Source organism: Nocardia sp. NPDC058114, from assembly GCF_042884695.1.
Taxonomy (GTDB): Bacteria; Actinomycetota; Actinomycetes; order Mycobacteriales; family Mycobacteriaceae; genus Nocardia.
Genome location: NZ_JBHVTK010000001.1, coordinates 802,168 through 915,631 on the forward strand (window position 1 = coordinate 802,168; position 113,464 = coordinate 915,631).

Annotated in this window: 105 protein-coding genes, 1 tRNA gene and 1 pseudogene (2 of these 107 running past the window's edge); 62 read left to right on the forward strand and 45 right to left on the reverse strand. The window is 68.0% G+C overall.

Annotated elements, in window-relative coordinates; all coding sequences use genetic code 11:
• The 7 genes from uvrC to tpiA form a co-directional block, all read left to right on the forward strand.
• Window positions 1-158: the final stretch of an excinuclease ABC subunit UvrC gene (uvrC, locus tag ACFVVI_RS03630; RefSeq protein ID WP_387442943.1), read on the forward strand. 1,828 nt of this gene lie to the left of the window's left edge; the window shows 158 of its 1,986 coding nt (coding positions 1,829-1,986); its start codon lies off the left edge, out of view; its stop codon occupies window positions 156-158.
• 121 nt (window positions 159-279) lie between these two features.
• The gene (gene rapZ, locus ACFVVI_RS03635; RefSeq protein ID WP_358062678.1) at window positions 280-1,236 is read left to right on the forward strand and encodes an RNase adapter RapZ; all 957 of its coding nucleotides are present in this window, start codon (window positions 280-282) and stop codon (window positions 1,234-1,236) included.
• Entirely contained in the window at window positions 1,233-2,297 is a 1,065-nt protein-coding gene (gene yvcK, locus ACFVVI_RS03640; RefSeq protein ID WP_387442946.1) for a uridine diphosphate-N-acetylglucosamine-binding protein YvcK, read from the forward strand. Before rapZ ends, yvcK begins: the two co-directional genes overlap by 4 nt.
• Entirely contained in the window at window positions 2,288-3,271 is a 984-nt protein-coding gene (gene whiA / locus ACFVVI_RS03645; RefSeq protein WP_101467118.1) for a DNA-binding protein WhiA, read from the forward strand. Before yvcK ends, whiA begins: the two co-directional genes overlap by 10 nt.
• A 216-nt stretch (window positions 3,272-3,487) precedes the next feature.
• Entirely contained in the window at window positions 3,488-4,504 is a 1,017-nt protein-coding gene (gene gap, locus ACFVVI_RS03650; RefSeq protein ID WP_056810475.1) for a type I glyceraldehyde-3-phosphate dehydrogenase, read from the forward strand.
• Window positions 4,505-4,509: 5 nt separating this feature from the next.
• The gene (locus tag ACFVVI_RS03655; RefSeq protein WP_378989087.1) at window positions 4,510-5,724 is read left to right on the forward strand and encodes a phosphoglycerate kinase; all 1,215 of its coding nucleotides are present in this window, start codon (window positions 4,510-4,512) and stop codon (window positions 5,722-5,724) included.
• Window positions 5,725-5,727: 3 nt separating this feature from the next.
• On the forward strand, window positions 5,728-6,516 hold the full coding sequence (tpiA, locus tag ACFVVI_RS03660; protein WP_387442950.1) for a triose-phosphate isomerase: 789 nt from the start codon (window positions 5,728-5,730) through the stop codon (window positions 6,514-6,516).
• A 78-nt stretch (window positions 6,517-6,594) separates the two neighbouring features.
• Here the strand turns inward: tpiA and ACFVVI_RS03665 are convergent, their stop codons facing one another.
• Window positions 6,595-7,380, reverse strand: coding sequence for an META domain-containing protein (locus ACFVVI_RS03665; protein ID WP_387442952.1), 786 nt, complete (start codon window positions 7,378-7,380; stop codon window positions 6,595-6,597).
• Window positions 7,381-7,451: 71 nt separating this feature from the next.
• Window positions 7,452-7,982, reverse strand: coding sequence for an MmpS family transport accessory protein (locus tag ACFVVI_RS03670; protein ID WP_378627072.1), 531 nt, complete (start codon window positions 7,980-7,982; stop codon window positions 7,452-7,454).
• Between the two features lie 237 nt (window positions 7,983-8,219).
• On the opposite strand from ACFVVI_RS03670, the gene ACFVVI_RS03675 reads away from it, so the two are divergent.
• Window positions 8,220-9,815: an MFS transporter gene (locus ACFVVI_RS03675; RefSeq protein WP_378989090.1), complete on the forward strand. Its 1,596-nt coding sequence runs from the start codon at window positions 8,220-8,222 to the stop codon at window positions 9,813-9,815.
• A gap of 34 nt (window positions 9,816-9,849) precedes the next feature.
• Entirely contained in the window at window positions 9,850-10,083 is a 234-nt protein-coding gene (gene secG, locus ACFVVI_RS03680; RefSeq protein WP_101468684.1) for a preprotein translocase subunit SecG, read from the forward strand.
• 4 nt (window positions 10,084-10,087) lie between these two features.
• Here the strand turns inward: secG and ACFVVI_RS03685 are convergent, their stop codons facing one another.
• A complete protein-coding gene (locus ACFVVI_RS03685; RefSeq protein ID WP_387444449.1) occupies window positions 10,088-12,202 on the reverse strand; it encodes a thiamine pyrophosphate-dependent enzyme in 2,115 nt (704 codons plus the stop codon).
• A 248-nt stretch (window positions 12,203-12,450) separates the two neighbouring features.
• Here ACFVVI_RS03685 and ACFVVI_RS03690 point away from each other — a divergent pair, with 248 nt between their 5' ends.
• From ACFVVI_RS03690 to ACFVVI_RS03705, 4 genes are all read left to right on the forward strand, one after another.
• Window positions 12,451-13,167, forward strand: a complete 717-nt coding sequence (locus tag ACFVVI_RS03690) for a hypothetical protein (RefSeq protein ID WP_378989091.1) — start codon at window positions 12,451-12,453, stop codon at window positions 13,165-13,167.
• A 171-nt stretch (window positions 13,168-13,338) separates the two neighbouring features.
• Window positions 13,339-14,304, forward strand: a complete 966-nt coding sequence (locus tag ACFVVI_RS03695) for an alpha/beta hydrolase fold domain-containing protein (RefSeq protein WP_387442958.1) — start codon at window positions 13,339-13,341, stop codon at window positions 14,302-14,304.
• Complete coding sequence (locus ACFVVI_RS03700; RefSeq protein ID WP_387442961.1) at window positions 14,301-16,073, forward strand: ABC transporter ATP-binding protein; 1,773 nt, start codon at window positions 14,301-14,303, stop codon at window positions 16,071-16,073. The genes ACFVVI_RS03695 and ACFVVI_RS03700 overlap by 4 nt, the downstream gene beginning before the upstream one ends.
• Complete coding sequence (locus ACFVVI_RS03705) at window positions 16,070-17,779, forward strand: ABC transporter ATP-binding protein (RefSeq protein ID WP_387442964.1); 1,710 nt, start codon at window positions 16,070-16,072, stop codon at window positions 17,777-17,779. Before ACFVVI_RS03700 ends, ACFVVI_RS03705 begins: the two co-directional genes overlap by 4 nt.
• A 67-nt stretch (window positions 17,780-17,846) precedes the next feature.
• Here the strand turns inward: ACFVVI_RS03705 and pgl are convergent, their stop codons facing one another.
• Genes pgl through tkt form a run of 5 tightly spaced genes read right to left on the reverse strand, consistent with a single transcriptional unit; the run spans window position 17,847 to window position 24,385 of the window.
• On the reverse strand, window positions 17,847-18,632 hold the full coding sequence (gene pgl / locus ACFVVI_RS03710; protein WP_387442966.1) for a 6-phosphogluconolactonase: 786 nt from the start codon (window positions 18,630-18,632) through the stop codon (window positions 17,847-17,849).
• Window positions 18,625-19,533, reverse strand: coding sequence for a glucose-6-phosphate dehydrogenase assembly protein OpcA (opcA, locus tag ACFVVI_RS03715; protein WP_378989136.1), 909 nt, complete (start codon window positions 19,531-19,533; stop codon window positions 18,625-18,627). Before opcA ends, pgl begins: the two co-directional genes overlap by 8 nt.
• Complete coding sequence (zwf, locus tag ACFVVI_RS03720) at window positions 19,530-21,101, reverse strand: glucose-6-phosphate dehydrogenase (RefSeq protein ID WP_378989096.1); 1,572 nt, start codon at window positions 21,099-21,101, stop codon at window positions 19,530-19,532. Before zwf ends, opcA begins: the two co-directional genes overlap by 4 nt.
• A 4-nt stretch (window positions 21,102-21,105) precedes the next feature.
• Window positions 21,106-22,239 (reverse strand): transaldolase, encoded by a 1,134-nt coding sequence (tal, locus tag ACFVVI_RS03725; protein ID WP_378627090.1) that lies wholly within the window; start codon window positions 22,237-22,239, stop codon window positions 21,106-21,108.
• A 4-nt stretch (window positions 22,240-22,243) separates the two neighbouring features.
• Window positions 22,244-24,385, reverse strand: coding sequence for a transketolase (tkt, locus tag ACFVVI_RS03730; RefSeq protein WP_387442970.1), 2,142 nt, complete (start codon window positions 24,383-24,385; stop codon window positions 22,244-22,246).
• Between the two features lie 502 nt (window positions 24,386-24,887).
• Between tkt and ACFVVI_RS03735 the strand changes: the two genes are divergently transcribed.
• Window positions 24,888-25,823: a heme o synthase gene (locus ACFVVI_RS03735; protein WP_378989137.1), complete on the forward strand. Its 936-nt coding sequence runs from the start codon at window positions 24,888-24,890 to the stop codon at window positions 25,821-25,823.
• A gap of 104 nt (window positions 25,824-25,927) precedes the next feature.
• Here the strand turns inward: ACFVVI_RS03735 and ACFVVI_RS03740 are convergent, their stop codons facing one another.
• On the reverse strand, window positions 25,928-27,442 hold the full coding sequence (locus tag ACFVVI_RS03740) for an FAD-dependent monooxygenase (RefSeq protein WP_387442973.1): 1,515 nt from the start codon (window positions 27,440-27,442) through the stop codon (window positions 25,928-25,930).
• 95 nt (window positions 27,443-27,537) lie between these two features.
• Here ACFVVI_RS03740 and ACFVVI_RS03745 point away from each other — a divergent pair, with 95 nt between their 5' ends.
• Window positions 27,538-28,140: a TetR/AcrR family transcriptional regulator gene (locus ACFVVI_RS03745; protein WP_378656032.1), complete on the forward strand. Its 603-nt coding sequence runs from the start codon at window positions 27,538-27,540 to the stop codon at window positions 28,138-28,140.
• Between the two features lie 113 nt (window positions 28,141-28,253).
• On the opposite strand, the gene ACFVVI_RS03750 is transcribed toward ACFVVI_RS03745, so the two are convergent.
• Both ACFVVI_RS03750 and ACFVVI_RS03755 read right to left on the reverse strand, forming a co-directional pair.
• Window positions 28,254-29,003, reverse strand: a complete 750-nt coding sequence (locus ACFVVI_RS03750) for a hypothetical protein (RefSeq protein WP_378989099.1) — start codon at window positions 29,001-29,003, stop codon at window positions 28,254-28,256.
• 9 nt (window positions 29,004-29,012) lie between these two features.
• Window positions 29,013-29,417 (reverse strand): TetR family transcriptional regulator, encoded by a 405-nt coding sequence (locus tag ACFVVI_RS03755; RefSeq protein WP_387442977.1) that lies wholly within the window; start codon window positions 29,415-29,417, stop codon window positions 29,013-29,015.
• Between the two features lie 101 nt (window positions 29,418-29,518).
• Between ACFVVI_RS03755 and ACFVVI_RS03760 the strand changes: the two are divergent.
• Window positions 29,519-29,906 (forward strand): annotated as a pseudogene (locus tag ACFVVI_RS03760) (short-chain dehydrogenase); the annotation flags it as partial.
• A gap of 14 nt (window positions 29,907-29,920) precedes the next feature.
• Here the strand turns inward: ACFVVI_RS03760 and ACFVVI_RS03765 are convergent.
• Complete coding sequence (locus ACFVVI_RS03765) at window positions 29,921-30,886, reverse strand: quinone oxidoreductase family protein (protein WP_387442979.1); 966 nt, start codon at window positions 30,884-30,886, stop codon at window positions 29,921-29,923.
• Between the two features lie 76 nt (window positions 30,887-30,962).
• Here ACFVVI_RS03765 and ACFVVI_RS03770 point away from each other — a divergent pair, with 76 nt between their 5' ends.
• Complete coding sequence (locus ACFVVI_RS03770; RefSeq protein WP_378989102.1) at window positions 30,963-31,328, forward strand: hypothetical protein; 366 nt, start codon at window positions 30,963-30,965, stop codon at window positions 31,326-31,328.
• 94 nt (window positions 31,329-31,422) lie between these two features.
• Here the strand turns inward: ACFVVI_RS03770 and ACFVVI_RS03775 are convergent, their stop codons facing one another.
• The 5 genes from ACFVVI_RS03775 to ACFVVI_RS03795 all read right to left on the reverse strand — a co-directional run bounded on the left by ACFVVI_RS03775 (window position 31,423) and on the right by ACFVVI_RS03795 (window position 36,975).
• Complete coding sequence (locus tag ACFVVI_RS03775; RefSeq protein ID WP_378989103.1) at window positions 31,423-32,394, reverse strand: heme A synthase; 972 nt, start codon at window positions 32,392-32,394, stop codon at window positions 31,423-31,425.
• 68 nt (window positions 32,395-32,462) lie between these two features.
• Window positions 32,463-33,245 carry an ABC transporter permease gene (locus tag ACFVVI_RS03780; RefSeq protein ID WP_379313225.1) on the reverse strand — a complete coding sequence of 261 codons (783 nt, stop codon included), beginning with the start codon at window positions 33,243-33,245 and terminating at the stop codon, window positions 32,463-32,465.
• The gene (locus tag ACFVVI_RS03785) at window positions 33,242-34,174 is read right to left on the reverse strand and encodes an ABC transporter ATP-binding protein (RefSeq protein ID WP_378989105.1); all 933 of its coding nucleotides are present in this window, start codon (window positions 34,172-34,174) and stop codon (window positions 33,242-33,244) included. Before ACFVVI_RS03785 ends, ACFVVI_RS03780 begins: the two co-directional genes overlap by 4 nt.
• 73 nt (window positions 34,175-34,247) lie before the next feature.
• Window positions 34,248-35,966, reverse strand: a complete 1,719-nt coding sequence (mptB, locus tag ACFVVI_RS03790; RefSeq protein WP_387442983.1) for a polyprenol phosphomannose-dependent alpha 1,6 mannosyltransferase MptB — start codon at window positions 35,964-35,966, stop codon at window positions 34,248-34,250.
• Window positions 35,967-36,045: 79 nt separating this feature from the next.
• Window positions 36,046-36,975: a rhomboid family intramembrane serine protease gene (locus tag ACFVVI_RS03795; RefSeq protein WP_378989107.1), complete on the reverse strand. Its 930-nt coding sequence runs from the start codon at window positions 36,973-36,975 to the stop codon at window positions 36,046-36,048.
• A gap of 346 nt (window positions 36,976-37,321) precedes the next feature.
• Here ACFVVI_RS03795 and ACFVVI_RS03800 point away from each other — a divergent pair, with 346 nt between their 5' ends.
• The 9 genes from ACFVVI_RS03800 to ACFVVI_RS03840 all read left to right on the forward strand — a co-directional run bounded on the left by ACFVVI_RS03800 (window position 37,322) and on the right by ACFVVI_RS03840 (window position 44,907).
• Complete coding sequence (locus tag ACFVVI_RS03800; protein ID WP_387442987.1) at window positions 37,322-38,116, forward strand: helix-turn-helix transcriptional regulator; 795 nt, start codon at window positions 37,322-37,324, stop codon at window positions 38,114-38,116.
• Window positions 38,113-39,549, forward strand: a complete 1,437-nt coding sequence (sufB, locus tag ACFVVI_RS03805; protein ID WP_378989109.1) for a Fe-S cluster assembly protein SufB — start codon at window positions 38,113-38,115, stop codon at window positions 39,547-39,549. Before ACFVVI_RS03800 ends, sufB begins: the two co-directional genes overlap by 4 nt.
• The gene (gene sufD / locus ACFVVI_RS03810) at window positions 39,549-40,727 is read left to right on the forward strand and encodes a Fe-S cluster assembly protein SufD (protein ID WP_387442990.1); all 1,179 of its coding nucleotides are present in this window, start codon (window positions 39,549-39,551) and stop codon (window positions 40,725-40,727) included. Before sufB ends, sufD begins: the two co-directional genes overlap by 1 nt.
• A gap of 32 nt (window positions 40,728-40,759) precedes the next feature.
• A complete protein-coding gene (gene sufC / locus ACFVVI_RS03815) occupies window positions 40,760-41,527 on the forward strand; it encodes a Fe-S cluster assembly ATPase SufC (protein WP_067452582.1) in 768 nt (255 codons plus the stop codon).
• Window position 41,528: 1 nt separating this feature from the next.
• Window positions 41,529-42,782, forward strand: a complete 1,254-nt coding sequence (locus ACFVVI_RS03820; RefSeq protein WP_378627113.1) for a cysteine desulfurase — start codon at window positions 41,529-41,531, stop codon at window positions 42,780-42,782.
• Between the two features lie 3 nt (window positions 42,783-42,785).
• A complete protein-coding gene (sufU, locus tag ACFVVI_RS03825) occupies window positions 42,786-43,268 on the forward strand; it encodes a Fe-S cluster assembly sulfur transfer protein SufU (RefSeq protein ID WP_056810385.1) in 483 nt (160 codons plus the stop codon).
• Entirely contained in the window at window positions 43,265-43,672 is a 408-nt protein-coding gene (locus tag ACFVVI_RS03830; RefSeq protein ID WP_378989111.1) for a metal-sulfur cluster assembly factor, read from the forward strand. The genes sufU and ACFVVI_RS03830 overlap by 4 nt, the downstream gene beginning before the upstream one ends.
• A 170-nt stretch (window positions 43,673-43,842) precedes the next feature.
• Window positions 43,843-44,274, forward strand: a complete 432-nt coding sequence (locus ACFVVI_RS03835) for a DUF4189 domain-containing protein (protein WP_378989112.1) — start codon at window positions 43,843-43,845, stop codon at window positions 44,272-44,274.
• A gap of 204 nt (window positions 44,275-44,478) precedes the next feature.
• Window positions 44,479-44,907 carry a DUF4189 domain-containing protein gene (locus ACFVVI_RS03840; RefSeq protein ID WP_387442997.1) on the forward strand — a complete coding sequence of 143 codons (429 nt, stop codon included), beginning with the start codon at window positions 44,479-44,481 and terminating at the stop codon, window positions 44,905-44,907.
• Window positions 44,908-44,968: 61 nt separating this feature from the next.
• On the opposite strand, the gene ACFVVI_RS03845 is transcribed toward ACFVVI_RS03840, so the two are convergent.
• On the reverse strand, window positions 44,969-45,592 hold the full coding sequence (locus ACFVVI_RS03845; RefSeq protein ID WP_387443000.1) for a TetR/AcrR family transcriptional regulator: 624 nt from the start codon (window positions 45,590-45,592) through the stop codon (window positions 44,969-44,971).
• A gap of 159 nt (window positions 45,593-45,751) precedes the next feature.
• Between ACFVVI_RS03845 and ACFVVI_RS03850 the strand changes: the two genes are divergently transcribed.
• From ACFVVI_RS03850 to ACFVVI_RS03860, 3 genes are all read left to right on the forward strand, one after another.
• Window positions 45,752-47,038 (forward strand): PucR family transcriptional regulator, encoded by a 1,287-nt coding sequence (locus tag ACFVVI_RS03850; RefSeq protein WP_378989115.1) that lies wholly within the window; start codon window positions 45,752-45,754, stop codon window positions 47,036-47,038.
• A gap of 163 nt (window positions 47,039-47,201) precedes the next feature.
• Window positions 47,202-47,756, forward strand: a complete 555-nt coding sequence (locus ACFVVI_RS03855; RefSeq protein WP_387443003.1) for an NADAR family protein — start codon at window positions 47,202-47,204, stop codon at window positions 47,754-47,756.
• A 242-nt stretch (window positions 47,757-47,998) separates the two neighbouring features.
• On the forward strand, window positions 47,999-48,499 hold the full coding sequence (locus ACFVVI_RS03860; RefSeq protein ID WP_387443006.1) for a DUF4189 domain-containing protein: 501 nt from the start codon (window positions 47,999-48,001) through the stop codon (window positions 48,497-48,499).
• 54 nt (window positions 48,500-48,553) lie between these two features.
• Here the strand turns inward: ACFVVI_RS03860 and ACFVVI_RS03865 are convergent, their stop codons facing one another.
• The 3 genes from ACFVVI_RS03865 to ACFVVI_RS03875 are packed head-to-tail and all read right to left on the reverse strand — an operon-like array spanning window position 48,554 to window position 51,098.
• Window positions 48,554-49,216 carry a methionine ABC transporter permease gene (locus tag ACFVVI_RS03865; protein ID WP_378656069.1) on the reverse strand — a complete coding sequence of 221 codons (663 nt, stop codon included), beginning with the start codon at window positions 49,214-49,216 and terminating at the stop codon, window positions 48,554-48,556.
• A complete protein-coding gene (locus ACFVVI_RS03870) occupies window positions 49,216-50,229 on the reverse strand; it encodes a methionine ABC transporter ATP-binding protein (RefSeq protein ID WP_378995335.1) in 1,014 nt (337 codons plus the stop codon). Before ACFVVI_RS03870 ends, ACFVVI_RS03865 begins: the two co-directional genes overlap by 1 nt.
• A complete protein-coding gene (locus tag ACFVVI_RS03875) occupies window positions 50,226-51,098 on the reverse strand; it encodes a MetQ/NlpA family ABC transporter substrate-binding protein (RefSeq protein WP_379315017.1) in 873 nt (290 codons plus the stop codon). Before ACFVVI_RS03875 ends, ACFVVI_RS03870 begins: the two co-directional genes overlap by 4 nt.
• Before the next feature lie 131 nt (window positions 51,099-51,229).
• Here ACFVVI_RS03875 and ACFVVI_RS03880 point away from each other — a divergent pair, with 131 nt between their 5' ends.
• The gene (locus ACFVVI_RS03880; protein WP_387443010.1) at window positions 51,230-52,096 is read left to right on the forward strand and encodes a MetQ/NlpA family ABC transporter substrate-binding protein; all 867 of its coding nucleotides are present in this window, start codon (window positions 51,230-51,232) and stop codon (window positions 52,094-52,096) included.
• Window positions 52,097-52,279: 183 nt separating this feature from the next.
• Here ACFVVI_RS03880 and ACFVVI_RS03885 read toward each other — a convergent pair whose 3' ends face one another.
• Both ACFVVI_RS03885 and ACFVVI_RS03890 read right to left on the reverse strand, forming a co-directional pair.
• Window positions 52,280-52,816, reverse strand: coding sequence for a GNAT family N-acetyltransferase (locus ACFVVI_RS03885; protein WP_378627132.1), 537 nt, complete (start codon window positions 52,814-52,816; stop codon window positions 52,280-52,282).
• Between the two features lie 14 nt (window positions 52,817-52,830).
• On the reverse strand, window positions 52,831-53,733 hold the full coding sequence (locus ACFVVI_RS03890; protein WP_387443013.1) for a Ku protein: 903 nt from the start codon (window positions 53,731-53,733) through the stop codon (window positions 52,831-52,833).
• Window positions 53,734-53,842: 109 nt separating this feature from the next.
• Between ACFVVI_RS03890 and ACFVVI_RS03895 the strand changes: the two genes are divergently transcribed.
• Window positions 53,843-54,910, forward strand: a complete 1,068-nt coding sequence (locus tag ACFVVI_RS03895; protein ID WP_387443015.1) for a lycopene cyclase family protein — start codon at window positions 53,843-53,845, stop codon at window positions 54,908-54,910.
• Window positions 54,911-55,117: 207 nt separating this feature from the next.
• Window positions 55,118-57,505 (forward strand): MMPL family transporter, encoded by a 2,388-nt coding sequence (locus ACFVVI_RS03900; RefSeq protein WP_387443018.1) that lies wholly within the window; start codon window positions 55,118-55,120, stop codon window positions 57,503-57,505.
• 66 nt (window positions 57,506-57,571) lie between these two features.
• Here ACFVVI_RS03900 and ACFVVI_RS03905 read toward each other — a convergent pair whose 3' ends face one another.
• Window positions 57,572-58,336, reverse strand: a complete 765-nt coding sequence (locus tag ACFVVI_RS03905; protein WP_387443021.1) for an SDR family oxidoreductase — start codon at window positions 58,334-58,336, stop codon at window positions 57,572-57,574.
• Between the two features lie 123 nt (window positions 58,337-58,459).
• Here ACFVVI_RS03905 and ACFVVI_RS03910 point away from each other — a divergent pair, with 123 nt between their 5' ends.
• Both ACFVVI_RS03910 and ACFVVI_RS03915 read left to right on the forward strand, forming a co-directional pair.
• The gene (locus tag ACFVVI_RS03910) at window positions 58,460-60,091 is read left to right on the forward strand and encodes an ABC-F family ATP-binding cassette domain-containing protein (protein WP_266290317.1); all 1,632 of its coding nucleotides are present in this window, start codon (window positions 58,460-58,462) and stop codon (window positions 60,089-60,091) included.
• 126 nt (window positions 60,092-60,217) lie between these two features.
• Window positions 60,218-60,490, forward strand: coding sequence for a helix-turn-helix domain-containing protein (locus tag ACFVVI_RS03915; protein WP_378995318.1), 273 nt, complete (start codon window positions 60,218-60,220; stop codon window positions 60,488-60,490).
• 24 nt (window positions 60,491-60,514) lie between these two features.
• On the opposite strand, the gene ACFVVI_RS03920 is transcribed toward ACFVVI_RS03915, so the two are convergent.
• The 3 genes from ACFVVI_RS03920 to ACFVVI_RS03930 form a co-directional block, all read right to left on the reverse strand.
• Window positions 60,515-61,474, reverse strand: a complete 960-nt coding sequence (locus tag ACFVVI_RS03920; RefSeq protein ID WP_387443024.1) for a hypothetical protein — start codon at window positions 61,472-61,474, stop codon at window positions 60,515-60,517.
• 15 nt (window positions 61,475-61,489) lie between these two features.
• A complete protein-coding gene (locus ACFVVI_RS03925) occupies window positions 61,490-61,909 on the reverse strand; it encodes a hypothetical protein (RefSeq protein ID WP_378995314.1) in 420 nt (139 codons plus the stop codon).
• A 289-nt stretch (window positions 61,910-62,198) separates the two neighbouring features.
• Entirely contained in the window at window positions 62,199-62,618 is a 420-nt protein-coding gene (locus ACFVVI_RS03930) for an acyl-CoA thioesterase (RefSeq protein WP_387443027.1), read from the reverse strand.
• 461 nt (window positions 62,619-63,079) lie between these two features.
• On the opposite strand from ACFVVI_RS03930, the gene ACFVVI_RS03935 reads away from it, so the two are divergent.
• Together ACFVVI_RS03935 and ACFVVI_RS03940 are read left to right on the forward strand one after the other, a co-directional pair.
• The gene (locus tag ACFVVI_RS03935; RefSeq protein ID WP_387443029.1) at window positions 63,080-64,966 is read left to right on the forward strand and encodes a thiamine pyrophosphate-binding protein; all 1,887 of its coding nucleotides are present in this window, start codon (window positions 63,080-63,082) and stop codon (window positions 64,964-64,966) included.
• 144 nt (window positions 64,967-65,110) lie between these two features.
• On the forward strand, window positions 65,111-65,932 hold the full coding sequence (locus tag ACFVVI_RS03940; protein ID WP_387443031.1) for an alpha/beta hydrolase: 822 nt from the start codon (window positions 65,111-65,113) through the stop codon (window positions 65,930-65,932).
• 83 nt (window positions 65,933-66,015) lie between these two features.
• Here ACFVVI_RS03940 and ACFVVI_RS03945 read toward each other — a convergent pair whose 3' ends face one another.
• Genes ACFVVI_RS03945 through ACFVVI_RS03955 form a run of 3 tightly spaced genes read right to left on the reverse strand, consistent with a single transcriptional unit; the run spans window position 66,016 to window position 68,848 of the window.
• Window positions 66,016-66,621 (reverse strand): response regulator, encoded by a 606-nt coding sequence (locus ACFVVI_RS03945; protein WP_378995351.1) that lies wholly within the window; start codon window positions 66,619-66,621, stop codon window positions 66,016-66,018.
• Window positions 66,621-67,790: a sensor histidine kinase gene (locus ACFVVI_RS03950; RefSeq protein ID WP_378995306.1), complete on the reverse strand. Its 1,170-nt coding sequence runs from the start codon at window positions 67,788-67,790 to the stop codon at window positions 66,621-66,623. The genes ACFVVI_RS03945 and ACFVVI_RS03950 overlap by 1 nt, the downstream gene beginning before the upstream one ends.
• Window positions 67,787-68,848: a hypothetical protein gene (locus ACFVVI_RS03955; RefSeq protein ID WP_378995304.1), complete on the reverse strand. Its 1,062-nt coding sequence runs from the start codon at window positions 68,846-68,848 to the stop codon at window positions 67,787-67,789. Before ACFVVI_RS03955 ends, ACFVVI_RS03950 begins: the two co-directional genes overlap by 4 nt.
• A 451-nt stretch (window positions 68,849-69,299) precedes the next feature.
• Between ACFVVI_RS03955 and dpgA the strand changes: the two genes are divergently transcribed.
• The 6 genes from dpgA to ACFVVI_RS03985 are packed head-to-tail and all read left to right on the forward strand — an operon-like array spanning window position 69,300 to window position 78,250.
• On the forward strand, window positions 69,300-70,445 hold the full coding sequence (dpgA, locus tag ACFVVI_RS03960; protein ID WP_387443034.1) for a 3,5-dihydroxyphenylacetyl-CoA synthase DpgA: 1,146 nt from the start codon (window positions 69,300-69,302) through the stop codon (window positions 70,443-70,445).
• 48 nt (window positions 70,446-70,493) lie between these two features.
• Window positions 70,494-71,165 (forward strand): enoyl-CoA-hydratase DpgB, encoded by a 672-nt coding sequence (dpgB, locus tag ACFVVI_RS03965; protein ID WP_378995349.1) that lies wholly within the window; start codon window positions 70,494-70,496, stop codon window positions 71,163-71,165.
• Window positions 71,162-72,478 carry a (3,5-dihydroxyphenyl)acetyl-CoA 1,2-dioxygenase DpgC gene (dpgC, locus tag ACFVVI_RS03970; RefSeq protein WP_387443036.1) on the forward strand — a complete coding sequence of 439 codons (1,317 nt, stop codon included), beginning with the start codon at window positions 71,162-71,164 and terminating at the stop codon, window positions 72,476-72,478. Before dpgB ends, dpgC begins: the two co-directional genes overlap by 4 nt.
• Window positions 72,475-73,287, forward strand: a complete 813-nt coding sequence (gene dpgD, locus ACFVVI_RS03975) for an enoyl-CoA-hydratase DpgD (protein WP_378995298.1) — start codon at window positions 72,475-72,477, stop codon at window positions 73,285-73,287. Before dpgC ends, dpgD begins: the two co-directional genes overlap by 4 nt.
• A gap of 32 nt (window positions 73,288-73,319) precedes the next feature.
• Window positions 73,320-74,366, forward strand: coding sequence for a ketoacyl-ACP synthase III family protein (locus ACFVVI_RS03980; protein WP_387443038.1), 1,047 nt, complete (start codon window positions 73,320-73,322; stop codon window positions 74,364-74,366).
• 47 nt (window positions 74,367-74,413) lie between these two features.
• On the forward strand, window positions 74,414-78,250 hold the full coding sequence (locus ACFVVI_RS03985) for a type I polyketide synthase (RefSeq protein WP_387443041.1): 3,837 nt from the start codon (window positions 74,414-74,416) through the stop codon (window positions 78,248-78,250).
• 75 nt (window positions 78,251-78,325) lie between these two features.
• On the opposite strand, the gene ACFVVI_RS03990 is transcribed toward ACFVVI_RS03985, so the two are convergent.
• Window positions 78,326-78,820, reverse strand: a complete 495-nt coding sequence (locus ACFVVI_RS03990) for a cupin domain-containing protein (RefSeq protein ID WP_378995291.1) — start codon at window positions 78,818-78,820, stop codon at window positions 78,326-78,328.
• Window positions 78,821-78,885: 65 nt separating this feature from the next.
• Between ACFVVI_RS03990 and ACFVVI_RS03995 the strand changes: the two genes are divergently transcribed.
• The gene (locus tag ACFVVI_RS03995) at window positions 78,886-79,386 is read left to right on the forward strand and encodes a MarR family winged helix-turn-helix transcriptional regulator (protein ID WP_387443045.1); all 501 of its coding nucleotides are present in this window, start codon (window positions 78,886-78,888) and stop codon (window positions 79,384-79,386) included.
• Window positions 79,387-79,455: 69 nt separating this feature from the next.
• Here ACFVVI_RS03995 and ACFVVI_RS04000 read toward each other — a convergent pair.
• The 3 genes from ACFVVI_RS04000 to acnA form a co-directional block, all read right to left on the reverse strand.
• Window positions 79,456-79,531, reverse strand: a tRNA-OTHER gene (locus ACFVVI_RS04000).
• 17 nt (window positions 79,532-79,548) lie between these two features.
• Entirely contained in the window at window positions 79,549-80,118 is a 570-nt protein-coding gene (locus ACFVVI_RS04005; RefSeq protein ID WP_358072240.1) for a helix-turn-helix domain-containing protein, read from the reverse strand.
• Between the two features lie 131 nt (window positions 80,119-80,249).
• Window positions 80,250-83,060, reverse strand: a complete 2,811-nt coding sequence (gene acnA / locus ACFVVI_RS04010) for an aconitate hydratase AcnA (RefSeq protein ID WP_378995286.1) — start codon at window positions 83,058-83,060, stop codon at window positions 80,250-80,252.
• Between the two features lie 283 nt (window positions 83,061-83,343).
• Between acnA and ACFVVI_RS04015 the strand changes: the two genes are divergently transcribed.
• The 10 genes from ACFVVI_RS04015 to ACFVVI_RS04060 all read left to right on the forward strand — a co-directional run bounded on the left by ACFVVI_RS04015 (window position 83,344) and on the right by ACFVVI_RS04060 (window position 92,779).
• Complete coding sequence (locus tag ACFVVI_RS04015) at window positions 83,344-83,895, forward strand: DUF6676 family protein (protein WP_379313297.1); 552 nt, start codon at window positions 83,344-83,346, stop codon at window positions 83,893-83,895.
• A 322-nt stretch (window positions 83,896-84,217) separates the two neighbouring features.
• Window positions 84,218-85,585, forward strand: coding sequence for an NlpC/P60 family protein (locus ACFVVI_RS04020; protein ID WP_378995347.1), 1,368 nt, complete (start codon window positions 84,218-84,220; stop codon window positions 85,583-85,585).
• A gap of 176 nt (window positions 85,586-85,761) precedes the next feature.
• Window positions 85,762-86,922, forward strand: a complete 1,161-nt coding sequence (locus tag ACFVVI_RS04025; protein ID WP_378995282.1) for an AAA family ATPase — start codon at window positions 85,762-85,764, stop codon at window positions 86,920-86,922.
• Between the two features lie 23 nt (window positions 86,923-86,945).
• Window positions 86,946-87,902 carry a DUF58 domain-containing protein gene (locus tag ACFVVI_RS04030; protein WP_378627164.1) on the forward strand — a complete coding sequence of 319 codons (957 nt, stop codon included), beginning with the start codon at window positions 86,946-86,948 and terminating at the stop codon, window positions 87,900-87,902.
• The gene (locus ACFVVI_RS04035; RefSeq protein ID WP_378995280.1) at window positions 87,899-88,903 is read left to right on the forward strand and encodes a VWA domain-containing protein; all 1,005 of its coding nucleotides are present in this window, start codon (window positions 87,899-87,901) and stop codon (window positions 88,901-88,903) included. Before ACFVVI_RS04030 ends, ACFVVI_RS04035 begins: the two co-directional genes overlap by 4 nt.
• A gap of 84 nt (window positions 88,904-88,987) precedes the next feature.
• Window positions 88,988-89,704 (forward strand): 3-oxoacyl-ACP reductase FabG1, encoded by a 717-nt coding sequence (fabG1, locus tag ACFVVI_RS04040; RefSeq protein ID WP_387443050.1) that lies wholly within the window; start codon window positions 88,988-88,990, stop codon window positions 89,702-89,704.
• 127 nt (window positions 89,705-89,831) lie between these two features.
• Entirely contained in the window at window positions 89,832-90,668 is an 837-nt protein-coding gene (gene inhA / locus ACFVVI_RS04045; protein WP_266290283.1) for an NADH-dependent enoyl-ACP reductase InhA, read from the forward strand.
• Complete coding sequence (locus ACFVVI_RS04050) at window positions 90,668-91,717, forward strand: ferrochelatase (RefSeq protein ID WP_379313301.1); 1,050 nt, start codon at window positions 90,668-90,670, stop codon at window positions 91,715-91,717. Before inhA ends, ACFVVI_RS04050 begins: the two co-directional genes overlap by 1 nt.
• Window positions 91,718-91,803: 86 nt before the next feature.
• Complete coding sequence (locus ACFVVI_RS04055) at window positions 91,804-92,199, forward strand: hypothetical protein (protein WP_378627168.1); 396 nt, start codon at window positions 91,804-91,806, stop codon at window positions 92,197-92,199.
• Between the two features lie 88 nt (window positions 92,200-92,287).
• Window positions 92,288-92,779: a hypothetical protein gene (locus ACFVVI_RS04060; RefSeq protein ID WP_387443054.1), complete on the forward strand. Its 492-nt coding sequence runs from the start codon at window positions 92,288-92,290 to the stop codon at window positions 92,777-92,779.
• 65 nt (window positions 92,780-92,844) lie between these two features.
• Here ACFVVI_RS04060 and ACFVVI_RS04065 read toward each other — a convergent pair whose 3' ends face one another.
• Together ACFVVI_RS04065 and ACFVVI_RS04070 are read right to left on the reverse strand one after the other, a co-directional pair.
• The gene (locus tag ACFVVI_RS04065; RefSeq protein WP_378995273.1) at window positions 92,845-93,657 is read right to left on the reverse strand and encodes a hypothetical protein; all 813 of its coding nucleotides are present in this window, start codon (window positions 93,655-93,657) and stop codon (window positions 92,845-92,847) included.
• Window positions 93,658-93,769: 112 nt separating this feature from the next.
• A complete protein-coding gene (locus ACFVVI_RS04070) occupies window positions 93,770-94,594 on the reverse strand; it encodes a DUF3097 domain-containing protein (protein ID WP_387443058.1) in 825 nt (274 codons plus the stop codon).
• 105 nt (window positions 94,595-94,699) lie between these two features.
• Between ACFVVI_RS04070 and ACFVVI_RS04075 the strand changes: the two genes are divergently transcribed.
• Complete coding sequence (locus ACFVVI_RS04075) at window positions 94,700-95,131, forward strand: NfeD family protein (protein ID WP_378995269.1); 432 nt, start codon at window positions 94,700-94,702, stop codon at window positions 95,129-95,131.
• A gap of 2 nt (window positions 95,132-95,133) precedes the next feature.
• Complete coding sequence (locus ACFVVI_RS04080) at window positions 95,134-96,375, forward strand: SPFH domain-containing protein (RefSeq protein ID WP_378627173.1); 1,242 nt, start codon at window positions 95,134-95,136, stop codon at window positions 96,373-96,375.
• Window positions 96,376-96,447: 72 nt separating this feature from the next.
• On the opposite strand, the gene ACFVVI_RS04085 is transcribed toward ACFVVI_RS04080, so the two are convergent.
• The 3 genes from ACFVVI_RS04085 to ACFVVI_RS04095 all read right to left on the reverse strand — a co-directional run bounded on the left by ACFVVI_RS04085 (window position 96,448) and on the right by ACFVVI_RS04095 (window position 100,457).
• Window positions 96,448-97,656 carry a molybdopterin-binding protein gene (locus ACFVVI_RS04085; protein WP_378995267.1) on the reverse strand — a complete coding sequence of 403 codons (1,209 nt, stop codon included), beginning with the start codon at window positions 97,654-97,656 and terminating at the stop codon, window positions 96,448-96,450.
• Between the two features lie 224 nt (window positions 97,657-97,880).
• Window positions 97,881-98,954, reverse strand: a complete 1,074-nt coding sequence (locus ACFVVI_RS04090; protein ID WP_378995265.1) for a tartrate dehydrogenase — start codon at window positions 98,952-98,954, stop codon at window positions 97,881-97,883.
• Between the two features lie 9 nt (window positions 98,955-98,963).
• Window positions 98,964-100,457, reverse strand: a complete 1,494-nt coding sequence (locus ACFVVI_RS04095) for an NAD-dependent succinate-semialdehyde dehydrogenase (RefSeq protein ID WP_387443062.1) — start codon at window positions 100,455-100,457, stop codon at window positions 98,964-98,966.
• A 106-nt stretch (window positions 100,458-100,563) separates the two neighbouring features.
• Between ACFVVI_RS04095 and ACFVVI_RS04100 the strand changes: the two genes are divergently transcribed.
• Window positions 100,564-101,805 carry an aspartate aminotransferase family protein gene (locus tag ACFVVI_RS04100; protein WP_387443065.1) on the forward strand — a complete coding sequence of 414 codons (1,242 nt, stop codon included), beginning with the start codon at window positions 100,564-100,566 and terminating at the stop codon, window positions 101,803-101,805.
• A 94-nt stretch (window positions 101,806-101,899) separates the two neighbouring features.
• Window positions 101,900-102,394 (forward strand): DUF3830 family protein, encoded by a 495-nt coding sequence (locus tag ACFVVI_RS04105; protein WP_378995259.1) that lies wholly within the window; start codon window positions 101,900-101,902, stop codon window positions 102,392-102,394.
• Between the two features lie 67 nt (window positions 102,395-102,461).
• Here ACFVVI_RS04105 and ACFVVI_RS04110 read toward each other — a convergent pair whose 3' ends face one another.
• Together ACFVVI_RS04110 and ACFVVI_RS04115 are read right to left on the reverse strand one after the other, a co-directional pair.
• On the reverse strand, window positions 102,462-103,856 hold the full coding sequence (locus ACFVVI_RS04110) for an amidase (protein WP_387443067.1): 1,395 nt from the start codon (window positions 103,854-103,856) through the stop codon (window positions 102,462-102,464).
• Between the two features lie 12 nt (window positions 103,857-103,868).
• Window positions 103,869-104,834, reverse strand: coding sequence for a D-2-hydroxyacid dehydrogenase (locus ACFVVI_RS04115; RefSeq protein ID WP_378995255.1), 966 nt, complete (start codon window positions 104,832-104,834; stop codon window positions 103,869-103,871).
• Between the two features lie 86 nt (window positions 104,835-104,920).
• Here ACFVVI_RS04115 and ACFVVI_RS04120 point away from each other — a divergent pair, with 86 nt between their 5' ends.
• The 4 genes from ACFVVI_RS04120 (at window position 104,921) to ACFVVI_RS04135 (ending at window position 108,114) form a co-directional block, all read left to right on the forward strand.
• Entirely contained in the window at window positions 104,921-105,661 is a 741-nt protein-coding gene (locus tag ACFVVI_RS04120; RefSeq protein WP_378995253.1) for an Asp/Glu/hydantoin racemase, read from the forward strand.
• A gap of 76 nt (window positions 105,662-105,737) precedes the next feature.
• Complete coding sequence (locus tag ACFVVI_RS04125; protein WP_387443069.1) at window positions 105,738-106,469, forward strand: maleate cis-trans isomerase; 732 nt, start codon at window positions 105,738-105,740, stop codon at window positions 106,467-106,469.
• Window positions 106,456-107,112 carry a GntR family transcriptional regulator gene (locus ACFVVI_RS04130; RefSeq protein WP_378995249.1) on the forward strand — a complete coding sequence of 219 codons (657 nt, stop codon included), beginning with the start codon at window positions 106,456-106,458 and terminating at the stop codon, window positions 107,110-107,112. Before ACFVVI_RS04125 ends, ACFVVI_RS04130 begins: the two co-directional genes overlap by 14 nt.
• Before the next feature lie 147 nt (window positions 107,113-107,259).
• A complete protein-coding gene (locus ACFVVI_RS04135; protein WP_387443071.1) occupies window positions 107,260-108,114 on the forward strand; it encodes an isocitrate lyase/phosphoenolpyruvate mutase family protein in 855 nt (284 codons plus the stop codon).
• A 25-nt stretch (window positions 108,115-108,139) separates the two neighbouring features.
• Here ACFVVI_RS04135 and ACFVVI_RS04140 read toward each other — a convergent pair whose 3' ends face one another.
• Together ACFVVI_RS04140 and ACFVVI_RS04145 are read right to left on the reverse strand one after the other, a co-directional pair.
• A complete protein-coding gene (locus tag ACFVVI_RS04140; protein ID WP_387443073.1) occupies window positions 108,140-108,766 on the reverse strand; it encodes a DUF305 domain-containing protein in 627 nt (208 codons plus the stop codon).
• Window positions 108,763-110,412, reverse strand: a complete 1,650-nt coding sequence (locus tag ACFVVI_RS04145; protein WP_387443075.1) for an LVIVD repeat-containing protein — start codon at window positions 110,410-110,412, stop codon at window positions 108,763-108,765. The genes ACFVVI_RS04140 and ACFVVI_RS04145 overlap by 4 nt, the downstream gene beginning before the upstream one ends.
• A 229-nt stretch (window positions 110,413-110,641) precedes the next feature.
• Between ACFVVI_RS04145 and ACFVVI_RS04150 the strand changes: the two genes are divergently transcribed.
• Window positions 110,642-112,384, forward strand: a complete 1,743-nt coding sequence (locus tag ACFVVI_RS04150) for a BCCT family transporter (protein WP_387443076.1) — start codon at window positions 110,642-110,644, stop codon at window positions 112,382-112,384.
• Here the strand turns inward: ACFVVI_RS04150 and ACFVVI_RS04155 are convergent.
• Window positions 112,381-113,301: a 3-methyladenine DNA glycosylase gene (locus tag ACFVVI_RS04155; protein WP_387443077.1), complete on the reverse strand. Its 921-nt coding sequence runs from the start codon at window positions 113,299-113,301 to the stop codon at window positions 112,381-112,383. The genes ACFVVI_RS04150 and ACFVVI_RS04155 overlap by 4 nt on opposite strands.
• 147 nt (window positions 113,302-113,448) lie before the next feature.
• A protein-coding gene (locus tag ACFVVI_RS04160) for a phosphotransferase family protein (RefSeq protein ID WP_387443079.1) crosses the window boundary here: on the reverse strand, window positions 113,449-113,464 show its end. The gene runs 1,064 nt beyond the window's last position; the window shows 16 of its 1,080 coding nt (coding positions 1,065-1,080); its start codon lies off the right edge, out of view; its stop codon occupies window positions 113,449-113,451.

Consider the following 113,464-nt stretch of genomic DNA (forward strand, 5'->3'; position numbering starts at 1 on the left):
CGGTGCCGGGCCTCGGTGAGACGAGGCGAACCGCCTTGGTCACCCACTTCGGCTCGGTCGCCAGAATCAAGGACGCGACTGTCGAGGAGATAACCTCGGTGCCCGGTATCGGGGTCTCGACGGCGAAAGCGGTGCTCGAGGCACTCAACAGTCCGTAACCCGCCGACGGCCGGTATCGCAGGACGCAACATTGCGTGTGCCGTACGTTGTGTGTCTGCGCCCGATACCCGAACCGGTGCGGGATGATCGAAAGGCACCCAGAAACGGATCCGGTAGGACATGACACGCGTCGAATCGAATAACAATGCGGGGGCGGCACCCGGGCAATCCGGGACGGTCACCGACACACAGCAACCAGTAGAAGTGGTCATCGTGACCGGCTTGTCCGGCGCGGGTCGCGGCACTGCCGCGCGCGTGCTGGAGGACCTCGGCTGGTACGTGACCGACAACCTACCGCCCGAGCTGATCGGGCGAATGATCGAGCTGGGCGCCGCGGCGGACCCGCCGATCCGGCGGCTCGCGCTGGTCATGGACGTGCGCAGCCGGTTCTTCACCGGCGAGCTCTCCGGTGTCACCGAGCAGTTGCGCGGCGCCGGCATCCGCACCAGAGTGCTGTTCCTCGAGGCCTCCGACGACGTGCTGATCCGGCGGTTCGGCTTCGCCCGGCGCCGTCATCCGCTGCAGAGCGACAGCCCCGATGGGACGCTCTCGGCCGGTCTGACCGCCGAACGAGCCAGGCTGGCCCCGGTCAAGGGGGCCGCCGACCTCGTCATCGACACCACCGAGCTCTCGATCCACCAGCTGCACCGCAAGCTGGAGGAGGCATACGGCGCGGGCGCGCCAGCCGCACTGCAACTGACTGTGCAGTCCTTCGGCTTCAAGTACGGTGTTCCCCTCGACGCCGACATGGTGTTGGACGTGCGATTCCTGCCCAACCCGCATTGGATTCCGGAATTGCGGGAACACACAGGACAGGAGTCGGTGGTCAGCGACTACGTGCTGTCCAGGCCGGGTGCGCGGGACTACCTGCAGACCGGCAAACACCTGGTCGACCTGACGACGACCGGATACCGCCAAGAGGGGAAGCGATACATGACCGTGGCAGTCGGGTGCACCGGCGGCAAACATCGCAGCGTCGCTATCGCCGAGGCACTGGGTGAGCGCATCGGCGCCGATACCGGGCACGTGGCGGTGGACGTCGTGCGCGTCGTCCACCGGGATCTGGGGCGCGAATGAGTGGAATCGAAGCCGACCCAGCCGTCGTCGCGCTGGGCGGCGGGCATGGGCTGTACGCGACATTGACGGCCGTGCGCAGGCTGACGCGGCGGATCACCGCCGTCGTCACCGTCGCCGACGACGGTGGGTCCTCCGGTCGGCTGCGCGCCGAGCTGGGCATGCTGCCGCCGGGTGATCTGCGGATGGCCCTGGCAGCGCTGTCCGATGACGCCGACGGGGTGTGGACCACGACGGTGCAGCACCGCTTCGGCGGCACCGGCGCGCTCGCCGGGCACTCGGTGGGCAATCTGATCCTGGCCGGGCTCACCGACATCCTCGGTGATCCGGTGGCCGCGCTCGACGAGGTGGGCAGGCTGCTGCGGATCACCGGCCGGGTGCTGCCGATGTCGCCGATTCCGCTCGACATCGAGGCCGAAGTATCGGGCCTGGAGTCGGACCCGCGGATCGGCCGGTGCGTGCGCGGTCAGGTTGCGGTGGCGACCACGCCGGGTAAGGTCCGGCGGGTGCGGCTGATTCCGTCCGATCCGCCCGCCAGCCCCGAGGCGACCTCGGCGATCGACGACGCGGATGTTGTTGTGCTGGGACCGGGTTCGTGGTTCACCAGCGTCATTCCGCATGTCCTGGTGCCGCAACTGCACGCGGCGCTGGTGCGCACGCGGGCACGCAAGGTGCTCGTGCTGAATCTGGCGGCGGAGCCCGGCGAGACAGCCGGCTTTTCCGCGGAGCGCCATCTGCATGTATTGTCCCAGCACGCACCGGATTTCGCGGTCGACGATGTGCTCGTCGACTCGGCGTCGGTGCCGGAGGGGCGGCAACGGGAACATGTGGCAAGAGCCGCCGAACAGTTGCGGGCACGGGTAACGTTCTGCGATGTCGCCGAGCCGGGAACGGATCGGCATCATCCCGGAAAACTTGCCGCCGCACTGGATCAGCTGGTCCGGTCGCCGCGGCCGCAACTGACTGGGCTTCGATTCGAGAGACGGCACAGTGCCTCAGATGTGCACAGTGTTCCAGATGAGCGTTCGGGGTCGGTGGGAAAGGAGCGCGTCTCGTGGCGATGACAGCCGAGGTGAAGGACGAGCTGAGCAGGCTCGTGGTGTCGCAGGTCAGCTCGCGTAAAGCGGAGCTGTCGGCGTTGCTGCGGTTTGCGGGCGGTCTGCACATCGTGGGGGGCAGGGTGATCGTGGAAGCCGAGGTGGACATGGGGTCCATCGCCCGGCGACTGCGCAGAGAGATTTTCGAGCTGTACGGATACGGCTCCGACGTGCACGTGCTCGGCGCGGGTGGGCTACGCAAGACTTCCCGCTACGTGGTGCGCGTGTCGAAGGAAGGCGAGGCGCTGGCGCGCCAGACCGGATTGCTCGATGTGCGCGGCCGCCCCGTGCGCGGGCTGCCCGCGCAGGTGGTCGGCGGCAGCATCGGTGACGCCGAAGCGGCATGGCGTGGCGCGTTTCTCGCGCACGGCTCGCTCACCGAGCCGGGTCGTTCCTCGGCGCTCGAGGTGAGTTGCCCCGGTCCGGAGGCGGCATTGGCACTGGTCGGCGCGGCGCGCAGGCTCGGCATCACCGCCAAGGCGCGGGAAGTGCGCGGCACGGACCGGGTCGTGGTGCGTGACGGCGAGGCGATCGGCGCCCTGCTCACCCGGATGGGCGCGCAGGACACCAGGCTCACCTGGGAAGAACGTCGGATGCGCCGCGAGGTGCGGGCCACCGCCAACCGGCTCGCCAACTTCGACGACGCGAACCTGCGTCGCTCGGCGCGCGCGGCCGTCGCGGCGGCGGCGCGGGTCGAACGGGCGCTCGAGATCCTCGCCGACGATGTTCCCGAGCATCTCGCCGCGGCGGGCAGGCTGCGGGTGCAGCATCGGCAGGCATCCCTGGAGGAACTCGGTCAGCTGGCCGATCCGCCGATGACCAAAGATGCTGTCGCGGGCCGGATCCGGCGATTGCTGTCGATGGCCGACCGGCGCGCCAAGGATCTCGGCATCCCCGATACCGAGTCCGCGGTGACAGCGGAGCTGCTCGACGACGCGTAGTAGGAACAGCAACAGACTCCGCACGCCGAAAGGTGTGGCGAATCCGACGATTAGTGCAGAGCGGTCATACATGACCGCTCTGCCCTCTATTCTGGGGTCTCCGCAGGCCTGAGGCCGGGGAGCTCACAACTCACAGGTGGCTGTCGTGAAGGCTGGCGCGGCTACTACTGTGGTTACCGTCGGAATGAATCCGCTTGAAAGCTGAGGAGCGATAACGTGACTGTCCGGGTAGGTATCAACGGCTTCGGTCGTATCGGACGTAATTTCTTCCGTGCGGTGGAGGCGCTGAAGGCCGTCGGCGAGACCGATATCGAGATCGTCGCGGTCAACGACCTCACCGACATCAACACCCTCGCCACCCTGCTGAAGTACGACTCGATCCTGGGTCGTCTGCCGCAGGACGTCTCCGTCGAGGGCGACACCATCGTGGTCGGCGAGCAGCGCATCAAGGCGCTCGCGATCAAGGAAGGCCCCTCGGCACTGCCGTGGGCCGACCTGAACGTCGACGTGGTCGTCGAGTCGACCGGCATCTTCACGGCCGCGGAGAAGGCCAAGGGCCACCTGTCCGCCGGCGCCAAGAAGGTCATCATCTCCGCGCCTGCCACCGGCGACGACATCACCATCGTGATGGGCGTCAACGACGACAAGTACGACGGCAGCCAGAACATCATCTCCAACGCGTCGTGCACCACGAACTGCCTCGGCCCGATCGCCAAGGTGCTCAACGACTCGTTCGGCATCGTGAACGGCCTGATGACCACCATTCACGCCTACACCCAGGATCAGAACCTGCAGGACGCGCCGCACAAGGACCTGCGTCGCGCCCGCGCCGCTGCCCTGAACATCGTGCCCACCGGCACCGGTGCCGCCAAGGCCATCGGCCTGGTGCTGCCCGAGCTGCAGGGCAAGCTCGACGGCTACGCGCTGCGCGTTCCGGTTCCGACGGGCTCGGTCACCGACCTCACCGCCACCCTGGCGAAGCCGGCCACCATCGAAGAGATCAACGCCGCGATGAAGGCCGCCGCCGAGGGCCCGATGAAGGGCATCCTCAAGTACAACGAGGACCCGATCGTGTCCAGTGACATCGTCACCGACCCGCACTCGTCGATCTACGACGCGCCGCTGACCAAGGTCATCGACAACCAGGTCAAGGTCGTCTCCTGGTACGACAACGAGTGGGGCTACTCGAACCGCTTGGCCAACCTGGTCGATCTCGTCGGCAAGTCGCTCTGACCGCGATGACAGTTCAGACACTGCAGGATCTCCTGGCCGAGGGTGTCGAGGGTCGGGGCGTGCTCGTGCGCTCCGACCTGAACGTTCCCCTCGACGACAACGGTCAGATCACCGACCCGGGCCGCATCATCGCCTCGGTGCCCACGATTCAAGCGCTGGTCGAGGCCGGCGCCAAGGTGGTCGTGATGGCACACCTGGGCCGCCCCAAGGGTGAGCCCGATGCCAAGTTCTCGCTCGCCCCGGTGGCGGCGAAACTGGCCGAGCTGCTGGGTCGCAATGTCCAGCTGGCCGGTGACGTGGTGGGCTACGACGCGCTCTCGCGCTCGGAGGGCCTCACCGACGGCGACGTGCTGCTGCTGGAGAACGTGCGCTTCGATCCGCGCGAGACCAGCAAGGACGAGTCGGAGCGGGCCAAGCTCGCCGCGGCGTTCGTCGAGCTGGTCGGCGACGACGGTGCGTTCGTCTCCGACGGTTTCGGCGTGGTGCACCGCAAGCAGGCGTCGGTCTACGACGTGGCCCAGCAGCTCCCGCACTACGCGGGCACGCTGGTCGCGGCCGAGGTCGAGGTGCTGCAGAAGCTCACCCAGGACCCGGCCCGCCCGTACGCGGTGGTGCTCGGTGGCTCCAAGGTCTCCGACAAGCTCGCGGTGATCGAGGCGCTGGCCCCCAAGGTCGACACCCTGGTGATCGGCGGCGGCATGTGCTTCACCTTCCTTGCCGCGCAAGGTCTTCCGGTCGGCGGCTCGCTGCTGCAGGCCGAGATGATCGACACCTGCAAGGATCTGCTCGAGCGCTTCGGCGACGTGCTGCACCTGCCGGTCGACATCGTGGTGGCCGACAAGTTCGCGGCCGACGCCGACACCGAGACCGTCGCGTCGACCGAGATCCCCGACGGCTGGCTCGGCCTGGACATCGGCCCCGAGTCGGTGTCGCGATTCGCAGCGCTGCTGACCGAGGCCGAGACGGTGTTCTGGAACGGCCCGATGGGCGTGTTCGAGTTCGAGAAGTTCGCCGCGGGTACCCGTGGTGTCGCCGAAGCCATCGTCACCGCTACCTCCAAGGGTGCGTTCACGGTCGTCGGTGGCGGCGACTCGGCGGCCGCCGTGCGTGCGCTCGGTCTGCCCGATGACGGCTTCTCCCACATCTCCACCGGTGGCGGCGCTTCCCTGGAATACCTGGAAGGCAAAGAGCTGCCCGGTATTTCGGTGTTGGAGGGCTGAGCGATGGCAGCACGTAAACCGCTCATCGCGGGCAACTGGAAGATGAACCTCAACCACCTCGAGGCCATCTCGCTGGTGCAGAAGGTGGCGTTCGCGCTGCCCGAGAAGTACTTCGCGAAGGTCGACGTGACGGTGATCCCGCCGTTCACCGATCTGCGCAGTGTGCAGTCGATCGTCGACGGCGACAAGCTCCTGATCACCTACGGCGCCCAGGATGTCTCGGCGCACGACTCCGGTGCCTACACCGGCGAGATCAGCGGGTCCATGCTGGCCAAGCTCGGCTGCACCTTCGTGGTCGTCGGGCACTCGGAGCGTCGTCAGTACCACCTCGAGGACGACGCGACCGTGCTGGCCAAGACCAAGCAGGCGCTGAAGAACGAGATCACCCCGATCGTCTGCATCGGCGAGGGTCTCGGCGTCCGCGAGGCGGGCACGCACGTCGAGTACAACCTCGAGCAGCTGCGTGGTTCGCTCAAAGGCTTGACGGCGGAACAGATTTCGCAGGTCGTCATCGCCTACGAGCCGGTCTGGGCCATCGGCACCGGCAAGGTCGCCTCGGCGGCCGACGCGCAGGAAGTCTGCGGCGCGATCCGCGGCGAGCTGGAGAAGCTGGCTTCCCCGGAGGTCGCCGCCGGCGTGCGCGTGCTCTACGGCGGCTCGGTGAACGCCAAGAACATCGGCGAGCTGATCCGGCAGACCGATATCGACGGCGCGCTGGTCGGCGGTGCTTCGCTCAAGGGTGACGAGTTCGCCACCCTGTCGGCGATCGCCGCGGGCGGTCCGCTGCCCTGATCGGGCACCGAACACTGAATACCGAAGGGCCGGAAACCGAGTGGTTTCCGGCCCTTCGCTTTTCGTGAACGCGGGCGGCTACCGCGCGTGCAGGATGAGGCCGTAGCCGTTGTCGTTGCGCAGGGTGAGGGTGTCGGCGTCGATGGAGGCGCTGGTTCGGCCGTCCAGCGCGCGCAGCACGTTCTGCTCGACCTCCATCACCTCCGGCGCACACATCATCTTGGTGGTGGCGACGGCGAAATTCACCGCGTCGCCGGGGCCGACGCCCGCGGTGCCGGTGATCCGGTTACAGCCCGCCGAGCCGTTGACGGTGCCGCCGTCACCGATGGTGAGATTCGGGCTCACCTCGTCGAGCGTGGTCGAGCGGATCTGCGCGTCCGGGGTGAGCATGGTGGTGACCACCCACGCGGTGCCGGTCAGCGGCTTGTCGGGAGTCACGACCTTCTTGTCGGTGAGATGGATGGTGACGGACTTGCCCGTCAGTGTCAGCCGATCACCGTCGAGGCGCCAGGTGGGGTCGGATTCGAGGAAGTCGCTCTGCCAGGCGTCGGCGCGTTCGCGGTCGCCGGGACAGGCCATCAGGGTGCTCGCCAGTGGCGAGGTGTGCAGGATGTGGTTGCTCAGGTCGACGGTGCCACCCGCGGAGTTGCAGCCCGAGTTCGCCGAGATCCGTCCCTCGGTGAAGCCGAGCGTCATCGGACCGCCGCCCGGGATCTCGTCGCCGACGACCTCGGTGGAAACATAGGTGTGGCCCATCGGCGTGGCAGTGTCGTCCACCGGTTCCGTTCCGGTCGAACCGCACCCGGCCGCCACCAGGTCGACCAGGGCGAGCAAGGCGGCCAGAGGACGAGGTGATATCCGCATGGAGCCGATGGTACGGACCGCCCCGGGCATCGCTCGTCGATGCTCGGGGCGGGTCGCGATCCGGCGCGGAACTACTTGCCCGCGTCGCCCGTGCAGCTGGCGCTGGCGAGCTGACCGGTGGCCTGATCCTCGGCGATCACCTTGCCGCCGACCGTGATCTTGCAGGACACCGTTCCGCCGTCGATGCCCGACATGACGCTCAGCGACACGAACTTCACCAGCCCGGTGATCGTCACGTCCTTGGACCACGGCAGCGCGGTATCGGATTCGGTGACCACGTCCAGGCTGCCATCGGTGTAGATGACCGTGGAGGTACCGGTTCCGCCGGCCTGATAGGAGACGGTGACCTCCCGGCTCACCTCGTTCTCGATCTCGTTGGCGACCGTGCCGACGAGCGCGACACATCCGCCGACGACCAGCAGCAGGACCACCAGCACCCCGCCGAGCACCCATGGCCACACCTTCTTCTTGCGCGGCGGCTGCGGGTAACCACCCTGGGGCGGGTAGCCACCTTGCTGCGGGTAGCCACCCGAGGGCTGCTGACCGTAAGGCGGCGGTTGCTGGCCATAAGGCTGCTGCGGATGGCCGGGTGGGACAGTCATGCGAATTTTCCTCCGTGTCGTGCAGGCCCGCCGAACGAAACGGGAGCTCTGTACTGATCGCTCGAAAGCGACCAGAAGATAACACCGCAGCGAAGATTCGCTCTTCTATTGTCTTGCACCACAGTATTTCTGACCGATCACGGGGATCTGTCGCGGAAGCCGTCGCCGCCGTCGTCCCGCTGTGCCGGCACGGAGTGCTGGCCGGGGATCGGCGGTCGCCAGGGATATGCTCGACCGGTGGGCACAGTGGCGGCGGAGCGGATCTCGACCTGGGCTCCGTTGCGTTCACCGGTGTTCCGGGCGCTGTGGATCGCCCAGCTCGTGTCGAATCTGGGCACGTGGATGCAGACGGTCGGCGCGCAGTGGATCCTCGTGGATCAACCGAACGCCGCGGCACTGGTGTCGTTCGTGCAGACCGCGCTCGCCCTGCCGGTGATGTTGCTGTCGATCCCGTCCGGCGTACTGGCCGACCTGGTCGACCGGCGCAGGCTGCTGATCGGCGCACAGACCGGGATGGCGGTCGCCTCGCTCACCCTCACCGTCTTCACCGCCACCGGCCACACCACCCCCGCGGTCCTGCTCAGCCTGCTGTTCCTGCTCGGCTGTGGGCAGGCGCTCACCGCGCCCGCCTGGCAGGCGGTACAGCCCGAGCTGGTGCCCCGCGACCAGATCACCTCGGCGGCGGCGCTGGGCAGCATGAGCGTCAATATCGGCCGAGCCGTCGGGCCCGCGGTGGCGGGCGTGATCGTCTCGATCGCCGGGCCGACCGTGGTGTTCGGGTTCAACACGGTGTCGTTCGTCGGCATCGTCGCGGTGCTGCTGGTGTCGAAGTGGCCGACGCGAACGAGTCCGCTGCCCAGCGAACGGCCCCTCGCGGCCTTGCAGGCGGGCACGCGATTCATCCGAGCCGCGCCCGCGATCCGACGGGTGCTGTTCCGCGCGATCCTGTTCATCGCTCCCGCCAGCGCGGTGTGGTCGCTGCTGCCGGTGATCGCCCACGACCGACTCGGCCTGTCGTCCTCCGGCTACGGTCTGCTGCTCGGCGCGCTCGGGCTCGGCGCGGTGTGTGGCGCGCTCGGATTGTCACGCCTGCGGGTCCTGTTCACCCCCACCCAGCGGCTCGCGCTCGCGGCGGTCCTGTTCGGGATGGGTGCGATCGCGACCGCACTGGTCCACCACGTGGTGGTGGTGCTCGTGTTGCTGGTGGGATCCGGTCTCGCGTGGTTGCTGGCGATGGCGACGCTGAACTCGACCATGCAGTTGCTGCTGCCCGCCTGGGTGCGCGCCCGTGGGCTGTCGGTGTACATGCTGGTGTTCATGGGTGGGCAGGCCATCGGTTCCCTGCTCTGGGGCCTGGTCGCCGGTGCCTACGGTGCCGTGACGGCACTGTTGATCGCGGCCGCGCTGCTGGCGTGCTGTGCCGTGAGCACCCTGTGGTGGCCGATCCGGCACAACGTCGAGGAGATCGACCTCTCACCGGCGGCGTTCTGGCCCGAACCGCAACTCGTCGTCGAGCCCGAACCCGAGGACGGCCCCGTCCTGGTGATGCGCGGCTACGACGTGCCGCCCGCCGACGTCGCCGCCTTCACCGACTCGATGGCGCTGGTCGGGCGATCGAGGCAGCGCACGGGCGCGATGGAATGGCGGCTCTACCGCGACGTCGGCACCGTCGACCGGTTCGTCGAAGCCTTCGTCGTGCGGTCCTGGGCCGAGCACATGCACCAGCATCAGGTGCGCCTGACCGCCCGTGACCGGGAAATCGAAGAGACCGTCGCCCAGTACTCCGCAGGCCCCCACACGGTCTCACACCTGGTCGCAGTCGAGCCTGGTTAGACCAGTCGACCCCACACCACCTAGGATGAACCCCATGTCGCTGTTCCTCGATATCCTCCTTGTGATCACCAGCTTGCTGTTGGTGCTGCTGGTGCTGCTGCACCGCGCCAAGGGTGGCGGCTTGTCCAGCCTCTTCGGTGGCGGCGTCCAGTCGAGCCTGTCCGGCTCCACCGTCGTCGAGAAGAACCTCGACCGCATCACCATCTTCGTCGGCATCGTCTGGTTCATCGCGATCCTCGGCATCGGCCTCGAGATCAAGTTCGCCTGACGCGTCAGCTCGACGACACGATTCGTCGGGCCGCTGCTTCGATCGCTGATTCACCGAGCAGGACTGTGTCCGCGGCCGGTCCCAGCGGGATGAAGCTGTCCGCACTGGTGACCCGCGCGAGCGCGCCCTGGTAACCGGCGTCGACAAGCGTCGCGAAAACTGACTCGGAGACTCCTCCGCTGCGCCGGGTCTCGTCGGCGACCAGCACACGGCCGGTGGCTTCGGCGTGGTGGAGCAGGTCGGCGGCCGGTAGGGGATCGAGCCAGCGGAGGTCGAGTACTCGCGTGTGGATTCCCTGGGCGGCAAGGCGATTCGCGGTGCGCAGGCTCATCGGGACGCCGTTGCCGAAGGAGACGATGGTGAGGTCGGTGCCGTCGCCGTAGGTGCGTGCTGTGCCGATCGGGATGTGGTCGGTGGCAGGGGAGGCCAGCCAGGCCTCGTCGCCTGGATGGAGATCTTTCGTGTGGTACAGCGCAATCGGTTCGACGAACACACAGACCCGGCCGTCGACTCGGGCCGCTGAGACGCAGGTGCGCAGCATGTTTGCCGCGTCGTCGGCGCGTGCGGGCACCGCGACGACAACGCCGGGGATATCGCGCAGTGCCGCCAAGGAATTGTCGTTGTGGAAGTGGCCGCCGAAGCCCTTTTGGTAGGCGAGGCCGGCGATGCGTACCACCATCGGATTTCGGTACTGCCCGTTCGAGAAGAATTGGAGGGTGGCCGCTTCGCCGCGGATCTGATCGGCCGCATTGTGGACGTAGGCCAGATACTGGACCTCGGGGATCGGGATGAAGCCGGCCAACCCGGTACCGAGCGCGGTGCCGAGGACGGACTGTTCGTCGAGGAGGGTGTCGAAGACCCGGCGTGCTCCGAAGCGCTTTCTGAGGCCCTTCGTGACCCCGTAGACGCCGCCTTTGCGGCCGACGTCCTCGCCGAACACCAGCACATCGGAGTCTCTGGTGAGGAGTTCGCCGAGTGTGTGGTTGATCGCTTGCGCCAACGTCATCCGGGAGTCGGGCGCAGGAGTCGACGGACCAGGGCGGGTGACGTCCTCGCGGATGGCGGTGGGGTGAATCGGCGCGAGGGGCGCGATCACGGCCGCCGCGGAATCGAGCCGAGCCTCGTGAACCACCTCGTCGGCGGTCTCCCGCACGCGGGCACCGATCTGCTCGTAGCGCTCGAGCAGGTCGCCGGCGTCAGCGGCACCCGCCGCGATCAGATAGCGGGCGGTGCCGAGGAGGGGATCTCGGGCCAGGTCAGCGGCGATATCGGCCGGACCACGGTAGGCGGCCTCGACATCGGACCCGGCATGTCCACCGAGCCGGACAGTGCGCAGGTGCAGGAAGACCGGCACCCGCCAGGCTCGTGCCAGATTCACCGCGTCTTCGGCGGCACCGAGAACATCGGGTAGATCGCAGCCGTCGGCGGCGAGGTAGGTGAGACCCGGCCGTGGACCGTAGGCGCGCTCGATCCAGTCCGGTGCGGTGGGCACACTGATGCCGAGCCCGTTGTCCTCGCAGACGAACACGAGCGGCATCGGCACACCCTGATGGGCGGCATGCAGGGCGGCGTTGACCGCCCCGACCGCCGTCGAATGATTGGCCGACGCGTCCCCGAAACTGCACACCACCACCGCATCGGCAGGCCATCGGCACGAAATCCCTTGCTTCGCAGCACGATCCACCGCGAATGCCAGCCCCACGGCTCGCGGCAGATGTGAGGCGATGGTCGAGGTCTGCGGAATGATCGATGCCGCCGCGCTGCCGATCACCTTGTGCCGACCACCGGAAATCGGATCGGCAGCCGCCGCGACAACCCCCAGCAGCACATCCCGAATCGGATCCAGCCCCGGAATCTGGCGGCATCGCTGCACGAAGAACGCGGCCGACCGATAGTGCAACAACGCCGGATCATCGACGCGCAGCGCGGCCGCCACCGCCGCGTTTCCCTCATGTCCCGAAGACCCGATGCTGTAGAAACCCTGCCGAGCGGCCCCCAACCGCCGAGCTGCCAGATCGAGATGCCTACTGGCGGCCTGGGATTCGAACAACTCCGCCCCGAACGCGGCATCGATGCTCCCGACCGCGTCGATCCGATCGGACACGACGAGACCATCCATCGCGGCCCGAAACGCCCCATCCAGGTCAAGCGAACCCAGCGCCACCGCAACAACTCCTCGCCCGCAGTCGAGTCGACGTCCGAACCGTCGGCATGCCAAGAACCCGATGCTAGCGCCTGCCCGGCCGGATCCAGGGAGAACCCGACAGGGGAAGAATCCCGCAACCGGGATAGTCGTAGCTGGAGTGCTGGGGTGGTTCGGGCAGCCGGTAGTGTCCGGTGTTCAGGTGGGACGGTGAAGGAGGGGCTATGACGACGTCAGGTGGGCCGGGCGGTCCGTGGGGGTATCCGCAGCAGCCGGGGCCTTTCGGGGCGCCGCCGCAGCAGCCGTATCCGCAGCAGCCGTACGGGCAGCCGAGTTTTCCGCCGCAGCAACCGCAATATCAGCAACCGCCTGCCCAATACGGTGCGCCGCAGGCGAATTATGCTGCGCCACAGCAAGCTCCGCCGCAGGGTGGACCGCAGGAGAGCGCGGCGGTGCAGGCCTATCTGGCGGCGGTCGCTCACCATATGACGATGGGCGGGCTCCAGGTGAGCCGGAATTGGGTCGGCCCGGTGCTGTCGATGATCGGCGTCGGTGCGGTCATCAAGAGCTCGCTGAATCCGATCGAACTGGCCGTGTGCGTCGGCCACGCGGGCGAGATCTCACCCGCCACCGTCGCCGGATTCACCAGGCAGGTCGATGAATTCGCCCGTTCGATTCGGCGCCCGAGCGCCTTCGCGGTGAAGGGTGGCGCATGCGCGGTCGCCGCGCTGATATCCGATCGTGTACACCCGGCCAGCTTCGGCGCCGTCACCAACAAGGCGATGAGCTTCGGCACCGTCGTGGTACCCGCGGTTATCGATCTGACCAACCGGCAGATGATGATCGCCCAGAACACTCCGGTGATGGGATTCGCGATGTGGAGTACCGTGCGCGGCAAAGCCGGTATGTACCTTCCGGATCCACGCGCGGTCTTGGGCTGACAGCCGGCGGTGGGCCCCGCACATCGGTGATCGCGCGAATGCGCAAAGGCTGCGGCGGCACCTGTTCGAGAGGGTGACCGCATGTTTCCGAAAGCGCAGTGGTGGTCGCGGCTGCCAGGGTAGCTCTACGCCGCCGGGAGGCGGCGGTGAGTGAGCGCCAGGAGGCAGATCATGCGAGGCAGAGTTCCTGTTCGGATGCGGGTGTTGGCCGCACTGAAGGGTGAGCCGGATTGGGATTCGATCACCCCGGCGGAGGTCGTCGAGGGGCGTGGGGCGCAGGAGAAGTTGCGTCGGTCGGCTGTCGGGACGTTCGTCACCGGGCGGTCGGATCGGGGCGCGCTCGGCACCGATCACACGCTCGAACTGGCCGGTCGCACGCTGCGTGTTCGCGTGCATCGGCCGGTGCACGGGGGTTCGGGGTTGCCGTTGATCGTCGCGTTTCACGGCGGTGGGTTCATCACGGGGGTTCCTGAGCAGGACGATTGGCTGCTGAGTCACCTGGCTGCCGAGTGTCCGGCGGTGGTCGCCTCGGTGGACTACCGGCTGGCGCCCGAGCATCCGATTCCCGCCGCTGTCGAGGACGCCCGCGACGCGGTACCGCTTCTTGTCGCGCGGGCGGGGGAGTGGGGTGCGGACGGTGCTCGGCTCGCGCTGCTCGGTAGTAGCGCGGGTGCCACTCTCGCGGCGCTGACCGCCTTCGATACTCCTGACCTGCGGACGCAGGTACTGATCAATCCCCAACTCGATTGGACCGACGGGGTCTTCGACTATCCCTCGTTCACCGAGAATGCGGACAGCCCTACCGCGACCCCCGCGAACTGCCGTGCGGTGCAACGCATCGCGCTCCCCGAGGGATTCGACACACGGCAGATATCGCCGATGTTCCACGACGACCTCGCCGGGTGCGCCCCCACCCTCATCCAGTCCGCCGGTCTCGATCCGCTGGAAGACCAATCGCCCGCCTACGCCGATCGTCTGCGGCAGGCGGGTGTCGAGGTAACGCTGACCCGCTATCCCGAAGCGACACACGGTTTCCTGAGCATGCGGGGGCTGATCCCCGCCGCCGAACCCGCCCGCGCGGAGATCCTCGACCATCTGCGAAGCCACCTGGCTGTGCGTTCTGGAGCGCGTCGATGACCACCGTCAGTGAACAATCCACCCGGGCAACGAGTCTCATCAGCTTGCTTCGCCCGTATCTCGGCAGTTTCGGCGCGGTGGCGATCCTGCAGGTCGTCGGGGCCGTGGCGGGGCTGGCTCCGTTGCTGGCCGTAGTCGAACTGGGCCGAATCCTGTTGTCACCCGGCGAGGTCGACCACACTCATGCGTGGCTCGTCGTGCTGGCCGGTGCGGCGGGTCTGCTCGTCCGATTGCTGTGTACCGCAGCCTCTTCGGCGGTCGGGCACCTCCTCGACGATCGCGTCCAGCTGTCCTTGCGGCGGCAACTGGCCGATCAGCTGGGGCGGGTGCCGATCGGCTGGTTCGCGCGGCGACGCACCGGTGAGCTGGCGAAGATCGTCGGCGACGACGTGAGCGCGGTGCACCCGTTCATCGCGCACGCGCCCGGCGAACTGGTGTCGGCGTTCGTGGTGCCGTCGGTCTCGCTGATCTACCTGTTCACCGTCGACTGGCGGCTCACGCTCATCACCCTGATTCCGGTGGTGCTGGCGATCGCGTTGGTCCCCTTGATGATGACCCCCACCCGGCTGCGCGAACAGCAGGATTTCGACACGGCCATGGGTGGTATCGCCGGCTCGGTCGTCGAGTTCGTGCAGGGCATCGCGGTGGTGAAGGCCTTCGGCGGGTCCGAACGCGCCCATCGCCGATTCCGCACCGCCACGGAGGATTTCGCCGACATCTTCCTGCGGATGGTGCGTGGCCTGGCGGGCATCGCGGCGGGCATGCAGGTGGCGCTGTCGCCGCCGTTCGTGCTGCTGGTGGTGCTGCTCGGCGGCACGGTGCTGATCACGAACGGCGGAATGGCCCCGGCTGATCTGTTGCCGTTCCTGCTGCTCGGCATCGGGCTCACCGCCCCCGTGGCGGCGCTCGGACACGGTTTCGACGACCTCCAGGGCGCGCGGCGCGCGGTAGGCCGGATACGCGACGTACTCGACGAGGCGCCGCTGCCCGAGCCGACCCGACCTAGGACGCCGCAGGGGCATCGCGTGCGGTGGGCGGACGTCCGGTTCGGCTACGACGCCGAACACGAAGTGCTGCGCGGGATCGACCTGGTACTGGAGCCCGGCACTGTCACCGCACTCGTCGGACCGTCGGGCAGCGGCAAATCCACCCTGGTCCAGCTACTGCCGCGGTTCTTCGACCCGACCCACGGCACGGTCTCCCTCGGCGGCGTCGACCTGCGCGAACTCGGTAGCCGCGAGCTCTATCGGACGGTCTCGTTCGTCTTCCAGGACGTGCGGCTGCTGCGAGCCTCGGTCGCGGACAATATCGCCCTCGCCGTTCCCCGTGCCGACCGTAACGCCGTGGTGCGCGCGGCCCGCCTGGCGAACATCCACGACCGCGTCCTCGAACTGCCGCACGGCTACGACACGGTGATCGGCGGCGATGCGTTCTTGTCCGGCGGTGAGGCACAGCGGATTTCGCTGGCTCGTGCTCTGCTCGCCGATGCTCCGGTCCTGGTCCTCGATGAAGCGACAGCCTTCGCCGACCCGCAGACCGAACAGGCCGTCCGGCGGGCGCTGGCATCGCTGGGACGTGACCGGACCATCCTGGTCATCGCCCACCGGCTGGAAACGATCGCCGACGCCGACACCGTCGTGATGCTCGACAACGGCACGATCGTCGAACAGGGCAGACCCGCGGATCTGCTCGCTCGACCGGGAAAATTCGCCGATTTCTGGCACGCGCACCGCACGGTGACCGCGGAACTACAGGGAGACCCACGATGATTCGCATGCTGTTGCGCGTGCTCGGAGCCGACTACGCAGGTCCGGTTCGGCGCACGATCGCGCTGATGACGGTCACCGCGGTCGCCGAGGGCCTGTCCTATGCGCTGCTGGTTCCGGTCCTGCGGGCGCTGTTCGGTGACGACCCCGCCGCTGCCCGACCCTGGCTGATCGCACTGGGTGGTGCCGTCGCCCTCTATGCCGTCCTGCGCTACCGCAGTGACCTGTCCGGATTCCGTGTCGGCACCACGTTGCTGCGCGGGGTGTACCACCGACTCGGCGACCACCTGGCCCGACTGCCCATCGGTTGGTACACGGCCGGTCGGGTGGGTGAGGTGTCGGTGCTCGCCAGTCGCGGTGTGCTGCAGGCGTTGAGCGTGCTCGCACACCTGCTGGCACCGCTCATCTCGGCGGCCGTGACGCCGCTGACGATCATCGTCGTGATGTTCGCGTTCACATGGCAGCTGGGGTTGGCCGCGGCCGCCGCCGTACCGATCGTGGCGGCGATCCAGGTCTGGTCGGGGCGTGCGATGGCGGTCGGTGACGCGCAGCGACACGAACGCGACCACGACGCCGCGCAGCGGGTGATCGAGTATCTGCAGGCCCAGCCTGTTCTGCGAGCCGGAGGGCGTACGGCGGAACGGTTCGACCTGCTCGACGATTCCCTCCAGGAAGTCGCGCGCACCTCGCGCCGCCGAGCCTTCACGGCGCTGCCGGGAATCCTCGGTCTCTCGCTCGCGGTACAAGCGGTGTTCACCGGTTTGCTCGCCCTCGGCACGTATCTCGCCCTCGGTGGAGACATCGGTGCGGCGGAATTCCTGGCGGTGCTGATCCTGGCCGCTCGGTGCGCCGACCCGCTGCTGTCCCTCGCTGATCTCGGCGGCCAGCTACGTGGTGCCCGATCCGAACTGGTTCGCCTCGAGGCACTGCTGCGGACCGAAACCTTGCCGGAACCCGGTACACCCCTGGAACCGCAGGCTCATGACCTGACCTTCGACGCCGTCACCTTCCGGCACGGCACCCGCACGGTGCTCGACGAGGTCTCGCTGACGATTCCCCGCGGACAACGGCTGGCCGTGGTCGGACCGTCCGGCGCGGGCAAAACCACTCTCCTGCAACTGATCGCCCGCTTCTACGATGTCGACGCCGGCACCGTCCGCATCGGCGGCGTCGACGTGCGCTCCATCAGCACCGAAACACTGATGGCCCAGTTCGCCATCGTCTTCCAGGACGTCTACCTGTTCGACGGGACGATCGAGGACAACATCCGCCTCGGCCGCCCCGACGCCACCGACGACGAGGTGCGAACCGCCGCCACCGCGGCCCGCCTCGACGAGGTGATCGACCGACTCCCCGGCGGCTGGGCGACGAACGTCGGCGAAGGGGGCACCCTCCTGTCCGGCGGTGAGCGTCAACGTGTTTCGATCGCCCGAGCCCTCCTGAAAGACGCCCCGATCGTGTTGCTCGACGAGGTGACCTCCGCCCTCGACCCCCTGAACGAGGCCGCGGTCCACGAGGGCATCGAACGCCTGATGGCAGGCCGAACCGTCGTCATGGTGGCCCATCGCCTGCGCACCGTCCGCCGCGCCGACCGCATCATCTTCCTCGACCACGCCCACATCGCCGAAGACGGCACCCACGACGAACTCCTGCACCGAGCAGGCCGCTACGCCGACTTCTGGACAAGCTCCCTCACCCCGGTCACCTGACTCGGCGAGCCGCACCCGACACGACGAAGCCCGGGCCCGATCATCGGGCCCGGGCTTCGTCAGTGTCTTATTCGTCGTCGAGCAGCAAGCCTGTTGCGGCGGCCTCATCGATCACCCAGGTGGTCGATTCGATGCCGACCGCGCCGGCCGACGGGATGTCGTCGGGGGAGGCGCCGTTGACGGCGGCGGCCACTGCGGCGGCCTTGCCTTCGCCGCTGACCACGAGCATCACGTGGCGGGAGCGGTGGATCGCGGGCAGGGTCATGGTGACTCTGGTCGGCGGGGGTTTCGGGCAGTTGTGCACGGCGACAACATAATCCGTGGTTTCCTGCACTGCGGGTGAGTGCGGGAACAGGGAGTCGATGTGGCCTTCGGGCCCCATGCCGAGGACCGTGAGGTCGAACTCGCCGCGTTCGTCGAGTTCGGTGTGCACGACCTGGGCGTAGGCGGCCGCGGCTTCCTCCGGGGTGCTGTAGGGACCGTCGGAGGGGCCGATCGGGAACACATGCGCCGGGTTCAGCGCGACGAAGTCCAGCAGCGCCTCGCGGGCCTGGAGTTCATTGCGGTCCTTGTCGCCCGCGGGGACGAAACGCTCGTCGCCCCAGTAGACATAGAGGGCGGACCAGTCGATGTCGCCGGGGGCCTGGCGGACGCGTTGGAGCAGGCGGATGCCGTCGCTGCCGCCGGTGAGCGAGACCGAGGCGTGGCCGCGTTCGGCCTGGGCGGAGACGATCACGTCGACGAAGCGTTCGGCGGCCGCGTCGGCGAGCAACTCGGCGTCGTCGTGGATCTCGATCGTGTTGGCGGGGAATTCGGCACCGAGGTCGTCGTGCACGTCTATGTGGTCACTCATAGGTCACCTTCTCGATTCCGGCGAGCGCCTCGGCGTAGATCTCGTCGGCGTCGAGCCGGCGCAGTTCTTCGGCGAGGCAATCGCGAGTTTCCCGGCGTGCCAGCGCGATCCGCTGGTCGGGTTCGCCGGTGCGGGTCAGCGTGGCCGTCCTTCCTAGTTGCGGGCGTTCGATGGCGATCGAATCGGTGGCGCGCTGGATTTCCACCTTCAGCTCCCCGGTCTTGCGGATCACCGGGCAGTGCAGACGCGAGGCCAGCCAACCGGCGAGGGTGTCGAGCGCGGGTTCGGAGGCCAGGCCCGACACGGTCACCGAGGTGACCGGTTCGAACGGCGGCTCGTCCAGCGCCGCGGCCAGCAGCGCCCGCCAGTAGGTGATGCGGCTCCACGCCAGATCGGTATCACCGGTGGCGTAGGAGAAGCGGCGCTTCTTGATCGCGGCCTGCGGATCGCGGGCGTAGGTGGCGTCGGTGATGCGGCGCTTGGCCAGCTTGCCCACCGAGTCCATCGACGGGTACTCCGGCGCGCCACGCGGCCACCACGCCACCACGGGGGTGTCGGGCAGCAGGAACGGGGTGACGACGCTACTCTCGTGGTTCACCAGCGCACCCTGCAGGCGCAGCACGATCACCTCGGCCGCACCGGCGTCGCCACCGACGCGGATCTGGGCGTCGAGTCGGGTGTCAGCGTCGCGGTCGCCACGCGCCAATACGATGACCCGGCACGGATGTTCGCGGCTGGCGTCGTTGGCGGCGTCGATAGCGTCCTCGGCCTCCGAGGAGTCCAGGGTGCACACCACCAGGGTGAGCACCCGGCCCTGGGTGATCACGCCGTTGGTCTCGCGCAACTGGACCATCCGTTTGCCGACATCGACGGTGTTGGTATCGGGCATGTCGACGATCACGGACGCCGCCATTCCCGCCCGCTGCGCGCGAGCATCTCATCGGCCGAGCTGGGACCCCAGGTCCCGGCCTCGTAGGGTTCGGGTTTGCCGCCCGCGGCCCAGTGCGCGAGCACGGGATCGAGGATGCGCCAGGACAATTCGACCTCCGCGTTGACCGGGAACAGCGACGGCACGCCGAGCAGCACGTCGAGGATGAGCCGTTCGTAGGCTTCGGGGGAGGACTCGGTGAACGCCTCGCCGTAGCTGAAGTCCATGTTCACATCGCGTACTTCCATGCCCGAGCCGGGGACTTTGGAGCCGAAGCGCAAGGTGATGCCCTCGTCCGGCTGCACCCGGATGACCAGGGCGTTCTGACCGAGCTCCTCGGTCATGGTCTGGTCGAAGGGCAAGTGCGGCGCGCGCTTGAACACCACCGCGATCTCGGTCACCCGGCGGCCCAGGCGTTTTCCGGTGCGCAGATAGAACGGCACACCCGCCCAGCGCCGGTTCTCCACGTGCAGGGTGAGCGCGGCGTAGGTCTCGGTCCGTGACTGCGGATCGAAGCCCTCCTCCTGATGCAGGCCGACGACGTGTTCGCTGCCCTGCCAGCCTTCGGTGTACTGCCCGCGCGCGGTCGTCTCGTCCAGCGGCGCAACGAGTTTGGTGGCCGAGAGGGCCTTGATCTTCTCGGTGGTGAGCTGCATCGGCTCGAAGGAGGTCGGCTCCTCCATCGCGGTCAGCGCGAGCAACTGCAACAGGTGGTTCTGGATGACGTCACGCGCGGCGCCGATCCCGTCGTAATAGCCTGCGCGACCACCCAATCCGATGTCCTCGGCCATGGTGATCTGCACGCTGTCGACATAGTTGGCGTTCCAGATCGGCTCGAACAACTCGTTGGCGAAACGCAGCGCCAAGATGTTCTGGACCGTTTCCTTGCCGAGGTAGTGGTCGATGCGGAAGACCTGCTCTTCCGGGAAAACCCGGTTGACCAGGGCGTTGAGTTCCTTGGCGCTGGTCAGGTCGTGGCCGAACGGCTTCTCGATCACCACGCGCCGCCACGGGGTGTACCCGTCGGGGTCCGGCTTGGCCTGAGCCAGGTGGTGCTCGGAGAGCTGATCGAGGACCACGGGGAACATGTTCGGCGGAATCGACAGGTAGAAAGCGTAATTGCCGCCGGTGCCGCGGGTTTCGTCGAGATCGCGCAGCGTGTCGGCGAGCGTCGCGAAGGCCGCGTCGTCGTCGAAGCTGCCCTGCACGAAGCGCAGTCCCTCCGCCAGGTGGTCCCAGACCTCCTGGCGGAAAGGGGTGCGCGCGTGCTTCTTCACGGCCTCGAGTACCACCGAGGCGAAATCTTCGTCGGCGTAGTTGCGCCGGGCGAAGCCGACCAGGGCGAAACCAGGGGGCAACAGCCCCTGGTTCGCCAGGTCATAGATGGCCGGCATCAGCTTCTTGCGGGACAGATCTCCGGTGACACCGAAAATCACCATGCTGCACGGGCCCGCGATGAAGGGGACCCGTTTGTCGCGTTCGTCGCGCAGCGGGTTGTGCCACAGCCCCGCCGCCTGATCCGTCGATGCTGTGCCGGCCATCGTGCTAGTTGCCCTCCGCCGCGATGTCGAGCTGGCCGGTGGTGGCCTCGATCAGCTCACCCCACGCGCTCTCGAACTTCTCGACGCCTTCGCGCTCGAGCAGCGCAAACACATCGTCGAGATCGATACCCACCGCTGCCAGATCGGCGAAGACCTGAGCGCCCTCGGCGCCACGGCCGCTGAGCGTGTCGCCCAGCACCTCACCGTGATCGGCGAACGCCTGCAGCGTCTTCTCCGGCAGGGTGTTGACCGTGTTCGGGCCGACGAGCTCGGTGACGTAGAGGGTGTCGGGGTAATCCGGGTTCTTCACCCCGGTCGACGCCCACAGCGGCCGCTGCCGGTTGCCGCCCTGTGCGGCCAGGTGGTTGTAGGTGGAGGTGTGCGCGCCACCGTCGAACACGTCCTGGTACTCGGCGTACGCCAGACGCGCGTTGGCCACACCGGCCTTGCCACGCAGGGCGAGGGCCTCCGGGGTGCCGATCGCCTCGAGGCGCTTGTCGATCTCGGTGTCCACGCGGGAGACGAAGAACGACGCCACCGAGTGGATCTTGGCCAGGTCGTGGCCACCGATCTTGGCGTTGCGCAGACCGTCGAGGTAGGCGCCCATCACCGCGCGGTAGCGCGGCACCGAGAAGATCAGCGTCACGTTCACGCTGATGCCCTCGGTGATCACCGAGGTGATGGCGGGCAGACCGGCCTCGGTGGCCGGGATCTTGATGAACAGGTTCTTGCGGTCGACGATCTTCCACAGCTCGATCGCCTGGGCGACGGTCTTGTCGGCGTCGAAGGCGAACCGGGGATCGACCTCGATCGACACCCGCCCGTCCACGCCGCCGGTCGCCTCGAACACCGGCGCGAGCACGTCGCAGGCGGCGCGCACATCGTCGGTGGTCATCGTGCGGATCGCCGCGTCGGCGTCGGCACCTTGGGCCGCAAGGTCTTTCAGCTGCGCGTCGTAGGCGTGGCCCACGCTCATCGCGGCCTGGAAGATGCTCGGGTTGGTGGTGACACCGACGACGCTGCGGGTCGCGACCAGGTCGGCGAGATTGCCGGACTGGATGCGTTCGCGCGAGAGATCGTCGAGCCACACCGAGACGCCCGCGGCCGAGAGCGCGGCGAGATTCTCGTTCTGTGCCATGGTCTTACCCCTTCACCTTGTCGGTGGAACGCAGTGCCGCGCGGACGACGGCATCGGGGGTGATACCGAATTCGCGGTACAGAGTCTTGTAATCGGCCGACGCGCCGAAGTGGTCGATGCCGACGACCTCACCCGCGTCACCGACGAATCGGTGCCACGGCATCGCGATACCGGCCTCGACCGCGACCCTGGCCCGCACCGACGGGGGCAGCACCTCGTCGCGGTATCCCTGATCCTGCACGTCGAACCACTCCACACACGGCATCGAGACCACGCGGGTCGGGATGCCCTGCTCTTCCAGCGTAGTGCGCGCGGCGACCGCGAGGTGGACCTCGGAGCCGGTGCCGATGAGGATCACTTCCGGTGTGCCGGTGGACGCCTCGACCAGCACATAGCCGCCCTTCTTGACACCCTCGTAGCTGGTGCCCTCCAGGGTCGGCACGTCCTGACGGGTGAGTGCCAGTGCGGACGGGCCGTCCTGCTGCGGCGACTCGTACACCGGGAAGTGCGAGGTGTGCTCGTCGGAGTCACGCTCGAGCACGGTGCGCCAGGCGTGGACGGTCTCGTTGGCGTCCGCGGGGCGAACGACGTTGAGGCCGGGGATGGCGCGCAGCGCGGCCAGGTGCTCGACCGGCTGGTGGGTCGGGCCGTCCTCGCCGAGGCCGATGGAGTCGTGGGTCCACACGTAGATGGCGGGCACCCGCATCAGTGCGGCCAGGCGGACAGCCGGGCGCATGTAGTCGCTGAACACGAGGAAGGTGCCGCCGTAGGGGCGGGTCGGGCCGTGCAGCGCGATGCCGTTGAGGATCGAGCCCATCGCGTGCTCACGGATACCGAAGTGCAGGGTGCGCCCGTACGGGTTGGCCTTCCACGCGCCGGTGGAGATCGACTCGGGGCCGAAGCTCGGCTGGCCGGGCATCGTGGTGTTGTTGGACTCGGCCAGGTCGGCCGAACCGCCCCACAGCTCGGGCAGCTCGTCGGCGACCGCGGCGAGGAACTTGCCCGACGCCTTACGGGTGGCCATGCCCTTGGGGTCGACCTCGAAGCTCGGCAGCGCCTCGGTCCAGCCCTTGGGCAGCGAGCGGGTCTGCAGGCGATCGAAGAGTTCCTTGTTCGCCGGGTTGGCCTCGGCCCACTGGTCGAAGCCCTGCTGCCACTCGGCCTGTGCCTCGGCGCCGCGGGCCAGTGCCTTGCGGGTGTGCTCGATGACGGCCGGGTCGACGTCGAAGGACTTCTCCGGGTCGAAGCCCAGCGCCTTCTTCACCGCGGCGACCTCGTCGGGGCCCAGCGCGGCGCCGTGCGCGCCACCGGTGTTCATCTTGTTCGGGGCCGGGAAGCCGATGATGGTGCGCAGGATGATGATCGAGGGCTTGGACGTCTCGGCCCTGGCCGCGTCCAGGGCCTTCTCGATGGCGACCACATCTTCGCCGCCCTCGACGATCTGCACCTGCCAGCCGTAGGCCTCGTACCGCTTGGCCACGTCTTCGGTGAAGGCGATGTCGGTGTCGTCCTCGATGGAGATCTCGTTGTCGTCGTAGATCACCACGAGGTTGCCCAGCTGCTGGGTGCCCGCGATCGAGGAGGCCTCGGCGGTGACGCCCTCCTGCAGGTCGCCGTCGGAGGCGACGGTGTAGATGAAGTGGTCGAACGGGCTGGTGCCCTCGGCGGCGTTCGGGTCGAACAGGCCGCGCTCGCGTCGCGCTGCCATCGCCATGCCGACCGCGGAAGCCAGACCCTGACCCAGCGGGCCGGTGGTGATCTCGACGCCGTCGGTGTGGCGGAACTCGGGGTGGCCCGGGGTGAGCGAGCCCCACTGGCGCAGCTGCTCGAGGTCGGTCAGCTCCAGTCCGAAACCGGCCAGGTAGAGCTCGATGTAGAGGGTGAGGCTGGAATGCCCACAGGACAGCACGAACCGGTCGCGACCGACCCAGCGCGGCTCCGCGGGGTTGTGGCGCATCGTGCGCTGGAACAGGGTGTAGGCCACCGGCGCGAGGCTCATCGCGGTACCGGGGTGCCCGTTGCCCGCCTTCTGCACGGCGTCGGCAGCGAGTACCCGGGCGGTGTCGACGGCCAAGGTGTCGAGGTCCGTCCAGTCGCTGGGGTAGTTCCGCTGAGTGAGGGCGCGAATGTCGTCTGTGACTGGCACGACCGTGGTTCTCCTGACCTAGGTTTCGTCGACGGCGATAGCTTGGCAGCGGCGATGATGTTCGACAGCGGGTCGCACGCGGCCGGGATGCGTACCGATGTACAGGAATACCCTAGTGGTGCTGCTACAGCGGTTGGCGCGAACCCTGGCGTTGAGTCTAGTTCGGATCGCACTGAGTCGGCGGTGTGCGGTGTAGACCATCGCCGCCGCGTGGGCCGAGCCCGTCGCGATGCCGTTCACCTGCGCGTCGATGCGGGTTCACCGCCGCGTGGGCCCGGGATGCGGGCTCGTGGGGCGGAGTGACCGCGCCCACGGTGGCGGGGGTCTGGCGCGGAGCGGCAGGTGAGTGGGTCTACCATCCTCTGTAGTAGTGGCCGCGCCGCAGCCGCGCGCTGCTCGTTCCATTACCGGATGCGAAGCGAAGCACAGCGTGCGAGGAGAAACAGTGCGGATCGGTCACGAGCCGGGTAGTAGCGGTGCGCACGGAACTTCGTCGACGGCGCTGGCCGACCGCCTCGCGGGCGACAGTCTCGCCGCGCGGATTGTGCGTAAGCCCCTTGCCTACATCGCGCTCACCAAACCACGCGTCATCGAGCTGCTGCTCGTTGCCACCATTCCGACGATGTTGCTGGCCGACCGCGGCACAGTGGACATCCGGCTGATCCTGGTCACCCTGTTCGGTGGCTGGATGGGCGCCGCCAGCGCCAACACTCTCAACTGTGTGGCCGACGCCGATATCGACAAGGTGATGAAGCGGACCGCGCGCCGCCCGCTGGCCCGCGAGGCGGTGCCCACCTCGCACGCGTTCGTCTTCGGTGTCGCGCTCGGCGCGATCTCCTTCGCCTGGCTGTGGTGGCAGGCCAACCTGCTCAGCGGGTTGCTGGTCGTCGCGACGATCCTGTTCTACGTTTTCGTCTACACCAAGGGCCTCAAGCGCCGGACCTCGCAGAACGTGGTGTGGGGCGGCGCGGCCGGCTGCATGCCCGCGCTGGTGGGCTGGTCGGCGGTGACCGGCGATATCGGCTGGCCCGCGGTGGTGCTGTTCGCGGTGATCTTCTTCTGGACGCCGCCGCACACCTGGGCGCTGGCCATGCGCTACAAGGAGGACTACCGCGCGGCCGGCGTGCCGATGCTGCCGGTGGTCGCGACCGAGCAGGTGGTGACCAAGCAGATCGTCATCTACACCTGGTTGACGGTGCTCGCGACGATGGCGTTGGTGCCCGCGACGGGTGTCATCTACGCGGCGGTCGCCCTGGTGGCCGGTGCCTGGTTCCTGCTGATGGCGCATCAGCTCTACGCCGGGGTGCGCCGTGGCGAGTCGGTGAAGCCGCTGAAGCTGTTCCTGCAGTCGAACAACTACCTCGCGGTGGTGTTCTGTGGTCTGGCCGTCGACTCGGTGCTCGGGTGGGACACGATCGGTAGCCTCGTCGGGCTGTAAGGCATTCTCGAACAGTGGCCGGGCAGCGATGCCCGGCCACTGTCATGTCCGGACCTGGTCTGGTAGCGGCCTCGCCGGATCAGGGGAGTGGACGACCTCGAAGCTCACCAGCGATCGGCGAGGTGGCCGTCGGGTCGGATCAGGATGGTGGTGCCCGCCGTCGCCGAAAAGGCGGTGAAGGCGTGTCCGTCGGTGTCGACAAGTGTCACAGACGCCGGTCTGGTGGATGACTCGGACGGGGCGTCGACGCGGCGTATCTCGACCGTGAGAACGTCGGATCCGTCGATCGGTGTCGCTGGAGAGCTGGATGTGGAGTTCGCGTCTGCCGCGAAGGCGGGGAGCTCGATGTCGACTGAGTCGTTGGTCGGGGCGAAGCGGAGCAGGGTCGCGTGGGGGCCTCGGAAGACGTCGAACAGGCGGATCGGGCGGCCGGTTTCGTCGTGCAGTGTGGCGTCCGGCGCGCGGTCGCCCGCCACGAGGGGGCCGTCGTCGTCGGGGCAGCGATAGGTGATGGCGAGCTGGCGGGTTTCGGGGCCGCGGTGCATCGCGTCCTCGTCGCCGTCGACGAGTTTGTCGAGGAGCTCGGTGCTCAGGCCGAGAATCCGGGCCGCGACCGTGCGACGTTCGGGTTCGTAGGTATCGAGCGGGGCCGGGACGCCACCGAGGGCAGCGGCCAGTTTCCAGCCCAGGTTGTAGGCATCCTGAACGCCGGTGTTCAGGCCTTGGCCGCCGGTGGGCGGATGGACGTGGGCGGCATCGCCCGCGAGGAACACCCGGCCGTCGCGGAAGCGTTCGGCGAGTCGAATATTGGGGCGCCACACCGTGATCCAGGACAGATCGTGCAGCACCAGGCCTGTCTCGGGGCCGTGGCGGTCGGCGAGATCCTGCAGGGTGGCCAGATCGGGGAAGCGGTCGTCGGTCAGCGGGGCGGCGAACTGGAAGCGTCGCGCGCCCGGTAGCGGGGACAGGGCGAACCCGGTCATCGGCTGGTCGGCCGCGGCGGCGAACCAATAGCCGTACTCGTGGTCGAGGGAGTCGGCGCGGACATCGCCGAGCAGCATCTTGATCGACTCGTCGGTGCTGCCCTCGAACGCGATCCCGAGGCGCTTGCGCACCGTGCTCGCGCCACCGTCGGCGCCGACCAGATAGCTCGCGCGCACCGTCTCCGATGTGCCGCCGCGTTGCAGCGTCGCGGTGACGCCGGCGTCGTCCTGGGTGAATTCGACCAGCGCCGTGGCGAATTCGACCGTCACCCCGAGCTCGGCGAGCCGCGCCCGCAGGATCGCCTCGGTGTCGGACTGACCGAGCACCCAGGTGTTCGGATACGGCACATCCGGGGTCGGCTCGACCGGCTCGGCCATGCGGCGCTCGCCGACGAAGGTCCCCGCGAAGTAGGCGCGCATCACCGGGACCTCGCGCCCGGCGGCCAGTACCGCGTCGATGACGCCGAGGTCGTCGAACACCTCCAGGGTGCGCGGTTGGATGCCGTCGCCGCGCGACCCCTGGAACGGCGAATCGGCCCGGTCGACGAGCCGGACGTCCACGCCGCGCCGTGCGAGGTCGAGGGCGAGGGTGAGACCGGTCGGGCCCGCGCCCGCGATGAGTACCTGTTCTGACATGGAAATGCCTCCTGCGACAAGAACTGAACTAATATTCAGTGAATATGAATTCAGTTTCAGTGTTGGTACCGTGCTTGTCAAGGAGGTGATGTCCGGTGGTGGGCAGCAGGCGCGAGAAATCCGCGGAGACCGAGCAGGCGCTCAAGGACGCCGCCCGGCAGGTCTTCGCCGAACACGGCTACCTGAACGCGAAGATCACCGACATCACCACCGCCGCGGGCCGCGCGGCCGGCTCGTTCTACAACCACTTCGCGAGCAAAGAGGAACTGCTGCAAGCACTTCTGCGCGATATGGCGGTGGCAAGCGACGAACGAGCGGCCGACCCGGAGCACAACGGCGACTTCACCGACCCGGCGGCGGTCCGCTACCACGTGCGCGGCTACTGGACCTTCGCCCGCGAACACGCCTCGGTCCTGCGCGCGATGGGCCAGGCGGCGCAGGTCAGCCCGGATTTCGCCCGGATCATCGCGGGCTTCGGCGCCGAACAACGCACCGACATCGCCGACCACGTAGCGGACTTCCCGGAACGGGGGCTACGCCTGCCGGGAACGGTCGACGCCAGCCTGGCGATGATGTTCGCCGCGGTCGACGGGATGTTGCGCATGGTCGAAGACGGCTCGGTGACCCTCACCGACGAGGAGGCGATCGAGTCGATCACCCGTTTCGTCTACCGCGGTCTGACCGGTCGCGACTACTAGGTCATGTCCCCCAGCCCGACCCGACGGCCTACCGATCGTGAACTGGAAATCCGATGGGAAGCATGACCTAGCCGAATCGTCATCGGCCCGCCGCCGCGAACGGCCCCGATACCCTAACCGTCGAGCAGGACGGGCAGTCCGTTCAAGGCCGCGAAGCTGATGGAATTGAGATAGGCGATGACCTTGCTCGCCTGCTCACTCTCGGGGATCGCGAGGTCCAAGAGGGGGCCTGCTTCCTCGTCGAGGATGATGAGGCGGAAGGAGATGGCGAGCAGCTTCGCATAGGACCAATCGAAGCCCTGGCCGATGAACAGCATCTCGAAAACCTGGTCCCCGGTGAGTATTTCACCAGTCGGCCATTGCCGGACAGGGGCCACTGGGGACTCGAAGAAGGTCCGGCTCGCCGCCCGTACCTCGGCCGCCTGACTACCGTCCCAGCCGAAATGGTCCCACCCAGCTTTGAATTCGGTACCCGCGCCCGCCGCGGTGAGGTCATCGGGCAACATTGACAGCAGCATTTCCTCGGCAGCGAGGTCGAGGGGATAGTTGACCCGGCCGTAGCAGCCAAAGCCGCTCTGTCCGTCGTTATTGGCTGGGCAGGCTAGGCAATCGTCGACGAAGGCGTCGAGCTGGGCCGCTCGCTCGAGTGCTTTGGTGACGCTTGACCTGACTTTCACCGCGCCCGTCGGGCGCGTCACCACATTGCTGAAAGTCAGTCTGCGCCAAGGCCGTCCGCCGTTGCGCTGGTGATCGTCAAGCGTGAACATCGCCGCACCTCGCAGGATGAGCAATTCGAGGATCTTTTCGGTGCCGAGCGTCTGCTTCGGCCGACACGGTAGGTCAACGACGTAATCTAAAGCCACGCCGTCACCCTAATCAGCAATCGCGACCGACGCGGTGGACAGCAAGAGGACCACGTCGTCCGCGGTGACGTCCGGGTAGAGCGAATCGTTGCGGTGCGCGGCGGCGACCAGCTGCTCGACGGCGGCACGTCCGCGCGCCTGGATCTCGCGGAGTGAGTCATCGGCCACCCCGGCGACGGCGAATCGGAGCAGGCGTTCCTGCCGCATGTCGATCATCACGTGGTGCAGTAGTGCGATCACCTCGTCGATGGCCGAGCTGGTCCCGTCCTCGGCTCTGGCGAGCGGCGAGTTCAGCGACCGGTCGATGCCCTCGGCCAGATCGGCCACGATGCTCTCGATCAGATCCTGCTTGGTCGGGAAGTGCCGATACAGCGTGCCGGTGGCGACACCCGCTGTCGTGGCGATCTCGTCCATGCCGATGCCCGGTCCTTCGCGCTGAGCGCATCGCGAGACGGGCACCCGAAGCGAAGGTCGACGCGGTCGCTCTCGACGATCCTGCGAGATCCGCTGGAAATGCTTATGCCGTATCGAAATTGGCGAATCTGCTGTTCACCTATGAGCTCGATCGCCGGCTCGCGGGAACGTCGGCCTGCGCACTGGCCGCTCATCCCGGCGGCGCGAGCACCGAGGTGTTCCGGTACTCCCCGGCGATCTTCCGTCTGCCGAATCTCGCCGTCGCCCGCCTGTTCGGGCGCACCCCCGCCATGGGGGGCGCTCCCGACTCTGCGTGCCGCGACCGATCCGGCCGCGCAGGGGAGTGAATACTACGGACCCTCAGGACTTTTCGAGATCGGCGGCTATCCGGGGCGGGTGCGTTCCAGCTCTCGCTCGATGGACCGCGAGAGCGCTCGGCGACTCTGGGAAGCTTCCCAGGAACTGACCGGTGTCCGCTTCCTCGGGTGAGCGGACAGTCGGGGCTACGGCAGCAGCACGATCGAGCCGGTGGTCTTGCGCGCCGCGAGATCGCGGTGAGCCTGGGCCGCGTCGGCCAGCGGGTAGGTGGCGCCGATGCGGAGATTCAGGGTTCCCGCCGCGATCCAGTCGAAGACATCGGTGGCACGCCACAGGAATTCGGTGCGATCGCGGGTATAGGCGCCCAGCGACGGGCGGGTCAGCCAGAGCGAACCGGCGGGGTTGAGGCGTTGCGGGTCGAAGGGCGGGACCGCGCCGCTGGCCGCGCCGAACAGGGCGAGGGTGCCGCGGATGCGGAGGGCGGCCAGGCTCGCTTCGAAGGTGCTGGCTCCGACACCGTCATAGACCGCGGCTACGCCGATGCCGTCGGTGAGGTCGCGGACGCGGGCGGCCAGGTCGTCACCGTAGCGCAGGACGTCGGTGGCGCCCGCTTCGCGGGACAGCTTCTCCTTGGCGTCGGTGGAGACCGTGGTGATGACCCGGGCGCCCTTCGCGACGGCCATCTGAGTGAGCAGCAGACCGACGCCGCCCGCGCCCGCGTGGATGAGAACCGGGTCGCCGGGTTCGGGCGAGAACACCGATTCGGTGAGGTAATGGGCGGTCATGCCCTGCAGGAGGGCGGCGGCCGCCACGGCCGGTTCGACGTCGTCGGGCACCTTCACCGCCACGGCCTCGTCGACGGCGACCAGGTCCGCGTAGCTGCCGGGCGCCGACGCCCAGGCGACGCGGTCACCGACGGCGAACTCGGTGACATCCGAACCGATCGCCACCACGCTGCCCGTGCCCTCGGAGCCGGGGATGTAGGGCGTCGCCTGCGGATACTGGCCCGTGCGGAAGTAGATGTCGATGTAGTTGACGCCCACACCCTGGGTCTCGACCAGCAGCTGACCGGGTCCGGCCTGCGGGTCTGCCAGCTCGACGTACTGCAGGACCTCGGGACCACCGTGCTCGGAAACCTGAATCGCGCGCATGAGTCCTCTTTCTACACCCCGTGTTCCAGGCCACTCGAGGCTGGACTGGAAACTACCTGCCGGTAAACTGCGGTGCATGAGTACAACCGCCGCCCCCGAGGCCGTGAAGGTGCCGGCCGAGGTCGAGAAGTCCATCGTGAAGTTCCTCGCCCAGCACGGTGGTTCGGGAACGGCCGTGCTGCAGTACATCGGCAAGCAGGGCGTGCGGATCACCCTGGTCGGCGCCGACGGCATCCTCGGCGACCGGGTGGTCGGCGACATGGCGACCGCGAAGGCGCTCGTGGAGCGCGTCGACGGCCTCGCCGAGACCGACGAGTGGAGCCGTGAGCTGGGCTCGATCGTCACCCCCGCTCCATCGCACTGGGCCAAGATGGCCGGCTGGGTCGCCCATCAGACCAAGTTCCCGAAGGCGCGCAACTGGAAGTTGTTCGCGGGCGCCTGATCTCCGCGCCGTACCACGAGCATCGAACGGCCCGCGATCGAATACTCGATCGCGGGCCGTTCTCGTTGTGTCGCGGGTGTTTCGGCGTGCTCGGTCAGTGCACGGAAGCCTGCGCCACCGCGGGAGCGTCGACCTTTTCCCGCGTTCGCAGCGACGCCCACAGTGCGGCGGTCGCTGCGGTGCACGCCGCTGCCCCGCCGACGTGGATGGCGACGAGCGCGGCGGGCACATCGGTGAAGTACTGCACGACGCCGACCAGCCCCTGGGCGAGCACAATCGCGAGCAGGACGAACAGCCGCTTGCGGATCGCGGGGGTGATCCCTACGGCGAAGAGCCCGAACGTGAGTCCGATGAGCAGCGCGAGATATCCGATCATCAACTGCGAATGCAGGTGCACCAGGGTGACGATCTCGACTTCCAGTCGCTCGACCTGCCGCTCGATGCTCTTGTCGCCGGCATGGGGCCCGGCCGCGGTGACCAGCGTGCCCGCGATCAGCACACCCGCGAGGGCCACGCCGGACAGCGCGGTGAGCCAGCGCAGGGGAGCGGGTACCTGGACGGTCTCGATGCCGTCGTCGGGTTCGCAGATCTTCGCGTACAGCACCACCGCCAGCCAGACCATCACCATCGAGACGAGAAGGTGCACGGCGACGGTCCACCACAGCAAGCCGGTGCGCACGGTGATACCGCCGATGATCGCCTGCACGACCGTGCCGCCGGGCATCAGCCAGGCATAGGTCAGGACTTCCCTGCGCCGCCGTGCCCGGATGACGGCCAGCACGATCAGCCCGGCGCACAGCGTCACCGCGAAGGTGAGCAGCCGGTTGCCGAACTCCACGGTCTGGTGCAGGACGGGCACCTCCGATACCCCGATGGGGGTGAAGCTGCCGGGGAAGCACTGCGGCCAGGTCGGGCAGCCGAGGCCGGAGGCGGTGACGCGCACGATCGCGCCGGTCACCGAGATTCCCGCCTGGCTCAGGATCACCGCGATGGCGATGAGCCGCTGCACCCGCAGCGAGGGGAGCGGCAGCCGGTCGACGAGGCCAACGAAGGCGCGATACAGCACGTCAGGAATGGTACCGGCCAGGATTTCGACGCTGATACCAGGGCTACTACAGTGCGTCGTTGGTCACGTCAGTGGAACCGGAACAGCCGGGTCGCCAGCCATCCGCACACCACGCCCCACGCCGCGAGCACCGCCACTGCGAACCAGTCGATCGACCCCGTCAGCGCCGTGTCCAGCGCGAAAGCCAGCGCCCCGGACGGGATGAGCCGCGCGATCACGGTCAGGGCGGTGGGCAGGGTGTCGCCGACGAGGACCAGGCTGGCGATGCCGAGCATGATGAACCACAGGATATTGGCCAGCGCCAGCACGACCTCGGCCTTGAGCGTCCCGCCCAGCAGCAAGCCCATCGCCGCGAAGGTGGCCGTGCCGAGGGCGATCACCAACGCGCCGAGGGCGAGTCCGCCGATCCCGGGCCGCCAGCCCAGCGCCACACCGATCGCGCCGAGCAGCATCGCCTGCAGCACCACCACGATGAGCACGGCGGCGCACTTGCCCGCGATCACGCCCCAGCGGGGCAGCGGTGTCGCGCCGAGTCGTTTGAGGGCGCCGTAGCGGCGGTCGAAGCCGACCGCGATGGCCTGGCCGGTGAACGCGGTCGACATCACCGCGGTCATCATCACCATCGGCACGATCCGGTCGACCCGGTGCTCGCCCAGGTCGCCGAACGGCAGCAGGGTGAGCCCGACGAGCAGGGTGATCGGGATGAACATGGTGAGCAGCAGCTGTTCGCCGTTGCGCAACAACAGTTTCAGCTCGAGCCCGGTCTGCGCGGTGAGCATCGTCGCGCGCGAGGCGGGCCGCGGATCGGGGGTGAAGGTGCCGGGCAGGAAACGGCTGGTGGTCTCGCTCATCCGCGCAGGTCCCGTCCGGTCAGTTCGAGGAAGACGTCTTCGAGGCGACGCTGGTCGATGCGGATGTCGGTGGCCAGCACGTCCATCCTGGCGCACCAGGCGGTGACGGTGGCCAGCACCTGTGGGTTGATCTCGCCCTCGACGAGGTAGGTGCCCGGTGTGGTCTCGCGTGGCGAAAAGCCTTCCGGGAGAGCCGAGGTGAGCAGGTTCAGATCGAGTTTCGGTGGGGCGCAGAATCTCAGCTGGCCCGCCGCGCCGTGGGCGGTGACCTCGGCGGGCGTGCCCTGGGCGACGATCTGCCCGTGATCGATGATGACGAGCTGGTCGGCGAGCTGCTCGGCCTCGTCCATCATGTGCGTGGTGAGCACGACGCTCACGCCGTCGCGGCGCAGGGCGTCGATGAGTTCCCAGACGATCAGCCGGGCCTGCGCGTCCAGACCGGCGGTGGGTTCGTCGAGGAACACGATCTCGGGCTTGCCGACCAGCGCGCACGCGAGCGCCAGACGCTGCTGCTGACCACCCGACAGGCGGCGATAGGGAGTGCGGCGATTGTCGCGCAGGCCCAGCGTCGACAGCAGCCAGTCGGGATCGATCGGATCGGCGGAGTAGGACGCGACCAGGTCGAGCATCTCGCCCGCGCGGGCGCCGGGGTAGGCGCCGCCGCCCTGCAGCATCACGCCGATGCGCGGACGCAACTGCTCGGAGTCGGCGATCGGGTCCAGGCCGAGGACGCGGACCGTGCCCGCGTCCGGGCGCACGAAGCCCTCGCACATCTCGACGGTGGTGGTCTTGCCCGCGCCGTTGGGCCCCAGCAGCGCGAACACCTGGGCGGGCTCTACATCGAACCGGAGACCGTCTACCGCTGTGGTCTCGCCATAGCGCTTGACCACACCGTCGACGCTAACGGCGGGTCCAAGGCGTGTTGTCACAACTGCGCCTCGCTGACGCTCGGCTCCGTCGCGCCAAAAGGTGCTGTGCCCTTGGTTCGCTCGCTGCGCTCCCTCACGTTGTCACACGGTAAGCCGTGCCCTCCTGTGACGGAGCCGACACCCCCGGCTGCGCCCGCCACGGCAGCGTGTGCCGGGTGAGCGCGAAGAACAACGCGAAGCACACCACGGCGGCGAGCGCGGCGCCGATGATCTGGAAGACCTGGAATTCCGCACCACGCGGCATCACCAGCATGGAGACCACCGCCGAGAAGGCGACGGCGGGCACGCGGAACACCGGCTGGGTGGCCCAGGCCGCGAGCGGCACGATCGCCCAGAGCAGGTACCAGGGCTGGACCACGGGGAACAGCAGCACAATGGCCGCGAGTGAGACGCCGAGCGCGCCGACGGGATGGAGCCGGCCCATACCGGTGGCGACGAGCATGCGGACTGTCACGTAGCCCGCGACCACCGCGGCGATGGGCCGGGTGATCGACAGCAGCGCGGTGGTGTGGTCGCCCAGCCCGAGCAGCACACCGCCGAAACCGGTGACGATCCCGATGATGGTCGGCAGCGACATCCAGCTCCGGACGGCATTGGCGACGCTGAGGGTATTGACCCAGCCGAAGCCGAGCCCGCTGGCGAAACCGATGAGAAGCGTTGTCGCCACGGCGATGACGCCCAGCAGAGCCGCGGCCTTGACGACGGCGATGAGCGTGCCGCCCCAGCGTCTGGCCAGTGCCATGCCGACGAAGCCGAGCGCGATGATGGAGGTGAGCTTGATCGACGACGAGAGCGTGATCACCACCGCGCCACCGATCAGCAGCCCGTAGGCCCGGGCGTCGAAGGGTGGCAGATTCATGGCCGTCAGCCGGTCGGGTCTGCCTCCTTCGCCGTAGATCGCGCGCAGCATGAGCTCCACCCCGGCCAGCATCAGCCCGAGCATCAGCGCGTCGTTGTGCACGCCGCCGACCAGGTGGAACAGCACCAGCGGATTGGCCGCGCCGAGCCACAACGCACTCACCGGCGCCACCCCGCAGCGCACCGACAACCGCGGCAGCGCCCACACGATCAGCGCCACTCCGGCCAGCGCCAGCAACCGGTGCACCCAGACTCCGGCGATGATGTTGTCCCCGGTGAGCTCCGCGATACCGCGACCGATCCAGAGGAACAGCGGACCGTACGGCGCGGGCGTATCGCGCCAGATCGTCGGCACATTGTTGGTGAGCACATTGTCGATTCCGAGCCCGGCGACGGGGCCTTCGGAATAGGGGTCGATGCCGCGGGCGGCGATCTCGCTCTGTGCCAGATAGGAATAGACGTCGTTGCTGAACATCGGCGGCGCCACGGACAGCGGAATGATCCACAGCAGCAGCGTGCGGTCCAGTTGCGAGCGGGTCAGCCGGTGCAGTGGCGAACCCGCGAGTCCGCCGATCGCGAAGCGTCCGAGCAGCAACCACGCACCGATCACCAGCGCGGTGCCGAACATGCACATCGCCAGCGATCCGGTGTGCGCTCGCGCGAAGATGCCGAGCACCCGCACACCCGAGACCGGATTCTGGTGCACGGGTTGGGCGCCGATGCCCAGCGCCGCGATCGCCATCAGTACCGCGCCGGTCGCGCCCATCAGCCGGATCCGGTCCAGTTGCGCGCGTTCGCTCTTGTCGAGTCCGGGGACCTCGGTCTCGTCGCGATGCAGCACCGCGACGGTGTGATCGGGCGCCGACACGTCGAGCCCGAGAGCTCGCCGCCCGACCGCCAGTGTCTTGCGCGCCGCGCCCTCCAGTACCGCCACGAAGTCAGAGCCTAGTGTGCGGGGACCCGACAGGGTTCGTCAGTCGTTCACGCACCGGGGGTGCGCCGGTCGCGGCGGACTACCTGGGTGCTTCGACGGGGGTCGGCGCGGTCACGGCCGGTGGTCCGACGAACGCCGGGTCCGCGCGCAACGAGAGCGCGGCGGCGACGATCACGCCCACGCAGATCAGCGCTACCGCACCGAGCGCGGCCCAGCCGATGCGCTGCGCGGATCGCTGATCGCGGGCCGACAGCCAGCCGGGTACGAACAGGATGCCGAGCGCGCTCAACGTGCCCGCGGCCAGACCGCCGAGGTGACCCCACAGCGAGATTCCCGGGATCGAGAAGCTGATCAGCACGTTCACGCCGATGACCACCAGCATCGGGGTCGGGCTCTGCCGCAGCCGGATCAGCGTCACCGTGACAGCGCCGAACAGGCCGTACACCGCACCGGAGGCGCCGGCCGTCGCCGTCACCGAATCCGACAGCGCCATCACCGCCGCCGACCCACCCAGCAGCGAGACCAGATAGACGCAGCCGTACCTGATCCTGCCCAGCACCTGCTCGAGGTCGCGCCCCACGACATACAGGGCGAACATGTTGACCAGCAGATGGATCGCGCCGTAATGCAGGAACCCCGACCCGAGCAGCCGCCACCACTCGCCGTCGGCCACCAGCAGCGGCACCAGGACGAACTCCCGGAACACCGACGACCCGCGGTAGTTGTACATCGGGCTACCGGCCTGCGCCGCGGTGAGCACATAGACCAGCACATTGACCGCGATCAACCCGTAGGTCACGTACGGAACCGCGCCGCCCTCGCGCGCGCCGCCGACGGTCCGCACCGGTCGCACGTCCTGCTGCCCCTGCCGGACACAGTCCACGCAGTGCTGCCCGACCGCCGCCGGACGCAGGCAGTCCGGACAGGCGGGCCGCCCGCATCGCGTACACGCGAGTCCGGTAGGCCGATCAGGATGACGGACACACGTGGGTGTGAGCGGGTTCGACACCCTGCCATCGTGCCAGACCGCCCCCTGCGCCCGCCGGGTTCGCCACCGCGCACCCGGACCGTCGCTCGCCGCGTTGTGGTGCGAATATCTCCTGCGAGCAATGCCGTGCGAGCGTGCCGGGCGGGCCGTTCGGCACCGGGTGCGGTGTTGCCGGGCGCCGGGTGGTCGCGGTTGCCGACCTGTGCGATGGGTCACCCGGCCGAGCGGCCGGGATCGGTCCGCAGGGGCCGCACCTGGGGTTTTATCGGGCGGGGGAGCGCCCCGATGATCTTCATCGCAGGTCAGGGCACCCTTTGTCAGGTGACCCTTATTAGATTTAGGGAAGCAATTCCGCCACACTGGTGTTGTGAAAACCGTGGGTTTGCGGACAGACGTGGAAAGTGACGGTCGTAAGACGACCGGCGCTCGGTCGTCGGCTGTCCCCGCGGCGACCGCGCACGAAGGGCAGACCAGGGCGGCCATCGTCCAGTTGCTGCTCGAGCAGGGGCCGATCACCGCGACGGCGATCGGCACCGAACTCGGTCTCGCGCCCGCCGGGGTGCGCAGGCACCTCGACGCGTTGATCGACGCGGGCCAGGCTCGGGCGAGCCGCTCCGCGCCGTGGCAGCAGAAAGGGCGCGGTCGACCGGCCAAGCAATACCAGCTCACCGCGGCGGGCCGGGGCAACCTCGGGCACGCCTACGACGATCTGGCCGGGGCGGCGATTCGCCAGCTCGGCGAGATCGGTGGCGACGCCGCGATCGCCGAATTCGCGCGCAAGCGGGTTCGCGTGATCGTCGACGGCATCGAACCCGTCACCGACCACACCGCACCGGTGATCGAGGCCAAGGTCGAGGAGATCGCGGAAGCGTTCGCCGACGCCGGTTTCGCCGCCACCACCCGTCAGGTCGGCGCCGGTGTGCAGATCTGTCAGCACCACTGCCCGGTGGCCCATGTCGCCGAGGAGTTCCCGCAGTTGTGCGCGGCCGAATTGGACGCTTTCCGCGACCTGCTCGGTACCCACGTGCAGCGCCTTGCGACGATCGCCAACGGCGATTGCGCCTGCACCACCCACGTACCGCTGGTCGCGGTGCCGAAGATCCCATCCGCCGCACAGCCCGCGGCGGGACGAACGAACGACTCCGGAAGGAGTGCCGAATGACGACCTCGACCGACCAGGTACAACCGCTTACCCAGGACGAAACCATCGCCTCGCTGGGCACCTACGGTTACGGCTGGTCCGACTCCGATGTGGCAGGCGCCAGCGCCCAACGTGGCCTGTCGGAGGCTGTCGTTCGCGACATCTCGGCCAAGAAGAGCGAAGAGGAGTGGATGCTCGACCTGCGCCTCAAGGCGCTGCGCATCTTCGACCGCAAGCCCATGCCGAACTGGGGTTCCAACCTCGAGGGCATCGACTTCGACAACATCAAGTACTTCGTGCGCTCGTCCGAGAAGCAGGCCGAGAGCTGGGAAGACCTGCCCGAGGACATCAAGAACACCTACGACAAGCTGGGCATCCCGGAGGCGGAGAAGCAGCGTCTGGTCTCCGGTGTCGCGGCGCAGTACGAGTCCGAGGTCGTCTACCACTCCATCCGCGAGGACCTGGAGAAGCAGGGCGTTATCTTCCTCGACACCGATACGGCGTTGAAGGAGCACCCGGAGATCTTCCACAAGTACTTCGGTTCGGTCATCCCCGCCGGTGACAACAAGTTCTCCGCGCTCAACACCGCCGTCTGGTCGGGTGGCTCGTTCATCTACGTGCCGCCGGGCGTGCACGTCGACATCCCGCTGCAGGCCTACTTCCGGATCAACACCGAGAACATGGGCCAGTTCGAGCGGACGCTGATCATCGTCGACGAGGACGCCTACGTCCACTACGTCGAGGGTTGTACAGCGCCGATCTACAAGTCCGACTCGTTGCACTCCGCGGTCGTCGAGATCATCGTGAAGAAGGGCGGCCGCTGCCGCTACACGACCATCCAGAACTGGTCGAACAACGTGTTCAACCTGGTCACCAAGCGGGCCAAGGCCGAAGCCGGCGCCACCATGGAGTGGGTCGACGGCAACATCGGCTCCAAGGTGACCATGAAGTACCCGGCGGTCTGGATGACCGGCGAGCACGCGCACGGCGAGGTCCTCTCGGTCGCGTTCGCGGGCCCCGGCCAGCACCAGGACACCGGCGCCAAGATGCTGCACCTGGCCCCGCACACCTCCTCGACCATCGTGTCGAAGTCGGTGGCGCGTGGCGGCGGTCGCGCGTCGTACCGCGGTCTGGTCCAGATCAACAAGGGCGCCAACGGTTCCAAGTCGACCGTGAAGTGTGACGCGCTACTGGTCGACACGATCAGCCGCTCCGACACCTACCCCTACGTCGACATCCGCGAGGACGACGTGACGATGGGTCACGAGGCGACCGTCTCCAAGGTCTCCGAGGATCAGCTGTTCTACCTGATGAGCCGCGGCCTCACCGAGGACGAGGCGATGGCGATGGTGGTGCGTGGCTTCGTGGAGCCGATCGCCAAGGAATTGCCGATGGAGTACGCATTGGAACTGAACCGGCTCATCGAGCTGCAGATGGAAGGGGCCGTGGGCTGATGTCGACGCTCGAGACGCCGATCCAGAATCCTGGCGCGGGCGCCGCGGTCAACAAGGGCGAGGTCTTCACCTCGTTCGACGTGAACGCATTCGAGGTCCCGTCGGGTCGCGACGAGGCGTGGCGGTTCACCCCGCTGCGCCGTCTGCGCGGCCTGCACGACGGCACCGCTGTCGCCGATGGTCAGGCTACCGTCGAGGTGAGTGAAGTCGCCGGTGTCACGGTGGAAACGGTGGGCCGCACCGACTCTCGTCTCGGCCAGGCCGGTACTCCCGCTGATCGTGTTGCCGCCCAGGCCTATTCGGGTTTCTCCGAGGCGACCGTGATCACCGTCGGCCCGGAAACCGAAGTGTCGGACCCGGTCACCGTCACCATCACGGGTCCCGGCGAGGGCAAGACCGCCTACGGTCATCTGCAGGTGCGCCTGGACAACTTCGCCGTCGCCACCGTGGTCATCGACCAGCGCGGCGGCGGAACCTACGCCGAGAACATCGAATTCGTGCTCGGTGACAGCGCCAAGCTCACCGTCGTCGCGGTCCAGGAATGGGACGAAGACGCCGTGCACGTCACCGCGCATCACCTGAAGCTGGGTCGTGACGCGAACCTGCGCCACGTGTCGGCGACCCTCGGTGGCGACCTGGTTCGCCTGTCGGGCACCGTGCGCTACGCCGGTCCCGGTGGCGAGGCCGAGCTGTTCGGCCTGTACTTCGCCGATGCCGGTCAGCACTTCGAGCAGCGACTGCTGGTCGATCACGCCGAGCCCAACTGCAAGTCCAATGTGCTGTACAAGGGTGCGCTGCAGGGTGATCCGGCCTCGCCCAAGGGTGACGCTCGCACGGTCTGGATCGGCGATGTGCTGATCCGCGCGGCCGCCGAGGGCACCGACACCTACGAGGCGAACCGCAACCTGGTGCTCACCGACGGCGCGCGTGCCGACTCGGTGCCGAACCTGGAGATCGAGACCGGCGAGATCGCCGGTGCCGGACACGCGAGTGCCACCGGCCGTTTCGACGACGAGCAGCTGTTCTACCTGCGCGCTCGCGGCATTCCCGAAGACGTCGCCCGCCGCCTGGTGGTGCGTGGCTTCTTCTTCGAGATCATCCAGAAGATCGCGGTCCCCGAGGTCCGGGAGCGGCTCGAGGCGGCCATCGAGGCCGAACTCGCCACTGTCGGTATCTGACTCACCTACTTCCCACGAAGGACTCTAATTCGATGACCACCTTGGAAATCAAGGACCTGCACGCGGAGATCACCACCCCCGAGGGTGAGTCCAAGCAGATCCTCAACGGCGTGAACCTCACCGTGAAGTCCGGCGAGACGCACGCCATCATGGGCCCCAACGGCTCGGGCAAGTCCACGCTGTCCTACGTGATCGCGGGCCACCCGAAGTACACCGTCACCCAGGGCACCATCACCCTCGACGGCGAGAACGTTCTCGACATGTCGGTCGACGAGCGCGCCCGCGCGGGCCTGTTCCTGGCCATGCAGTACCCCGTCGAGGTCCCCGGCGTCTCGATGTCGAACTTCCTGCGCACCGCCGCCACCGCCGTGCGCGGCGAGGCCCCCAAGCTGCGCACCTGGGTCAAGGAGGTGAAGGAGTCGATGAAGGAACTCGACATCGACTCGGCCTTCGCCGACCGCTCGGTGAACGAAGGCTTCTCCGGTGGCGAGAAGAAGCGTCACGAGGTCCTGCAGCTGGGTCTGCTCAAGCCGAAGATCGCGATCCTCGACGAGACCGACTCGGGTCTGGATGTCGACGCGCTGCGCATCGTCTCCGAGGGCGTCAACCGCTACAAGGAGCGCGAGGAGGGCGGCGTGCTGCTGATCACGCACTACACCCGCATCCTGCGCTACATCAAGCCCGACTTCGTGCACGTGTTCGTCAACGGCAAGATCGTCGCCGAGGGTGGCTCCGAGCTGGCCGAGGAACTCGACGCGAACGGCTACGAGCGCTTCACGTCCGCGACCGCTGGAGCCTGACATGACCGCGACGGTGCCAGCCCTCGACGTGGCCCGGATCCGGGCCGACTTCCCCATCCTGCACCGCACGGTGCGGGACGGGAAACCGTTGGTGTACCTGGACTCCGGTGCCACTTCGCAGCGTCCGCTGCAGGTGCTGGACGCCGAGCGCGAGTTCCTGCTCACCCGGAATTCGGCGGTGCACCGCGGTGCCCACCAGCTGGCGGAGGAGGCGACCGACTCCTACGAGGAGGCGCGCGCCGACATCGCCCGCTTCGTCGGCGCCGACACCGGCGAGATCGTGTTCACCAAGAACGCGACCGAGTCGCTGAACCTGGTGGCCAACGCGTTCGGTGACGACCGGTTCCCCTACAAGGTGGGCCCCGGCGACGAGATCGTCATCACCGAGCTCGAACACCACGCGAATCTCGTTCCGTGGCAGGAGCTCGCGCGTCGGACCGGTGCCACCGTGAAGTGGTACGGCATCACCGATGACGGCCGCATCGACCTGGATTCGCTCGAACTGTCTTCCGCGACAAAGGTTCTCGCGTTCAGCCATCAGTCGAACGTGACCGGTGCGGTGGCTCCGGTGGACGAATTGGTCCGCCGGGCAAAGGCCGTCGGCGCGCTCGTCGTGCTCGACGCCTGCCAGTCGGTGCCGCACATGGCGGTGGACTTCCACGAACTCGGGGTCGATTTCGCCGCGTTCTCCGGCCACAAGATGCTCGGCCCCATGGGTGTCGGCGGACTGTACGGCCGCCGGGCGCTGCTGGAGGAGACGCCGCCGTTCATCACCGGTGGGTCGATGATCGAGACCGTCACCATGGAGAAGACCACCTACGCGCCGCCGCCGCAGCGCTTCGAGGCGGGCACGCCGATGACCTCGCAGGTCGTCGGATTGGCCGCCGCGGTGCGCTATCTCGAGGACCTCGGCATGGACGCGGTCGCCGCGCACGAGCACGCCCTCACCGGTGCCGCGCTCGACGGTCTGTCCGGGATCGAGGGCGTGCGCATCGTCGGGCCGATCGAGAACGTGGACCGCGGTGGCGCGGTGTCGTTCGTGGTCGACGGGATCCACGCCCACGATGTGGGCCAGATCCTCGACGACCAGGGTGTGGCCATCCGGGTCGGGCACCACTGCGCCTGGCCGCTGCACCGCAAGTTCGGTGTCGCCGCCACCGCGCGTGCTTCGTTCGCGGTCTACAACACCCTCGATGAGGTCGACGCGCTGGTTGCGGCCGTGCGGAAGGCCAAGACCTTCTTCGGAGTTGCCTAGATCATGCGTATGGAACAGATGTACCAGGAAGTGATCCTGGACCACTACAAGCACCCGCACCACCGCGGGCTGCGGGAACCGTTCGGTGCGCAGGTGCACCACGTGAACCCGACGTGCGGTGACGAAGTGACGATGCGCGTGCAGATCGACGACGCCGGTGAGGTCGCCGACGTCTCCTACGACGGCCAGGGCTGCTCGATCAGCCAGGCCGCCACCTCGATCCTCACCGATCAGGTGATCGGGCTGCCGGTGCAGCAGGCGCTGAAGGTGGTCGACTCGTTCAGCGAGATGATCTCCAGCCGCGGCACCGTCGAAGGCGACGAGGACATGATCGGCGACGGCATCGCCCTCGCCGGTGTGAGCAAGTACCCGGCGCGGGTCAAGTGCGCGCTGCTCGGGTGGATGGCGTTCAAAGACGCTGTCGTGCAGATCAGTTCGGCCGAGGAAACCAAGGCACCGATGGGAAATGGGGAGTCTGCCACATGAGTGAGAGCACCGATACCGCACAGACCCCGGACGTCGCGCAGGCAGTCGAGGTCGACAAACCCGCCGAAGTCGAGTTGACGGCCGAACAGATTCAGCACCTCGAGGACCTCGAGGAGGCGATGCGTGACGTCGTCGACCCCGAACTCGGCATCAATGTCGTCGACCTCGGCCTGGTCTACGGCCTGTCGGTCGACGGGGAGAACGTCTGCACCCTCGACATGACGCTCACCTCGGCGGCCTGTCCGCTGACCGACGTCATCGAGGACCAGTCCCGCAACGCCCTGGTGCGCAGCGGTATGGTCGAGGATCTGAAGATCAACTGGGTCTGGATGCCCCCGTGGGGCCCGGACAAGATCACCGACGACGGCCGCGAACAGCTGCGCGCCCTCGGCTTCACGGTGTAGCACCGCGCTTTTCGGGCCCGGATCCTGGCTGGATCCGGGCCCTTTTTGCGGTTATGTGTCGACCGGTCTCGGTGTGATGATTCCCGTTCTGGTTGGTTGTCACCGGGCGATCAGTGATGATCTTGACGGTTCTGGACTTGCCGGAACAGTGTCAAGAGGAGATCTTTCGAATGAGTTTCATGAGTAAGGCCGGCCTCGCCGTGGCGGCGCTCGGCCTTGCGGCCGGCGCGGTGCTGGGCGCCGGTTCGGCGAATGCCGTCGGCCCCGACCAGTGGGGCGCGATGGCCGCGGACGGCGACTGGGCGAACTACGGTCGTTCGGTCGGCTATCCCACGCGCGCTGAGGCCGAGGCTGCCGCACTGGAACAGTGCGCCGCGGATGGTTGCCTGGTGGAGGCCGTGTGGGTCAACGGCTGCGCGGCCCTGGTGGAGAATGATGACTTCATCGCCTGGGGCAAGGGCCCGACCCGCGCCGACGCGGAGCGGGAGGCTTACCTCGCGCTGACCGAGGGCACTCCGCAGAGCCTGCTCGTCAACGTTGGTTCGTCGCAGCTGGCCGGCGGTCATGTGATCGAAACGGTCTGTACCGCCAACGCGAGCTGATCGTCACGGTGATTGTCGAGCCCGGACCGCGTAGCGGTCCGGGCTTGCATCGTCTTCGCCCCGGACACGGAGCACGCGGGCCCGGATTCATGTGCTGACGGCCCGGATGTGAAATTTCACCCTGCGGTTGGCTATCAACGGTTGTTCGATGATGATCTTGAAGGTTCCGGACTTCCGGGACAGTTTCAAGAGGAGATCTTTCGAATGAGTTTCATGGGTAAGGCCGGCTTCGCCGTGGCGGCGCTCGGTCTTGCGGCCGGGTCGGTCCTGGGTGCCGGTTCGGCGACCGCGACGGGTAACCAGTGGGCGTCGATCGCGGTGAGCAAAGGTGAACTGATCTACGGCACCAGTGCCGACGAAGCCGATGCGCCGTCGGCCGAAGCTGTTGCGCTGGCTGATTGCCACTACGCCGACTGCGAGGTCCTCGTCACCTGGGCCAACGGTTGCGGCGCGCTCGTACAGAGCGACGACGCCTTCGCATGGGCGATCGGCGCCAATCGGGCAGAGGCTGAGCGTGTCGCGTACGAGCAGCTGTCGACGGTGACGCCCACCGCGATCCTGGCCAACACCGGTTCGGCGAACCTCAGTGGCGCCAAGATCGTCGACGTCATCTGCACGGCGAACGCGCGCTGACCATCACGGAGCGAACGGGCCCGGATCCTCACCCAGGATCCGGGCCCTCTGCTGTTGTGTACTAAGCGTTTTCGACCACGGCTACCGAGTCGATCCAGGCGCTGATCATGTCGGCGGTCCCGGCGATGATGGCGTCGAGCTCGGCGTCGTCGAGTTCGACCGAACGCAACGCGGTGGCGAAGCCCGCGTTGAGTACGACGAAGGCCATCACGTCGATGTCGACGTGCTTGATCGGGCCCATGAACTGGATGAGGTAGAGCTTGATGAGCATCCGGAGCCGGGGTTCGAATTCGGGGATACCGCTGCCGTAGAACTGCAGATCGGCGACCAGGGCACGGACGAGCGGCCCGTTCGCGACGAGGATGTCGACGGCGGAGCGGATCAGACCTATCACGGCATCGCGGGGGGACTGGCCGGAACTGGCGGTGAGCAGCTGGCTGTAGCGCTCTTCCACCTGCAGAAACAGGCTGTCGTTGAGCTCTTTGACGATCTCGTCGCGGTCGTTGAAATAGCGGTACAGCGTGCCGATGCTCATGCCCGCTTCGGTCGCGATCCGGTTGGTCGAGGTATTGCCGATACCGCGGGTGCCGAAAAGATGAGCGGCCACCGTGAGAATGCGCGCTCTCGTCTCCTTCGCCCGGTCCTGCTTGGGGCGTTTGCGCTGCTTATCGGCTTGCGGGGGCATCTATCGACCTCGGCAGAAAGAAGAGTAGAAGGTGAGCGGTTGCTCACCCTACAGTCATGATCACAGAGAAACCGCAGTGTAGGCCAGCACATCGGCCGACATGACGGAAGCACAACCACTACCGGCGGCGCCGGGGTGTAGAAGAAGGAGGAGTCGACGATGACGATCCCACTGGACGAGACGGCCCTGTGGCAGCCCCTGCGCGATGTCCGGACGATGACCAGCCGGTTGGTCGGTCACTTCGTCGACAATGTCGCGACTTGCCGGACGCTACCCGGCGATGTGATCGCCGGCGACGTCACCTCGGTCACCCGGATGTGCCTGGAAATCGTCGGCGGCATGCTGGACGGCCGCGACGAGGAGGTGAAGCTGAACCGGCTCGCGGTGGCGGCGGCGGGCTGGGCGCGCGAAGGCGTGCCGATCGACACGATCCTGCACGCTTTCCACGAGGGCTTCCGGCTCTCCTTCGACGCGGTCTACGACGGGGTGGCCGATGTCGATCGCGCGAGTCTGATCCACGGCTTCCGCCGGGTCGTCGAGATCTCGGACCTGTTGTGTACCACGGTGACTCGCTCCTACATCCGTGAGCACCGCGAGGCCGTCGGCGAACATCACACGGCGGTGCACACCCTCACCTCGGCACTGCTGGCGGGTCAGTCGACCGTCACCATGGCCCGCGAGGTCGGCATCACCGTCTCCGACGCGTATTCGGTGCTCGCTCTCTCGATCGGGGCGCACCCCGACGAGCGCGACCCGCGCGTGAACGGTGCGGTGGTGGCCCGGCGCAAGCTGCGCAGGGTGCAAACGGCGTTGGCGCATCGGTGCGGTGAGCAGGTGCTGTCGCTGCTGTCGGTCGACGGCGGCACGCTGCTGATCCCCGCCGATCTGCTGGTCGGGGAGCAGCTCGACGCACTGGTCGAAGCGCTGTCGCGGGCCGCGCATGTCGACATCACCGCGGCTCTGGTGCCCGCGGCCACGGAGGAGATCCCCGATGCGGCCCAGCGCGCCCACGAACTCCTGGACATGGTGGAGCGTCTCGACAGCGCCCCCGGCCTCTACCGCTTCGGCGACCTGGCCCTGGAGTACCAGCTCACCCGACCCGGCCCCGGTCGCGCCCGGCTCGGTGAACTCCTCGCCCCCCTCGACAACCACCCCGAGCTCTACGAAACCCTGCGCGTGCACATCGCCAACAACATGAACCGCCAGCGCACCGCCCGGCTGCTGCACATCCACACCAACACCGTCGACTACCGCCTGCGCCGGGTAGCTCAACTCACCGGCCTCGACCCGGCCCAGTCCTCGGGCCTGTGGCAACTGCGTTCCTCGATGATCGCCCGCAGCTTCCACACCGGCCCCGCCCCCCACTCCACCGTCACCGAAGCCAGAATTCCCCGGCGCCCCGCCCCCCATCCCTACTCCGACCTGGACGGCATCCGCTCGGCCTGAACCCCACCTCGGTCCCCGGCGCCGCGACCCTGAAGTTGTCGCGATGCCGGGGCTTTCGAGCGCCGATCCCGCACTCCGCCAAGCGAACACCGGACGGCGCATCGAGAAATACAGTGAACCTGGTTTCGTTCTATGGTTATATAGACCAAAACTAGGAGGGGTGATGACCGCCGAGTCGGTAGAGCAGTTGTGTCGAGCGATCGAGCAGGGCGCGTCGCCGAAGTACCTGGCGTTCTGGGGGCACAGCCCACGTCGCGACGGGACGATCGGCTCGAGCAGCCTGAGTCAGTGGTGGCCGGCGACATTCGTTGTCGACGGTGTGGAATTCGCCAGTGCCGAGCACTACATGATGTGGCGCAAGGCGATGCTGTTCGAGGACGCGGCTACCGCGGCGAAGATCCTCGAGGTCGGCCATCCGAGCCAGGCGAAGAAGCTCGGCAGGCAGATCCGTGACTTCGACGAAGATATCTGGGAGCGAACGCGATTCGACATCGTGGTCGCCGGGAGCGTGGCCAAGTTCGGGCAGGATGTCGCGCTGCGGGAATATCTGGTCGGTACCGGCGCGCGGGTGCTCGTCGAAGCCAGCCCGGTGGACCGGATCTGGGGGATCGGGATGGCCGCCGATGATTCGGGTGCGCTGGATCCCGTGCGTTGGAAGGGACTCAATCTGCTCGGGTTCGCGTTGATGCGGGCGCGGGACGAGTTGGTTCGCCGGTAGATAGCGGTCCATCGCTACTTGTCGGTGGGCGTTGTTAGTCTGTGGCAGACGAACGGTTCGGGAGGAATCGGGCGTTTCGACAAGCGAGAACTGTTGTGGCCGGAAATGTCTCGGCGCTATGACAGGTTCGCTGAACGGTGTCGCGGCGATGCCGGAAAGCTATTTCCGGGGAAGTCGGCCGCCGTTCATGATTGGTTCGGCTTCGAGGCACGGAGTCGGTATTTCGACGGGGAGAATCTCTGATGTCTGTTGTGGGCAAATATGCCCTTGGTGTGGCCGCGCTGTCCGCGGTGGCGGCGTTCACCGTGGTGAACGCCGGGCCCGCGGCCGCGGGGGAGAGTGGTGTGGCGATCGCCGAGGCTCCGGGGTACACGGCGGTATCGCGCGACGGTGGATTCGAGACCGCGTCGGGTGACCTGTACGGGGCGCTGGCGTTGTCGTCGGGTCGCGCCGTGGTGGCCTCGGCGGTGAACTACGGCAGCTGGGCTGCGGCGAGCCAGGCCGCGCTCGATGAGTGCGGCGTGCGCGACTGCCAGGTCGTCGTCGAATTCCGCAATGCGTGCGGCGCGGTGGCCCAAGGCGCGGACTACCGCTTCGGCTGGTCGTGGGATCACTCCCTGGACGCCGCCGAGCGCTCCGCGGTGGACGTGCTCGGTATCAGTGCGGCCCCGTTCCCGGATCCGGGTTCGGCGTCGCCGCGTGCGGCGAGTGTCATCCTGTCCGCGTGCACGGCGAACGTGTAGCGAAACGCGAAGCAGCAGGGGCACGGACCGAATAGGTTCGTGCCCCTGCTGGATTCAGCGGCGCAGTACTTTCCTGGCCAGCCAATTGCCGAAGAACTGCACTCCCTGTACACCGGCGATGATGATCAGCACCGCCACGATGGTGACCTGCCACTGGAATTGCTGATACCCGTAGACAATGGCGAAATCGCCGAGCCCGCCACCGCCGACGGTGCCCGCCATCGCGGAGATATCGACGATCGAGATCACCACGAACGTGTAGCCGAGAATCAACGGCCCCAACGCTTCCGGAACGATCAGCGTGAGAATGATCCGCAGCGGTCCCGCCCCGACCGCACGCGCGGCCTCGATCACACCCGGGTCGACCGTCACCAGGTTCTGTTCCACGATCCGCGCGATCCCGAACGAGGCCGCGACGATCATCACGAACAACGCCGCCTCGGAGCCGATCGTGGTGCCCACCACCTCCAGCGTGACCGGGCCGAGCGCGGCCAGCAGGATGATGAACGGAATAGGGCGCACCACATTGACGATCACATTCAGCACGAAGTAGATCGGCCCGTTCGCCAGTAGGCCACCCTTGCGGGTCGTGTACAGCGCGGTCCCGAGCACCAGCCCGATCAACCCCGCGACGACGAACGTCACGCCGACCAGATAGACGGTGGTCCCGATCGCCTCGAACAGCGTGGGCCGCAGCTTCTCCCAGTTGGTCTCCATCAGCCCGCCTTCCGTTCCAGGTCGGCGACAACGCGATCCAGCGCGGCATCGGGCCCGTGCAGCGCCAGGGTGACACTGCCGAATGTCTTGTCCTGCAACGTGCTCACCCCGCCGTAGACGATCTCGAAGCGCACGTCGGCGGCGGTAGCGGCGGCCAGCGCCGCCCCCAGACCGCTGTGGTCGTCGATGTCGACGGTGACCAACCGGCCCCCGTGGAGCTCGCGCAACCGATCCAGCTCGGACGCGTCGGGCCGGTTGTGCAGCACGGTCGCCACGAACGACCGTGTCGGCGCGGCCTGCGGCGCGGCGAAAACATCGAAGGTGGAGGCCAATTCGACGATCCGGCCCTCGGCGAGCACCGCGACCCGGTCGGCGACCGCGCGGATCACATCCATCTCGTGGGTGATCACCACGATGGTCACCCCGAGTTCGGCATTGATCTTCTTCAGCAAGCGCAGCACCTCGCCCGTGGTCTCCGGGTCCAGCGCGGAGGTGGCCTCGTCGGCGAGCAACAGCGAGGGCGAGGTCGCCAATGCCCTGGCGATCCCGACCCGCTGCTTCTGCCCGCCCGAGAGCTGATCGGGGTAGGCGCGCGCCTTGTCGGTGAGCCCGACGAAGTCGAGCAGTTCGGCCACGCGGGCCTTGCGTTCGGCCCGTTTCCAGCCCGCGACCTTCAGTGGGTACTCGATATTGCCCGCAGCGGTGCGGGAGCGGAACAGGTTGAACTGCTGGAACACCATGCCGATATCGCGACGCAGCCTGCGCACCGCCGACTCCGGCACCCCGGTGATCGGGGTGCCGGAAATCGTGACGGTGCCCGAAGTCGGCTTGTCGAGCGCGTTGATCAGCCGGACCAGCGTGGACTTGCCCGCTCCGGAGTATCCGATGACGCCGAAGATCTCACCCGGTTCGATCCGCAGGTCGATACCGTCCAGTGCGGTGTGCCGAGCGTCGCCGCTGCCGAAAATCTTCGTGACGGAACGGAATTCGACGGCGGCGGGGCCGGCACTCACTTGGCCGTGCGGATGCCCTGCTGCACCCGGTCCAGGATCTGCTCGAGCTCGGCGCCGGGACGGTTCACCGCGACCGCGGTGCCCTTGGTGGTTTCGGCGTGCGCGGTGGCCACGGCCGGGTCCTTCCAGATCTCGACCAGCTTCAGATACGTCGGATTCGTCTTGTCCTCGGCGCGGCTGACGATCACATTGATGTACGGCTCGGCGGCCGGATTCTTCGGATCATCCTTGTACAGCGCCGATTTCGGGTCGACGCCCGATCGGTCGAGGAAGGTGTTGTTGATCACCGAGCCGTCGACCGAGGGCAGCGACAACGCGGTCTGGGCGGCATCGACGGGAGTCACCCGCACCTTGGACGCGGCCTTGTCGATGTCGGCGGGTGTCGGCTGGACCGAGGTGCCGGTGATCTTCAGCAAGCCGGCGGCCTGCAGTACGAACAGCGCACGCGCCTGGTTGGTCGGATCGTTGGGGATCGCGATCTCACCACCGGCCGGGATATCGGCGAGAGCCTTGTGCTTCTTCGAGTAAAGGCCCAGCGGGACAATATACGTCGAGCCGATCGGGGTGAGCGTGTCCGAGCTCGCCACGTTGTATTGGCCGAGGAACTGCAGATGCTGGAACAGATTGAGGTCGATCTGTTTCTGCGACAGCGCCGTATTCGGCTGCTTGTAATCGGAGAAATTGGTGACCTTCAGCGTGATGCCCTGCTCCTTGGCCTTCTGTTCGAAGACCTCGAAAGCCTTGTCCTTGTCGGTGGTGCCGATCCGCACAACCGTGCCCGACGCGTCGTCATCGGAACCGCACGCGGTCAGGGTGAGGGCCGCGGTTGCTATCAGCACTGGGATCGCCAGTGTCCGACGGAATTTCACTTGTACTCCCGAATTGCTAGCAGAAGATGAACTCGGCCATCCAAGCTGTCGGCCCTACCCGCCGACAACGGTTTGACTTGCCATGAGCGAAATCCTCGCAAACACTGGGACGCCCGTCTAACTTGCGGACAATGCGAATCCTGCGCCGTCTGCTGGCGATTCCGGTCCTGGTCGCGCTGGCAACAGGGGCGGTGAGCTGTGGGCAAGACCACCCGGACGGCGTGGTGCGAATCGGTGTGAACGACATCGCACAACCGCACTGGGAGGTGTACAAACGCAAGGCGGCCGAGCAGGGCATCACCGTCGAGTACGTGAACTTCACCGACTACAAGCAGCCCAATCCGGCGCTGGCGCAGAAACAGGTCGACCTCAACAAATTCCAGCACGTGCGGTACCTGGCCAACTACAACGTGGCCAGCAACGACACGATCGTGCCGATCGGCGCGACCGAGATCTTCCCGCTCACCCTGTACTCCACGAAGCACACTTCGGTCGCCGAGATCCCGCGGGGCGGGCAGATCACGCTCAGCAACAATCCGGCGCAACAGGTCCGCCCCCTGCTCGGGCTGTCGGCGGCGGGGTTGATCGTGCTGAAGGGTGGCGCGAGTTGGGACTCCACGATCGACGACGTCGACACCGGCGCTTCGAAGGTGCGGCTCACCACGATCGATCCGACGCTCACCGCGCAGTCGTTGGACAGCGTCGACGCGGCGTTCGTCGACGACACGTTCGCCGGGCCCGCCGGCCTGACCCAGCAGCAGGTCATCTACACCGACGACCCGGAACGTCCGGAGTTGAAGCAGTACATCAACGTCTTCGCCGCGCGGGCGGCCGACAAGGACAACCCCACCTACCTGAAACTCGCGCAGCTCTACCATGATCCGGAGGTGGTGGCCGCGGTCCAGGCGGAGACCGGCTACGCGGGAATCTTCAAGACCAACGACGCCGCCGATCTGCAAGCCACGCTGCGCGAGCTGGAAACGAAGTTCCGCAAGTAGTCGCGAACACCCCCGGCACGGTGGTCTCCAGGTGCAGGGGTGCGGATCACGGTGCACGCGGGCGACCACATATCGGCCACCACAGTCAGCTCGGCGCCGTCGTGCTCGTCTCGCGGCGTAGGAGCCGCCCGCCGAGAACAGGCCCGACCAGGGTTGATGCGCTCGAGGTGCTCCGGCAGCGGGTCAGCGCAGCGGGTGCTCGACCGACAGTCTGCCGCGGCGGACGAGATCGCGTTTGGTGATCGGCGGCAGGGCGGCATCGTCGTCGGGGGCAGCGGGGTTGGGCCGCACCAGCAGGGTGACGGTCGCGGCGGGCACGAATCCGCTGCTGGTCATCAGCGCGGCCGAGGCGCTGTTGCGGTCCTCGACATCGGTGACGATATGGCGGGCGCCGCGGGCGAACAACGCCTCCGAGCACACGTTCACCAGCCGCCGCGCGATCCCGTGGCCCTGCATATCGGGGGCTACCGCGATCCATTCCAGATACGCCCAGTCGTCGCGATGCTCGAACTCCATCGACCCGAGGACGAACCCGACCACCCGGTCGGAATCCAGGGCCACCCAGCAGGCGTTGTCGGGGCTGTCGAGGTGCTCGGCGACGGCCGTGAGCGACCACGACGTGTACGGCTTGATGGTGGTGTCGAAAACCTGATGGCCGAGGTCGAGGACTTGACGCAGGTGTCCCAAACCCATCGGCACGACAGCGATGGCGGTGTCCATAGCGCCAGTGTGCCCTACGCGCCTTTGCGGGCAGCGGTCTTGGACGCGGTGGATTTGCTCGCGGCGGCTTTGCGCGGTGCGGCTTTCTTGGCGGCCTTTTTCGCGGGTTTCTTCTCCGGGGCGGCTTCGCGGCGCCCGCTGGTCTCGAGACTGCGTTGCAGCGCGGCGACCAGATCCACGACTTCGGCATCCGCCTGTTCGGCGGGCGCTGTCTCGGCGGCGGGCTCGACCTTGACGGTGCCGCTGGCGATCGCCTCGTCGAGCAGCTTCTGCAATTCGATCTGGTATTCGTCGGTGTATTCGGACGGGTCGAAATCTCCTGACATCGACTCGACGAGAGTTTCGGCCATCTTCAGTTCTTGCGGGCGCGGGGCGGGTGCGTCGTCGAGCGACGGGAATTCGACCGCCCGCACTTCGTCGGGCCACAGCAGCGTCTGCAGGACCAGCACACCGTCACGCACGCGCAAGGCGGCCAGCCGGGTCTTCTGGCGCAGTGTGAAATGGACCAGCGCGGTCTTGTCGATGCGTTCGAGGGTCGCCGCCAGCAACTGATAGGCCTTCGGCGTCGTGGAATCCGGTTCGAGGTAATAGCTCTTGTCGAACAGCACCGGGTCGATCTGATCGGACGGCACGAATTCCAGCACGGGAATCTCGTGTTTCTCCGCCGCGGGCAGTTTCGAGAAATCGGCGTCGGTCAGTACCACCTGCTCACCGTCCGGCGAGGTATAGGCCTTGTCGATATCGGAGTACTGCACAGATTTGCCACACACCTGACAGACCCGGTCATATTTGATCCGGCCCCCGTCCTCGGCGTGGACCTGGTGGAACCGAATGTCATGGTCCTCGGTCGCGGTATAGACCTTGACCGGGACATTGACGAGCCCGAAAGCGATCGAGCCCTTCCAGATCGATCTCATCCACCCATCATGGTCGAAATGTCGCGCCGGGGCGAGCAAGCGATCTCCAATAGGTGCCCGCCTGTGATCCGGCGGTGCTTGAAATCGTTGCGTCTGATCCAATTGCCGAGTGGGTGTCGAGGTGATCGTGTGCGGGATCGGGCCGGCGGGCCGGGCCGTTGCCCATCGTGCGCTGGCGGCCGGGCGCGACGTCACTGTGATCGATCCACGCCCGGACCGGGTATGGACGCCGACCTATGCGGCGTGGGTCGATGAATTGCCCGGGTGGCTCGATGCCGGCGTGGTCGCGGCGGCGATCGACGAGCCGACGGCGTGGGCGGTGCGCGAGCATCGGATCGATCGCACCTATCAGGTGTTCGATACGGCGGCGCTGCAGTCGTCGTTGACGCTGCACGGCGCGACCGTGATCGCGGACCGCGCTGTGGAGGTGAACACACGCTCGGTGCGGACGGCGGGTGGGCTGACCCGTACCGGGCAGGTGGTGGACGCGCGGGGGCTGGCCCGGTCGCCGCGTCGCGCCGAGCAGACCGCCTATGGGGTGGTCGTGGACCGTACGGGACTCGAGCCGACACTGTTCATGGACTGGCGGGCCGACAACGGGGCCGATCCCGACGAGCCACCGTCGTTTCTGTACGCGATACCGCTGAGCGCCGACACCGTGCTGTTCGAGGAGACCTGCCTCGCCGGGCGACCCGCGCTCGCGCCGGACGTGTTGCGACGCCGACTCGAACATCGGTTGCGGGTGCGGGGGATCGCGCTCACCGGGGCCGAACCCGTTGAACGGGTGCGGTTTCCGGTACAGGGCGGCATGCCGGGGCGCGGCAGATTCGGTGCGGCCGGTGGGTTGACCCACCCCGCGACCGGGTACAGCGTCGCCGCCGCTCTCGCCGCCGCCGACACCGTTGTCGCGGGTGGCGCGGTGTGGACGCCCAGCGCGCGGGCCGTGGCGGCCTTGCGCCGCGCCGGATTGCGCGCGGTGCTGGCTCTGCCGCCGCGCGAGGTACCGGTCTTCTTCGAGACGTTCTTCGGTTTGCCCGCGCACCTGCAACGTTGCTATCTGTCCGGCCTCGATGACCTCGGTGGCACTCTCGCCGCGATGCGCGCGCTGTTCGCCGATCTTCCGCCGAATCTGCGCCGCACTGTCGTGACCTCGGTCGTCGGCGCGGCTCGTCGGTAGCCGACGCCGAGACCCGTCGCCGACCGGACGAACAAGGGTGTGCCAGAGGCCCGGCGGTGCCGCCACGAAGTTGCTACGATCGCCACGCGAACGCGCCGACCCGCCAACAGGATCGGGCCGACGAGGCGGGACGGCCGGAACTACTCCGAGCCCCCGCACGTCGATATGCGCCTCGCGCGATGGTGTGACGAGTTAGGGGACAATCCGGTGTTCGAATTCACCAGGCGGCGCAGTCGCTGGGTGCTCGGCGTTTTCGCGGTGCTCGCAGTGGTGCTCGGCGCACTGGGCGCGACGCTGTTCGAGCGGGTGGAGGGCGGCGGATACACCGACTCCGGGAGCGAATCCAGCCGCGCGCTGGAGGTGTTGGGCACCGAGTTCGGGCAGGCGCCGCCGAACCTGCTGCTGCTGGTGGAAACCGAGTCCTCGGTCGAGGACCCCGAATCCACCGCGGCGGCAACGGCATTGGTCGCCAACCTGCAGGAACGGGCCGGTGTCACCGAGGTGATGTCGTACTGGACCTCCCACCAGCCCGCGCTGCGCAGTGTCGACGGCAAGCAGGGCCTGATCGTCGCCAGCGTGCTCGGCAGCGAACGCGAGATCGACCAACGCGTCACCGCCATCTCCGAAGAGTTGACGGGCAAACAAGGATCGTTGCAGGTCAGGGCAGGCGGATTCGCCATGCTCATGCACGAGACGGTGCAGCAGAGCAAGACCGATATCGCCAAGGGCGAGGCCATCGCGTTCCCGCTCACCCTGATCGCGCTGCTGTTCGTCTTCGGCGGCCTGGTCGCCGCGAGCCTGCCGCTGCTCGTCGCGATCGGCACCGTGCTCACCACGATGGGCGCGCTGTGGTTGCTCACCCTGTTCACGCCGCTGGCCGTCACCGCGGCCAATGTGGCGACGCTGCTCGGCCTCGGTCTGGCCATCGACTACAGCCTGCTGATCGTCAGCCGCTACCGCGACGAACTGGCCGAGGGCCGCACGCCGGCGGGCGCGGTGGCCACCACCCTGCGCACCGCGGGCCGCACCGTCGCGTTCTCCGCGCTCACCGTCGCGGTGGCGCTGGCCGGGTTGCTGTTCTTCCCGCTGCTGGCGATCCGGTCGATGGGCTACGCGGGCATCGTCGTCGCGGCACTGGCCGCGCTGGTGTCGCTCACCGCGCTGCCCGCCGCGTTGCTGCTGATCGGCACCCGCATCGACAAGGGGCAGCTCGGCTGGTGGTTCCTGCGCGCGCCGCGTCCCGCCCCGGGTGAAGGCGCCTGGCACAAGCTGGCCACGGCCGTGATGCGCAAGCCGATCTCGATCGGACTCGCCGTCACCGCGCTGCTGCTCCTGCTCGGTGCGCCGTTCCTCGGCGTGAAACTCGGATTCCCGGACGAACGAACACTGCCGGAATCGATGAACTCCCGTCAGGTCACCGAGATCGTGGCGCGCGACTTCGGCGAGAGCGACCAGCACACCCTCGTCGCCGTGCTGCCCGACAGCGCTTACAGTGCGGCGGGACTCGACACCATCGCGCGTGACATGTCCGACCTGGACAACGTCCGCCGCGTCGACACCGCCACCGGCAGCTATGCCCAGGGCGGGTTGCTCCTCGAACCCACCGCGGCCAACGCGCGGTTCCGGGTCGAGAAGGCCGTCTACCTGTCGATCGTGCCGACCACCGGTGACAGCGACGCCCTGGCGCACCTGGTCGAGCAGGTGCGCGCGGTGCGGACACCGAGCGAGTTGCTGGTCGGTGGCGTGGCCGCCGCCAATACCGACTCGGTCGCCGCGATCGAGAACGCACTGCCGTGGGCGCTCGGCTTCGTGGTGATCATGATGCTGATCGTGCTGTTCGCGCTCACCGGCAGCGTGGTGCTGCCGGTGCTGGCGGTGATCCTCAGCGCGCTGAGTTTGACCGCGACCTTCGGTGCGCTGGTGTGGATCTTCCAGGACGGCCATCTGTCCGGGGTGCTCGGTTTCACCGTCACCGGAGACCTGTCGGCTACCGTCCCCGTGATGCTGTTCGCCGCCGCCTTCGGGCTCGCGATGGACTACCAGGTGTTCCTGCTGTCGCGGATCCGGGAGGAATACGACCGGACCGGCAAGAACGAGACCGCGGTCGCGCTCGGCCTGGAACGGGTCGGACGTATCGTCACCGCCGCGGCGATTCTCATCTCCCTGGTGTTCCTCGGCTTCCTGGCCTCCGACATCACCTTCATGAAGTCCTTCGGCATCGGCCTGCCGCTGGCCGTGATCGTCGACGCCACCCTCGTGCGCGGGTTCCTGCTGCCCGCCGCGATGAAGGTGCTGGGCGACGCGAACTGGTACGCACCGGAATTCCTGCGTCGACTCCACGATCGGTGGGGCCTGGACGAGGGCGGCTCGGCTCGGTCGAAACGTGAAGTGGTGGTGCGTGATCCGCTCGCCGCCCGGTCGGAGGAGGTTGTCGTCGTGGATCCACTCGCGCGGGCGGAGGCGGCGCGGGCGCAGGCGGCCAGAGCTGAGGCCGAGCGTGCCGACCCGGCGCGGGCCGAAGACGGTACGCGGGAGAACTCGCGGGCGCAGGAGAGCATTTCGGTCTCGACGGGCAGTCGCGAGACCTCGGACTGACGAGACGTCGCAGGGGCGGGCACGCCGAACCGCCGCCCGCCCCTGCGAGTTTCAGAGGTGGTGGGTTCAGATGCCGCCGGTGGACAGGAACCCGCCGTCGACCCGCACACAGTCACCGGTGATCCACGCTGCCTCGTCGGACACCAGGAATGCGATCAGCCGGGCCACGTCCTCGGGCTCGCCGAGTCGCTTCAGCGGATACACGCTCGCGGCACGCTCCTCGTCGTCGGAGTACAGCGCATCGGCGAACTTGGTCTTGACCACGCCCGGCGCCACGGCGTTGACGCGGATCTTCGGGCCCAGCTGCCAGGCCAGCTCCTCGGTGAGCCGGATCAGCGCCGCCTTCGACGCGCCGTAGGCCGAGATCACCCCCGACGACCGGATGCCCGCGACGCTGGCCACGTTCACCACCGCACCACCGTGCTCGGCCATCCACGCGCGGTAGGCCTGCTGCACATAGCCCAGCGACGCCACCACGTTCACATCGAAGATCTTGCTGACGCCACCCAGATCGGCGTCCATCAGCGGGCCGTAGACGGGGTTGATGCCGGTGTTGTTGATCAGGATGTCGAGCGAGCCGTACTCGGTGACGGCCCTGGCCACGGCTTCCGCGCGTGCGTCGGCATCGCCCGCGTTGCCGGCGAGATAGCTCACCTGACCCTGGTGGCCCAGCGCGCGCAGCTCGGTGGCCGCGGCCTCCAGTGGTTCGGGTTTACGCGCGGTGATCAGCACGTTCGCGCCCCGGCGCAGCAGTTCGGCCGCAGTCGCGAGGCCGATGCCGCGACTGGCTCCGGTGACGAGGGCGGTCCGGCCAAGGAGATCGGTAGTCATGGCACGAGAGTAACCACGCTCACATCGGGCAGCGCCGGGTTCGGCTTCCAGAAGCGTCGACGGTAAAATAAGTGGTTCTTGCCGATATGCCCTTCCCGTTTGTCTTACTCTGAGGAGAACTCTGTGATCACGGCGACCGACCTGGAGGTCCGGGCCGGAGTCCGTACCCTGCTCTCGGCTCCTGGGCCGGCGCTGCGGGTGCAGTCCGGCGACCGGATCGGACTGGTCGGTCGCAACGGTGCGGGTAAGACCACCACCCTGCGCATCCTCGCGGGCGAGGGCGAGCCGTACGCCGGAAAGATCACGCGCTCCACCGACATCGGCTATCTGCCGCAGGACCCGAAGGAAGGCGATCTCGATGTGATCGCCAAAGACCGGGTGCTCTCGGCGCGCGGGCTCGACGTGCTGCTGCGCGACATGGAGAAGGCCCAGGTCGAGATGGCCGAGGTGGCCGACGATGCCGCTCGCGACAAGGCGATTCGCCGGTACGGGCGCCTCGAGGACCAGTTCTCCTCGCTCGGCGGCTACGTCGCCGAGAGCGAGGCGGCCCGCATCTGCAACAGCCTCGGCCTGCCGGATCGCGTCCTCGATCAGCAGCTGCGCACCCTCTCCGGTGGTCAGCGCCGCCGCATCGAGCTGGCCCGCATCCTGTTCTCCGCCTCCGACGGCTCGGGTGGGCGCTCCGACCGCATCCTGCTGCTCGACGAACCGACCAACCACCTCGACGCCGACTCCATCACCTGGCTGCGCGGGTTCCTGCAGAACCACGACGGCGGCCTGATCGTGATCAGCCACGACGTGGAACTGCTCGGCGACGTGGTCAACAAGGTGTGGTTCCTCGACGCCGTGCGCGGTGAGCCCGACGTCTACAACATGGGCTGGAAGAAGTACCTCGACGCCCGTGCCACCGACGAGCAGCGCCGCGTCCGCGAGCGCGCCAACGCCGAGAAGAAGGCGGGCGCGCTGCGTCAGCAGGCCGCCAAGCTCGGCGCGAAGGCCACCAAAGCCGCTGCGGCACACCAGATGGTGCGTCGCGCCGAACGCTTGATCAATGAGCTCGACGACGTGCGCGTGAGCGACAAGGTCGCCCGTATCCGGTTCCCCGAGCCCGCGGCCTGCAGCAAGACGCCGCTGATGGTGAAGGACCTGACCAAGCTCTACGGTTCCCTGGAAATCTTCACTGGCGTGAACTTCGCCGTCGACAAGGGCAGCCGCGTGGTGGTGCTCGGGCTCAACGGCGCCGGTAAGACGACCATGCTGAAACTGCTCGCCGGTGTCGAGACGCCGACCGCGGGCGGCGTCGAGCAGGGCCGTGGGCTCAAGGTCGGCTACTTCGCCCAGGAGCACGACACCCTCGACGACCAGGCCTCGGTGTGGGAGAACATCCGCCACGCGTCTCCGGACGCGGGGGAGCAGGAGCTGCGCAGCCTGCTCGGTGCGTTCATGTTCACCGGTCCGCAGCTCGACCAGCCGGCGGGCACGCTGTCCGGCGGCGAGAAGACGCGTCTGGCCCTGGCCGGGCTGGTGTCCTCGGCGGCGAACGTGCTGCTGCTCGACGAGCCGACCAACAACCTCGACCCGGTCTCGCGCGAGCAGGTCCTCGAGGCGCTGCGCACCTACGCGGGTGCCGTGGTACTGGTGACGCACGACCCTGGCGCGGCCGAGGCGCTCAACCCGGAGCGGGTCATTCTGCTGCCCGACGGCACCGAGGACCACTGGTCCGCGGAGTACGCGGAGCTGATCGACCTCGCCTGATCCGTGGTGAAAGGCTGTGTCGTGGCGGAACTCGCCGGGATCGCGTGAGTTTGATCACTGTTTTCGTTGATCACCGAGTGCGGAGTGTCTAGCCTGGAAGAAGTGCTCGGCGACTCGGAGGAAGCCATGAGCGACAGTGCCAGACAGGCCGCTAGGTCGGCCAAGGGTAAATCGACGATCGGCAAGTCAGCCCTGGGTAAGGGCACCCGGGTGACGGGCAAGTCCCGCGACCGGCTGCAGACCCAGCTGAAGAAGCAGTACGAGGCGGGCGCGTCCATTCGCACCCTGGCCAGGTCCACCGGCCGCTCGTACGGCTTCATCCACAATGTGCTGGTCGAGTCACATGTAGAACTGCGTGGGCGCGGCGGTGCCAATCGGCGCAAGAATCCGGCCGACTGAATCGCGCGCCACGCGACGGTGTCGCTACCAGCCTGCGACGGCTCCGTCGCCACGGACCAGCAGATTGGCCAGGCTGGCGAACAGTGGCAGCCCGGTCTTGATCTCGAGGTAGGCGAACTGTCCCTGCGGGTTCACCTCGAGGAAGTAGTACTCGCCGTCGCTGCCGAGGCGCAGATCGACCACGCCGAAGCTGAGTCCGAGCGCGCCCATCAGGGTCGCGAGGGACTTGCTGACCGACGCCGGTAGCCGATCCGGTGCGAACGCGACCGAGGTGTCGAGCCGGGAATCGATGCGTCCGACTCCCGCCTGGGAGTCGATGCGCACACTCCACTCGACGCCGTCGACCCAGACGACCCGAAGATCGCAGCTGGCCTCCACGTAATCCTGGAACGTGGTCGGCGTCGACCGGATCGACTCGAGCTTGTTCAGCTCGGGCCTGGTGATGATCCTGGTCTCCGAGAATTCGCCACGGCCCGTGCCGGTGCGCTTGTACACCACTGGCCCGCACCGGGATTCGACGAAACTGCGCGCCTCGTCCGGGTCGTTGGTGACCAGCGTTTCCGGGATCGTGAAACCCGCCCGCTGCGCGGTTTCGAGCTGGACGATCTTGCGGCTCGCGGTGCGCTCGGCGGCCGGATCGTTGACCCAGTACGCCGGGATCGACCACAGCATGCCCTGCAGGAATCCGTCACACTCGGCCTGGCGGAACGCGTCGTCGGCCGCGCGCACGCCGGTGGGCACCCGGCACGGGTGCGGCCTGCGCCACCACACCGCGCGGACGTCGTCGAGGCCGTGGACATGGGACATCGCGCGGTTGGTGCCCGCTTTGTCGAGCCGGAAACTCCCTGTCTCAGTGGGGAAGTCGCGCAGGTCGAGCCGGATCGGATCGAGCCCGTGGCGGTCTCGCAGGGTCGACGCCAGCGCATCGGCGTGCAGGTCGTCGGCTTCGGAGACGATGAGCACGGCGTCGGTAGCGCCTTCCATCACTTGCGCGCCGTTTCAGTCGAGGCTGTCGCAGTTGATGCCGTCGCGGAAGGTGAAGGTCGCCCCGGTGACACCACCTCGTTCGGCGATGCGCAATTTCGTCGCCCAGCTGCGGGTGGCGCGGGCCAGCTGCTCGTCGCCCAGCGCCTCCGACGGTTCCGGTGCGAGGGTGATCGGCCGGTCGACCAGATCGACGCGCATCCGTCGGGTGAAGTCGGCGGTGGCGCCGGGACGGATATCGACCCGTACCTGACGTTCACCCGCGCCCACGCGGTCTTCGGTGAGTCGCACGACGTCGTTGCGGTCGAATGTCCAGGTTCCACCGTCGACGCGCACCGAGATGTCGCGCTCGGACTCGGCCACCAGCAATCCGCGCAAGGCGGGGCCCCGATCTCGGGACGACGCGGTAGCGGGGAGGTGGATGGCGTCGGTCATGGGCACTCACTCCGATCTTTCTCGTCTGCTCGCGATTTGCCAGAACCCCAAAAGGTGCTTCGGATCATAACGTGAACAGGTGGTCCGCCGAGCCGGTTCGCGAGATTTGCGGAGTGCCGGGCAAACCGCCGAGCGGCGCGTGATCGCCTTGCCGGGAAAGAATTTCGGACAACTCGGATGTTGCAAGCGTGTTCTCACCGGCAATCTGACAGCAAACGCAGATGACAACAGCGCGGCAGACGTCCCCCGGGTCCGTGCTGGAGGGTGCCTGCCGCGCCGTGTGTGGTTGCTAGAGGCCGAGCAGTTCGGGATTCTCGGCGAGCTCGCGGAAATGTTCGGCCGGGTTCGCGACGAGCCGGCGGGCTGTCAGATCCATCGCGCCCGCCACGACGGTGATCTCCGCGGCGACGGTTCCGTCGAGCTTGATGATCTGGTGGTGGAAGCGGAAGACCTTCTCGCCTTGCTTCCAGTCGAACACGCAAGTCACGGTGACCTCGTCGCCACCGCGCAGTTCGCGCTTGTACTTGATGGTCGACTCGAGCACCACCGCACCGACGCCGCTGGCGATGAACTTGTCCTGCGGGATGCCCGCCGCGCGCAGCAGCTCCCACCGGGCGTGCTCGCCGTACTGGTGATAGACGGCGTGATTGAGATGGCCCTGGGTGTCGAGCTCGTAGCCGCGGACGAGGACCGGTACGGAGAACGTCATACGGTGTATAACCGGCGGCTCGCGCGTGCTTGTTCCCGGTGTGTGTGCAATCTCGGACACATTCCGAGCGGTCCGGTATGGCCGCCGTGGCCTTACGCCCATCGCGATCGTCGCCGCGCCGGCCGGAAATTTCACGACGCGCGCGGGCTCTACCAGGTTGTTCGATCGGATTCGCGCTTGCCATTGACGGCGCCCCCGCGCTGGGTCATCATTGAGCCAGCGGGCATTCGCGTGCTCAAAATGGTTGTGAGACAACGAAGTTCCGGCCAGGTTGGGCTTTCTACGGCGCTTACGCCGGTGACCCCCGCTTCTCGGCCCCTCGCAGCGCACTCTCGACGACCCCATCAGCCCGGCCTTTCGGTCAGGGCTTTTTTGCTGCCCGAACGGGGCGAAATGGGCATCGCCAGGCTGCGACCGGCACCGAGAACATCTCCCGATCTCGACCGTATGACAGGACTGCAATGAGTTCACCCAAACTAGGGCGCGATGTCATCTTCGACTACATTCGCGACGCCGGCATCGAGTACATCTTCGGTGTTCCCGGCACCCAGGAAATCCCGCTGATCGACGCCACCACCATTCCGGAGAACGGTGTCGAGTACATCCCGACCCTGCACGAGAACATCGCGATGGGCGCCGCGATGGGTTATGCCCGCGCGTCGGGCAAGCCCGGCGTCGCACTGGTCCACATCACCCCTGGCGCCGCCAATATCGTCGGAAACCTTTTCGACGCGTACACCTCGAATATCCCGGTCCTCGTCCTGTGCGGCCAGCAGCACAGCGATCTGCTGATCCAGGAGCCGCTGCTGGGATCGGATCTGGTCCGAACCGCGGGCCAGTACACGAAGTGGGCACACGAGATCCGCAGCGCGGACGAGATTCCGCTCGTCATGCAGCGTGCGTTCAAAGAATTGTTCACGCCGCCGTTCCGGCCCGTGTTCGTCTCGGTGCCGTGGGATTTCCTGATCGAGCAGCCGACCTTGCAGGAACCGGCCCGCTCCACTCGGATCGCGCACGCGGTGACCGGCGACGAGGCCGGGATCGCTGCGGCCGTCGAGACTCTCGCCAACGCGAACAATCCGGTGCTGCTGGTCGGCGACGGCGTCGGAGAGGCCGGCGCGTGGCCGGAGATCGAAGGTCTCGCGAACCTGCTCGGCGCGGCCGTGTACTCGGAGTTCCAGGCGAGCCGGATGAACTATCCGAACGACCTGCCGCACTGGCAGGGTGAACTGGCACCCATCCAAGACGGCATCCACATGCAGTTGCGCGGCTACGACACCATCTTCCTGATCGGGGTGAACTCGCACGCCCAGATCTCGATCTTCCGGTGGGACAAGGGCCCGATCCTGCCCGCGGACCTGGTTCAGGTGGCGCTGCACAATGATTCGTGGCAGATCGGCAAGAACTACTTCACCGAGGTCGGTGTCCTCGGTGACATCAAGAAGACGCTGCCGCCGATCATTTCCGGTATCGCCGCGAGCCCGCACTTCGACCTCGCGTCGGCGCAAGCGCGCAATGCGAACATTCTGCGGCTCGGCGCGCAACGCGACGCCGCGTTCTCGGCCGACGCCGACCAATTCCAGTTGCTCGATTCGGCGGCGGTTGCCGAACTCGAGACCGTCGACTCGGTGGTTTCGGAAGAATCGAAGACCGCTGTCGTCGACGCCCCTGTGCCGATTCCCGGTCAGCAGGTGGCGTTCGCGCTGGCGGAAGTGCAGAAGACGCTCGATCGGCCGATCACCGTACTCAACGAAGCGTTCTCGATCGCCAGCAGCTTGCAGAAGGTGGTTCAGTACGATTCGCCGGACGCCTACTTCTGCACCTCGGGTGGTTCGCTGGGATTCTCGTTGCCCGCGTCGATCGGATTCTCCCTCGCCGTGCGGGAGGAGCGCTACATCGTCAATGTCATCGGCGACGGTTCGGCGCTGTTCCACACCAATTCCTGGTGGACCAGCGCCAAATTCGATCTGCCGGTGCTGTACATCGTCGTCAACGACGCGCAGTATTCGTCGCTGGTGATCGGGCTCGGGCTGATCGAACGCGTCTACGGCTGGCGGCCGACCAATCCGGCGACCTATCTGAGCCTGGGCGAACCCGAGCAGGATTTCGTCGACATCGCCAAGACCTTCGGCATCGACGGAAAGGTGGTCGACGACGGCCGCAAGCTGCAGCGCGCGATCGAACGCGGATTCCGGGCCGTCGCGGACGGCAAGCCCTATGTCCTCGATATTCGCACCACCCCTGCCCTGCCCCCGGCGCTGCCGCCCGCGATGGATGTCCTGCTGGCCGAAAGGTCGAGTGCCGACGCGGAATACGTAGAGAAGCTGCGCGATATCGGCCCTCCGTGATCCCCGGGGTCAGCTGATTGTGCTGCCGAGTGGACGGCGACCGTGACATTTGCCATCGGTCGCCGTCCACATCGGTATCTACCTGCCATCGGAGCGGACTGCGATTCTCAGTCGAGAGACCGACGCCTACGAGAATGGAACGCTATGCACAAGCTTGTCCGGCTCCGAAATGTCATGACAGTGCTGGCCGCGACCGCGGTGTTCGCGACCGCCGCGTGCGGCAGCGACACCGAATCGGCCGACGCGCCGGCGCCCACTACGACCGCCGCTGCCGCCGTGGCGAAGCCGACCATCGTGCTGGTGCACGGCTCGTTCTCCGACAGTTCCAGCTGGGACACGGTCGCGGGCAAACTACGGGCGCAGGGCTACCAGGTGGTCCAGCCGGAGAATCCGTTGCGTGGACCGAGTTCGGACGCGGCCGCCGTCACCTCGGCGATCGCGAATGTCACCGGGCCGGTCGTGCTGGTCGGGCATTCCTACGGCGGTGCCGTGATCAGCAATATGCACCGTCCGGAGGTCAAGTCCGCGGTGTTCATCGCGGGCTTCGCCCCGGCGAAAGGCGAACCGGTACAAGCGCTCTCGGATCCCGCGAAGTACCCGGGCAGCAAGATCGGCCCGGCGTTGCAGATCAAGCCCACCGACACCGGAGCCGAGGTCACGCTGAAACCCGAACAGTTCGGTGAGGTCTTCGCTCAGGACGTCAGCGCCGATGTCGCGGCGCAGCTCGCCGCGCGTCAGCGGCCTACCTCCGCGGCCGCGCAGGCCGAGCCGAGCGGGGACCCGTCGTGGGCGTCGACTCCGTCGTGGTACCTGATCTCGACCGAGGATCAGATCCTGCCGCCCGCGGCGCAGCGCTTCCAGGCCGATCGCGCGAAAGCTCAGGTCAGTGAGGTGAAGTCCTCGCACGCGTCGCCGGTGTCACATCCGGACGAGGTGGTCGCGACCATCACCGCGGCCGCCCGCTGAACCAGCGAAGCGCCGAAACCCGACGGCACTGTGCCGTCGGGTTTTCCGGCGTCCCGGCCAGGTGCTGTCGCGACCGGTCGAGCTCACAGCCAGCCGGCATTGCGGGCGATGCGGATCGCGTCGATGCGGTTGCGCCCACCGATCTTGGTGATCGCGTTCGACAAGTAGTTGCGCACCGTCGCCGGTGACAGGAACAGCGTGGTGGCGATCTCGTCGGTGCTGATCCCGGTCTCGGCCGCCCGGATCACATCGGCCTCACGGGTGGTGAGCGGACTGGTACCGGTCTCGAGGGCCGCGGCGACCAGGTCGGTGTCGATCACCCGCTCGCCGGCGACAACCTTGCGGATACTGTCGGCCAGTGTCTGCGCCGGTGCGTCCTTGACGACGAAACCGCGCACCTGCGCGTGCAGGGCGCGCAGCAGATAGCCCGGCTGACTGAGTCCGGTCAGGATCAGCACCTGGGTTTCGGGGACCTGTTCGTGAATGAGCTTGGCGACGCTGAGTCCGTCCAGGCCCGGCATGTCGATGTCGAGCAACGCGACATCCGGGCGCGTGCGCAGGATCTCGTCGATGACATGGTCGCCACGGTCCAGTTCCGATACCACGTCCATGTCTTCCTCGCGGGACAGCAGCGCCACCAGCGCGCCCCGGATCATGTGCATGTCCTCGGCGACGAGCACGCGAATCATCATGTCCCCCCTGGGATCTCGACGCGCAAGTGAAACAGGCCGTCCTTGCTGTGTCGCGCCGACACGGTACCCGACAACGCCGCCGTCCGCTCCGCCAGTCCGGACAGGCCGTTCCCGGAACCCGGCTTGCGGTGCGCCCCGTCGTTGACGATCTCCAAGAACAGCGTGCCGTCCCGCCGACCGGCTTCGATCCAGCACGTGCGGGCGGTGCTGTGCCGCAGCACATTGGTGATGCCTTCGCGAGTGGCCCACGCGAACGCGTCGTCGACCTCGGGCGCCAGCGGCGGAAGATCGATGTGATGGTGGGTGTCGATCCCGGCGGCCGAGAGCAGGGCGGTGGCCCCGGCGGCTTCCGTGCGCAGGGAGATGGTGTGCTCGCCGAGGGTGACCCGTCGCATCGCCTGCAGGGTCTCGCGGGCGAGTGCGGCGATGCCGTCGATTTCCGATCGTGCCGCGCCCGGATCGCTGGGCAGCAAGGCCGCGGCCAGGTCGCCCTTGAGCGAGACGGCCGACAGGCTCTGCCCGAGGAGATCGTGCAGGTCGCGCGAGACCCGAAGGCGTTCTCGGCCCGCGGCCTGCTCGGCGAGATCGGTGCGGGTGCGTTCGAGTTGGGCCACGGCGCGGACCAGCAGGGCCACGCCGACGAGGCACCCGGCGATGGCGGTGAACACGACCACCACCTCGATGGCGGCCGCCACCGGGTGTCGCGACGCGATGCGGTCGGCGGCGAACAGCGTGCCGACCGCGGTGACGGCGATCGGGGCCGCGCAGAGGAGTACGCGCGGCAGGCCGCGTACGAGCAGTGCGGCCGAGGCGACGAAGAACACCTGGCTGATGCCCCACGCCGTCGGTGACCAGACCATCGGTAGGTACACGAGACCACTCAGCAGCGTGAAGGTCATGGGCCAGCCCCGCGGGCGAGGGTCGTCGGCGCTACCGGGCTCGCGGTCCGCGCCGACCGTGCCGAAGGCGTGGTACAGGTGCACGGCGACCACGGCGACCGCCAGTATCCACCACAGCGAGGCCGGGCCTGCCTGCTCGGTTCCGGCGAAGGTCGCCCGTGCGGGCGCCAGCGCACCGGTAGCGCAGGTGGTCCCGACCAGGAGGAACCGCGCGGTCTGCGCGGTCGCCAGCCAGGGGCCGAGGAGCGGGCGCGACACCTCGGTCATCCGAGTTCCCCTGCCGTGGTGGCGGTTCTGGGCTCGATGGCGCAGTCGAGCTGCCAGCGACCCCCCACCTGGCGAACAGTGATCAGCACCGGTTCGGTCGGCCCGTCGCGCAGGAGCCGCGCCAGGAGGTGGCGCAGTTCGGCGCGCAGTGGTTCCTCGTACTGTGCCGGTGGTCCTTCGGCGGGCAGGTCGATGCGGGCAACCACGCCCGCTGCGGCGAGAAGTGTTGTAGTGGAAGCGAGCTCACGGCGAAAGTCGGTCTGCTGGACACTGCGGATCAGTTGCCGCGCCTGGGCGAGGCCGCTACGCGAGGTGGCGACGAGCTCGCCGAGTTCGGCGCGCGCCGACACATGGTCGCTCCGCGCGGCGGAACTCGCCGCGCGATCGGCGGACTCGGTGATCGCCACCAGTGCGGTATGGACGGTTCGGGTGACCGTGCGGTCGATTCGCAGTCGTTCGCGGGCGACGGCCTGTTCGGCGAGCGCCGCACCGGCACTGCGTAGCCGGCGCAACGCGACGACCATCCAGACCAGCGTGTAGACCGCGACCACCCGCATCGCGGTCGTGACCAGCAACCAGATCGCCTCCTGCTCGGTCGCGCCGAGCAATGCCGCCGACGGCGCGACGGCGGCGATCAGCACCACCGCGATCGGCAGGGCGAGCACGGGTCGCAGCGTCAGCGCGACGACCACCGCCACGATGTGCACGGTGTTCAGCCACGCGACACCGAGGACCGGCGCCGCCCCGACCACCAGCACGGCCAGCAGCGCCGAGGTGATGGGCGCTGCCGGTGGGACGGCGTCGCGGACAGCGAAGGCGAGGTGGCGGAGGTAGAGCGACAGGCTCACCGCGAGCAGAGCGGCGGTCACGGCGAGGTCGGGTCGATGCCCGGTGTCGGTGGTGACGGTCGCGATCAGCGTCAGGGTGCCGAGCGCGAGCGCGGCCACGACAGTGCCCGCCGCGGCGATGTCCACGGCGTCGCGGGGAATCCGCGCCGACAGCCCACGCAGCACGCCGAGGGCGGCGCCGGTCCGATCGGGCCGGGTCGCGTTCGACAAGGGCGCACGTTCCAGTATCACCGCTACCACCCCATGACTGTTCCGCGAGCCGCGACCGCCCGCCAGAAACCAATGTAGACGTTCACCGATGACATTCGTCATCGACGAATGTCCACATCTATCTCTAGCCGTGGTTCGAGAACGTGCGGGATTGTGGGAATCGGCCATGCATCGGGGCGGCGGTCACCTGGTAACGAATTCATCCCCCAAGAAATTGGGGCCTGGTGAAATCCATTGGGCGACAGTAGGTTTGGGCTGAACATCGGGTCGCGGGGGCATAGATACCGGGACCGGGACCTTGCGGGGGCAGGTTCGGGCGATCGCCGCCACACCACGCGCACATCACCGTCGATGCGTGCTTCAAGCACTGTTGTTTCTCGCTCGACTGCAACTGCGGTAGGCCGTCATTCGCGGCTTTGCGGTGTCTATCGCACAAGATTGGACCTCGATCATGACAACCATCGAGCATCTGTTCGCGCGACGCGTGCACGGCGCCGATCGCGACACCGAATCCGGCACCACATCGACGACACCGCGCCTGCTCGGGGTGGCGTCGGCGAATCCGCCCACGCGGTACAGCCAGCGCGAGCTGGTCGATCTGCTGGCCATCGACGACCCGAAGATCCGCGGTGTCTTCCTCAACGGCGGGATCGAGCACCGCTATCTCACCCTGCCGCCGGTCGACGACGCGGGACAGTTCCGGTCCGAGTCGCAAGGTGACCTGCTGCGCAAGCATCGACGGCACGGCGTGGACACCGGTGCGGCGGCGATTCGGCGATGCCTGGCCGAGATCGGCAGACAGCCGCGGGACGTGGATTACCTGGTGGCGGTGACGACAACCGGATTTCTCACCCCGGGGTTCAGCGCCCTGCTGATCAACGAGCTCGGTCTCGCGCCGAGCACCGGGCGCCTCGACGTCGTCGGGATGGGGTGCAACGCGGGGCTCAACGGCCTGACCGCGGTGGCCTCCTGGTCGGCCGCCAACCCGGGCAGGCTGGCGGTCCTCGCCTGCTCCGAAGCATGTTCGGCGGCTTACGTGTTCGACGGAACGATGCGGACCGCCGTGGTGAACAGCCTGTTCGGCGACGGCGCCGCCGCCCTCGCGATCAGCACCGGCGAATCCTACGTAGGCGCCGGCACGGACACGCGATCCGGTGCGCCACAACTGATCGGGCGCGCCAGCTACATGATCACGCGGGCGGTGGACGCGATGCGCTACGACTGGGACGACGATGCCGGCAAGTTCAGCTTCTATCTCGACAAAGAGGTTCCCTACGAGGTCGGCGCCCACGTCGAGCGGGTCGTCGACGAACTACTCGGCGACGCCGGGCTCCGGCGCAAGGACATCGCCCAGTGGATCGTGCACTCCGGCGGCAAGAAGGTGATCGACGCGGTGAAGATCAACCTCGGTCTGACCACGCACGACCTGCGCCACACCGTGAGCGTCATGCGCGATTTCGGGAATCTGTCCAGCGGATCGTTTCTGTTCTCCTATGAGCGGCTGCTGGCCGAGGGGCGCGTGGCGCCCGGCGACTACTGCGTCCTCATGACGATGGGTCCGGGATCGCAGATCGAGACCGCGCTGCTGCGGTTCTGAGCGCCGAAGGGCGAAAACCATCCTGTGGAAAGGCAATTCGTGACTGAGATGATCACCACCGAAGTGGCAGCCGACGGTGCGCTCGCACCGGAACTGACCGCGAGCGTGCTCGCGGCAGCGGTGCGGGCCGAGGACGCGTCGGCGGCCGGGGGAGAGTGCGCGGTGGTCCTGCGCATCGGCGGTGCGGCACCGGGTGCGCGATTCGCCTGGCCGGGCCCGGTCAGCGTCGGCGACGTGAACAAATGGGAAGGCGCGCTGCGCCGCCTCGAACAGGTCCCCGCGCCGGTCATCGCCCTCGTCGACGGCGACGCGTACGGGCCCGCCGCGGAGCTCCTGCTCGTGGCCGACTACCGGATCATGGCGGCGGGCACGGTCTTCGAGCTGGCGGCGAGTGACGGCGGGGTGTGGCCCGCGATGGCGGTCTACCGGCTGGCCGGTCAGGCCGGCGGTGGTCCGGCCCGGGAATTGGCGGTACTCGGCCGGGCGCTGTCGGCCGAGCGGGCCAGAGACTGTGGCCTGGTGGACGCCGTGATCGAACCCGGCGCCGATGCCGATTCGATCGCCGCGGGCGCCGCGCTGTTCGGCGCGGTCTCGGGAATCGAGATCGCGATCCGGCGCAGGTTGCTGCTCGACGCGCCGAGCACCCGGTTCGAAGACGCGCTCGGCGCGCATCTGGCCGCCTCGGACCGCGCGCTGCGACGTGAACGGGCGGCATCGTGACCATCGTCATCACCCCGCGCACGATCGTGGGTCAGCTCGACTACGACATGGCCGAATTGCGCGCTGCGGCAACCGAACACGCGGCCTTGCTGGAGTCGCTCGGACCGGTTCCCGACCGGGACGAGACGGCGGCCGCCGCGGCCGCGGCCGCGCACCACGTGCTGCGCCGCCTGCGTCGGCAGTTCCTGCGACGGCACCTCGCTGTCGTCTACGGGACGGCCACCGATGACCTGCGGCGAGGTCTTCGGCTGAGCGCGCTCGCCGCGGCCGTGACTGTGCTGTATCCCGGCCTGCTCCCGAGCACCGCGCAGGTGCACGCCGACGCCGCGGTGGCGCAGCCGGCGAAAGAGGGCTGGGAGATCGATCAGGGCATCTTCTTCCAGGCCGTGTTCGCGGACCCGGTCCTCGGCAATCACCTGCTCGACGCGATGCGCGCGCCCACCGAGGCCGCCCTCGACCTGCTCGCCGACTTCCGCGCCACCGGCTCGATCGCACTGCCTGCCGCGCGCCTCGAGCGCAGCGGCAGCACCTCGACGATCACGATCACCAACACCGAGTGCCTCAACGCCGAGGACAACCAGCACGTCGCCGATATGGAAACCGCGGTCGACCTGGTACTGCTCGACCCCGAGACCCGGGTCGGCGTGGTCCGCGGCGGCGTGATGGACCATCCGCGCTATCGCGGTCGCCGAGTCTTCAGCGCGGGCATCAATCTCGCCCACCTGCACCAGGGCAAGATCTCCTTCCTCGACTTCCTGCTCGGTCGCGAGACCGGCTACATCGCGAAGATCCTGCGCGGACACACCGAGGACGCGGCGCGCTGGCCCGCCGTCCCGGTCACCAAACCCTGGGTCGCGGCCGTCGATTCGTTCGCGATCGGGGGCGGGGCACAGCTGCTCATGGTCTTCGATCGGGTCATCGCGGCGACCGACAGCTACGTCAGCCTGCCCGCCGCGCAGGAGGGCATCATCCCGGGCGTCGCGAACCTGCGCCTGGGGCGATCGGCGAACTTCCGGCTCTCGCGGGAGGTGATCCTGTGGGGCCGCAAGATCTGGGCGACCGAACCGGACGCGCGGTCGCTGATCGACACCGTCGCCGAACCGGCCGACATGGACCTCGAAATCGGCAAGGCCGCAGCCAGACTCGCCTCGCCCGCCGTGGTCGCCAACAAGCACATGCTGGTCGTCGCCGAGGAACCACAGGACGTGTTCCGCCGCTATCTGGCGGAATTCGCGCTGCACCAGGCGTTGCGACTGTACTCCCCGGACGTCATGGCCAAGACCGAGCGGTTCGACCGCAAGGCGCCGCGATGACCACCGTGGCGCCGTCGAGCACCGTCGAGTACCGCAAACACGGCCATCTCGCGACCGTGGAACTCAACCGGCCGCGGGTGCTCAACGCGATGAATCGCGCCATGCACGCCGAGCTGGCCGAGATCTGGGACGACATCGAAGCCGACGACGACATCTGGGCCGTCGTGCTGAGTGGGGCGGGGCGGCGGGCGTTCTCGGTCGGGCAGGACCTGACGGAACTGGCCGAGCGGATCGGCGACGGCGCCCCGACCCGGTCCTCGTTCGGCAGCGCGGGAAAGCCGGGGTATCCGCGGCTGACCGAACGCTTCTCCTTCGCGAAACCGATCATCGCGAAGGTGTCCGGGTACGCGCTCGGCGGTGGGTTCGAGCTCGCGCTCGCCTGCGACATCGTGATCGCGTCGACCGACGCCCGATTCGGGCTCCCCGAGGCGAAACTGGGGCTGATCCCGGGCGCGGGCGGGGTCTTCCGGCTGCCCCGGCAGGTGCCCTACCGCGTCGCGATGGGACATCTGCTGACCGGCCGCCCGATGTCGGCCACCCGGGCCTACGAGCTCGGGGTGGTCAACGAGGTGGTCGACGAATCGGAACTGGACGCGTGCGCCGACCGCTGGGCCGCCGACGTGCTCGCCTGCGCGCCCCTGTCGATTCGCGCGATCAAGGAATCCGCCGCGCTCTCGGCGAATCTGCCACTGCCCGCCGCCTTCGAGGCCGACTACCCGTGGGAGCGCGTCCGCGCGGACTCGTCCGACGCGACCGAGGGCCCGCTGGCCTTCGCCGAGAAACGTCTACCGCACTGGACCGGGCGGTAGGACCAGACCGACTCGATTGCTTGAGGATCTTCATGCGAACACCCGATACCTACATAGCCGCCCTCGGCTCGTTCCTCCCCTCGACCGTCACCACCGAACAGGCTGTCGCACAGGGCTTGTACTCCGCCGAGACCGCGGAGATCCACGAGCTCGGCGGCGCGGCGGTGGCCGGTCCGATCCCCGCCCCGGAGATGGCGTTGCGCGCCGCGGAAGTCGCGGTGAAACGGTCCGGTCTGGCCGCCGACGAATTCGATCTGCTGCTGTACGCCAGCACCTGGCTGCAAGGCCCGGAGGGCTGGCTGCCGCATCCCTACCTGCAACGTCATCTCGTCGGGCCGATCCCGGCGTTGGAGATCCGGCAGGGTTGCAACGGCATGTTCGCCGGCCTGTCGATGGCATTCGACTACCTGCGCGCCGATCCCGACCGGCGTACCGCGCTGTTGGTGGCGGCCGACAATTTCGGCACCCCGCTGATGGACCGGTGGCAGATGTCGGCGCTGTTCGTCGCCGGTGACGCCGCCTCCGCGGTGGTGCTGAGCAAGACCGACGGCTTCGCCCAGCTGATGTCGGTGTGCCACACCTCGATTCCCGAAGCCGAGGAGATCCACCGGGCCAGTGAACCGATGTTCCCGCCCGGTGTCTCGCTCGGGAAGTCGCCTGACTTCTTCGCCCGGCTGCAGGAAATCACCGCCAAAGTGGCCGCAGCGCCCGATTCGCCCTTGGGTGCGGCCTTGGCGCGGGTGCGCGAGCAGATCCCGGTGGTGGTCGGCCAGGCGCTGGCCGACGCGGGCATCGAGCTCGGCGACATCGCCCGCGTCGCGTTCCTGAACTGTTCGCGCGAGGCCACCGAACAGCGGTGCATGGTGCCGCTCGGTTTGCCCATGGAGATGTCGACCTGGGAATTCGGGCGCGATATCGGCCACTGCTCGGCCAGCGACCAGATCCTGTCGTTCGAGCATCTGATCACCACGGGTCAACTCGGGCCCGGTCAGTACATGCTGCTGTTCGGCTCGGCGCCCGGCGTGCTGCTGTCGGCCGCGGTCATCAAGGTTCTGCGTGATCCGGGGTGGATCGCGTGACCGTCCATCCCGATCCCACGTCCGTCGCATCCAGGAACGAGAACGCTATGTCCCACCCAGTCTCCGGCAACGCCTCCCACACCCCGGTCGATCCGGTGGCGGTGATCGGCATCGGCTGTCGCTTCCCCGGCGGCGTCGGTTCCCCCGCCGACTTCTGGCAACTGCTCTCGGCCGGGCGCGACACCTATGGCGAGATACCGCCGGAGCGCTGGTCGCGATATCGGCACCGCACACCACAATTCGCGACCGCCATCCAGAACACCGTGACCCGAGGCAGCTTCCTCGACGAGATCGAGCGCTTCGACGCGGAATTCTTCGGCATCTCCCCGCGTGAGGCCTCGCTGATGGACCCGCAGCAGCGGTTGCTGCTCGAGGTCACCTGGGATGCGCTCGAGCAGGCCGGGATCGCGCCGCGAGAACTCGCGGGCAGCGAGACCGGTGTGTTCGTCGGCGTCTGCACGGGTGACTACGGTGCGCTGATGCTGGAGGACCTGGCGAGCATCGAGGCGTGGACCGGCATCGGCGCGGCGACCTGCGCTGTCGCCAACCGGTTGTCGCACTCGTTCGATCTGCGCGGACCGAGCATCGCGGTGGACACGGCATGCTCGGCCTCGCTGGTGGCGCTGCACCTGGCCGCCCAGAGCCTGCGCAACGGTGACTGTGATCTGGCGATCGTGGGTGGGGTGAACCTGATCGTCACCCCCGGCCAGACGATCACCCTCGACGCGGCGGGCGCGCTCGCCCCCGACGGCCGCAGCAAGGCCTTCGACGCCTCGGCCGACGGCTACGGCCGTGGCGAGGGCTGCGGCGTCGTGGTGCTGCGCCGCCTGGACAGCGCGCAGCGCGCGGGCGAGGAGGTGCTCGCGCTCATCCGGGGCAGTTCGGTGAATCAGGACGGCCGGACCAACGGGATCATGGCGCCGTCGGGCGAAGCACAGGCCCACGTCATGGCGCGGGCCTGCCGCAACGCCGGAATCGACCCGGCCACAGTCGATTTCGTCGAAGCGCACGGCACCGGCACCAGATTGGGCGACCCGATGGAAGCCGAGGCGCTCGCCTCGGTGTACGGATCGGTGCGTCCGGTCGGCGACCCCTGCCTGATCGGGTCGGTGAAATCGAACATCGGCCACCTCGAGGGGGCCGCGGGCGTGGCCAGTGTGATCAAGACGGTGCTGGCGTTGCGGCACGCCGAGATCCCGCGCACGCCGCTGTCGACCGAGCTCAATCCGGAGATCCCCTGGGACACTTCGGGTATTCGGCTCGCCACCGAGCACACCGCGTGGTCCGAGGGCAGCAGTCCGCGGCGCGCGGGCGTCTCGGGCTTCGGCTACGGCGGCACCGTCGCGCACCTGGTGCTGGAGGAAGCGCCCGCCGCGCCCGTGCCACCGGTCGCGCCGCCGCGGACCGAGCTCGACGGGCTCCGGCTGTTTCCGCTCTCGGCGGCCTCCGATGTCGCCCTGCGCGCGTACGCGGATCGGCTCGCGGAGTGGGTCAGCGATCGGGCGGGCGCGGTGTCGCTCGACGCCGTCGGCCGCACCCTGTCCCATCACCGGTCGCGACTGAACCACAACGCGGCCGTGGTGGCCCGCGACGAGCACGAGTTGATCGCACGACTGCGGGAACTGGCCGCCGCACGGCCGGACCCCGGCGTCGTGACGGGAACCGTGGCCGCCGAATTCGGTAAGGGCCTGGTGTGGGTCTTCTCCGGACACGGTTCACAGTGGCGCGGAATGGGACGCGAGCTGCTCGCCGTGCCCGAGTTCGCGGCGGTGGTCGACGAGGTGGAGCCGATCTTCCTGGCCGAGATCGGCTTCTCGCCGCGACAGGTACTGATCGACGACGAGATCGACGGCGTCGACCGGATCCAGACCATGATCTTCGTGATGCAGACGGGTCTGGCCGCGATGTGGCGAGCGTACGGGGTGACCCCGGACGCCATCATCGGCCACTCCGTCGGTGAGATCGCGGCCGCCGTGGCCAGCGGGGCGCTGCGGCTCGCCGACGGTGCCCGGCTGATCTGCCGGCGTTCGATCCTGCTGCGCCGGGTCGCGGGCAACGGCGCGATGGCGATGGTGACGATGCCGTTGCGGGATGCCGACGAAAAGCTCGGCGGCAGAACAGATCTGGTGGCCGCGATCGCGTCGTCGACAGTGTCGAGTGTGCTCTCCGGTGACCCGAGCGCGATCGAGGAGGTGCTCGCGCAGTGGCCCGACGACGGGATCGGGGTGCGCCGCGTCGCCTCCGATGTGGCGTTCCACAGTCCGCACATGGACCCGCTGCTCGCCGAGCTCGCGGCGGCGGGCGCCGACCTGGACTATCGCCCGCATTCGGTGCGCATGTACTCGACCGCGCTGCTCGACGCGCGTGCCGAACCGGCGGCCGACGCCGAGTACTGGGTCGCGAACCTGCGAAATCCCGTGCGGCTGGCGGGCGCCGTCGAGGCCGCGCTGGCCGACGGATTCCGCGACTTCCTCGAGATCTCGCCGCACCCGGTCGTCGCCCACTCGATTCGGGAAACGCTCGGCGAGAGCGGAATCGACGACGCGTTCGTCGGCACGACCCTGCGTCGCGACGTGCCGGAGCAGCAGGCCTTCTTGGCCGCGCTCGGCACCGTGCACTGCCGGGGACTGCTCGTCGACCTGGACCGCCTGCAGCCACCCGCGGCGCAGGCGGATCTGCCCGGCTACGCGTGGCAGGGACGTCGGCTGTGGCACGCCCCCTCGGTGGCCGGTCGGGTCCCCGGCCAGGGGCACGCCGCGACCTCGCACACGTTGCTCGGCACCCCGAGCACCGTCGCGGGCAGCGATCTGCGGATCTGGAACACGGTGCTGGTGGACGAGAACCGCCCCTATCCGGGTAGCCACGCGCTCAACGGCGCCGAGATCGTCCCCGCCGCCGTGCTGGTCGAGACCTTCCGGCAGGCCGGTGTGCTCGGTGACGCCGCGATCGAGCTCGCCGGGGTGGCGATGCGCCATCCCCTGCTGACCGACGGTGAGCGTGAGGTGCAGGTCGTGCACGATCCGGATCGTGGGCTGCTGCGGATCGCTTCACGGACACCGGGTGAGGACCCCGAGCAGGAAGTCGCCTGGCTGATCCACGCCGAGGCATCCTCGGTGCCGGTCGCAGCCGGGGTGCCGCTGCCCACGGCCCTGGACGACCCGGCGGCGCGCCGGATGTTCCCGGTCGAACCGGGCGTGGTCCACCAGCGACTGGCCGCGGTCGGGGTGCCCGAAACCGGGTTCGAGTGGCGTGTCGAGGAATTGCTCTTCGGCGCCGACGTGGTGCGCGCGCGAGTGCGCGTCGCGGCAGGCGGCAGCGCCACCTGGGCACCGGTACTCGATGCGGTGATGTCGATCGCGCCCGCCGCGTTCGGCGGCGAACCGGTCCTGCGGATGGTGGTCCAGATCGATGACGTGCGCTGTGCCGGTGAGCCGGCCGACGAGGTGATCATCGAGGTGGCCCTGGATCCGAAGCGCACCGATGTCGTGGACGGGCTGGTCGCGTCGACGGACGGCACGGTGATCGCCCGGGTCAGCGGAATGGAGTATCCGGTCATCGACCGTCCGGTCGAGGACGATTCAGCGGCAGGCTCGGCGCTGTCCGGTCCGGTGCTGTCGCTGGAGAACCTGACCACCGAGCAGGTGCGGGAGCTGATCGCGGCGGAGGTGTCGGGCACGATCGCCGCCGAGATGCGCTTGCCCGATCCGTCGGATCTGAATCCGCGCCGTCCGCTGCTGGAACAGGGACTCGATTCGGTGATGACGGTGACCATTCGCAAGAAGCTCGAGAAGCGGTTCGGCCACAAGTTGCAGGCCACCGTCTTCTGGCAGCAGCCGACCGTTGTCGCGATCGCCGATCATCTGACGGAGATGCTGACGGCGTAGATCAGTGTCCCGCCGCCGTGCCGAGGCCTCGATCAGGCCCGGTACGGCGGCAAGGGCCGCGTTCTGCGCCACGGCTCAAACCCGGTGGGCGTTGCGCTCGTCCCACCACGCGGGCGCGTCGACGAAGTGGTTGTCGAATTCCTCCTGGGCGGCGACGAATTCCTCGTGGGTCGCCGTGCCGTGGATGAGCCGATCGAGCAGGCGGAAGTACTCGAAGCGTTCGACGCCGGGCATCAGGGCGATGAGGATGCGCGCGCCGCTGTCCGGGGTGGCGCCGAAGGCGTGCGGCATCTGCCGTGGGACGACCAGCGAGCCGCCCGCGCCGACGGTGAGGATGCGATCGCCCGCCATGACCTGGAGTTCGCCGTCGGCGACATAGAACAGCTCGTCGGAACGGGTGTGGAAGTGCGGAGCGGCGCCGTCGGCACCCCGCGCCATGGTGACCTCGAGGGTGCTCACCGCGCCGTCGCTGGCGTTCGCGTCGGTGAGCAGGCGCATCCGCACGTTCTCGGTGCCCAGTGTCTCGGCATCCTCGGGCAGGCAGAGGGCGATGTCGCGGGTGTTCGTCATGACCATTCCGTTCGTCGGTTGATAATTCGCTACCGAACTATATCCCAGTGAATAGAATCGTGTCCATGGATGAACGCGAACCGGACGTGGTGGATGCGATCACGGCGCAGTGGCAGCGGGAGCGACCCGAACTGGAACTCGAGGCGATGGCGGTCTTCGGCAGGCTCGGCAGGCTGATGAACATCGCCATGGCTCGGATCGAAAACGTCTTCGCCGCACACGGTTTGCAGCGCGGTGAGTTCGATGTGCTGGCGGCACTTCGTCGTTCGGGCTCGCCCTTCGAGCTCAACCCGTCGGTGCTCGCCGACACTCTGATGCTGTCGCGCGCGGGGATGACCGGCCGCATCGACCGGCTCGAAGCGGCGGGCCTGGTCCGCCGCATCGCCGACCGCGAGGATCGTCGCGCCGTGCGGGTCGCGCTCACCGGGGAGGGGCGGGCGCTGGTCGACACGGTGGTCGTGGCGCACACCGAGAACGAGACGGCGATGCTGTCGGTGTTGACGCCCGCGGATCGGGCCGCCCTGGACCGGATCTCGCGAACCCTGCTCGATGGCTGGGCGAGCTGACCCGCCGATCCCGGCCGGGGAAAGGGCGCCCCGTGGTGATCCCGCCGTGCGCAATCGGGGAAAGTTCGGTGGCCATGGAGGCGGGAATCGAACCCGCGACATCCGTCCTGTGGAGTCGGCGTTCTACCTGCTGAACTACTCCATGGCCACGCCGAGCCTAACTCAGGACTCCTTGCGTCGCACCGAGGCTTCGACGAGATCCAGTACGGCGGAAAGGTTTTCGTTGGTGTGGCCCGAAGCGATGCGGGCGATGAGGCCGTCGAGGACCAGGTCGAGGTAGCCGAGCAGGACGTCGGTGGGGACGTCGTCGCGCAGGGCTCCGGCGGCCTTGCGACGCTCCAGGCGGGCGAGCGTCGCGGCGGTCAGTTCGGCCGAACGCTGGGTCCAGCCCGCGCGGAATTCGGGGTCGGTGCGGACTCGGCGCGCGATCTCGAGGCGGGTGCCCAGCCAGTTGAATTCCTCCGGGCGGGCGAGCATATCGCGCATCACCTGGACGATGCCCTGGTTGGCGGCGACTTCGGCCATGCGTTCGGCGTCGTCCTTGGCCAGGGCGAAGAAGAGCGCGTCCTTGTCACGGAAATGGTGGAAGATCGCACCGCGGGACAGGCCGATGGCCTCCTCCAGGCGGCGCACGGTGGCGCCGTCATAGCCGTATTCGGCGAAGCAGCGTCGTGCACCGTCGAGGATCTGGCTGCGGCGCGCGGCGAGGTGGTCGTCGCTGACCTTGGGCATGATTCCTCCAACTAGCGGATACACGGACCCCCGCCCCGGCGAACCGAGACGGGGGCTGTCGCATTATTCACGGGCACACGAATGCCCTTGTGGCGCAACATCTCACGATGTCACGCCACCGGATCGAGCAGTTAGCCGCGGATCATGTTGCGCAGCACGTACTGCAGGATGCCGCCGTTGCGGTAGTAGTCGGCCTCACCGGGGGTGTCGATGCGCACGACCGCGTCGAACTCGGTGACCTTGCCGTCTTCGGCGGTGGCGGTGACCTTGACGGTCTTGGGGGTGACACCCTCGTTGAGGGCGGTGATGCCCGCGATGTCGAAGGTCTCGGTGCCGGTCAGGCCCAGCGACGCGGCGGACTGCCCGGCCGGGAACTGCAGCGGCACAACGCCCATGCCGATCAGGTTGGAGCGGTGGATGCGCTCGAACGACTCGGTGATGACGGCCTTCACGCCCAGCAGGCTGGTGCCCTTGGCGGCCCAGTCACGCGAGGAGCCCGAACCGTATTCCTTGCCGCCGAGCACGACCAGCGGGATGCCCGCGGCCTGGTAGTTCTGCGAGGCGTCGTAGATGAACGCCTGCGGGCCACCGTCCTGGGTGAAGTCGCGGGTGTAACCACCCGAGACATCGTCGAGCAGCTGGTTGCGCAGCCGGATGTTGGCGAAGGTGCCACGGATCATGACCTCGTGGTTACCGCGACGCGAGCCCAGCGAGTTGTAGTCCTTGCGGGCCACACCGTTGGCGTCGAGGTACTGCGCGGCCGGAGTGCCGGGCTTGATCGGGCCCGCCGGGGAGATGTGGTCGGTGGTGACCGAGTCGCCCAGCAGCGCCAGCACACGAGCGCCGGAGATGTCGGTGACGGGGGACGGGTCCATCGACATGCCGTCGAAGTACGGCGCCTTGCGCACGTAGGTCGACTTCTCGTCCCACTCGAAGGTGTCACCCTCCGGGGTGGCCAGGCCCTGCCAACGCTGGTCACCGTCGAAGACGGTGGCGTAGGAGTTGCGGAACATGTCCTGGCTGATCGAGGACTTGATGGTGTCGTCGATTTCCTGCGGCGACGGCCAGATGTCCTTCAGGAACACCTCGTTGCCCTCGGTGTCGGTGCCGAGCGCGTCGGTCTCGAAGTCGAAGTCCATCGTGCCCGCGAGCGCGTAGGCGATGACCAGCGGCGGGGAGGCCAGGTAGTTCATCTTCACGTCGGGGGAGATGCGGCCCTCGAAGTTGCGGTTACCCGAGAGCACCGCGGTGACCGAGAGGTCGTTGTCGTTGATCGCGGCCGAGATCTCCTCGGGCAGCGGACCGGTGTTGCCGATGCAGGTGGTGCAGCCGTAGCCACCGACGAAGAAGCCGAGCTTCTCGAGGTAGGGCCACAGACCGGCCTTCTCGTAGTAGTCGGAGACGACCTGCGAGCCCGGCGCCATGTTGGTCTTCACCCACGGCTTGGTCGACAGGCCCTTCTCCACCGCGTTGCGGGCGAGCAGGGCGGCGCCCAGCATGACCGACGGGTTGGAGGTGTTGGTGCAGGAGGTGATGCCCGCGACCACGACGGCGCCGTGATCGAGGACGAAGTCGCCGCGCTCCTGGGAGCGCACCTGCACCGGCTTGGACGGGCGACCCGCGGCGCCGTTGGCGGCCGAGTGGGCGGGGGTGTAGCTGTCGTTGGCCGAGGAGGCCGACACCGAGACCGGATCCGAGGCCGGGAAGGTCTCGTCGACACCTTCGTCGAGCGCGGTGAAGTCACCGGTGACGTAGTCGCCGATGTCGGAGCGGAACGCCGACTTCGACTCGCTGAGCAGGATGCGGTCCTGCGGGCGCTTCGGGCCCGCGATGGAGGGTACGACGGTGCCCAGGTCCAGCTCCAGGTACTCCGAGTACGCGGGCTCGTTGTCGGCGTCGTGCCACATGCCCTGTTCCTTGGCGTACGCCTCGACGAGCGCGAGCTGCTCGTCGGTGCGGCCGGTCAGGCGCAGGTAGTTGATGGTCTCCTCGTCGATCGGGAAGATCGCCGCGGTGGAACCGAACTCCGGGCTCATGTTGCCCAGGGTGGCGCGGTTCGCGAGGGGCACCTCGGACACGCCGGCGCCGTAGAACTCGACGAACTTGCCGACCACGCCGTGCTTGCGCAGCATGTCGGTGACGGTGAGCACCACGTCGGTGGCGGTCACGCCGGGCACGATCTCACCGGTCAGCTTGAAGCCGACGACGCGCGGGATCAGCATGGAGACCGGCTGGCCGAGCATCGCTGCCTCGGCCTCGATGCCGCCCACGCCCCAGCCCAGCACGCCGAGGCCGTTGACCATGGTGGTGTGGGAGTCGGTGCCGACACAGGTGTCGGGGTAGGCCTGACCGTTGCGAACCATGACGGTGGGGGCCAGGTACTCGATGTTGACCTGGTGGACGATGCCGACGCCCGGGGGGACGACCTTGAAGTCGTCGAAGGCGCCCTGGCCCCAGCGCAGGAACTGGTAACGCTCGCCGTTGCGCTCGTACTCGAGGTCGACGTTGCGCTCCAGTGCGTCCGCGCGGCCGAAGACGTCGAGGATCACCGAGTGGTCGATGACCATGTCGGCGGGCGAGAGCGGGTTGACCTTGCTCGGGTCGCCACCGAGGACGGTGACGGCCTCACGCATGGTGGCCAGGTCGACGATGCAGGGCACGCCGGTGAAGTCCTGCATGATCACGCGCGCGGGGGTGAACTGGATCTCGACGCTCGGCTGTGCCGAGGGGTCCCAGTTCGCGATCTCGCGGATGTGATCGGCGGTGATGTTCGCGCCGTCCTCGGTGCGCAGCAGGTTCTCTGCCAGCACCTTCAGGGCGTAGGGCAGCTTCTCGGTGCCGGGAACAGCCGAGAGACGGAAGATCTCGTAGGAGTTGCTTCCGACCTCGAGCGTGCCCTTGGCGCCGAAGGTATCAATCTTCGTCACGTCAGCTCCACTCATGTGTGAGGGTGTGCCGCCGGCGGGGCTGTGCCGGCGACTCGCGTCTTCGGAGGGGGTATCCGGCACCGTGAGATGCCTGATTCCTCGCCGTACGATCCTAACAGTACGCTTGTCCTATGAAATACGCGGGGGCCGTGGGTGGTGCCGCGCAGGCGTAGCCGGGCGCCGAGTCGCGTACTGTGCCTGACGAGCGAAGTCGGGGAAGACGCAGTGACGCTCACCTTGGCAGTGTTGGACGCCCGTCGCGACACCGGCGATCGTGGCTCGACAGACCGGATGGAACATGACCACTTTTGCGCCGATGGCGGCCGAACTGCCGCCGAACACCGTGCTGAGCAGCGTCGCGTCCGACCTCGCCGACAATCACGTCGCGGCCCCCAAGGGTCAGGATCAGGAGAAACTGGCGGCGATCGTCGCGCAGGCGCGATCCGAGGGGATCCCGCTCAGCGTCGTCATCGTTCCCGGTAATCCCGGCCACGACTCGAGCCTACGTGACCTGGCCACCGAGGTCGGCGAGAACACCCACGGCACTGTCGCCGTGTTCAGCGACGACTGGCTGGGCACCTACAGCGACACCATCAGCCGGGTGCGGCTCGAATGGGCCGAGGATGCGGCCAAGTACAAGGGCAATCATCCTGAAGAGGCCGTGCAGGCCTTCGTCGACCGGCTCGAGCAGCCGGAGGGCGTTTCCTGGGGCGTCATCACCACGGTGTTGCTGACCCTGATGGCACTCGTGATCGCCGGGCTGTACCTGGTGAAGGTCCGCCGCGGTCCCGATGTGGACGCACCGGCAGCCCCCACGTCCTCGCGCGTCGATGCGGGTTCCACCAACTAACTGGTTTCACTGCAGTCACATTTCCAGACCAACGGTCTGTTTTCTGCGGTAGAAAACTGTCTTTCGTCAGGCTAATTCCGAGCAATCTGTGAATTGATGCCGCGCCCCACTGTGACGGATGTTTCCTTTGTGAACTATGTGTCGTACGGTTGCGATGAACGCGATCGTGAATGCAGTGGTACAGGGGGCATTGGTCGACTCTTGTGGTCGGTGTTTCGACTGATGCGCCGGTGGCGTATGTCGAGTCGAGATACTCGGAGGTGCCGTGCGCAGTGCGGGCAGGCAGGACGAACCAGGTCTATTACGAATAGCGATCGGTTTGCTGGCGGTAGTGGCAGTGCTGCTCGCCGCGGGACCGGTCGCTGCTGTGCCACCCCCTCCCCCCAATCCGTCCGACGGTGAGATCGCCGGGGCGGGCGCCCAGGTCGACGCGCGGGTCACCGAGATCGGTGTACTGATCAATCGCGTCGCGGCGGCCGATCAGCAGTTACGCGAACTCGACGACCAGCTCGCGGGCAAACGGGAAGCGGTCAACCAGGCACTCGTGGACCTGCAGACCGCGCGCGACGCCGCCGACGCCGCCGCGGCCGCCGTCACCGACAGCCAGACCCAGCTGGCCGACGCGGGCGTGAAAGTCGGTGCGGCACGCCAGGATTTCGATCAGGTCGCCACTCAGGCGTACGTGCGCCCCGCCAACAGTTCGGTCGTCACCTACCTCGCCTCCTCCACCCCCGATGCCGCGATGGATCGCGCGCAGGTGCTCGGCATGGTGTCGAAGAACCAGCGACAGGTCCTGGACGGCTTGCGCCGCGCCCAGGTCGCCCAGGCCAACCAGAACTCCGCCGCGCGGCAGGCCAAGACCGACGCCGACAACGCCGCCGCCGGGGCTGAGCAGAAGCGCGACGCCGCCCAAGCCGCGGTGAACATCGCGAAGTCCGAATTCGACACCCAGGCCGTGGCTCGCGACACCCTGCGTCGCGACCGCAGCGCGGCACAGTCCGCTCTCGACGTCGCCCGCTCGACCGTCGCCGGGCTGCAGAGCCAGCGCGAGATCTTCCTGGCCTGGGACGACCAACGCGAAGCCGAGGTGATGGCCCTGCTGGCTGCCGCCAACGCCGCCGCCTCGCGCGCCGCCGCCGACAAAGCCGCCCGCGACCGCGCCGCCCAGCTCAACGAGGGCCAGCGCCCGCACGCCGACCTCGAATCGACCCCGGCCTCCCCGCGCCGAACCAAACCGCGACCCTCGCAACCGCAGGTCACCGGTTCGGCCGCGATCGAAACGGTGGTCGACCGCGCGATGTCGCAACTCGGCGTCACCTATGCCTGGGGCGGCGGCGACGAGGACGGTCCCACCCTCGGCATCCGCGACGGCGGCACCGGCGACGCCCACGGTGACTTCAACAAGGTCGGCTTCGACTGCTCGGGCCTGATGCTCTACGCCTTCGCCGGCATCGGCGTGTCGCTGCCGCACTACAGCGGCTATCAGTACAACGCGGGCACCCGGGTCGACGTCGAGGACCGCGAGCGCGGCGACATGCTGTTCTGGGGTCCCGGTGGCAGCGCCCATGTGGCGATGTATCTGGGCAACGGCAAGATGATCGAGGCCCCTGAATCCGGGGATGTCGTGAAGATTTCCCCGGTCCGCGAGGACGGCATCATGCCGTACGCGGTCCGCATCGTCACCGGCTGAGTGTCCATCGCCGCTGGTAGGGCCGCGATCGATGCAGCGTGCGCCACAGTCACCGCTGCGCGTGAGCGGCGTCACGAGCATGACGAATCCCCGTCTAGTACTGGCCGGTTGCGGCGCACCGGGCGATTCAATGGAATAGTTGGTGCCGCACGCACAGGACCAAAGCGAAAGCGGGGATGTTGGTGACTTCGACGGAAGGTGTGAGCGGGCCGAAGCTGGCGAAGGACGCCGGTACGGCCACGCCGAGCACCCTGGAGCGTGACGTCCAGACTCTCGAGAAGGCGATCTACGAGGTCAAGCGGGTTATCGTCGGTCAGGACCGACTCGTCGAGCGTTTGCTCGTGGGCGTTCTGGCACGCGGACACGTGTTGCTCGAAGGTGTGCCGGGCGTCGCGAAGACTCTTGCGGTGGAAACCTTCGCCAAGGTCGTCGGCGGCTCGTTCTCCCGGGTGCAGTTCACCCCGGACCTGGTGCCGACCGACCTCATCGGTACCCGCATCTACCGGCAGGGCCGCGAGGAATTCGACACCGAGCTCGGCCCGGTCGTCGCGAACTTCGTGCTCGCCGACGAGATCAACCGCGCGCCCGCCAAGGTGCAGTCGGCACTGCTCGAGGTGATGGCCGAGCGCAAGCTGTCGATCGGCGGCAAGACCTACCCGATGCCCGATCCGTTCCTGGTCATGGCCACCCAGAACCCGATCGAGAGCGAGGGCGTGTACCCGCTGCCCGAGGCGCAGCGCGACCGCTTCCTGTTCAAGGTCGTCGTCGACTACCCCTCGGTCGAGGAAGAGCGCGAGATCATCTACCGGATGGGTGTGAGCGCGCCCGAACCGAACCAGATCCTCGACCCCGAGGACATCATCCGCCTGCAGAAGGTGGCCGCCAACGTCTTCGTGCACCACGCGCTCGTCGACTACGTGGTCCGCGTGATCACCGCGACCCGCACGCCCGCCGACTTCGGCATGGAGGATGTGGCGAGCTGGATCTCCTACGGCGCGTCCCCCCGCGCGAGCCTGGGCATCATCGCCGCGGCGCGCTCGGTCGCGCTGATCCGTGGCCGTGACTACGTGGTTCCGCAGGACGTCGTCGAGGTCATCCCGGACGTGCTGCGTCACCGTCTGGTGCTGTCGTACGACGCACTGGCCGACGAGGTGTCGCCCGAGGACGTCATCAAGCGCGTGCTCCAGACGGTCGGCCTGCCGCAGGTCGCCCCGCAGGCCAACGGACAGGCCGCCCCGCAGCAGCCCCCGGTGCCCCAGCCGCCCCAGCAGCAGCCGGTGCCGCAGGCGGTGAACGGGCAGCAGTCCCAGCCCGCCGGCTCCGTCGCGCCCCAGTGAGTGCGCCGGAACCCGTTGTCCGCGTGCCCGTGTCGTCTCACGCTCCGCCCTCGTTCCGTGCCGGTGAACTGACCGACCCGAAGCTGGCCGCCGCGCTCAAGACCCTCGAGTTGACCGTGCGGCGCCGCCTCGACGGCGTGCTGCACGGCGACCACCAGGGGCTGATCCCCGGACCGGGTTCGGAACCGGGGGAGGCACGGCTGTACCAGCCGGGTGACGATGTGCGACAGATGGATTGGTCGGTCACCGCCCGCACCACCCATCCGCATGTGCGGCAGATGATCGCCGACCGCGAGCTCGAGACGTGGCTCGTCGTCGACCTGTCGTCGAGCCTGGACTTCGGCACCGGCCGGGTACACAAACGCGATCTCGCGATCGCGGCGGCCGCGGCGATCACCCACCTCACCTCCGGGGGCGGCAACCGGATCGGCGCGGTCGTCGCGACCGGTCAGGATCTGGTACGCATCCCCGCGCGCAGCGGACGGATGCACGCCCAGACCCTGCTGCGCGGCATCGCCACCACCCCGCACGCCCGCGACGGCGTACGCGGCGATCTCAAGGCCGGGATCGAATCGCTGCGCCGTCCGCAACGCAAACGCGGTCTGGCCGTGGTGATCAGCGACTTCCTCGGTGACGTCGACTGGCAGCGCTCCCTGCGCGCGATCTCCGCCCGCCACGATCTCCTCGCCGTGGAAGTGCTCGACCCCCTCGATGTCGCGCTGCCCGACGGCGGCGACGTGGTGCTGCACGATCCCGAATCGGGCCGCACCCGCGAGTTCAGCGTCACTCCCACGCTGCGGGCCGATTTCGCGGCCGCGGCCCGAGCCCAGCGTGAGCAGGTGGCGCAGGCGCTGCGCAGCTGCGGGGCGCCGGTGCTCACCCTGCAGACCGATCGGGACTGGATCGCCGACGTGGTCCGGTTCGTGTCCACCCGGCGCCACAGCCTCGGCGCCCCGAGCGGGCGGGTGCCTCGCCAGTGAGTATTTCGCATTTCACGGCCGTCGTCTGGCTCGGTTTCCTCGTGGTCGTCGCCCTGCTCGTGCTCGGTTACGTGCTGGTGCAGCGCGCCCGGCACAAGCGGATGCTGCAGTTCGGCAACATGGCCATCCTGGAGCGGGTCGCCCCGTCGCGACCGAGCCCGATGCGCCATGTCCCGATCGCGTTGATCCTGGCGGGCCTGGTCCTGCTGACGATCGCCGCGGCCGGTCCGACCGCCGTGCAGAAGGTGCCGCGTAACCGCGCGACTGTGGTTCTGGTGATGGATGTTTCGCTGTCGATGGAAGCCACCGACGTGGAGCCGAACAGGTTGCAGGTCGCGCAGAAGGCAGGCAAGGATTTCGTCGACGGGCTGACCCCCGGTATCAACCTCGGTTTCGTCACGTTCGCGGGCACGGCCTCGGTGATGGTGTCGCCGACGACCAACCGCGAGGCGGTCAAGCATTCGATCGACAACATCAAGCTGGCCGAGCGCACCGCCACCGGCGAGGGCGTCCTCACCGCACTGCAATCGATCGACACCCTGGCCGCCGTGCTCGGTGGCGCCGAGACGCCCCCGCCCGCGCGCGTGGTGCTGATGTCGGACGGCAAGCAGACGGTGCCCGACGACAAGGACGTCGACAACCCGCGCCACGGTTTCACCGCCGCGCGCCTGGCCAAGAACAAGGGCATCCCGGTCTCGACGATCTCCTTCGGTACCGAATGGGGCACGGTCGAGATCCCGGACTCCGACGGCAAGGGTTCCCAGCGGGTGAAGGTGCCGGTCGACAACGACTCGCTGCGCGAGATCGCCGAGCTGTCCGGCGGCGACTTCTACACCGCGTCGTCGCTGGCCGAACTCACCGCGGTCTACGACACCCTCGAGGAACAGATCGGCTACGAGACCACGCGGGGCGATGCGAGCCGCCCGTGGCTGTTGTTCGGCATGCTGGCCATCGCGGCGGGAGTCGTGGTCAGTTTGCTCTATCGTCAACGCCTGCCCTAGCTCCCACCGCCCCGCGTTGTGAGCTGTCGCAACGGCGCGACCCTGACGCGGGGCGCACGAATCGGAACAGATAGGTTGGACCCTATGTCGAACGTCACATCCCGGTCGGTCCTGGTCACCGGCGGTAACCGCGGTATCGGTCTCGCGGTCGCGCAGCGTCTGCAGGCCGACGGCCACAAGGTCGCCGTCACCCATCGTGGATCGGGGGTACCCGAGGGTCTGTTCGGCGTGAAATGCGATGTCACCGACAGTGATTCGGTCGATCGCGCGTTCACCGAGGTCGAGGAGCACCAGGGTCCGGTCGAGGTGCTGGTCGCCAATGCGGGCATCACCGACGACACCCTGCTGATGCGCATGACCGAGGACCAGTTCGAGCGGGTCATCGACGCCAACCTCACCGGCGCCTTCCGCTGTGCCAAGCGCGCCAACCGCGCCATGCTCAAGGGGCGCTGGGGCCGGATGATCTTCCTCGGTTCGGTGGTCGGCATGGCCGGTCAGGCCGGTCAGCTCAACTACGCGGCGTCCAAGGCCGGTGTCATCGGCATGGCGCGGTCGCTCACTCGAGAGCTGGGCTCGCGTTCGATCACTGCCAACGTGGTGGCCCCGGGCTTCATCGAGACCGACATGACCGCGGACCTGCCCGACGATCTGAAGACCATGGCGAAGAAGTACATTCCGCTGCAGCGTCTCGGCCAGCCGGAAGACATCGCCGCCGTGGTCAGCTTCCTCGCGTCCGAGGACTCCCGCTACGTTTCCGGCGCGGTCATCCCGGTCGACGGCGGCATGGGCATGGGTCACTGATCCGATAACGGCGCTGTCGTCCACGTCGACGGCTGCTATTGCATGGGTCACTGATCCGCTAACGGATCGCCCCGCGCCACCGACAAGGTGGCGGCAACCATACTGATTTCAGGAGAACCGAAAACTCATGGGCGGACTGCTCGAAGGCAAGACCATCCTGGTCACCGGCATCATCACCGACTCGTCGATCGCGTTCCACGCGGCCGCGATCGCGCAGGAGCAGGGCGCGAGGGTGATCATCACCGGTATTCCCGACCGACTGCGGCTCATCGACCGCATCGCCAAGCGGCTGCCGCAGGAAGTGCCGCCCGCCATCGGCCTCGACGTGACCAACGAAGAGGATCTGGCCGCGCTCACCGAGAAGCTGCGTGAGCTGGCCCCCGAGGGCATCGACGGCGCGCTGCACTCCATCGCGTTCGCGCCGCGGTCGATCATGGGCCCCGGCGCGCTGCCGTTCCTCGAGGGCCCCGGTCCCGATGTCGCCAAGTCGTTCGAGATCTCCGCGTGGAGCTACGCCTCGCTCGCGCGCGCCGTGCTCCCCGTCATGAACGAGGGCGGCTCGCTCGTCGGCATGGACTTCGATCCGCGCGTGGCCATGCCGTACTACAACTGGATGGGCGTGTCCAAGGCGGCGCTGGAGTCGGTGAACCGCTATGTGGCGCGTGAGGTCGGTGCCGCCAAGAAGGTGCGCTCCAACCTGATCGCCGCGGGCCCGATCAAGACCCTCGCGGCCAAGGCCATCGCCGGCACCGCGACCGACGATGCCAAGCAGCTCGTCCAGCTCGACCAGTACTGGGACGGCGCGTCGCCGATCGGCTGGGACGGCAACGATCCGCGCGCGGTCGGCAAGTCGATCGTGGCGCTGCTCTCGGATTGGCTGCCCGCCACCACCGGCTCGATCATCTACGTCGACGGCGGCGCCAGCCACAATATGTGGTTCCCGGAGAACATGTCCCTGAGCTGATGCCGGACGCCCTGCTGCTGCTGTCCTTCGGTGGTCCCGAGGGCCCCGAGGACGTGATCCCCTTTCTGGAGAACGTCACTCGGGGCCGTGGGGTGCCCCCCGAACGGCTCGCCGAGGTCGCGCAGCACTACCTGCATTTCGGCGGGGTCTCGCCGATCAACGCGTTGAATCAGCAGATCATCGCGGCGCTGGAGGCCGACCTCGCCGATGCCGGGCTGGATCTGCCGGTCTATTTCGGCAATCGCAACTGGCATCCCATGGTCGAGGACACGGTCGCGCGGATGACCGCCGACGGTGTGCGCTCGGCACTGGTCTTCCCGACGTCGGCGTGGGGTGGGTATTCCGGTTGCCGCCAGTACGACGAGGACATCACCCGCGCCCGCACGGTAGTCGGTGCCGGTGCCCCGGAGCTGGTGAAACTGCGCCAGTACTTCGATCACCCGCTGCTGATCGAGTCGTTCGCCGACGCGATCGCCGCTGCGGTGCAACAGATTCCGGCCGAGCGCCGTGACGGCGTGCGCCTGGTTTTCACCGCACACTCCATCCCCGTCTCGGCCGACCTGTCGGCGGGCCCGCCGGCCGACGGTGGCCGCCTCTACAGCAGGCAGGTCGCCGAGGCCGCCCGATTGTGTGCCGCGGCAACCGGTTTCGCCGAGTACGACGTGGTGTGGCAGTCGCGTTCGGGCCCGCCGCAGGTACCGTGGCTCGAACCCGACATCGTCGACCACTTGGATGTGCTGCACGGCAAGGGCATCGACGCCGTGGTGGTGTGCCCGGTCGGTTTCGTCTCCGATCATCTCGAGGTGATCTGGGACCTCGACAACGAAGCGTCGACCCGCGCCGCCGAGCTCGGCATGGCCTTTGCCCGTGCGGGGACACCCGGCACCGATCCGCGATTCTCCCGCATGATCGTCGAACTGATCGCCGAACGCGTGAGCGCCGGTCCGGTGCGCGAACTCGGCACGGTCCCCGGGTACGGCTGCACCGTCGACGGAGCCCTGTGCGCCCCCGGTTGTTGCGAACCGCCCGCGCGCCCGGTCCGGCGCTGAACACAACCGGATAACCATTCACCGGTAGTCCCCGGTTCGAGGAGTAGCCTTTTCACAGTTGCGCTCGACTGATCGGAGGATTTCCGATGATTTCGACCACGCCGCGCCGCGCTGCCGGGTTCGCCCTCGTGCTGACCGCCGCCGCGCTCGGTCTGACCGGCTGTGGCGGGGACTCCGGCTATCAGACCCAGCCCCCGCAGCCCACCGAGCCCACGATCTCGCAGGCATCCGTCGAGGAATTGTGCGGCATCCTCGATGGACAGAAGGGGACGTGGAAGGCGCTGGGCCCGCGCGTCGCGCGGGTGGCGTTCACCGGCGCGATGAAGCTGTGGACGGTCAACGACACCGTCGCCAACGCCGCGATCGCCTACAACCGCCACATCGTCGACACCGTCACCATCCGCACCTGCCCGCAGGTCCGCGATGCGACGCTCAGGTCGCTCGATGTGCCCGATCTCAAAGTCGCCCTCGGCGGATTCTGAACTGGCGCTTCCCCGTTCGGCGCATCTCTGCGTTAGCATCGCCGCAGACCTTCGCCCGAAGGTCGGGTGACGCTACGGGGAGGGCCCGATGAACCATGCCGACATGATGCTGACCGCACTGGCTCGGGGAGGTGGTCTTCTCGCCGGCGACGACATACTCGCGGGCGATGCGGAGGCGGTGCTGGCCCGTCGTGGGGGCGGTAGCAGCGTCGGTGGTGGCGGGGTCCCGGAGTGGGTCTGGTACCTGATCATCGGCGTTGTTGTGCTCATCGTGGTGATCGTGTTGATCCGCACGTTCAGCGGTTCCTCGAATCAGGCTGCGCCACATCAGATGCCGCCACAGCACATGGCACATCAGCAGCAGCCGTACCCGGCGCAGTACCAGCAGCCGTACCCACAGCAGCACCCGTCGGGCCCCGGCTACCCGCAGGCACAGTACTCGCCGCAGTATCCGCAGGGTCAGTACCCGCAACCGTATCCGCAGCAGCAGCAGCCGATGCCGTACCCGCAGCAGCAGCCGTACCCGCAGCAGATGCCGTATCCACAACAACCGCAGTACCAGCAGCCTTATCGGCACTGACGGATCGGCTCCGGCGTGCGCCACCGGACTCGGTGACTACCCCCGTCCGTCCGGAATGCGGAAGGTCAGCCGTCGCGGCGGGCAGCGGCGTGGACCGCGACGAGGCGCGCCTCGCGGATCGTGTTCCACAGCGGCCGCAGCAGGGATTCGTGCGCCCCGAGCGCGGTGGCCGAGGTGGGTGAGGACGCCGGCTCGTGCTGAGCGACGGTGAGGATCGCGGCCACATGATCGGCCGTATCGAGAATTCGCTTGGCGCGCAACGGGATCGAGTCGGGATAGGCGTGGCGCGCATAGGCCGCCAGCTGGGCCTCGATCTGTTCACGCGGATCGTCGTCGCCGTTGCCGACCGAGGTGGTGTGCAGTTGCATCAGGGCGTCGGCGGCGTCGCGCACCGATTCGCGCATGGTGTACTCGGCCTCGCCGAGCGACATGTCGTGACCCGCGATACGCGGCAGATCGACGCCGTAGACGGTCCACTGCAGGGTGTCGTCGTCGTCCCACTGCGGGATCAGGCCGGTGCCGGGCTCGCCGGGAACGCCGAGCAGCAAGCCCTCCTCGGCGTCGATCGCGTCGGCCGCGAACGCGGTGCCGACCGGCAACCCGCGCACGTCACCCGGTGCGGGCAGGACCAGTCGCAGCTGCGCCCCGGCCGGAGCCATCGCCTCGCGGATCACCTTGAGCAGCGGCATGGCTCCGTTGCCCGCCGCACCGCGCGAGGTCCACGGCAGGTCGGTACGTCCGCCGGTGACCGGGTCGCCCGCCGCGATGGTGTGGTGCGGCGCCCAGGCGTGCAGTGCCTCCAGCACGTCGTCGGGCGCGCTGGTACCGGCCAGCCAGGAGCCGGCCCACAGCGTCAGCGTGGCACTGGGAGAGCACATAATCATCGAGCATAAAGGTTCGCCCGCGATCGCGTGCGCGCACCGAGGTGGTCGATGGTGCCTACGCGGATCACCGATTTCGGCGCGACGATACGTCTGACCTGCTGTGCGTTCACTCCGGCTCGGTCACGAAGTCGATGAGCCGTTCGACCGCGCCGATGAGTGGGGCTTCCAGATCCCGGAACGAGCCGACCGCATCGTAGACACGGCGCCAGCCCTGCTGCGGTGTTCCCCAGCCGAGGCGCGCGCAGATTCCGGTCTTCCAGTCCTCGCCGCGCGGCACTGTCGGCCAGGCATCGATGCCGAGCGCGGCGGGGCGTACCGCCTGCCAGACATCGATGTAGGGATGGCCGGTCACCAGCACGTGCGGGCCGAGGCCGGCGGTCAGGTGCGTCTCCTTCGAGCCGGTCACCAGGTGGTCGACGAGCACGCCTACCCGCGCGCCGGGGCCGGGTTCGAACTCGGTGAGCCGGGCACCGAGGTTGTCGAGGCCCTCGAGGTGTTCGACGACCACGCCCTCCACCCGCAGGTCGTGGCCCCACACCCGTTCGACGAGCGCCGCGTCGTGCACGCCTTCCACCCAGATCCGGCTGGTCCGCGCGACTCTTGCCCGCAGCCCCTCGACGCGGGTGGACCCCGAGGCCGACCGCACCGGCTGTTTCGGCGCGGTCGCGGTGGGCTTGATCAGCGTGACCGGTTTCCCGTCGATCAGGAACGCCGCCTCCCTCATCGCGAACAGCCGCACCGCCCCGCGCGCGTCCTCCAGCTTCACGAACTCGCCGTCGTAGCTGCGATCGAAACCCACTACGGCACCGCAGAATCCGCTCGCCGCGTCCTCGACCACCAGATCGCGTTCGGCGTTCACTGTCGGCACCGGCTTCTTCTTGGTCCGATCGTGTCCGGAATAGATGTCGCCGTAGCTGTCTCGCGCACTCACGTCCCGAAACTACCGCGCGCGCCAGCGCGCGCGGTACCGGCGCACCGGGAGGCGGCGATTACGCGAGCCCGCCCCCGAACCGGTCATCGAGGCTAGGCTGGCAGGGTGGCCGCAATAGTCTGGCTGATCGCGGGCATCGTTCTCGCGGCGGCGGAAATGCTCACCGGGGACCTCACGCTGCTCACCCTCGGGGTGGCCGCACTCGGCACCGCGGGGATCAGCGCCGCCACCGACCTTCCGGTCTGGGGAGACGCCCTGGTGTTCGCCGCGATGGCCGGTGTGCTGTTCGTCGGGGTGCGCCCGCTGTTGCGCCGCAAGTTCGGTACCCCGCCGCCCACTCCGACGAATGCCGATGCGCTGCCGGGGAAGTCGGCGCTGGTGCTCGAACAGGTCGCGGAGTATTCGGGTCAGGTCAAGCTCGGCGGCGAGGTCTGGACCGCGCGTCCGCTCGACCCGAGTGAAGTGTACGAAGCCGGTGTGACTGTCTATGTGATGAAGATCGATGGCGCGACCGCCGTCGTCTGGAAGGGTCCCTAGCAATGGTTGCCTTGATCGTGGCCGCCGTCCTCGTCCTGTTGGTCGTGGTGGTGGTGTTCAAATCGATCGCTCTCGTCCCGCAGGCCGAGGCGGCGGTGATCGAACGGCTCGGGCGGTATTCGCGCACCGTGTCCGGTCAGCTGACGTTCCTCGTCCCGTTCGCCGATCGCGTCCGCGCGAAGGTGGATCTGCGCGAGCGGGTCGTGTCGTTCCCGCCGCAGCCGGTGATCACCCAGGACAATCTCACCCTGCAGATCGACTCGGTGGTGTATTTCCAGGTCACCAGCCCGCAGGCCGCTGTCTACGAGATCAGCAACTACATCGCCGCGGTCGAGCAGCTCACCGTCACCACGCTGCGCAATGTGGTCGGTGGCATGACCCTGGAAGAGACGCTGACCTCGCGCGATCAGATCAACAACCAGCTGCGCGGTGTGCTCGACGAGGCCACCGGCCGCTGGGGCCTTCGGGTGGCCCGGGTGGAGCTCAAGTCCATCGATCCGCCGCCGTCGATCCAGGAATCGATGGAGAAGCAGATGAAGGCCGATCGCGAGAAGCGCGCGACGATCCTCACCGCCGAAGGTAACCGCGAAGCGCAGATCAAGACCGCCGAGGGCGCCAAGCAGGCGGCGATCCTGACCGCCGAGGGCGGCAAGCAGTCCTCGATCCTGTCGGCCGAGGGTGAACGCCAGAGCCGCATCCTGCGCGCCCAGGGCGAACGCGCCGCCTCCTACCTGCAGGCCCAGGGGCAGGCGAAGGCGATCGAGAAGGTGTTCGCCGCCATCAAGAACGGCAAGCCGACTCCGGAACTGCTTGCCTACCAGTACATGCAGACTCTGCCGATGGTGGCCAAGGGCGATGCGAACAAGGTGTGGCTGGTCCCCAGCGATTTCGGCAAGGCGCTCGAAGGCTTCGCCCAGAACTTCGCGACCAAGGGCGAGGACGGTGTCTTCCGCTACGAACCGTCTGCCGACGAAGCCCCGGTGAAGATCGAAGACGACACCGACGTGGCCGACTGGTTCGAAACCGCCTCCGACCCCAAGATCGCCGAAGCAGTCCGCGCCGCGGAAGCCACCGCCCGCACCCCCGTCGAAGGTTTCGATTCCCCCGTACCCCGGCCCAAAACCTCGGTGGCCAAGGGGGACCCGGAACTCCCGACCCCACCTCCGATCGCCCCGGCGGAACACCCCGCCCCGCGCCCGGACGACCCCTACGGTCGCCCCTGGCAGCCGCCGCAACACGGCTGATCCGAGCAGGGTACTGCCCCGGTGTGAACTTCCACTCCGGGGCCGTTTCTGTTGTGCGGCAGCGCTGTCGGGTCAGTGCGGGAGGGGAAGGAGTTCGACGAGGGAGCCTCGGCCGGTGCCGGGCGGCAGGATGGCCAGGGCCTGGCAGGGGATGAGACCGGCCAGGTGAGGGGTGTGAGCGGGGCCTGTGCTGCGCCAGACGCCGCCGGGGTGTTGCTGGACGCCGACTATCCGGGTGGCTTCGCCTTCCATCACGCCGGCGTCGGAGAGGCGGCCCCACATGGTGGGGCCGGGCGTGCGCAGCGTGAGGGCGTCGACGATGGCCGGGCCGACGGCCAAGAGGGCCGCGACGGCGGCGAAGGGGTTGCCGGGCAGACCGAGCAGGACTCGGCCGTCGGGGAGCTGGGCGACGAGGGTGGAGCCGCCGGGGCGGATCGCTATCCGTTCGACGATGATGCGCGCGCCGAGGTCGGCGAGCAGGGTGCGCAGGTGATCGGCGGCGCCGCGACCGGTGGCGCCGACCATGACGACCAGGTCGGCGTGGGATTTCAGGGTGAGCCAGGAGCGCAGCAGGTCGCGGCTGTCGGCGAGGTGCCACAGGCCGGTGCTCTCGATATCGCAGCAGCGCAAGAACTCCGGCATGACCGGGCCTAGGGAGTCGCGGGTTTCGCCCGGACCGAGCGGGCCGACAGCGCGGATCTCGTCACCGGTCATCACCACATCGGCGCGCAAAGGACCACGCACGGTGACAGTTTCGGCTTCGGCGCTGAGGGCCGCCGAAGCCAGGGCCGGTGAGACGCGGGCCCCAGCGCGCGCCAATTCCGTTCCGCTGCTCCAGTGTTCGCCTTGGCGGCGGGTGTCGTCGCGCACCGGTGCGCCGGGCGCGCGCATCACCACCGGTTTGCCGGACACGCTGGTGGTCACGATGTGTTCGTCGCGCAAAGTCGCCGTGGTACCCAGCGGGGTAGCCGCGCCGGTCGCGATCCGCACCGCCTCGCCGGGCGCCAGCACCACCGAGCAGCCGCGCCCGGCGTAGCTGACCTGCTGGTGTAGCCGCCACCACGGTCCGGGGCCCGCCACCGCGTAACCGTCCATGGCGGCGCTGTCCACCCGCGGCAGGGGAGTGCCCGCCGCGAGGGCGACAGCCAGGGTTGCCCCCACGGCCTCGGCCACGGGTCGTTCACGCACCGCGATCGGCTCGAGCTCGGCGGCTATTCGCGCGCGCACCAGCCCCAGCCCACATTGCACCGCCGCAACTACGCCCACCCGTGCGCTCGTCACCACGTTCCGCCTTCCGAGGACCCATCACCGATACTGGGACTCATCGTGCGCACCACCGATTGCCTGCGATTTTCTGGGCAGTTGCCGCGCGATGACGTTGTGCTCACGCACACGCGTGCCGCTCGGTGCGCAGTTCGGGCGTCACGAGTGGGTGACCCGCAGGTCTGCCGGGCTGGGTGCCCCGACGTCCGGGCGGGCAGCGGTGGGGGAGAAGCCGACGGGGTTCACGCTTCGGTGAGGGCGTTCGCCAGCTCGGCGGCGCGGTCGGCGATGGCGGTGCCCAGCTCGGCGGTGGTGGCGGTGCCGCCCAGGTCCGGTGTGCGAACCGTACCCGCGGCGAGGACGTCGCAGACCGCGCGGTCGACGGCGGCGGCCGCGGTGTGCTCGCCCAGGTGGGAGAGCAGCATCGCCCCGGCGAGGATCTGGGCGACGGGGTCGGCGATGCCCATGCCCGCGATGTCGGGCGCGCTACCGTGTACGGCCTCGAACATCGACGGCGCGTCCGCTGCGGGGTTGATGTTGCCCGAGGGCGCGAGCCCGAGTCCGCCGGTGACGGCCGCGGCGAGGTCGGACAGGATGTCGCCGAACAGGTTCGAGCCCACGATCACATCCAGGCGATCGGGGTGGAGCACGATTTCGGCGGCGAGGGCGTCGACGTGCATCTGCCGGGTCCGCACCGTCGGGTACTCCTCGGCTACGCGCTCGACAATGCTGTCCCAGTAGGGCATCGAGTGGATGAGCCCGTTGGATTTCGTCGCCGAACAGAGCTTGCCCGAGCGTTCGGCGGCGCGGTCGAACGCATAGCGGATGATCCGTTCGCAGCCGGTGCGGGTGAACACTGATTCCTGCAACACGAATTCGTCCGGCCTGCCCGGGTTGTGGATGCCGCCGATCTCGGAGTACTCGCCTTCGGAGTTCTCCCGCACGATGAGAATGTCGAGATCCTCGGCGGTGCGGTCGCGCAGCGCCGATTCCGTGCCGGGCAGCAGTCGTACCGGCCGCAGGTTGACGTACTGGCCGAAGGCGCGCCGCAGCGGAATCAGCAGGCCCCACAGCGAGATGTGGTCGGGTACCCCGGGGAATCCGACGGCGCCCAGCAGGATCGCGTCGAACCCGGCGAGCTGCTCGGGCCCGTCGGCGGGCATCATCGCACCGGTCCGCAGATAGTTCTCACAGGACCAGTCGAACTCGGTCCAGCTGATTCCCGGCAGGACCCGGTCGAGCACCTTCACCGCCTCGACGGTCACGTCGACGCCGATTCCGTCGCCCGGAATGGTCGCGATCCGGTATGTGCGCACGCTGTCTCCCTAAACCTTGACGCCGATGTATTTGGTCTCGAGGAATTCGTCGATCCCGGTGAAACCGCCCTCACGCCCGAGCCCCGATTCCTTCACCCCGCCGAACGGCGCGGCCGGATTGGAGACCACGCCCTGGTTCAGACCGACCATTCCCGTGTCGAGCGCTTCGCAGACGCGCAGGCCGCGACGCAGGTTCTCGGTGAACACGTACGCCACCAGCCCGTACGGGGTGTCGTTGGCGCGGGTGATCGCCTCGTCCTCGGTGTCGAACGTGCCGATCGCGGCGACGGGTCCGAAGATCTCGGTGTGGCACAACTCGGCGTCGTCGGGCACGCCGGTGAGCACAGTCGCCGGGTAGAAGGTGCCCGGTCCGTCGATCGCCGTGCCACCGAGCCGCACCTGGGCGCCGCGCTGCCGGGCGTCGGCCACGAGGTGTTCCACCTTGGCCACGGCCTCGGCGTCGATGAGCGGCCCGACGACAACGCCCGGCTCGGTGCCACGGCCCATCGGCAATGCCGCCATCCGCGTGGCCAGTCGTTCGGCGAATTCCGCAGCGATGCCGCGCTGCACCAGAATTCGGTTCGCGGCCGTACAGGCCTGGCCGATGTTGCGCATCTTGGCGGCGAGCGCGCCCTCGACCGCTTCGTCGAGATCGGCATCGTCGAACACCAGCAGCGGTGCGTTGCCGCCGAGTTCCATCGAGGTGCGCATCACGGTGCGGGCGCACTGTTCCAGGAGAAGTTTCCCGATGGCGGTGGACCCGGTGAAGGAGAGTTTCCGGGAGCGCGGATCGGCGATGAGCGGTGTCATCAGCGCGCCGGGGTCGGCGGTGGTCACCACATTGACCACACCATCGGGCACACCCGCCTCGGCCAGGATCGCCGCGAGCGCCAGCATCGACAGCGGTGTTTGTTCGGCGGGCTTCACCACACAGGTGCAGCCGGCGGCCAGCGCGGGCGCGATCTTGCGGGCGCCCATCGCCATCGGGAAGTTCCACGGCGTGATGAGCAGACTCGGCCCCACCGGCTGCTTCGTCACCAGAAACCGGGATCCCCCCGTCGGCGCGGGCATGTACCCGCCGTCGAGGCGGACGGCTTCCTCGGCGAACCAGCGGAAGAACTCCGCGGCGTAGGCGATTTCGCCCTGCGCCTCGGCGACCGGCTTGCCCATCTCGAGCGTCATGACCAGGGCGAGGCGTTCGGTGTCGGCCAGCAGCGCGTGGTGCGCGCGCATAAGGACGTCGCTGCGGGTGCGGGCCGGGGTGTGGGCCCAGGCGGCCTGGGCGGCGGCGGCCGCGGCGAGCGCGTCGAGTCCGTCGGACGCGGTCGCGTCCGCCACCACGCACAGCTGCGCGCCGGTCGCGGGATCGAGGACGGGCAGCGTGGCGACGGACTCACGCCATCGGCCCCCGATGAACAACCCCCGCGGAACGCTGTCGATCGCGGCCCGCTCGGCGGCGCTCAGGATGTCGAGCAGCTGCGCGCTGCCCCCGGACTCGTCCATGCGGTGCCTGCCTCCCGACGCGGTGGATCAACCGTTGCTGTGAACCCTGCCGCCATGTTATGCATATTGTCAACAATCCGACAATAGACAATCTGGGGAGTCCTTGATGACCGAGCTGTCTCCCGTCCTGAAGCAGGCCACGCCCGTCCACGTCGACCACGGCGCAGGCTGCTACCTCTACGACACCGACGGTCGCCGCTACCTGGATTTCACCGCCGGGATCGGCGTCACCAGTACTGGGCACTGTCACCCCACCGTGGTCGCGGCGGCGCAGGCCCAGGTCGCCAGCCTGATCCACGGCCAATACACCACGGTGCTGCACCGACCGCTGCTCGAGCTCACCGAGCGCCTCGGCGCGGTGCTGCCCGAGGGTTTGGACACGCTGTTCTTCGCCAATTCCGGCAGCGAGGCGGTCGAGGCCGCGCTGCGTCTGGCCCGCCAAGCCACCGGGCGCCCGAACGTGGTCGTCTTCCACGGCGGATTTCACGGCCGCACCGTCGCCGCGGCGACCATGACCACCTCGGGGACCCGGTTCTCGGCGGGGTTCAGCCCGCTGATGTCCGGGGTGCACGTGGCCCCGTTTCCGACCGCCTTCCGCTACGGGTGGAGCGAAGCCGAAGCCACCGATTTCGCGCTGCGTGAGCTCGACTACCTGCTCGCCACCCTCACCTCGCCCGCCGAGACCGCCGCGTTCATCGTCGAACCGGTGCTCGGCGAGGGCGGCTACATCCCCGGCAACACCCGCTTCTTCCAGGGCCTGCGCGAGCGCGCCGACCGGCACGGCATCCTGCTGGTCTTCGACGAGATCCAGACCGGCTTCGGCCGGACCGGAAAGTTCTTCGGCCACCAGCACTTCGACGTGCGCCCCGACGTGATCACCATCGCCAAGGGGTTGGCCAGCGGGTTCCCGCTGTCGGGCATCGCGGCGTCGCGGGAGTTGATGGCCAAGGCCTGGCCTGGCTCACAGGGCGGGACCTACGGCGGCAACGCGGTGGCCTGTGCCGCCGCGGTCGCGACACTCGAGGTGATCGAGGCCGAGGGTCTCGTCGACAACGCCGCCGTTCGTGGAGCGCAATTGCTCTCCGGCGTCGAGAGTCTCGCCACGAAGGCGATCGGGGACGTCCGTGGCCTCGGTCTGCTCGTCGGCGCCGAGTTCACCACGCCGACCGGCGAACCCGACACCGCGACGGCATCAGCCGCCCAGAAGGCCGCCGTCGACAAGGGGCTGCTGCTGCTCACCTGCGGGGCGCACATGAACGTCGTGCGCATGATTCCGCCGCTGATCGTCACCGAAACTCAGGTGCAGGATGCCCTGGCGATCTGGTCGGAAGTCCTCGCCGAGCTGTAGTCCGCCACGCTGTCCCCGCTCGGGTTCCGGGCGGGGACTCGCACCACAACCGGGACAATCCCGAAATCCCGCACCGCACAGGAAGCAGGAGCCGATGGCCCGCTACATGAGCATCACCCTCACCGAAGCCGGCGTCACCTGCCGCGCGCGCCTGCTCGACGACGAGGCTCCGCGCACGTGTGCCGCCGTCTGGGCTGCGCTCCCGCAGGAGGGCGACGCCTTCCACGCCAAATACGCCCGCAACGAGGTCTACGCGCTGGTGCCCCGTATCACCGCGGCCCCGCATCGCGAAAACCCCACCGTCACACCGATTCCCGGCGACGTCTGCCTCTTCGACTTCGAACCGTGGGAAATCGGCAACCCCGCCTACGGCTACGAACCGGGCTCCGCCGCCCATCACGCCCAGGGCGCCACCGACCTCGCCCTGTTCTACGGCCGCAACAATCTCCTGATCAACGGCGACCTCGGCTGGGTTCCCGGCAGCGTCTTCGCCACCATCGAGGACGGTCTCGCGGACTTGGCGGCCGCCTGCAACGGGTTGTGGTTGCGCGGTGTCGAGGGTGAGACGCTGGCTTTCGCCCGCGCCTGACCGAGCGACCGCTCCGACGCCGTCGAATCCCTCGGCGGCGTCGAAAGAGGTGAGCGCCGTAGATATTTCAGGAGTTCAGCACGAACTCGGCGTGCCTGGCCACCGCGAGGATCAAGTCATCGGAGTGCCGGGGTCCCACGATCTGCAAGCCCACCGGCATTCCGGTGCGAGTCGTGCCGACCGGGATGCTGATGGCGGGCTGCTGCGTCATATTGAACGGGTAGGTGAACGGGGTCCAGTCCGGCCAGCCGCGCAGTCCGCTGCCCGGCGGCACATCGTGTCCGGCCTCGAACGCGGTGATCGGCATGGTCGGGGTGATCAGCACGTCGTAGGCGGTGTGGAAGGTGCCCATCGTGATACCGACTTCCGCCGCGACATGGCGGGCGTCGAGATAGTCCACGGCGCTGACAGCTTCGCCGCGAGCCCAGACCGCGCCCAAACCGGGATCCACCTTCGCCCGGGACCCGGCTGGGAACTTCGACAGCATGGTTGCCGCACCCGCCGCCCACAGGGTTTCGAAGGCCTCGCGCGGGTCGGCGAATCCGGGATCGACCGCATCGATGGTCAGATCGGCCTCGGCCAACCGCTGCACCGCCTTCTCGACGATCTCGGCCACCTCCGGATCCACCTGTGCGTACCCGAGCGTGGCGGAATAGCCGACCGACAGCCCGCGCACATCCCGCTGTATCTGACTGCGGAAGGTTGTCAAGGTGGGGGCCAGCGCGGTCGGGTCACGCGGATCCGGCAGCGACAGGATATCCATCAGCAGCGCCGCGTCCTCGACGGTGCGCGTCATCGGCCCGGCATGGGCGAGGGGCCCGAACGGGCTGGCCGGGTAGAGCGGCACCCGCCCGTGCGTCGGTTTGAAGCCGACGATCCCGCAGAACGAGGCCGGAATACGGATGCTGCCGCCACCGTCGGTGCCCACCGACACCGGCGTCATCCCACCCGCCACCGCCGCCGCGCTGCCACCGGACGATCCGCCCGCGGTCGTCGCGGGATCGGCGGGATTGCGGGTGACGCCGGTGAGTGGACTGTCGGTGACGCCCTTCCAGGCGATCTCCGGGGTGGTCGTCTTGCCGACGAACACCATCCCGTCCTCGCGCAGCCGAGCGGCGACCGGGCTGTCCACCAGCCACGGCCCGCCGGCGTCGACGCAGGTGGAACCACGCAGGGTCGGCCAGCCTTCGGTCAGAAAGATGTCCTTGATGGAAATCGGCACGCCGTCGAGTAACCCGCGCGGATGGCCCGACTGCCAGCGTGCCTCGGAGTCCTTCGCCTGCACCAGCGCCCGGTCCGGATCGACCAGGCAGAACGCGTTGAGCGCGCCGTCGCGGGCCGCGATGACATCCAGGCAGGCTTGCGCTGCCTCGACGGGGGACAGCTGCCCGGCCGCATAGGCCGAGACCAGCTGAACCGCCGTCATCACGGTGGGATCGGTGGGGAGATCGGGCTGCGTCATGGCGGGGCTCCTTCAGCCGGGCACGTACCCGAGCGTCTTGTCGACAACGTTGTCCAGCGGCAGTCCGGCTGCCCACCTGCCGAAATTGTCGGTGAATGCGCGGACGATCTCGGTGCGCCAGCCGTGGAAATCGCCCGAATTATGTGGCGTGAGCACCACGTTCGGAAGGTCCCAGAGCGGATGGTCCGCGGGCAGCGGTTCCGGATCCACCACGTCCAGTGCGGCCGCGGCGATCGAACCGTTGCCGAGTGCGGCTACGAGATCGTCGGTAACCACTGATTCCCCGCGCCCGACGTTGACAAACCTGGCATGCGGTTTCATGGCCGCGAACGCGGCGGCATCGAACATGTGCCGGGTCTGCGCGGTGAGCGGCGCGATCGCGATCACGTAGTCGGCGCCGGGCAGTTCGGCGTGCAGGTCGTCGCTGATGGTGCCGAAATCCGGGTCGCCGGAGCGGGCGCGGCGCCCGACCCCGCGCACCGTCATGCCCGCGGCGCGCAGCAATCGCGCGGTGGTGCGGCCGATCGAGCCGGTCCCGACGATCAGTGCCGTGGTTCCGGCCACGCGTTCGGATTCGCGGTGTCGCCACTCGTGCCGCTGCTGTAACCGGATCGAGCCGGGCAGGTCCTTGGCGAACGAGATGATCTGTCCGAGGACGTATTCGGCGATGGCCGTATCGAAGACATTGCGGGTGTTGGTGACCACCACCTCGGACGCGCGCAGCTCCGGGAACATCACCGGGTCCACGCCCACACCGCCCATGTGCAGCCAGCGCAGGCGATCGGCGCTGGGCCACGCACCGGGAACGGCGCGAGTCTGGAAGTCGTAGACGAACAGCACATCGGCGCCGTGTAGCGCATCGGCGAGCCCGTCGGCCTCGGTGTAGCGCACGTCGGCGCGCTCGGCAACGGGGGCCATGAGGTCCGATTCGGGCAGGCTGTCACGATGTAGGACGGTGACAATCGGCCCGTTTTCCACATTGACACCGTACGATCAGATCGTATGATTGTCAACAATCCGATCGTGTTCGGAGGTCTGCCCGGCTGAGCGCGAGAGGGGCCGCAGTGGAGTTCAGCTTCCCGGACATCGACGGGCCGGTAGCCCAACGAGGTATCGGCGTGATCGCGCCGTTCGACCTCGCCCTCGAACGGGAACTGTGGCGGTGGGCGCCCCTCGAGGTGAGTCTGCACCTGGCCCGCACACCCTATGAACCGGTGCCGGTGTCCCTGGCGATGGCCGAACTCGTGTCCAATCCGCTGCATCTCACGGCGGCCACCCACGACGTGCTGCACGTGGAACCGGAGGTCGTTGCCTACCTGTGTACTTCGGGCAGTTTCATCAACGGTCTCGCCTACGAACGATCCCTGCGGGAAACGATCTGCCTGGCCGGCGCACCGGATGCGGTGACCACCTCCGGCGCCTTGGTGGAAGCGATCAAGCACCTCAACATCACCCGGATGTCGGTGATCACCCCGTACGACGAGATCCTCACCGGCAAACTGCACGACTTCCTCGACGAAGCGGGCTGCACCACGATCAAGTCCGATCATCTCGGGCTCGGCGGCGGCATCTGGAAGGTCAACTACCGCACCATCGCCGAACGGATACTCGGCGCCGACGACCCCCGCTCGGAAGCGATCTTCGTCAGCTGCACCAACCTGCCGACCTACGACGTGATCGAGCCACTCGAACAGGCACTCGGCAAACCCGTCCTCACCGCCAACCAACTGACCATGTGGGCCTGCCTCGGCCGGATGAAACTCCCGATGATGGGCCCAGGTAAATGGCTCGTCAATGTCTTCTAGTCGAACGTGGACGCGACATTCTGCCCAGGTAAATGGCTCGTCAATGTCTTCTGAACGGTCTTCTGAACGGAGCGAGATGCACACGCCGACCATCGGATTCATCTACCCCGACCACGCCGCCGAGGACGACTACCCGCGTGCCGCGGCCCTGCTCGGCGCCGCGTTGCCGGTGGCCCACATCTACGGCACCGACCTGCACGCCGTTCCCGAACTGCTCGATCTGGGCAGCCCGGAGAAGCTGAGCCACGGCGCTTCGTTGCTCGCGGCCGAAGACCCCGCCGCCGTGGTCTGGGCGTGCACCTCGGGCAGTTTCGTCTACGGGCCACAGGGTGCGCGGGGTCAGGTCGACAGCCTGGCCGAGGCGGCGGGAGTGCCTGCCTCCAGTACGAGTTTCGCGTTCGTCGAAGCGGCGCGGGCGCTCGGTGTGCGGCGCGTGGCCGTGGTCGCGAGCTACCCCGAGGAGGTGGCACGGTTGTTCGTCGACTTCCTCGCCGACGCGGGCATCGACGTGGTGTCGATGTCGAGCGCCGGGATCGACACCGCCGCGGAGGTCGGCACCCTCACTCCCGACCAGGTCCTGACGCTGGCCGTCACCAACGACCACCCCGACGCCCAGGCACTGCTCATCCCGGATACGGCCATGCATACTCTCGAGGTGCTTCCGAAACTCGAGGCCGCGCTCGGCAAGCCGGTGCTGACGGCGAACCAGGTCACCATCTGGGAAGGTCTGCGGCTGGCCGGGGTCACCGCGGTCGCTCCCGAGCTGGGCGCGTTGTTCGCGGAGGAGAGTCGCCATGTCGATCATTGATTTCGAGCCGGTCAATCAGCAGTCCACCGCGGAGATGATCGCCGACCGCCTGCGCGAGGCGATCATGCGCGGTGCGCTGGCACCCGGCGCCCAGCTCGGGGAAGCCGACCTGGCAACCAGTTTCGGTGTCTCCCGCGGACCCGTGCGCGAGGCCATGCAACGTCTCGTGCAAGAGGGCCTGCTGTTCAGCATCCGCAACCGCGGCATCTTCGTCATCGAACTCACCACCGACGACGTCATCGACATCTACCGCGCCCGCACCGCCCTGGAAGGCGGCGCGCTCGACCTCATCCTCGACGGCCGCCGCGACATCGCCTACGCCGCACTGCGACCCAGTGTCACCGCCATGCGGCGCACCGCCGAGGCCGGCGATGCCGCCGGTGTCTCCGACGCCGACCAGGCCTTCCACGAAGCGCTCGTCACCGCCGCCGACAGCCCCCGCCTCGTCCGCGCCGCCCGGACCCTGCTCATCGAAACCCGCATGTGCCTGGGCGCCCTCCAAACCACCTACCCCGACCTGCGCGAACAAGCCGGCGAACACGTCGAACTCCACGAAGCGATCGGCTCGGGTGCACCCGAGCGGGCCCGCGCCCTGCTCGTAGAGCACATGGACGACGCGGTCCGGCGCTTGCGCGACCGCTAGCTGCCGCGGCTCGGGGGAGGGCATCACGGTGTCCGTCCGCAGCCGCAGCCGCAGTGCGCCGAGAGTGAGCGGGCGACGTGCGAGGTGATCGTGCGCGACGGGCACAATGGACCCGTACGATCACCTCGACTCCCCGCAGGAGCTCTCGTGGACAGCGAACAGCGCACACGCGCACAGGCTTTCGTCGATCTGCACCGCGAAGGCTGCTTCCTGCTGCCGAATGCCTGGGATGCGGGGAGTGCGCGAATTCTGGAGTCGGTGGGATTCCCCGCGATCGCGACCACCAGCGCGGGGGTCGCTTTCTCGTTCGGTCGCCCCGACCACGACTTCTTCACCGAGCACGGTGCGCACGGTCGCGTCGATCGTTCGACGATGATGGAGCGGATCCACGAGATCACCACCGCCGTGCGGGTGCCCGTCAGCGCCGATCTCGAGGAGGGGTACGGGCCGGACGCCCAGGAGGTGGCGACCACCCTCTCCCTCGCCATCGACGCCGGTGCGGCGGGCGGCAACATCGAGGACTTCACCGGCGACCGCACCACCCCGCTGTTCGACGAGGTGCATGCGGTGGACCGGGTCCGGGCGGCGCGCGCGGCGGTGGCCGCCAGTGGTGTGCCGTTCGTGCTCGTCGGCCGGACCGACGCGCTGCTGGTGGACGCCGGTCTCGACGAGGCGATCCGGCGCGCCAACTCCTACCTCGCCGCGGGCGCGGACTGCGCCTTCGTTCCCGGGGCGGCCGACGCCGCCACGATCGCCACGCTCGTCGAGGCGATCGACGGACCGCTCAACGTCGTCATGGGCCTGACCGGTGGCGGCCTGTCGATGGCCGAACTCGCCGACCTCGGCGTCCGCCGGGTCACCGTCGGCGGCAGCATCGCCCGACTGCTCTACCGCCACCTCCTCGACGCGGCCACCGAGCTCTCCGAGCACGGCACTTTCACCTACGGCGACACCCAACTCACCCAGACGGCGCTCAACGCCCACTTCACCGCCCGCACCTGACGGGCGAGCTCGCACGGGGGCCTCATCAGGAAGTAGGCCGGGCACCTCGCAGGTCGAGGAGCATGCCGAGGTACCCCATTTCCTGACTTTGGGATTGGGCCATCGCGCGGGCGGCCTGCTTCACCGGACCCGAGGTGAGCAGGGTGTCGGCGGCGCGGGCCATCGTGACGCCGCCCGCGTGATGGCGGTACATCAGTTGCAGGAACAGGGTTTCGGCGTCGGCCGCACGGGCCCCCGCGAGGGTGTCGAGATCGGCGATGGTGGCCATCCCGGGCATCGTGGTCGGTGCGGCGGTCGAGTGGTGGTGGGTTCCCGCCATCCAGGTCATCGGGACATCGGCCGTGGGTGCGGCGCCGGCCAGCTGGGTCCAGCCGAGCAAGGTGCCGATCTCCACGCGCTGAGTGTCGGCGATCTGGTCGGCCAGCCTGCGCACGGTGGGATCCGCGGCCGGGTCGAGGCGCTCGGTGAGGATCAGCGCCTGCTGGTGGTGTGCGGTCATGTCCTGGACGAAGCCCAGCTCCGTCGTGGTGAGAACCGGTGCGGGTGTGGCTGTCTCGGTGACGAACAGCGGTCGCAGGGCCGCGCCGAGCGCCAGCAGGAACAGGACAGCGGCCGCCGCGAACGTCACGCGGATCACCCGGTTCACGGTCACGACCCGACCGTGGACTGCTGGTTCGCGGGCGGTGTGTACACCTCGTTGTCGAGCTGCAACACCATGAACCCGTTGTCGGAGCAGGTGACATACAGCTGATCGCCACGCCACTCCGGCGGGGACAGGCACCAGTCCGTGGACAGGTCGCCGAACGCGATATCGCCTGCCCGGGCGGTCAGCACCTGCGCGGGATCGAACAACCCCTCGGCCATCGACCGCAGTGCCGCCGGGGCGCTCATCACCGGGATGCCGATGATCGAGGCCAGGGCGTGGGGGGAGTTCCAGATCTCGAGATTGCGTCCGGTGCGGGCAGGCGGGTTGAAGTAGGCGATCTCGCGGATGTCGCCGGGATCGCGGACGTCGAACACCCGGATACCGGAGGAGATCCAGCCGCAGGCCAGGGCGGTCGGGTTGTCGGGACGGTCGGCGGTGCAGTAGTGCGATTCGTAGGAGAACGCCGAACCGCCCATCGAGGAACCGATGCCCGCGTCGATATTGTCGGGCAGGTTGATCTCGAGTTTGATCTTCGCGGTGATCCTGGGCGCGCTGTCGTCGGACACGTCGATGAGTTTGACGCCACCGGAGCCGCCCTCGTCGACCGTGAACAGATGGGGCACACCGTCATAGGTCACGGGCACGCTGTGCTGGGTGGCCCAGCCGTCGGTCCAGAATGTGCGGCCGAGGTGGGGGACATGTGGATTCGGGTCGCGGCGTTGCACCGCGCTCACGTCGAGCACGGTGAATCCGCCCAGGGCGGAGATGTAGAGCCGGTTTCCGTCGGGACTCACCCCGAGCCCGTGTGCCTCGATCCCCGTCAGCCCCTGCCAGATCACCCGGGGATTCGCTGGGTCGGTGAGGTCGATCGCACTGAGAAAACCGGGGACCAGGCCCGATGCCCAATAGGTGCGTCCGTCGGGGGAGAAGCCGCCCTCGTGTGTCGTGATCGGCAGCGGCATGAGCAGATTCGAGCCGGTTCCGGGATTGAGCAGCCGGGGATGCGCGCAATCGGAGATGTCGTACACCGACAGGTACCCGGCCCCGATGCCGACCGGCACACCCGTTCCGACGAGCAGTTTGCGAGCCGTGTTGACCTTCAACGTCTCCCAGGTACCTGCCAGCATGGCGGGTTCGGCGAGGGTCGCGGTCAGCCGCGGATTCGCCGGATCGGAGACATCGAGAACCTGGACGCCGGGGTGCTCGCTGAGCATGTTGCCGGGGAAGAACGTGCCCATGTAGGCGCAGTGCTCGAAACTGGTGGAGGTGATGCCCGCTCCGCGCCCGGCGTAGCCCCCGACCATCGACATGTTGCAGCGATAGCCCTGGGTGCTGCGCCCGCTGTCCCGGTCACCGGCGGGCACGTCGCCCTGCAATCCGGTCTCCGGCAGTGATCCGGGCCCACAGTCGGCCCGCGGCACCGCCGTTCGGCCCACATCGAGGAATTCCTGCACCGCGCCCGTCAGGTCGGCGCCGAAATCGGCCGACGCACCGGACGGCAGGCCGACGGCCACGAGTGCGGTGATCGCGGCCGCCGCCACAGCACGCAGCAGCGAATGTCGTCGGCTGTTCGGCGGTGCCGTGCCGGAATCGCCCGGCGGGTACGCGGACCCGGCTTCGGGTCGTGTGTCGGTGTGCGGACGTGATGGCATCGTTGCCCTCCCGAATCAAAGATGCGGACAACACAACTGGCTCAGACAGTTGTGCCGCATCACGAATAGTAAGGCGATCGAATGGTTGCCGAAGGGTGTTTCGGGGAACAGGGTGTGGGGCGGGCTCGTGCTTACCTCGGGTCGCCGCCCATACGCTGTACGGTTGCTCTGCACGACCAGCGCGTCTGAAAAGGCGGGGAGTTTCCGCGATCGGAGAGGACTCGGACCCATGTCGAACGATGTCGTAGGAAGTTCCGGCACCGCACCGCCGCCGGGCGGATCGGTAGCCGATGGGTCGCCGGGCAAGCCCAGGCTGGATCTGCTCATCTTCTGCGCCACCGCGATCGGCGCACTCGCCTTCGTCGCCTGGGGTGTCCTCGACGACGAGAGCCTCGCCTCCGCGGCGAGTACCGCGCAGAAATGGGTCATCACCAATACCGGCTGGTTGTTCGTGCTCACCGCCACCGCGTTCGTGGTGTTCGTGATCTGGCTGGCGGTCAGCCGCTACGGCCGGATCCCGCTGGGCGCCGACGACGAGAAACCCGAATTCCGCACCGTGTCGTGGATCGCGATGATGTTCAGCGCGGGCATGGGCATCGGTCTGATGTTCTGGGGTGTGGCGGAACCGTTGTCGCACTTCGTGAACCCCCCGCCGCATACCGCCGAGCCCGGATCACCGGCCGCCGCGGAAGTCGCCATGGCCACCACGCTGTTCCACTGGACACTGCACCCGTGGGCGATCTACGCCGTCGCGGGCCTGGCCATCGCCTACGGCACGTTCCGAAAAGGCCGCTCGCAGTTGATCTCCTCGGTGTTCCGGCCGCTGCTGGGCCGGCACGCCGACGGGATCGGCGGCCGGGCGATCGACATGATGGCGATCTTCGCGACCCTGTTCGGCTCGGCGGCGTCACTCGGTCTCGGCGCGTTGCAGATCGGCGCGGGCATGGAGTTCAACGGCTGGATCGACGGCATCGGAAAGATCGGTCTGGTGGCGATCATCGCGGGCCTGTCCGTGGCCTTCGTGCTGTCGGCGGTCTCGGGTGTCGAACGCGGCATCCAGTGGCTGTCCAACATCAATATGGTGCTGGCCCTTGCCATCGCGGCGTTCGTGTTCATCGCGGGCCCCACGCTGTTCGTGCTCAATATCCTGCCCACCTCGATCGGCGACTACATCGAGAGCCTGCCGACCATGGCCTCACGCACCGGCGCCGGCGACGACGCGATGCAGACATGGCTGTCGAGCTGGACCATCTTCTACTGGGCCTGGTGGATCTCGTGGACGCCGTTCGTCGGCATGTTCATCGCGCGGATCAGCCGTGGCCGCACCATCCGCCAGTTCGTGACCGGCGTGCTGCTGGTGCCGAGCGTGGTGAGTCTGCTGTGGTTCGCGATCTTCGGTGGCGCGGGCATCGCCGAACAGGCCGAACACGGCGACCTCACCGAACCGGACGGCTCGGTCGATTCGAACTTCGCGCTGTTCCACCTGCTGGACCAGTATCCGATCACCTCGGTGACCACGGTGGTGGTGATGATCCTCGTCGCGATCTTTTTCGTCTCCGGTGCCGACGCGGCCTCCATCGTGATGGGCACACTGTCCGAACGCGGCAGCATCGAACCGTCGAAGTGGGTCGTCATCTTCTGGGGCGCGGCCACCGGCGCGGTCGCCGCGATCATGCTGGTGATCGCCGATTCCGACAATCTCGGCGGCGCTCTGACCGGCCTCCAGGCGTTGACCACCGTGGTGTCGCTGCCGTTCCTGGTGGTGATGGTGGCGATGTGTGTGTCGCTGTACAAGGACCTGCGCGACGACCCGCTGATCCTGCGCATGGATCGCGGCATCGAACTGGTCGAGGTCGCCGTCGACCAGGGTACCGAGCTGCACGAGGGTGACTTCGCCCTCGTCACCGAGGCCTCGCCGGACAAGGTCGACGTCGTCGACGATCCCCCCGTCGCCGGTACCGAACGCGGCTAGTCCGCGGTGTCGATCCTGGCCTGCGCCGACGACAAGTCGGCGCAGGCCAGCCGCAGGCGGTCCCGCAGTGCGTCAGCGGATTCGGCGATCGCCGCCTGGGATCGGACGTACTCCGCGCGTCCGGCCGGTGTTTCGATGCGCACCGGCTCGTAGCCGAAGCCCGACAGATCGTAGGGGCTGGCCCGCATGTCGAGTTCCCGTGCGATGCAAGCGAGTTCGAAGCAATCGAGCAGCAGGTCCGAGGAGATCAGCGGCGCGAGCTTGAATCCCCACTTGTAGAGATCCATATTCGCGTGCAAACACCCCGGCTGCTCCCGCTGCACCTGGTCCGCGCGGGTGAGCGGTTCGGCATTGCGCCCCACCGCCTCCGGCGTGAAGAACCGGAACGCGTCGAAGTGCGTGCACCGCAACGACATCGACTCCACCACCGCGTCCGTCCCCGCGTGTCCCAGACGCAGCGGAACCTGCTGATGCCGCACGTCATCGGTGCGATAGACCATCGCCCATTCGTGCAGCCCGAAACACGACAACTGCGCCGGACGGCGCGCGGTAGCGGTGAGCAGGCCGGACACGAACCCGATCGTGTCGCGCCGCTTGGCCAGGTAGGCCGGGTCGGCCGTGAACACTCCGTGCTCATCCGGATGCTCGGCATACCCCCGCGCACCCTTGTAGTCGCCCGCCGCACGCAGCCCGATCCCGAACCCCGGATGCCACCGACGCAGCTGTGAAGGCTTATGGCCGTAGTAGGTGAAAAGGAAATCGATGACCGGATGGGTGGTCCCCGCCGCCCGCCGCTCCAGATACGGCCCGACCAACCGATCGAGCCGGTCACGATGTGCGCGCGCGGCGGCCCGCCACTCGACCGCCGGTAATACCCGCAAGTCGAGAGCGTGGTCGAGGTCGCCGTCCGTGCTCACCTGGACATTCTCCCGCACCGGCTTTCCCTGGCGAATTCGCCCTGAATCAGGTCTCGGGGCGCGACCCCGGCCGGACTACGCATCTCCTGGGTTGCTCGAACGATCCGGGGACTTCCGCATCCGACGAGATCTGTGGTGCCGACGCGCCTATTTGTCGCGCCGG

What these genes read in the sequence shown, in the direction of transcription:
- rapZ (WP_358062678.1), top strand. Translation starts at nt 280, where the DNA reads ATGACACGCGTCGAATCGAATAACAATGCGGGGGCGGCACCCGGGCAA.
- yvcK (WP_387442946.1), top strand. Translation starts at nt 1,233, where the DNA reads ATGAGTGGAATCGAAGCCGACCCAGCCGTCGTCGCGCTGGGCGGCGGG.
- ACFVVI_RS03655 (WP_378989087.1), top strand. Translation starts at nt 4,510, where the DNA reads ATGACAGTTCAGACACTGCAGGATCTCCTGGCCGAGGGTGTCGAGGGT.
- tpiA (WP_387442950.1), top strand. Translation starts at nt 5,728, where the DNA reads ATGGCAGCACGTAAACCGCTCATCGCGGGCAACTGGAAGATGAACCTC.
- ACFVVI_RS03665 (WP_387442952.1), bottom strand. Translation starts at nt 7,380, where the DNA reads ATGCGGATATCACCTCGTCCTCTGGCCGCCTTGCTCGCCCTGGTCGAC.
- ACFVVI_RS03670 (WP_378627072.1), bottom strand. Translation starts at nt 7,982, where the DNA reads ATGACTGTCCCACCCGGCCATCCGCAGCAGCCTTATGGCCAGCAACCG.
- secG (WP_101468684.1), top strand. Translation starts at nt 9,850, where the DNA reads ATGTCGCTGTTCCTCGATATCCTCCTTGTGATCACCAGCTTGCTGTTG.
- ACFVVI_RS03685 (WP_387444449.1), bottom strand. Translation starts at nt 12,202, where the DNA reads ATGGATGGTCTCGTCGTGTCCGATCGGATCGACGCGGTCGGGAGCATC.
- ACFVVI_RS03690 (WP_378989091.1), top strand. Translation starts at nt 12,451, where the DNA reads ATGACGACGTCAGGTGGGCCGGGCGGTCCGTGGGGGTATCCGCAGCAG.
- ACFVVI_RS03695 (WP_387442958.1), top strand. Translation starts at nt 13,339, where the DNA reads ATGCGAGGCAGAGTTCCTGTTCGGATGCGGGTGTTGGCCGCACTGAAG.
- ACFVVI_RS03700 (WP_387442961.1), top strand. Translation starts at nt 14,301, where the DNA reads ATGACCACCGTCAGTGAACAATCCACCCGGGCAACGAGTCTCATCAGC.
- ACFVVI_RS03705 (WP_387442964.1), top strand. Translation starts at nt 16,070, where the DNA reads ATGATTCGCATGCTGTTGCGCGTGCTCGGAGCCGACTACGCAGGTCCG.
- pgl (WP_387442966.1), bottom strand. Translation starts at nt 18,632, where the DNA reads ATGAGTGACCACATAGACGTGCACGACGACCTCGGTGCCGAATTCCCC.
- zwf (WP_378989096.1), bottom strand. Translation starts at nt 21,101, where the DNA reads ATGGCCGGCACAGCATCGACGGATCAGGCGGCGGGGCTGTGGCACAAC.
- tal (WP_378627090.1), bottom strand. Translation starts at nt 22,239, where the DNA reads ATGGCACAGAACGAGAATCTCGCCGCGCTCTCGGCCGCGGGCGTCTCG.
- ACFVVI_RS03740 (WP_387442973.1), bottom strand. Translation starts at nt 27,442, where the DNA reads ATGTCAGAACAGGTACTCATCGCGGGCGCGGGCCCGACCGGTCTCACC.
- ACFVVI_RS03755 (WP_387442977.1), bottom strand. Translation starts at nt 29,417, where the DNA reads ATGGACGAGATCGCCACGACAGCGGGTGTCGCCACCGGCACGCTGTAT.
- ACFVVI_RS03765 (WP_387442979.1), bottom strand. Translation starts at nt 30,886, where the DNA reads ATGCGCGCGATTCAGGTTTCCGAGCACGGTGGTCCCGAGGTCCTGCAG.
- ACFVVI_RS03770 (WP_378989102.1), top strand. Translation starts at nt 30,963, where the DNA reads ATGAGTACAACCGCCGCCCCCGAGGCCGTGAAGGTGCCGGCCGAGGTC.
- ACFVVI_RS03780 (WP_379313225.1), bottom strand. Translation starts at nt 33,245, where the DNA reads ATGAGCGAGACCACCAGCCGTTTCCTGCCCGGCACCTTCACCCCCGAT.
- sufB (WP_378989109.1), top strand. Translation starts at nt 38,113, where the DNA reads ATGACGACCTCGACCGACCAGGTACAACCGCTTACCCAGGACGAAACC.
- sufD (WP_387442990.1), top strand. Translation starts at nt 39,549, where the DNA reads ATGTCGACGCTCGAGACGCCGATCCAGAATCCTGGCGCGGGCGCCGCG.
- sufC (WP_067452582.1), top strand. Translation starts at nt 40,760, where the DNA reads ATGACCACCTTGGAAATCAAGGACCTGCACGCGGAGATCACCACCCCC.
- ACFVVI_RS03820 (WP_378627113.1), top strand. Translation starts at nt 41,529, where the DNA reads ATGACCGCGACGGTGCCAGCCCTCGACGTGGCCCGGATCCGGGCCGAC.
- sufU (WP_056810385.1), top strand. Translation starts at nt 42,786, where the DNA reads ATGCGTATGGAACAGATGTACCAGGAAGTGATCCTGGACCACTACAAG.
- ACFVVI_RS03830 (WP_378989111.1), top strand. Translation starts at nt 43,265, where the DNA reads ATGAGTGAGAGCACCGATACCGCACAGACCCCGGACGTCGCGCAGGCA.
- ACFVVI_RS03835 (WP_378989112.1), top strand. Translation starts at nt 43,843, where the DNA reads ATGAGTTTCATGAGTAAGGCCGGCCTCGCCGTGGCGGCGCTCGGCCTT.
- ACFVVI_RS03840 (WP_387442997.1), top strand. Translation starts at nt 44,479, where the DNA reads ATGAGTTTCATGGGTAAGGCCGGCTTCGCCGTGGCGGCGCTCGGTCTT.
- ACFVVI_RS03845 (WP_387443000.1), bottom strand. Translation starts at nt 45,592, where the DNA reads ATGCCCCCGCAAGCCGATAAGCAGCGCAAACGCCCCAAGCAGGACCGG.
- ACFVVI_RS03850 (WP_378989115.1), top strand. Translation starts at nt 45,752, where the DNA reads ATGACGATCCCACTGGACGAGACGGCCCTGTGGCAGCCCCTGCGCGAT.
- ACFVVI_RS03855 (WP_387443003.1), top strand. Translation starts at nt 47,202, where the DNA reads ATGACCGCCGAGTCGGTAGAGCAGTTGTGTCGAGCGATCGAGCAGGGC.
- ACFVVI_RS03860 (WP_387443006.1), top strand. Translation starts at nt 47,999, where the DNA reads ATGTCTGTTGTGGGCAAATATGCCCTTGGTGTGGCCGCGCTGTCCGCG.
- ACFVVI_RS03865 (WP_378656069.1), bottom strand. Translation starts at nt 49,216, where the DNA reads ATGGAGACCAACTGGGAGAAGCTGCGGCCCACGCTGTTCGAGGCGATC.
- ACFVVI_RS03880 (WP_387443010.1), top strand. Translation starts at nt 51,230, where the DNA reads ATGCGAATCCTGCGCCGTCTGCTGGCGATTCCGGTCCTGGTCGCGCTG.
- ACFVVI_RS03885 (WP_378627132.1), bottom strand. Translation starts at nt 52,816, where the DNA reads ATGGACACCGCCATCGCTGTCGTGCCGATGGGTTTGGGACACCTGCGT.
- ACFVVI_RS03890 (WP_387443013.1), bottom strand. Translation starts at nt 53,733, where the DNA reads ATGAGATCGATCTGGAAGGGCTCGATCGCTTTCGGGCTCGTCAATGTC.
- ACFVVI_RS03905 (WP_387443021.1), bottom strand. Translation starts at nt 58,336, where the DNA reads ATGACTACCGATCTCCTTGGCCGGACCGCCCTCGTCACCGGAGCCAGT.
- ACFVVI_RS03915 (WP_378995318.1), top strand. Translation starts at nt 60,218, where the DNA reads ATGAGCGACAGTGCCAGACAGGCCGCTAGGTCGGCCAAGGGTAAATCG.
- ACFVVI_RS03920 (WP_387443024.1), bottom strand. Translation starts at nt 61,474, where the DNA reads ATGGAAGGCGCTACCGACGCCGTGCTCATCGTCTCCGAAGCCGACGAC.
- ACFVVI_RS03925 (WP_378995314.1), bottom strand. Translation starts at nt 61,909, where the DNA reads ATGACCGACGCCATCCACCTCCCCGCTACCGCGTCGTCCCGAGATCGG.
- ACFVVI_RS03930 (WP_387443027.1), bottom strand. Translation starts at nt 62,618, where the DNA reads ATGACGTTCTCCGTACCGGTCCTCGTCCGCGGCTACGAGCTCGACACC.
- ACFVVI_RS03935 (WP_387443029.1), top strand. Translation starts at nt 63,080, where the DNA reads ATGAGTTCACCCAAACTAGGGCGCGATGTCATCTTCGACTACATTCGC.
- ACFVVI_RS03940 (WP_387443031.1), top strand. Translation starts at nt 65,111, where the DNA reads ATGCACAAGCTTGTCCGGCTCCGAAATGTCATGACAGTGCTGGCCGCG.
- ACFVVI_RS03945 (WP_378995351.1), bottom strand. Translation starts at nt 66,621, where the DNA reads ATGATTCGCGTGCTCGTCGCCGAGGACATGCACATGATCCGGGGCGCG.
- ACFVVI_RS03950 (WP_378995306.1), bottom strand. Translation starts at nt 67,790, where the DNA reads ATGACCGAGGTGTCGCGCCCGCTCCTCGGCCCCTGGCTGGCGACCGCG.
- dpgA (WP_387443034.1), top strand. Translation starts at nt 69,300, where the DNA reads ATGACAACCATCGAGCATCTGTTCGCGCGACGCGTGCACGGCGCCGAT.
- dpgB (WP_378995349.1), top strand. Translation starts at nt 70,494, where the DNA reads ATGATCACCACCGAAGTGGCAGCCGACGGTGCGCTCGCACCGGAACTG.
- dpgD (WP_378995298.1), top strand. Translation starts at nt 72,475, where the DNA reads ATGACCACCGTGGCGCCGTCGAGCACCGTCGAGTACCGCAAACACGGC.
- ACFVVI_RS03980 (WP_387443038.1), top strand. Translation starts at nt 73,320, where the DNA reads ATGCGAACACCCGATACCTACATAGCCGCCCTCGGCTCGTTCCTCCCC.
- ACFVVI_RS03985 (WP_387443041.1), top strand. Translation starts at nt 74,414, where the DNA reads ATGTCCCACCCAGTCTCCGGCAACGCCTCCCACACCCCGGTCGATCCG.
- ACFVVI_RS03990 (WP_378995291.1), bottom strand. Translation starts at nt 78,820, where the DNA reads ATGACGAACACCCGCGACATCGCCCTCTGCCTGCCCGAGGATGCCGAG.
- ACFVVI_RS03995 (WP_387443045.1), top strand. Translation starts at nt 78,886, where the DNA reads ATGGATGAACGCGAACCGGACGTGGTGGATGCGATCACGGCGCAGTGG.
- ACFVVI_RS04005 (WP_358072240.1), bottom strand. Translation starts at nt 80,118, where the DNA reads ATGCCCAAGGTCAGCGACGACCACCTCGCCGCGCGCCGCAGCCAGATC.
- acnA (WP_378995286.1), bottom strand. Translation starts at nt 83,060, where the DNA reads ATGAGTGGAGCTGACGTGACGAAGATTGATACCTTCGGCGCCAAGGGC.
- ACFVVI_RS04015 (WP_379313297.1), top strand. Translation starts at nt 83,344, where the DNA reads ATGACCACTTTTGCGCCGATGGCGGCCGAACTGCCGCCGAACACCGTG.
- ACFVVI_RS04025 (WP_378995282.1), top strand. Translation starts at nt 85,762, where the DNA reads ATGTTGGTGACTTCGACGGAAGGTGTGAGCGGGCCGAAGCTGGCGAAG.
- fabG1 (WP_387443050.1), top strand. Translation starts at nt 88,988, where the DNA reads ATGTCGAACGTCACATCCCGGTCGGTCCTGGTCACCGGCGGTAACCGC.
- inhA (WP_266290283.1), top strand. Translation starts at nt 89,832, where the DNA reads ATGGGCGGACTGCTCGAAGGCAAGACCATCCTGGTCACCGGCATCATC.
- ACFVVI_RS04050 (WP_379313301.1), top strand. Translation starts at nt 90,668, where the DNA reads ATGCCGGACGCCCTGCTGCTGCTGTCCTTCGGTGGTCCCGAGGGCCCC.
- ACFVVI_RS04055 (WP_378627168.1), top strand. Translation starts at nt 91,804, where the DNA reads ATGATTTCGACCACGCCGCGCCGCGCTGCCGGGTTCGCCCTCGTGCTG.
- ACFVVI_RS04060 (WP_387443054.1), top strand. Translation starts at nt 92,288, where the DNA reads ATGAACCATGCCGACATGATGCTGACCGCACTGGCTCGGGGAGGTGGT.
- ACFVVI_RS04065 (WP_378995273.1), bottom strand. Translation starts at nt 93,657, where the DNA reads ATGTGCTCTCCCAGTGCCACGCTGACGCTGTGGGCCGGCTCCTGGCTG.
- ACFVVI_RS04080 (WP_378627173.1), top strand. Translation starts at nt 95,134, where the DNA reads ATGGTTGCCTTGATCGTGGCCGCCGTCCTCGTCCTGTTGGTCGTGGTG.
- ACFVVI_RS04095 (WP_387443062.1), bottom strand. Translation starts at nt 100,457, where the DNA reads ATGGACGAGTCCGGGGGCAGCGCGCAGCTGCTCGACATCCTGAGCGCC.
- ACFVVI_RS04100 (WP_387443065.1), top strand. Translation starts at nt 100,564, where the DNA reads ATGACCGAGCTGTCTCCCGTCCTGAAGCAGGCCACGCCCGTCCACGTC.
- ACFVVI_RS04105 (WP_378995259.1), top strand. Translation starts at nt 101,900, where the DNA reads ATGGCCCGCTACATGAGCATCACCCTCACCGAAGCCGGCGTCACCTGC.
- ACFVVI_RS04110 (WP_387443067.1), bottom strand. Translation starts at nt 103,856, where the DNA reads ATGACGCAGCCCGATCTCCCCACCGATCCCACCGTGATGACGGCGGTT.
- ACFVVI_RS04125 (WP_387443069.1), top strand. Translation starts at nt 105,738, where the DNA reads ATGCACACGCCGACCATCGGATTCATCTACCCCGACCACGCCGCCGAG.
- ACFVVI_RS04130 (WP_378995249.1), top strand. Translation starts at nt 106,456, where the DNA reads ATGTCGATCATTGATTTCGAGCCGGTCAATCAGCAGTCCACCGCGGAG.
- ACFVVI_RS04145 (WP_387443075.1), bottom strand. Translation starts at nt 110,412, where the DNA reads ATGCCATCACGTCCGCACACCGACACACGACCCGAAGCCGGGTCCGCG.
- ACFVVI_RS04150 (WP_387443076.1), top strand. Translation starts at nt 110,642, where the DNA reads ATGTCGAACGATGTCGTAGGAAGTTCCGGCACCGCACCGCCGCCGGGC.